This is a genomic window from Kribbella sp. NPDC058245 (assembly GCF_042882005.1).
Lineage (GTDB): Bacteria > Actinomycetota > Actinomycetes > Propionibacteriales > Kribbellaceae > Kribbella.
This window is the reverse complement of record NZ_JBHVWY010000017.1, coordinates 1-110,472: the sequence shown is the minus strand read 5'-3', so window position 1 is coordinate 110,472 and position 110,472 is coordinate 1. Positions and strand designations below refer to the sequence as shown.

Below are 110,472 nucleotides of genomic sequence, written 5' to 3'. Positions count from 1 at the left end.
TCGACAACGGCTTCAAGGTGCAGTGGGAGATGTTCCTGCGGCACATCGTCGACGACGCGCCGTTCACGTGGGACTTCGTCGAGGGCGCCAAGGGCGTTCAGCTCGCTGAGCTCGGTCTGCAGTCGTGGCGCGAGGGACGCAAGCTCGAGGTGCCGGCGCTCGACCTCGGGTCCCCGGCATGAAGCTCCCGCTGAACGGTGAGCTGGTCGACTACCAGCTCTCCGGTACGCCGGTTGCCCAGGGCACCTATTCTCCCGCGCAATCGCGGTTGGCCTTCGCCGCGGCGCACGTGGTCGCCGACCCGCTCGGCGACAACTCGCCGGGCGCTCCCGCGGTGATCGACTGGGAACACACACTGGGTTTCCGCCGCCACCTGTGGTCGCTGGGCCTGTCGGTCGCCGAAGCAATGGACACAGCACAACGCGGGATGGGCCTCGACTGGGCGTCCACCCAGGAGCTGATTAGGCGATCAGCCGCAGAAGCACCCGACGGACGGATCGCGGTCGGCGTAGGCACCGACCAACTACCCGCCACAGGACAACCCGCCGCCGGTTCCGACAGGAAGAGCGGAGCAGCCGGCGACGGCTCAAGCAACGGAGCGGCCGGAGGCGGCCGGAGCACCCGACCGGGCGAGGGCGGCGTCCACTCCCTTGACGCGGTGATTGCGGCGTACGAGGAGCAGCTTGCCGTTGCCGAGGACGTCCAAGCTCAGCCGATTCTGATGGCGAGTCGGGCGCTTTGTGCTGCGGCGGCTGGGCCGGATGACTACCGGAAGGTCTATGACCGGCTCCTCACGCAGTCTTCGCGACCGGTGATCTTGCACTGGCTGGGCTCGATGTTCGATCCGGCGCTGGACGGCTACTGGGGTAGCGACTCGGTGGATGCGGCGGCCGACACCGTCGTACAGCTGATCGAGGACAACGTGCAGAAGGTCGACGGGATCAAGGTCTCGCTCCTGGATGCCGACAAGGAAGTTGCCCTGCGCAAGCGTCTTCCCGAGGGCGTGCGGCTCTACACCGGCGACGACTTCAACTACCCCGAGCTGATCCAGGGCGACGGCGACCGCTACAGCGATGCCCTGCTGGGGATCTTCGCCGCCATCGCACCCGCCGCGGCCGCGGCGCTGAAGGCGCTCGACGACAACGACCTCGACACCTACAACAAGGTCTTCGCACCGACGGTCCCGCTCGCCCGGCAGATCTTCTCGGCCCCGACCTACTACTACAAGACCGGAATCGCCTTCCTGGCATGGCTGAACGGCTACCAGCCCGGCTTCACGATGGTCGGCGGTCTGCAGACCGGTCGCGCGCTTCCGCATCTCGCCGATACCTTCCGCCTCGCCGACCAAGCCGGCGTACTGACGAACCCGGACCTGGCAGTCGACCGGTTCCGGCAGCTGCTCAAGGTCGGCGGGATCGACGCATGAACCGCTACAGCCTGAACCAGGCCACGACGAAGTACTGGCCGCTCGAGGACGTCGTCGCGGCCAGCTCCAAGGCCGGCCTGGAGTGGATCGGCCTGTGGCGTGAGCCCATCCAGGAGTACGGCGAGGAGCGGGCCGCGAAGCTGGTCGCCGACGCCGGGCTGAAGGTGTCGTCGCTGTGCCGCGGCGGCTTCTTCACCGCGACCGACCCCGTCGAACGCCGGGCCAAGATCGCCGACAACCGCCGCGCGATCGACGAGGCCGCAACCCTCGGTACGTCGGTCCTCGTACTGGTCAGCGGCGGACTCCCACCCGGTTCCCGCGACATCGACGGCGCCCGCGCGATGATCCGCGACGGCCTGGCTGAGCTCGCGCCGTACGCGGAAGAACGCGGAGTGAAGCTCGCCGTCGAGGCACTGCACCCGATGTTCGCCTCGGACCGCTGTGTCGTCTCGTCCCTCGGCGGCGCACTAGACCTCGCTGAGCAGTTCCCCGCGAGCCAGGTCGGCGTGATCGTCGATGCCTACCACCTGTGGTGGGACGCCGACATCTACCGCCAGATCGAGCGCGCGGGCGAGCGGATCCTGTCGTACCAGGTCAGCGACTGGACCGTCCCGCTCCCCGTCGACAACCTGCTCGGCCGCGGCATGATGGGCGACGGCGTGATTGAACTCCGTCGGCTGCGGGAAGCGTGTGACGACGCCGGGTACGACGGTCCGATCGAGGTCGAGATCTTCAACCAGGAACTGTGGGACGCGCCGGGCCAGGAGGTCTTCGACCTGGCGTACGCCCGCTACCAGGAGCACGTCATCTAACGCTTGAGGAGCTAGGTATGACTATTCCCGCCGACGGTATCGGGATGCACCTGTACACCATGCGGGATGTGCTGGCGGAGGACTATCCGGGGACGCTGAAGCGGCTGGCCGAGATCGGCTACCGCACGGTCGGCGTGAGCGGCCGGTTCGGCCACACCCCCGAGGAGATCCGCGGCTTCGCGGACGACGCGGGGCTGAAGATCGTGCTGGAGCACGTCGGATATGCACGACTGGCCGACAACTGGGCCGGCGCGTTGGCCGACGTACAGACGCTTGGTGCGCAGTGGGTCGTCGTACCGTCGATCCCGGTCGAGCAGCGGTCGATCGAAGGATTCCGTACGGCGGCCGCCGCGTTCACCGAGGCCGGCAAGGCCGCGCGTGATGCCGGACTGAAGTTGTTGTTCCACAACCACGGTCACGATTTCGACGAGATCGACGGGACTGTTCTGTACGACATCCTGCTCGACGTCGACCCGGAGCTGCTCGGGTTCGAGCTGGATCTGTACTGGGCGGTCGACGGCGGTCACGACCCGGCGAAGCTCTTCCAGGAGCACCCGGGCCGGTTCCCTGCCCTGCATGTGAAGGACATGGCGCAGGACGGGTCGTGGGAGGACGTCGGTGCCGGGAAGCTCGACTTCGGCGCGATGTTCGAGCACGCGGAGTCCGGTGGTGTCGAGCAGTACCTGGTGGAGCACGACAAGCCGACCGACGCCTGGGCCTCCGCGGAGCGCAGCTACCGTGGGTTGACTGAGATTTAGCGCTCCCCTCCGGATGCAGATGCTCACTATTAGTGCTTTCCGCCTATTCTCGATCTGTGCTCAACGAACCTTCGGTGCGACTGACTGCGGTCCGTCGGCTGTACGAGGTGAGTGCGCGGATGGGGGCCGGGCGCAGCCTGGCCGAGACGCTGCAGGCTGTGGTCGACGGGGTGGTGGACGGTCTGGGCTTCGGCATCGCCGTGCTCAACCTCCGCCAGCCGGACGGGAAGTTCGAGGTCATCGCGGTCTCCGGGTCACCGGAGGCCCGCGAGGCCTTGCTCGGCACGATCAGTGCCGCGGACATCTTCGACGCCGAGTTCGCGATCGCGGACGAGTGGGGCGGCCTGCGCTTCGTACCGCACGAGCGGCTGCCCGAAGGTGACGTGGTCGGCTGGGTGCCCGACGTACCGATCGCGAAGGGGCCGGATGCCTGGCATCCGCTCGACGCCCTGTTCGCCCCGCTGTACTCGTCCGAGAACGAGCTGGTCGGGATGCTGTCGGTCGACCTCCCCGAGGACGAGCGACGACCCGGTCCGGTCCACCGCGAGTTGCTGGAGATCTTCGCGACCCAAGCCGGCCTGGCGATCGACAAGGCCCGCCTGACCGACGAGCTCCGCGCCGAGAAGTCCCGCCTGGAAGCCAGCGAGGCGACCTTCCGGATGGTCTTCGAAGGAGCCGGAAACGGGATGGCCACGGTCGCCCTCGACGGCCCCGAGGCCGGCCGGATCCTGCGCGTGAACGACGCCTTCTGCCAGATCACCGGGTACGACGCCAGCCAGCTGGTGGGTGCGGCCTCGAGCGACTTCCTGCGCGACGAGGAGCCGGAACAGACCCGGCGCGAACTCGCCCGGCTCGCCCGCAGCAGAACGCCGTACCGGTTCGAACGAATCTTCACGCAGCCGACCGGCAACGAGATCTGGCTCGGCGGTACGGCGGCCATCGTCGTCGAAAGCTCCGGCCGTCCCCGCATCCTGCTCGTCCAGATCGACGACGTGACCGCTCGCAAGGACGCCGAACGCGAGCTCCGCCACCACGCGGCCCACGACCCCCTCACCGGCCTCCCGAACCGCCGCCTCCTCCAGCACCGCTTCGACCTCGCCCTCGAACGCACCCGCGCCTCCGCCCGCCCCGGCGCCCTGCTCTTCTGCGACCTCAACCACTTCAAACTCGTCAACGACAGCTACGGCCACGAAGCCGGCGACCGCGCCCTCCGCGAGATCGCCGACCGCCTCACCACCGCCGTCCGCCACGGCGACACCGTCGCCCGCCTCGGCGGCGACGAGTTCGCCATCCTCGCCGAAGACATCGCCGACGAAGCCCTGACGGCCCTCATCACCCGCCTCGAGACCGCCGTCAGCCGCCCCCTCGAAGGCATCACCACCCAAGTCACCACCGCCATCGGCACCACCCCCATCACCCCCACCTCCCCCGACCTCGACACCCTCCTCCACACCGCCGACCAAGCCATGTACGCCGCCAAACACCACCGCCCCTGAGCTGGCCTAGAGCTGCCAACCGCCGTCTGCCGCCACAAATCCCGCCTAGCGTCATGGCTGATGCCCACGTCCCGGCGCCGTAAGAAGAACCCCGCCCGGCCCAGCTCCGGCGGCGGATCCGCCGTGCCGACGCACCGGCCCACGCCGCCTCCTCCGAGCCCGCCGCGGATCGCCGACCCGGACTGGAGAGCCAGGCTCGAAGCCTTACAGCGTCTACCCGACTCCGACCGCAGGAAATGGGCGGAGCTCGCTGCCCTGCTCGCGGAGTTGCAAGTCGAGCAGCCGTACCGCAGGTATGAACCGCCGGTCGACAAGCTGGTCAAGCCGCCGCCCACTCGGTACAAAGGCCCTTGGCGCCTCGCCGCGCAGCGGGCCGCCGAGGCCCGCGAGGCGATCCGGGACGAGATCGAGCAGCTCGGTTCCCGGTTGCATCGCTACCGGAAGGACAACGACGAGGTGGCGGAGCTGACCGCCGACTCGCGCGACACCTACCTGGCGACCAAATCGGTGACCACGAACGTCGGCGACCCGACGAAATGGGTGACACCCGGCTTCCGCTGGTGGATCGAAACAGCGGTCGCCAGCACCGGAGGTCGTCGGCCAGTCGAGATCACCCTCACCGTCAACGCGAACGGCGTAGCCCAGCTCCGCTGCGGAGACGAGCTCGCCCCGGCCACACCACAAGCGTGGACAGAGCTCACGGCAACCGCCCTCTTCTGGCCCCCGCCCCCGAAGCGGCCTACCCCGACGACCCCGGACCCGGCACAGGTCACCCGGCCCCCGGTACGACGTGCGTACCGGCTCCTGGGGTTGGCGCTGACGATCCGCGCCGTGTTCTCGCTGGAGTCCTGCTTGGCCGTTCTCCTTGTCGCCCTCGTGGTGAGTATCGCCGTCGTCATCGTGACGGCTCTCGCCAAGCTCTGAACGAATCCTGGGCGTTCAGGAGCCCAGCGTAGTAAGGGCTTCGTCGGTGAGGCGGTAGACGGTCCATTCGTCCTGCGGGCGGGCGCCGATCGCCTGGTAGAAGTCGATGGCGGGGGTGTTCCAGTTGAGGACTGACCACTCGAGGCGTTCGTAGTTGTTGCGGACGCACTCCTCGGCGAGGGCTTTCAGCAGGGCTTTGCCGAGGCCGGTGCCGCGGGCTTCGGGGCGGACGAACAGGTCTTCGAGGTAGATGCCGTGGACGCCGCGCCAGGTGGAGAAGCTGAGGAACCAGATGGCGCAGCCGACGATGCGGTCGTCGAGGAGGGCTACGTGAGCGAAGACGGCGGGGGATTCGCCGAATAACGCCGTCTCGAGCTGGTCGGTGGTGAGGTGGCATTCGGAGGGAGCTCGTTCATAGTCGGCCAGGGCGTAGACGAGCTCGACGATGGCAGGGACGTCTTCGAGGCGGGCGCGGCGAACGGTCATGGCCAACATCCTGCACCACAACCAGCGTGGGTACGTTCGCTAGACGGACAGGCCGCCGTCGACAGATAGCACGGTCCCGGTCACGTACGACGATCGGTCGCTGAGCAACCAGGCGGCGGCCTCGGCCACCTCGGCCGGCTGCGCCGCGCGCTGCAGCGGGACCTGCCCGACGATGAAGTCGATGGTCCCGGGCTGCGCCGTGTCCCAGTCCTGCAGCATCTCGGTCAGCGTCGCGCCCGGCGCGATCGCGTTGATCCGGATCCCTTCCGGACCGTACGTCTTCGCGGCCGACTCGGTCAGGCTGTTCCCGGCCCGCTTCATCGCGCCGTACCCCGGAAGTTGCGGGTTGGCCCCGAGGCTGCCAACGCTCGAGGTGTTCACGATGCTGCCGTGGCCCGCCCCGGCGCGGATCGCCGCGACCTCGGCGTTCATCGCGAGCCACAGTCCGCGGAAGTTCACGGCGTACTGCTGATCCATCGCGTCGATCGGCAGCTGGTCCATCGGCCCCGGCGGCTGGCCGGTGGCGCCGTTGTTGAACGCACCGTCCAATCGCCCGTACGTCGATACTGTCCGCTGCACGGCGGCGGTCACGGAATCCGGGTCACCCAGATCGCAGACGATGTACTCGCCGTCGATCTCCTTCGCGACGAGCGCCAACTGCTCCTCGGTCCGGGCGGCGAGCATCACCTTGGCGCCCTCCGCGGCGAACAGCCGGGCCGCGGCGGCGCCGATCCCGCGGCCGGCGCCGGTGACGAGAATGACTTTTCCTTCGAGCAATCTCTCCATGCAGCCCACCTTGCGCGGCAGCCGTCATCCTTAGCCAGGAACCATCAGTACCTGGTTAAGGGCGCAGGGCCGGGCACACTGGACGGTATGGACAAGGCGGAGCTGGCGGCGTTCCTGCGCAGCCGACGGGAACGCGTCACCCCGGCCGAGGCCGGATTGCCCGCCGGGCGACGACGCCGTACGCCGGGACTCCGGCGCGAGGAGGTCGCCCAGCTCGCGTACATCTCGACGGAGTACTACGCCCGCCTCGAGCAGTCCCGCGCACCGCATCCATCGGGCGAGGTACTCGCTGGGCTCGCGCGGGCGCTGCGGCTGTCCGATGCCGAACGCAACTACCTGTACCAGCTGGCCGGCGTACCGGTGACTCCGCCCGGACCGTCGCGGGTGGTGCGGCAGAGCATCCTCGACCTGATCGAACGACTGCCGACCACGGTGGCGATCGTATTGTCGGCGACGTACGAGGTGATCGCCTGGAACCCGCTCGCCGCAGCCCTGCTCGACGACTTCTCGAAGCTGTCCCGGTCCGACCGCAACCTGCTGCGCCGAACCTTCCTCGGCCCACACTCGGCGGACGGCAAGGTCTTCGGATCCTCCGGCGACCCCGCGTTTGCTCAGCACGCCACCAACTACCTCCGCGCGACCGCCGCGCGATATCCGGACGATCCGGAGGTGCAGGGCCTGATCGCCGATCTGCTGGCGGGCAGTCCACGATTCGCCGACTTCTGGCAGGCGCATAACGTCGCCACCGAACCAACCTTGTGCAAGACCTTCGACCATCCCCTGGTCGGCCCGGTCACCGTGAACTGCGATGTCCTCACGCTCGCCGACCGCGACCAGCAACTAGTCCTGTACACGGCGGCCCCGGGCTCCCCGTCGGAGGACGCGTTGCGGTTGCTCTCAGTGATCGGGACGCAGGAACTCAGCCCCACGGCCGATTCATGAGCAGGACTGGTCAATCTCTTCGGATATTCCTGTTGGAGTTAAGGGTTCGGGTGCGGGAACTTGGAAGGTATGACGAACCCCACCCGCACGATCGGTGATGTCCAGGTCAGCCCGATCGGGCTCGGCGGAATGCCGATGTCGATCGAGGGCCGCCCCGACGAGGCCCGGTCGATCGCGACCATCCACGCCGCGCTCGACGCCGGTATCACGCTGATCGACACCGCCGACGCGTACCACCTGACCGCGACCGACGTCGGTCACAACGAAACCCTGATCGCCAAGGCGCTCTCGTCGTACGGCGGTGACACGTCGAACGTCCTGGTCGCCACCAAGGGTGGTCACCTCCGCCCCGGCGACGGCAGCTGGACCCTCAATGGTTCACCGGCATACCTTAAGCAGGCGGTCGAGGCGTCGATCAAGCGGCTCGGAGTCGAGGCGATCGGCCTGTACCAGTTCCACCGGCCGGACCCGCAGACGCCGTACGAGGAATCTGTCGGCGCCATCCGCGACCTGCTCGACGCCGGCAAGATCCGCCAGGCCGGGATCTCGAACGCCAACCCTGAGCAGATCCGCCAGGCCAACGAGATTATCGGCGGCCGGCTCGTCTCGGTGCAGAACCAGTTCTCGCCGAAGTTCCGCTCGAGTGAGCCGGAGCTCGACCTCTGCGACGAACTCGGGATCGCGTTCCTGCCTTGGTCTCCGCTCGGCGGCATCTCCAACGCCGGCGAACTCGGCGAGAAGCACCCGGCCTTCCACACCCTCGCCGCCGAGCTCGGCGTCAGCCCGCAGAAGCTGACGCTGGCCTGGATGCTGGCCAAGTCCCCGGTCGTGATCCCGATCCCCGGATCGAGCCGCCCGGAGACCATCCGCGACTCCTACTCCGCGATCGAGCTCACCCTCACCCCCGAACAGGTCGCCACTCTCGACGCCTCCTGACCCGGGCGGATTTCGCCGCGGTTGCAACAAAGTGCAACTTGGACACAGATCCCCGGGAACCCGCGCCCGTCACCCACCGCTACCACTAGTCTCGGGACGGTCGACTCTCGGGAGGAACAAGTGGGGATCTGTGTCCGCTGCGGAAATCAGCGAGATCCAGCCAGCCAGAGCTGTCCGCACTGCGGGGCCGGGTCTGCGCCACCTGTCCAGGCGGCGCCGGTAGCGGCTCCATTCGTGGAGACTCCTGGTCCGCCGACCAGTTCACCGGCGTCGTGGCCACCGCCTGTTCCGACGTCGCAGGTGCCCGGTCCGGCGCCGCGCAAGTCGGCCGGCGCGAAGATCCGGCAGCTCTTCACGCGGCCGCCCGGATATCAGAATGTCTTTGTCTGGTTGGTGACCGGGATGCTGCGCAATCCGCGCGGCCTGATCGCCGCGCTGCTCACCACCTGGTTCAACCTGCCGGCGGCCATCATGCTCGGCGGCGTCGGGATGGTTGCCGGAGGCATCGCCGGGTACGTCGGCGGCGCGCTCGGCGGCCATAACCAGGCAGACTCGCTGGCCAACAACATCCCGCTCCTGAACGGCCTGCTCGGTAGCGCGCTGCTGCAGGGCGGGGGCATCCTCGGCATGCTGGCGGGCATCGCGGCCGGTGCCATCGGCGGTTTCCTGCTGGGCCTGTTGCTGCCGTGGATCTTCGTCGCCGCGGCCAGCCCGATCGAGGGTGTCGGCCGCTTCTTCGGCCAGCTCGTGGTCGCCGCGCTGTGCGGTTTCCTCTACACGATGTACAGCATCGCCGCCGAGGGCTGGCTGTTCCGGATCCGCGAGGGCGCCCGGCAACCGAGCCGCCGGGAGCGTGAGCTGATCGAACCGATCCTGCAGGACTGCGCTCGCAAGATGGGACTCGCCTCGGTACCACTACTCCTGATGTCCGACGACCGGTTCCCGAACGCCGCCGCGGGCGCCCGCCACATCATCGTGCACCGGGGTTTCCTCGATACCTTCGAGTACGAGCGAGAGCCCTTGGCCGGCGTGCTCTGCCACGAGCTGACGCACTGGCGCAACGCGGACGCCATCTCGAGCATGTTCATCCGTGGTGTGGCGCTTCCGCTCTACCTGTCCTACACAGCCTGCTCCTGGTTGCTGCGGATGACCCGCGGCACCATCGCGTTCATCGTCCTGTTCATCACCTGGCCGATCGTGGTCAGCATCCGCTACGTGCTGATGCCGCTCCAAGCCGCCGGCTGGCGCGCTGCGGAGTACCGGGCCGACCAGGGCGCAGTGTTCGCCGGCCACCGCGAAGGTATCCGCCAGGTCATGATCAAGATGCAGACCTCCTTCGACGGCGCCAGCACCGGATGGGACCTGGCCCTCCTGGGCACTCACCCGCCGAACGAGCTGCGGCTCGAGCGGCTCGAGGCGCCCGGCGTCGACTACCCGCTACCCGACGCCGGCGGCCCGGCCGCGCCGACGCCGGTCATCATCACCGGGTCGCTGGCGAGGGACTGATGAACGCTTCCTGGCCGCAGATCCCGCCGTTCGGGCTCGAACCCCGCCGCCAGGTGTTCCTCGGCTGGGACGCCCGCGGCGGTTACAAGCGGTGCTGGAGTGCCCCCGAGGACTCGGTCGGCATCGTCGGCCCGCCGCGCTACGGCAAGACCTCCGGCCTGATCATCCCGTCGGTGATGTGGTGGGAAGGTCCAGTCGTCTGTACGTCGACCCGTGGCGACATCCTCGGGTTCACCGGAAACCGCCGGCGGGCGCTGGCAGCGCCGTACGGGGGAACTGTCCGGGTGTATGACCCGTTCGGGAGCGAATTCCCCGAGCTGTCGATGCGGTGGTCGCCGCTGGCCGACTGCGAGAATCCGTCGGTCTGCTATCGCCGGGTCGCGGCGATGACAGCCGTTGCAGGACAAGGGGTTTCGGACGGTGACCACTGGCGAGGTGGCGCCGCGGCGATCCTGCGCGCGTACTTCCATGCTGCTGCGTTGGAGGGGCTGCCGATCTCCGTCGTACGGCGATGGCTCACGGCGCAGGAGACGCGTGACCCAACGGCGATCCTGCGGTTGTCGTCGAGCCCAGGAGCCATGTGGGCCGATGATCTGGACGCGGTCAAGCTGCTCGGCGATCGTGAACGCGGCAGCTTCTATTCCGTTGCCCGCAACACGTTGGAGGCGACCTCCGAACCGACCGTGCTCGCCTCGTGCTCGCAGAACGACCTGGACATCGACGAGTTCCTGGAGAGCAGGTCGTCGCTGTTCATCATCGGTCCGTCACACCAGCAGCAGGCGATCGCGCCGCTGATGGCCGGCCTCGTCGACAGCATCGCGCAGCGCGCTTCGGAGTTGGCGGCCGCCCGCGGTGGTCGACTGGATCCGCCGCTGCTGCTCGCCCTCGACGAGATCGCCAACATCGCACCTCTGCAGAGTCTCCCGTCACTGGTCAGCGAAGGCGGCGGCCGCGGCATCATCACGCTCTGGGCCACGCAATCCCTTGCCCAGTTGAGGAATCGGTACGGCGTCGAGCAACAAGCCGCCATCCTCGCCGCGACGACCGCCAAACTGATCTTCGGCGGCATGTCCAACGGCGAGGACCTGCACAACATCTCCTCCTGGGCCGGCGAACAACTCCAGTCCAACACCAGCACCCAGCTAGCCCCCCAAGCCGGCCCATCCATGACCGGCTTCGGCACCGGCCCCACCGGCGTCAGCGGCAACACCAACACCCAGGGCACCACGGTAGGCACCATCTACCGCCCGGCCCTCCCCATCAACGCCATCCAGATGCTCCCCCCGTTCCACGCCTGGCTCTTCTGGCGCAGCGACCCACCCTTCCAAGTCGAATCCCGCCCCGCCGGCGCCATCCCCGAGTTCGCAAACCTCAAAGGCTTCACCCATGACCACTGATGCTTACGAATACCTCGTCAGGGTCTTCGAGCCGGCGGGTGAGTCCGTGGACCACCCCAGCGGTCTGTGGCGTCATCGAGGTGACGATTTCGAATATCTGTCGATGGTCGACTGGAGCTGGCATCCGCGCGGTGAGGTTCCGCTGCCGCACCCGGATCTGCGGGTAGCGATCTCTGCTGAGCAGGCACACACGCTACTCGAAGATCGCCAACGGTTCGTAAGGTACTGGGCCGAGCATCTGAGCCCGGAGAACGGCGACCTCGTCGAAGACCGTCTGGTGTATCGGCAGCTCCGGAGTCCCGAGCGCCTCGTCGAGGAAGGCTTCGGCCGCGACAACGCCTGGGTCTCGACGCGAACCATCCGGGACTTCCAGGTCGGCGGCCCGCACGACGTACCGGATCTGCACCCCATCGACGCCACAACTGCCGAGCAGCTGATCCAGGAGACCCGCGGAGTCTCGGGAGCCACCAACCTGCTCGATGAGTTCACCCAGCTGAAGGGATCCACCTCATGACCACCGACGACTACGAGTACCTCGCCCGGGTTTCCAAGGCACGTAAGGAGTCGGTGGATCGTCCGAGCGGTCTGTGGCGCCGCCGCGGCGACGAGCTTGAGTACTTGTCGCTGGTCGACTGGGCCTGGCATCCGCGCGGTGACGCAAACGTTCCGCACCCCGATCTTCTCGTGCCGGTCTCTGCCGAGCAGGTGGCAACGCTGCTTGCAGACCACGAACGATTCGCACGGTACTGGGTCCAGTACCTGAGTGTGGCGAAGGGCGATCTCGCCGAGGAGACGCGGGTGTATCGGCAGCTTCCGGATCCCGGCGGTGTCGTGGACGAGGTCTTTGGTCGCGACAACGAGTGGATTTCGACCAGGACCATCAGGGACTTCCAGGCAGCCGGACCGCACGACGTTCCCGACCTGCAACCGATCGACACCGCGACAGCGGACCGCCTGATCGAGGAGACCCGCGGAATCTCGGGAGCCACTGAGCTGTGAGTCCAGGACCCTGGCGAGGTAAGGGCCACGAGCAGCACCTCGAGCTCGATGAGGAGGAGAACGACGCAGCCGAGCTGGCCCACCGGCGCGCTACCCGTCGGCAGAAGCAGCTCGACGACGCGCTGGAGCGGACCAGACGCACCACCGCGCGCTATCACAGCAACCTCGTGGGCCTCGAGTATTCGCTGAAGTCCCTCGAGTCCTTTCGGAGCAAGGTTGCCCGTCGCGACGCCGACGTCACGGGGTACGAGTCTGCCAACTCCACCAATGACCTCAATCGATACACGGTGTCGTTTCCGCGCGAGCAGTACACCGATGGTGTGCTCGCGTCATACCAGGATCTGAGGGACCAAGGGTTCGTCAAGATCAAGGAACGCAACAGCTGGGAAAACCCGGACTATCGCGGCGTCAACACGACCTGGGCTGTCGTCAACGAGGCCGGGAAAGCACAGCACAAGTTCGAGGTGCAGTTCCACACCCCAGAAGGCTTTGAGGTCAAGGACAAGGACAACCACCTGCTCTACGAACTGGGTCGTGTCTCAGGCGACCTGGAACGCCTAGCAGCCATCCGTCACTTGCAGGCCGAGCGCTACGGCGACATGGAAGCACCTCCGGGACACGAGCGAATCTGTCCGCCGGCGACCGTCGAACCGATGGACCCCCCGAGCCAGGAAGCAATCGACCGGGTGCTCGCCGAGGAGGAAGAACTCCGGCAGCAGAAGGCCGCTGAGGCACGGGAGAAGGCCGAGCAAGCAGCCGAGCAGGAGCGCCAGAAGGAACGTGAGGAGGAGCGCGAAGAAGAAGAGCGCGACCGTGAGCGGGAGGAAGAACGCGAGCGCGAGCAGGATCGTGATCGAGAAGGTGGCGAAGCCGAGAAGCCGGATCGTCGGCCTCGAGTTGCCGACGCCGAGGAGCGTGGGGACGAGGTTGATCAGTCGGAGCTGACCGAAGACGAGGCTGATACGGAGACCGTCGTACTCGACGAGACCGAACAGCAGCAGGAGTCGGACACCGAGACAGAGCAGCAGGCCGAGGCGGATGCTCAGCGCGACGCCGATGAACAGGCCGACGCCGACCAGCAGGCGGAATCAGACGCTGACGCGGATGCCGACGCTGACGCTGACGCGGATGCCGACGCTGACGCGGATGCCGATGCTGAGGCTGAGGCGGATGCTCAGCAAGAGGTTGATCAGCAGGTCGAGGAGGACGCGCAGGCCAAGGCTGAGGAGGATGCTCAGCGCGAGTCCGACGAGCAGGCGGACCAGGAGTCCGAGCAGGAGAACGAACACTCCGAGACCGAAGCTCAGGCCGAGTCGGAGACGGAACAGCAGGAAGAGGCCGACACCGAGGCGGACGCTCAAGCCGACGCGGATGCGCAGGCCGAGGCCGATCAGCAGGCTGAGACGCAGGCCGACGAAGCTCAAGCCGACCAGGACTCCGAGCAACAGAACGAACACGCCGAGACCGAAACTCAGGCCGAATCGGAAGCGGAACAGCAAGAGGAGTCCGAGCAGGAGACCGGTCACGAAGGTGATGCCGACGCGGAGGCGGACGCCGACGACGTGCCTGCGCCGGAGCCCCAGGCTGACGCGGAAGCTGACGGTGAGGCTGACGCGGAGGCTGAGGCTCAGAGCGAGTCTGAGGTTGGTGCTGATGCCGAGGCAGAGGCCGAAACTCAAGCCGGTACTGAGACCGAGACCGAATCTGAGGTCGGTACTGAGACCGAAGCCGAGGCAGAAACTCAGGCCGGCACCGAGACCGAAACCGAGTCCGAAGTCGGCACTGAGACCGAGGCTGAGGCAGAGACAGGTGCTGAGGCCGAGGCCGAGACCGAGGCTGAGACCGAGGCCGAGGCCGAGGCCGGTACTGAGGCTGAGGGTGGGGCCGGGGGTGGGTATGAGGACTCGGATGATGCTCGGGTGGCGGCTTCGATGGAGAGTTCTGGTGGGGAGTACGAGGGTGGGGACGACGACTACTCGTCCGACAACTCGGCTGGTGACGATATGGGTAGGGAGTGACGATGCCTAAGCCACCATGGGTTTGGGACGAGAAGGAGCCGCACGAGCGGGAGGGCAACTGGGACAAGCTGGCTGCTTGGGTGGCCTGGCTTGAGGAGGCTTATGCGCCGTGGGTGCTGCTGCCGCCTTGCTGGCCGGTGCATGAGGGGCTGCGGACCGAGTTGACGATGTACTGGTACTGGCACAAGTGGGTGATGTCGGCGGCGGTGAATCCGATCGACGGGGTGCGGTGGCACCACGAGATCCGGCGGTCGGCGACTGCTTGGCGGGAGTTGGCGACGTGCCGGCACGAGCCGCCGGTGGCGCATCACGGGCAGATCATGGCCGCCCGGTTGGTCAAGCGCGACGAGTACCTTGCCCAAGCACGTCGTACAGAGGAGGCATGATGGTGCAGACACAGCCGGTCAGTCCGTTCGTCGAGCCGTGGCGGCCGTCGCAGCGGGCGAAGACGCTGATCGCGGTGGTGACGGCGGGAGTTGTGGTGCTGAGTGCCGCGACGTATGTGGTGCAACAGGTCTGGCTGACGCCGCAGGCCGCAGTCGAGGGGTACTTCGCTGCGCTGGCCGACCACGATGTCGCGAAGGCCGCGTCGTACCTCAAGGACAGCCCTACGTCGACCAGCGACATCGTCGCCTCCGACCAGTACGCCCCGCCCGCGAAACTGAAGGTCGGCACGATCGAGGACGACAAGGCGAACGTCAGTTTCCTTGTCGGCAACAAGCAGGTGAGTGGCGCGATTCCTCTGCACCGCAAGGAAGAACTCACCCTCGGCCTGTTCCGCGGCTGGGGCATCGATGGTGACCTGCCGTCGATCCAGATCAGTACGGCGGCCCCGGTCGACGTACAGATCAATGGGAAGCCGCTGCCGGAGGACGCGAAGGAATCGCGCAGCCTGCAGGTGTTTCCCGGCCAGTACGTCGTCAGTGTCGTGGACAATCAGTTGCTCGAGAGTGAGCCGGTGACGATCGACGCGGGCTTCGGCGAGAACGAGGCGGCCTTGAATCCGAAGGTCAAGGCGTCCGCCCAGTCCGCGGCGGAGGCCCAGGTCAAGGAGTACATCCAGGGCTGTGTGACCAAGAATGTGGAGTCCTGCCCGTTCACCTCCTCGGTCACCAAGCCGGTCTGGCGAATCGACAGCTACCCGAAGATCGAGCTGCACCTCAGCGACGACGGTGCGGTCACCGTCGAGACCAGCACCACCGGGAAGGCGACTGTCACCGGCACCGGGTACGGCGGCTATCCGGCCAACGAGAGCTCGAACTTCACGGTGTCCGGACGGCTCGTTGTCGACCAGGGCAAGCTGAAGTTCCAGCCGGAGCAATGATGAGTCAGACGACCTCGCGCAAGGTGGCTGTGATCGCGTTCACCGCGAATCTCGTGGTGTGCGGCCTGATCGGCACCAGCCTGCTTCTGGTGCGCTCCCCGAGCGACCCGGCGAACGCCGTACCGAAACCGACCACCAGCAACACCCCGACGTCCTCCACTCCGACAGAGAGCGAGAGCGCAACCCCGCCGAGCGAGCCGACCGCCCCGGTGAGCACGCCGACGCCGACACCGTCCGTTGACTACAAGGACGTGGACGGCCCGGGCGGTGTCATCACCAAGATCCCGAGCGGGTGGACGGCGAAGGTGCGCGCCGGCAAGTCCGACGCCCAGGCGTCCGATCCGGCGCGGCCGACAAGCTTCCTGCGGTACGGCGGTTCGCAGGCGGTCGCTCAGCCGCTGATCGAGGTGATGCGGAACGCGGAGGGGAACTTCATCAAGCAGCACCCCGGCTACAAGCTGATCACCCTGCAGTCGGAGACGTGGCGTGACCACGAGGCGGTCACCTGGAACTTCGAGTTCGACACCCCCGACGGCCGCAAGCACGTCGAGTCTGTGTACTGGCGTGCGCGTCAGAACGACTACGTGCTCTACGCATCCGCGCTGGTACCGGACTGGCCGGCTCTGCAGAAGATTTACACGACCGCCTACGACGCGGCCCAGCCGTGACGGCGCCCGATCAGGCAGGACTGGACCAGTGACTCTGCATCCCGACGAAGATCCCGCGGCCGCGGTCGAGCGGCTGCATCAGGAGCTGCTCGCGCAGCCCGACAACAACGAGCTGCGCGTGCAGATGGCCTGGGCGATCAGGCGGATGACCGAGGCGTCACTCGCGATCACCGTCTACGAGGTGCGGCTGATCGCGAGTGAACAGCAGCGCGCGATGTGCCGGGAGGCGGCCACGCGCATCCTCGAGCTGGCGCCCTGGGACGACGAGCTCCGCACCTTCGCGAACGGTCTCGCGGCCGAGGTCGAGAGTGGCGGGCAGTGGGTCTGGCAGAACAAGCCGATGGCGATCGCGCTGGCTGTCTGCGCGGTAGTCGTCGGGCTCGGACTGGTCGTGACCGGCGGCCTCACCGGCGACGTCGCCATCATCGTCGTCGCCGGTGTACTCAGCAGCGCGGCCCTGGCCGGCATCGTGCTCGGCTTCCGCCGTCAGAACTGGCAGATCGCCGCCCGCGCCGCCGCGCCCGTCATTCAGTACGCCGGCATCTAACAGTCGCCGCGTTGAGCGGCGTACAGCGGGCGCCGTCCCCAGCCGTCGCTGCCGCGGAACGGCCATCTGGGGAGGATCCGCCCCCCGAATCGGTCCTGGATCCTCCCCAAAGCGGTTTGGGGAGGGCTGAGGCGCGGACCGGAACACGGGTCGATCGCGCTAATTGGCGAGTTTTAGGGACTCGGTGACGAAAATCCACCACTTAGCGAGGGTCAGCCGGGCGCGGCGGTACCCCCGGCACCCCCAGCACCCCCAGCACCCCCAGCACCCCCAGCACCCCCGAGCCTCGGCCATCTGATGGGTTAACCCATGAGGTTGTGGGTTCTGGACTCGCATGCGGGTGCAGAACCCACAAGCGGATGGGTGAACCCATCAGATACGCAGGGGGGCGAGGGTCAGCCGGGCGCGGCAGGGCCGCACGCGACCTCATCCGCCTCAACCCCCCACAACGAGTCACCTTTCAGGCCTCGCCACTACCGGCCGCAACCACAGCCCGGAAACTCAGACAACGGCGACCGTGGTCGCCGACCGAACCATCCCCCTCAGCCACGCGCCGGACGCCAGCCACCCGCCACTGTCAATCGGCCGCAGCGGCGAGCAACCACAAACCCACGTTCCGGCCGCATTCGGAGCGGCGAGCAACCACCCCGCCGTACGAAACCGGCCGCATTCGGAGCGGCGAGCAACCACCCCGCCGTACGAAACTGGCCGCATCGCAGCGATCAGACGCGGAGACGGTCGACCCACTCCTCAGCCGCCTTCTCGATCTGCACCAGAACCTCGTCGAACCCGGACTGACGAGAGGTCGCCGGTTCCGGAATTGTGGGGGCCGGACTGGCGTTACGGCGGACAAGATAGTTTAATAGTGAACTACACCAGTCGAAGGAGGACCCGATGCAGTTCGGGGTGTTCAGCGTCAGTGACGTGACCGAGGATCCGACCACCGGTCAGACGGTGAGCGAGGGCGAGCGGATCAAGTCGATGGTGGCGATCGCGCTGAAGGCCGAAGAGGTCGGGCTGGACGTGTTCGCGACCGGGGAGCACCACAACCCGCCGTTCGTGGCGTCGTCGCCGACGACCATGCTCGGATTCATCGCGGCGCAGACGTCGAAGCTGATCCTGTCGACCTCGACGACGCTGATCACGACCAACGACCCGGTGAAGATCGCCGAGGACTACGCGATGCTGCAGCACCTCGCCGGCGGCCGCGTGGACCTGATGATGGGCCGCGGCAACACCGGCCCGGTCTACCCGTGGTTCGGTCAGGACATCCGCAACGGCATCGCGCTCGCGGTCGAGAACTACGCACTCCTCCGCCGCCTCTGGCGCGAGGACGTGGTCGACTGGGAAGGCAAGTTCCGGACGCCGCTGCAGGGGTTCACCTCGACGCCGCGGCCGCTGGACGACGTACCGCCGTTCGTGTGGCACGGTTCGATCCGCTCACCGGAGATCGCGGAGCAGGCGGCGTACTACGGCGACGGGTTCTTCCACAACAACATCTTCTGGCCGGTCTCGCACACCAAGCAGATGATCGATCTGTACCGACGGCGGTTCGAGCACTACGGACACGGCGCGGCGGATCAGGCGATCGTCGGACTCGGCGGTCAGATCTTCATGCGCAAGAACTCACAGGACGCCGTACGGGAGTTCCGTCCGTACTTCGACAACGCGCCGGTGTATGGACACGGGCCGTCGCTGGAGGACTTCACACGTGAAACGCCTTTGACGGTTGGGAGTCCGCAGGAGGTCATCGAGCGCACGCTGTCGTTCCGTGAGCACTTCGGTGATTACCAGCGGCAACTGTTCCTGATGGACCACGCCGGACTGCCGTTGAAGACCGTGCTGGAGCAGCTGGACATCCTCGGCGAAGAGGTCGTTCCCGTGCTGCGCAAGGAGTTTGCGGCCCTGAAGCCGGCCCACGTGCCGGATGCACCGACCCACGAGTCACTCAAAACCGCGGCCGAGCGGGCCCGCGACCTGGAGACGCTATGACCGAGCGCGTGATCGCCGTCGTGACGGCCGGGCTGACGACACCGTCGTCCTCCCGGCTGCTCGCCGACCAACTGGCGGCCGCCGTACGCGATGAGCTGTCGGCTCGTGGGCAGACCTCGCGGACCGAGACGATCGAGGTCCGCGACTACGCCCACGATCTGACCAACAACCTGCTCACCGGCTTCCCGTCGGCCGAGCTGGAGAAGGTTCTCAGCACCGTCACCACGGCCGATGCCCTGATCGTGGTCTCGCCGACCTTCTCCGCGTCGTACAGCGGACTGTTCAAGATGTTCTTCGACGTCCTCGACGACCAGGCCCTGGCCGGCAAGCCGGTGTTGCTCGGCGCGACCGGCGGCACCGAGCGCCACTCCCTGGTCCTCGACTACGCCCTCCGCCCCCTCTTCGCCTACCTCAAGGCCCTGCCCGTCGCCACCGGCGTCTACGCCGCCTCCACCGACTGGGGCCCGAACGCCGCCAAGCTCCGCCCCCGCATCACCCAAGCCGCCACCGAACTGGTCAGCACCCTCCACCACGAAACCCCGGTGAAGCCCGACCCCTACGCCAACCCGACCCCCTTCGAGGACCTGCTGAATAGCTGATACTTGGAGGATGAGGCGATGGGCAGCGTTGTGCTTCGTGTTCAGCGCTATTGCGCTTGGAGCCTGGTGGTTGACGCGCGACATCGATCACCAGCTGGACGGGGCGCCGACGACAACCGCGACGGTCGTGGACGTCACGAACCCGGTCAAAGGCGCGCCCTACCTTGAGCTGGACCTCACCCTGCCGGACGGACGGGTGGTCCGGGCGAACACCGACGAGTTCCTCGATGCGCCAAACAAAGGCGCGCAATTGCAGGTCCAGTACGCCGCAGACGGTAAGGACCTACTCGTCCGCGAGGTCGGCGCGGGCTCGGATCGCCCCGGTCTGGGCAGCCTGATCGCGGCCGGTGCGTCAGCCCTGATCGGCCTGGTGCTGCTGATTCTCCGAACGCGAGGCGATCAGCAGAGCGATGCCGTCAAGAATCCGATCCAGCCCGAACGTTAGGGCGTGGGTCGGGTCGAGGGTGGACTGGAAGTGTTCGCCTACTGAGCTGCCGACGCGGCCGGCGGTGGGGAAGGCGACGGTGGAACCGGCCATGACATGGGTGAGGGTCGGCGCGATCTGACGCCACCACTCCTCGTCGCTCAGGCCCGAGTCGCGTTGGGTGCGGACCTGCTCGGCGCCCGCGCGCGCCGTACCGGTGACGTGGGTAAGCACCAGCGTGAGCGCTGAGTCCATCTCGACGTCGGTGAGACCGAGGCCGTCGAGGGGGCGGAGCTCGGCTTCGTATTTCAACGTGATGTTTGGTCCCAATGCCGTCCGCATCGTGGGGACCTCATGGATCCACGGATGCCGGACCAGTACGTCGAAGTTGCGGTGCGCGATGAATTCCAGCGCGGCCCGCCAATCCGGCTGACGAGCGGGTTCGTCGGCGTCGGCGTACAGGTCGCCGTACACGTGGTCGAACATCAGGTCCGTGAGCTCGGCCTTGCCCGGGACATGGGTGTAGAGCGTCATCGTGCCGGCCTTCAGCCGCTCGGCGATCACTCGCATCGAGACCGCCTCGAGGCCCTCGGTGTCAGCCACCGAGATCGCGGCGTCGACGATCGCCTGCACGGTCAGCCCCGACCGGCCGGGCTTGGTGTGACTGCCCCAGAGCAGCGCCAGACTGCGCGCCGGATCGGCCGCCGCCACCTTTTTTCCAGCCACCGGAACAAACTCCCACCGCTCGTCGTTGTCCCGATGGTACCTGAGTCGTACAGTGTACGGTACAGTCTACGACTCAACCCTGACAGAGAGGTGGAGAGTGACGAGGCAACAGGTGATCGAGGCCGCCGACGTACGGAAGAACTACCGCGGCGGCACCGAGGGGGCAGGCCTGAACGGCTTCGATCTCGAAGTCACCGCCGGAACCGTGACGGGCCTGCTCGGCCCCAACGGCGCCGGCAAGACAACAGCGGTGCGGATCCTGTCCACACTGCTTCAGCTGGACTCCGGTACGGCGTCCGTCGCCGGGTACGACGTGAGTCGCCAAGGAGCCGAGGTACGGCGGCGGATCGGGCTCGTCGGGCAGTACGCGGCGATCGACGAGGTGCTGACCGGCCGGCAGAACCTCACCATGTTCGGCCGGCTCAACCATCTCGGCCACGCAAAGTCGGTACGGCGTGCCGATGAGCTGCTCGAGCAATTCAGCCTGACCGCCGCGGCCGGTCAGGCCGTGAGCAAGTACTCCGGTGGCATGCGCCGCCGGCTCGACCTCGCCGCCAGCCTGATCGTGGCGCCGACCGTCCTGTTCGTAGACGAACCCACCACCGGGCTCGACCCCGGCGGCCGCCGAGAGGTCTGGACGGCCATCCGGCAACTCGTCGACAACGGCACGACCGTGCTGCTCACCACGCAGTACCTGGAGGAGGCGGACCAACTGGCGAACCGGATCTCGATGCTCAAGGACGGCAAGGTCGTCGCGGAGGGAACGCCGGATGCGTTGAAGGCCCAGCTCGGCTCGGACTGGCTGGACCTGGTCCTCGTCGATCCGGCCGAGGTCGAGCAGGTACGGCGGCTGGCCGAGCCGCTCGCGGACGGCGACATCCGCGTCGAGGGCAGCCGGATCAGCGTTCCGGTCAAGGACCGCACCCGGGCCTTGACGCTGATCGCCAATTCGTTGCATGAGGCAAGAATCGAACCGGAGGACATCACGTTACGCAGACCGACGCTGGACGAAGTGTTCCTGCACCTGACCGGACCGGCCGCATGAGCGAGCGTAGCGAGCGAACAAAGAGCAGAGTGGGCATCCCGCTCATGACGGAGCCGAGCGCTAGCGAGGTGGAGGCATGAGTGGGCTCGGCTGGACCATCGCCGACGGGTGGACGATCACCCGCCGTACCCTCACGCACTGGCGGATGCAGCCCGAGCTGATCATCTTCTCCTGGTTCTTCCCGGTGCTGATGCTGCTGATGTTCGGCGGCCTGCTGGGCGGCGCGATGGAGTTCCCCGACGGCGAGTCGTACTACGAACTCCTGGTGCCGGGCATCTTCGCGCTGACCATGCTCTTCGGGCTCGAAGGCACCATGACCGCCGTCACCCAGGACAAGGAGAAGGGCGTGACGGACCGGTTCCGCTCGCTCCCGATGAGCTCCGCCGCGGTCGTCCTCGGTCGCTGCATGGCGGACATGCTCGACACGATCGTGGCGCTCGCCGTACTGGCTGTTGCCGGGTTCGCGCTCGGCTGGCGCTGGCACGACGGTGCGCTGTCCGCCGCGGCAGCTTTTGGACTACTGCTCCTCCTGCGATTCGCCTTGCTGTGGATCGGAATCTTCATCGGGCTGTCGGTGAAGAACGCCCAGAGCATCACCATCGTCCAGGTACTCGTCTGGCCGCTCGGTTTCCTGTCCAGCGCCTTCGTCGCGACCTCCACGATGCCGGCCTGGCTGGGCACGATCGCCCAGTGGAGCCCGCTGTCGGCCACCGCCACCGCATCCCGAACCCTCTTCGGCAACCCCGACCCATCGACCACCACGACCTGGATCGGCAGTCACTCGGTCCTGATGGCGGTCATCACTCCACTCCTCCTGACCGCCATCTTCCTGCCGCTCTCCGCCCACCGCTACCGCACTCTGTCCCGCTGAGCTGACCGGGGGCTCCGGCACACCGCCGGGGCCCCTACGGCATCAACTGACCGCCGTTGACCTCGACGATCTGGCCGGTCACGTACGACGCCATCCGCTCCGAGGCGAGGAACAGGATCGTGCCGACGCACTCATGCGGCGTACCGGTGCGGCCCATCGGGATCGTGGTGAGCATCGCCTTCATCTGCTCCTCGCCGGTATGGCGGTCGTGGAACGGCGTACTGATCACGCCCGGCGAGATCGCGTTGACGCGGATCCCGTCCGGCGCGAGCTCCTTGGCCAGGCCGCGGGTGAACGTGCTGACCGCGCCCTTGCTGGTCGCGTACACGACCGATCCGCCACCGCCGCCGTGCCGCCCGGCGATCGACGTGACGTTGACGATCGACCCGCCGCCCTGGGCCCGGAACACCGGCACGATCCGCCGGCTGAGCGCGAACACCGACGTCAGGTTCACGTCCAGGATCCGCTGGAACTCCTCATCCGGTACGTCGACGATCGGCGACCGCTTGACCAGATCACCGGCGTTGTTCACCAGTACGTCGATCCGCCCGTGCTTGGCCAGCACTTCGTCGACCAGCACCCCGGCCGCCGCCGGGTCGGCCAGATCCGCTTGGTGGAGCGACGCCGTACCGCCTGCTGTCTGAACCGCGCCCACGGTGTGCCGCGCGCCCTCCTCGTTGCGGTGGTAATGCACGGCGACCGTGGCCCCGGTCTCCGCGAACCCGACCGCGGCCGCCGCCCCGATCCCGCTGCTCGCGCCGGTCACCAGCACGATCTGGTCCCTGAAATCCAGATATCCCATACGCCTCATCCTGCCAAAGCCACGCCGCGTGGGGTTTCGTGCGCGCGGCCCGGCGGTAGATTCGTTGAATGGGATACGCGCTGGGGCGGCTCGAACTTCGGCGGTGGCGGACGGCTGACGCGCTGCGTCTGACGCAGGCCCATGCCGATCCCGAGATGGTCTACCAGGGCGGGATCGTGGACCGGGCCACCGCGCTCGACTGGATCGGCCGGGTCGCCGATCTGGACAACGGCCACGTGTACGCCGTCGCTGACGCCGACGATCACCCGATCGGCTGTGTCGGCGTGACCAACATCGACCGCCATCAGGTCGCATGGACGTGGTACTGGACCCTCGCCGAGGTCCGCGGCCAAGGCATCGCCCGGGACTCTCTGCGCGCGCTCGCCGACTGGGCCCACCACGACGCCGGCCTCTACCGGCTCGAGCTCGGCCACCGCCTCACCAACCCGGCCTCCTGCGGCGTCGCCGCCAGCGCCGGCTTCCTCCCCGAGGGCGTCGAACGGCACCGCCTCGCCTACGACGGCACCCGGTACGACGTCGAGCGGCACGCCCGTCTCGCGACCGACCCCCTCGTCCCGCCAACCCGGCCGGTCACGGTGACGGTCTAGAGCTCGGGTGACGGTTTAGAGCTCGGGTGACGGTTTAGAGCTCGGGTGACGGTTTAGAGCTCGTACGACCGCCAGCGCTCGTCGACGACGTACCCGAGGGCTGCGTTCGCCCCGAGGCTGCCGTCGTTGATCGCGGCGCCGCCCGTGCTGAACTGCGTGATGCCGATGTCGAGGAACGCGAGGATGGACGCGGCCTTCACCGCCTGCCCAACACCCCGACGCCGATACGACGCCAGCACCGACGTGAACCTGGTGTCGCCCGAGCCCTTGTGCGACCGGATCACCGTCGCGCCCACCAGCCGTGAACGGTCGAACGCCCCGAACACCCGGTGCTCGGGCCAGAGCGCGCGGGTCTTCTCGAGCTCACCGACGACCCGATGGGTGGCCGGCGTGACCGGGTAGTCGTTCTCGTTGAGCTTCTCGAGCGTGTGCAGCGCCTCGGCCGACTCGGCGCCGAGCTCACGCAAGGTCAGCCCGGAGGCGGTCGCCCGGCTGACCGCGGTCTCCAGCAGATCCCGATCGGGATTGGCGAGATGCGCGGCCCAGGACTCGCCCACGACCCGGTACCCGGCCGCCTCGAGCTCGGCGCAGCGCGGGTCGGTGTCCTGAACGATCTGAGTGTCGGGCACACGTTGATTGTCGAGTGCCCGACCCCAGACCTCAACCCGGTTTAACCCTCGAGTTTGCGGAGCAACGGCAGGACGTCCTCGGTGAACTGGGTCAGGAACCGCTCCTGGTCGTTCCCCGGGCCGTGCACGACGAAGTGGTTGAATCCCGCGTCGAGGTAGGGCTGGAGCTGCTTCACGACCTCTTCCGGGTCAGAGGCGACGATCCAGCGCTTCGCGACCTGCTCGATCGGCAGCTCGTCGGCCAGCCGCTCCATCTCGGTCGCGCTCGTCACGCTGTGCTTCTGCTCCGGCGTCAGCGACAGCGGCGCCCAGAACCGCGTGTTCTCCAGCGCCTGCGCCGGGTCGCGGTCGTAGGAGACCTTCACCTCGAGCATCCGGTCGATGTCCTCGAACTTCTTGCCGGCCGCCTCGGCGCCTTCCTTGACGGCGGGGATCAGCTTCTCGGTGTAGAGCTCCATGCCCTTGCCCGAGGTCGCGATGAACCCGTCGCCCACGCGACCGGCGTACTTGGCGACCAGCGGTCCGCCCGCGGCGACATAGATCTTCAGCGGCGTCTCGGGGCGGTCGTAGATGAAGGCGTCGACGGTCTTGTAGTACGGACCCTCGGAGCTGACGCCGTCCTTCGTCCACAGGTCGCGGATCAGCTGAACGGCCTCGCGCAGCCGCGCGTAGCGCTCCTTGAACTCGGGCCACTCGCGACCGGAGACGGCGATCTCGTTCAGCGCCTCGCCGGTACCGACACCGAGCATCACGCGGCCCGGATAGAGCTCGCCGAGCGTGGCGAACGCCTGCGCGATCACGGCCGGGTTGTACCGGAAGGTCGGCGTGAGCACCGACGTACCGAGCAGGACCCGGTTGGTCCGCTCACCGACCGCGGCCAGCCACGCGAGCGCGAACGGCGCGTGCCCACCCTCGTGCCGCCACGGCAGGAAGTGGTCCGACACCGTCACACTGTCGAGCCCCAGCTCCTCGGCCCGCACGGAGTACTCCACGAGATCCCGTGGCCCGAACTGCTCCGCCGACGCCTTGTACCCGACGCGAATGCTCACCCTGCGCTCCCAATCCTCGTCACCTTGTACCGACACCAACGACTTCCGGATGCGACTTTATGCCTAAGCACAGGACGTATACCTGTACGGGCACCGCCCGCGCCGCCTCGGCAGCGCCCGCCGAGCGGGGCATCAGACGTATATGTCCTGTTCTTCGGCGTGTGGATTGACGACGACCCCGGCGCCGGGGAAGGATTGGGCCTGGCGCGGCTCGCGCCTCACCTCCGTTGACCGGCTCCGGCCCGGTCTCGTCGCAGGGGGCAAAGGGACTTCTGGTCTCGGGCCGCTCGTCCTGGTCAACTGCTGCGGACGGGATCGCCGGAGGATCATGTCTGCGCATGCGGAAGGCCAGATGACAGCGCACAGGAATCTCAAGCGGCGGGTTCGCGCCCGCGCCGCCAAGACGGGCGAGTCCTACACGTCTGCCCTCCGGCACTTCCGTCCGACTCCATCAGGAGAAGACATGCCGGAATCAACCCTACGAATCGCCGTCGCCCAGTCGACGGTGCACCGAGACCCGACGGATGCCTCGCTGCTGCGGTCCAGCGGCGCCGAGGTCCGCTCGCTACTGAAGCAGGCGGCCGCGGCCGGCGCCCGCCTGGTCCACTTCACCGAGGGCGCGCTCAGCTTCCCCAGCAAGGTGATCATGTCCTCGCTCGGCCCCGACGAGATCGGCCCGTCCGACTGGACCAAGGCCGACTGGAAGGTCCTGCAGGAGGAGTTCGACAGCATCGTGAAGCTGTCCGGCGAGCTGGGAGTCTGGACGGTGCTCCCGAGCATCCACCAGCTCCCCGACGCGCGGCCGCACAACAGCATGTACGTCGTCTCCGACCAGGGGAAGGTCGTCGCCCGCTACGACGAGCGCACGATGTCGACGACGAAAATCACCTGGATGTACACCCCGGGCAAGGACCCGGTGACCTTCGACGTGGACGGCTTCCGGTTCGGGCTCGCACTCGGACTGGACGTGCTGTTCCCGGAGTTGTTCACCGAGTACGACCGGCTCGGCGTCGACGGCGTACTGGTCTCGTACTCGACCGCAGGCGTGACGCACCACGAGCACATCGCGGTTCAGGCGCGGGGCTGCGCGGTGAACAACACCTGCTGGATCAGCCTGGCAGTTCCGGCCAACCCGGAAGGTGGGCTCCAGTCCGGCCTGATCGATCCGCGCGGCGCCTGGGCGATCCACGCTCCGACGGACGGCTCTCCGGCGGTTGTCACGACCGACGTACGGCATGAGGACGTCACTCAGGTCGGGCGTACGTTCCGGCAGCGGACGCGGGAGCGCGTGAACGGCTAGCCCTCACACATCCGGGTGCTGGCGCGTTCCATGGGCATGAACAGGCACATGATCGTCAGCACCCGGCTTGGTGACCTCACGCTGGTCGCCTCCGACAACGCGTTGGCCGGTGTCTACTTCCCCCACCACTGGGTGAAGCCGATGCCGCTCGGCGAGCGGGTCGAATCCGACCCCGTGCTGTCCGAGGCGGCTCGCCAACTCAACGAGTACCTCGACGGCGACCGGATCACCTTCGACCTCCCCACCACTCTGACCGGCGACGCCTTCCAGCTTCGCGTTTGGTCCCGTCTCCAGGACATCCCGTTCGGCAACACCACGACGTACGGTGAGCTCGCGGCCGAGGTCGGCGGTCACGCGCAACTCGTCGGCAAGGCGGTCGGCCAGAACCCGCTGTCCATCGTCATCCCGTGCCACCGCGTCGTCGGCAAGAACGGCAAGCTGACCGGGTACGCGGGCGGGCTCAAGCGCAAGCAACTCCTCCTCGACCTCGAGGAGCCGGCTGAGGCGCGGCTCTTCTCATAAGCCTCACAGGCCGAGGCGGGCCGAGAGCGCCTCGGCGTCGAACGGCGACCGGACCTTCACGTCATTGTCGAAGTACACGTACACATCGCGGCGATGACGCGGAGGCCGGTCCGGCGAGGCCGTCTTACCGCCGGTCGGGGTCCGCCCCGCATGCCAGGTCTTGACCCGCGCAGCCCAATGGTCGAGGCCTTTGTCGTCGTACCCGCTCACGTAGAGCTCGTCGGCACCGTGCAGTCGTACGTAGACGAAGTCCGAGGTCACGTCGTCGAGCATCGGCCACTTGCCGGCCGTATCCGCACACACCAGCGCGATGTCGTGCTCGCGCAACAGGTCGATGAACTCGGAGTTCTCGAAGCTGTCGTGCCGAACCTCCAACGCATACCGCATCGGCTGATCGTGCTTCGCCTCCAGGACAACCCGGTCCTTCATCCGATCCTCGTGCTGCTTGGCGATCTCGGCCGCCGCCACGGTTGTCCGCGGCAACGATTCGAAGAACGCGGCCAGCCGCGGACCGTCGTACCGGAAGTTCCCCGGCAGCTGCCACAACACCGGCCCCAGCTTGTTGCCTAGCGCAAGCAATCCGGACGCGAAGAAGTTCGCCAGCGGCGCCTCCACCTCCGCGAGCCGCTTCATATGCGTGATAAATCGCGGCCCCTTCACCGCGAACACGAAGTCGCCCGGCGTCTCGTCGTACCAGCGCTGGTACGACGTCGGCCGTTGCAACGAGTAGAACGAACCGTTCAACTCGATCGAGTTCAACCGCCGCGACACGTACTCCAGCTCAGCCCGCTGCGGCAACCCCTCCGGGTAATACACCGAGCGCCACGGCGCATACCGCCACCCAGAAATCCCCACACGATAAGCCACGCCCCCGATTATCCGTCCCAACCCACCCCAATCGCGGAACCCGGGAAACGACCTGCCCCAGATCGACAGCCAGAACTCCCCAGCCACCCAGCCACCCCTCGGCGCACCCCGCCCCGCCCCAGCGCACCCGCCCTCCGCACCCCGCCCTCCGAGCACACCCCGCCCCTCCACCTCCCGCAATTTGAACGGATCTCCCCTCAACTCGCTGGTTCTCCCCTCAAAATTTGAGCAGAGAACCAGCACATTCACCGGATATCCCCTGAAATGCCCCGGCCCCACGGCGGATGGCGCCGGGTGGAAATCGCTGGGCGATGGAGCGCGCTTCTGGTTGTCTGTGGCGATGCAGGTCGATCGTGGAAGCTGGCCCGACGCGCGGACGCCGTGGGACGACTCGGAGTGGCGGCGCGAGGCGTTCAGCTGGCTGGAAGAGCGGCTTGCCGAGCTGGGGGTTCGGGAGAGCGGGCCGCGACGGGTGCGGTTGCGGGCGTGGTCGGTGATCGTGCGCGTCGAGGCGGCCGAACCCGTGTGGTTCAAGGCGAATCCGCCCGGCAGCGCCTTCGAGCCAGCGCTGACGCAAAGACTCGCGCAGCTGGTCCCAGAGCACGTGCTCACGCCGTACGCCGTCGATGTCGAGCGCGGGTGGTCCCTGCTCCCGCACGGTGGGCAGGTGCTGAAGGAGGTCGAGCGGGAACCGCATCACTGGGCTGACCTACTCAGCCAGTACGCCGACCTCCAGCGCGCGCTGGTCGACCACACCGGCGAGTTCGACCGGATCGGCGTACCGAATGCGCGGCCCGCCGTACTGCCGGACCTCTTCGACCAGCTCGGGGTTATCCACAGCCCAGTCATTCGACGCCGCCCCGACGGCACCGCCGAGTAAACTTAGTAAGGAAGAACAGGGCACGCACACATCGGCTCCCGCTACACGTTCTTCGACTGGGGCGATGCGGTCGTCTCGCATCCGTTCTGCAGCCTGACCGTCCCGCTCGAACGCGTCGCCGACCAGCTCGGCCCCGAGTTCGTCCCGCGGGTCCGCGACGCCTACCTCGAGCACTGGCCCGGCTCCGACCTGCGCCGTGCTGCCGACCTTGCCTGTCGGCTGGGGACGTTCGGGCGTGCGCTGTCGTGGCAGCGTCTGTTTCCCGGTAACGCCACCATCACCGCCGATGGCCTCGTCGAGGCCTTCGATCGCCTACGGTAATCACATGGCGTTGATCCCGAAGGGTGGCAAGGTCGAGTCGTTCCTGACCGTCGTGGTCGGGGGCGGGTCCGCGTTCGGCCTCGTCGTGCTCACCTCCCGATCCTGGAAGGCCTGCCACGTCGACGTCTCCGGACCGATGCCCAACGGCCTCACCCTGCTGTTCCTCGGGCTCCCGCTGGCGCTGATCGTCAACCTGGTGCTCTTCACGATCGCCTACCGGTACGCCGGCAAGACCCTGTTCATGGGACTCATCGCCGCCGCCATCGCGATCGCCATCGCCGACCTGGCCCTCTACTCCTGGCAGGGCACCCCAGCGACGTCCCCGGGCATCTGCCCGGGGAACGTGCCGCCCTGGTGGCCGGTCTGGATCCCGACCTGAGTCAGTGACTCAGAGCTTCGCGCCGATGAGCTGGTAGATGTCGTCGTGCGCACCGGGCAGGTCGTCGTGGCCGAAGTCCGGGTAGGCGCGGAGCTCCTTGGTCGAGGTGATCTTGTTGTACGCCGCGAACTGGGTGGACGGCGGACAGGTCTGGTCCTCGAGGCCGACGAACAGCGTGACCTCGGCGCGGATGCGGGAGGCGAGGTGCTGGACGTCGATGTAGCCGAGGGTGTTGAAGACCTCGTCCTGCCGGAGGTGACGTGGGTCGCGCTTCTTGAACCAGGTGACGATCTCGTCGTACGGGCCCTTGTCCAGGTTCAGGTCCCAGGTGCGCTGGTAGTCGCAGAGGAACGGGAACACGCTGGCGACGTACTTGATGCCCGGCGTCAGCGCGGCCGCGACCAGGCTGAGCCCGCCGCCCTGGCTCCAGCCGGTCGTCGCGATCCGGGTCTCGTCGACCTCGGGGAGCGCGCCGATGATGTCCGCGAGGCGGCGGGTGTCCAGGAAGACGTGCTTGTAGAGCAGGCCGTCGGGGCCGGCGTCCAGACCGTGCACGAGGTGGTTGTGCAGGTCGAAGTTGTTCGCCGTCTGCGAGACCGTCCGGAAGCCGACCTGCTCCCGGACGTCCAGCGCGGCCACGGTGAACCCGCGCGCGGCATACGCCAGCAGGTCGACCCACTTCGGCTGCTCGCCGCCGTACCCATGGAACACCAGTACGGCGGGGCCGGTCGGCTCGTTCGGGCGGATCACCTTGGCGTGCACGCGGTAACCACCGGTGCCGGTGAAGTACAGGTGCTGAGCCGTGGCCGTGGTCAGCGGGAAGTCGGTGGCGTCGGAGAACTCGACCTCCGGGTCCGTCCCGTCCAGCTCGAGCAGCGCCTTCTCCCAGAACTGGTCGAAGTCGGCCGGCCGCGGGTTCGTCCCCTGGTAGGTCAGCAGTTCGTCGTACGAGAACTCGAAGGACAGCACAGACGCTCCTCAGTCATCAGTCTGGTCGGGGGCGGTCCCGTCCCAGATGGTGTAGCCGTGTGCGGTGTTCAGCTTGTCGCGCAGCGTGGTCTCCAGCGCGGGCACCTGCTTGGGCGCCAGCCAGGCGAGCGGCAGCAGTACGGTGTCGTCCGGCCGCTTGGTTCGCAGCGCGAGCGCGGCGCCGTGCGTCGTCTCGACCCGACCGACCTCGGTGACGTCGGTCCAGACCGTCTTCACACCCCGTACGTCGATCGAGTCGTCCCGCAGCCGCAGTACGACGGGCGGCCGAGCCACGATCACCAGCCCGGCCAGCGCGACCAGGCCGCCCAGCACCAGCAACACCGCGACTGCGACCTGTGGTGCGCCGAAGGCCCACGCGATCGCAGCCACCCCGAGAAAGATCAGCCCCGCGGCCAGAACCCCGAGGAACCGTCCTGCCCGCATCCGGTACGTCGTCCGCATCGGGCCATGATCCCATCGGCCCTGGTGCGGTTTCGAAGCTGGGGTTCAGAACGGGTCGACCTTCGACGTGGACGCGTTGCCACCGATCACCGGCGACAGCGTGATCGTCCAGTCGTACTTGCCGTCGAACCGGTCGTCGTACTTGGAGAACGAACAGCCCTCGGTGAACTGCCGGCTGACGCCGTCCCAGGCGCTCCCCGACTTGAAGAACACGTAGTAGCTGCCGCGGATCCCGCGCAGGTTCGTCTTGGAGTCGTGGCGGACGTAGATCGACGCCTGCGGCTGCCGCGGCACGCTGGTCGCAACGACGACCACGACGTCCACGGAACCGTTGTTGGTGATCTGCAGTGATCCGCTGCCGCGGGACCCGGCCCGCTGGATGATCTGGCCGTTCGAGCCGCGACCGGTCATCTGTGGCGGCGGTGTGAGCGCCGGCGGCGTCATCCGGAGGCCGTAGTTGATGCCCTTGCCGAGGCTCCGGTTGACCTCCTTCGAGAGCTCGATGATCGACGTACGGATGCCAGTCTTGGCCTGGTACAGCCGGACGGCCGGCGCCTTCGGCAGGCCGCAGCCGGTCTTGGTCTCACCGGACGTCGCCAGATTCGCGGTGACCGACGCGGCGTACCGATCGAAGGCGATCAGCGCCTGCGAGTGGCCGGAGCTGGCCGAGGCCGGCGGCTCGAGGTCGCCGAGCGCTTGCCGCTGGTTGCGGATCGCGTCCTCGAGTTGTGCCCGCGCCTGGTCGAACGCGGCCAAGGTCGGAGCGTTCATCACCCGCTGCACCCCGCGCACCAGGTTTGTTTCGGAGTTCGCGATGGCCTTCTTGTAGCCCACCGGGCTCAGCGACGTCGTGGTCGGCATCGCGGACGGTGGTTCCGGCGTCGGGGTCGGAGTGGTTGGTTGATCGGTCGGGGTCGTGACCGTCGCCGGAGCCGGCGGTTTGTCGCTCTCCGGTTCGCTACTGCACCCCGCCACGACCAACGCCGTACCGACTGCTATCGCCATCATGCGCCGCATGTACTGCCCCCCAGCTCTTCGGTTCGAGCATCCTTCCCCGAAGTCGCTGGTTCAGTCCAGATTGTCCTGATGCTGTCAGTTCGTCCCGGTCTGGGTGGGGTCGTAGGCGCAGGCGTCGTTCAGGTCCTGGGCGGCGCCCGGGGTCGCGGTCGCCTTCACCGGCTTCTTCGTCGTCCCGGTGCTCGGCTTCTTCGTGGTCCCGCTCGACGGGGTCGAGGCGACCGGCTTGGTCTTCGGGGCGATCGCCTTCTCGACGATCTCCTGCATGGCCGAGTAGTCCGGGTTCTTGCCGGTCGGGAAGTTCTTGCTCTTGTCCAGGTCGACGTTCGCGACCTTCGCGGACTTGACCTTCAGACCGAGCTCGATGAACGCCGGCAGGATCTCCTGCGGGATGTCGGTCTTCAGCAGGTCCTTGCTGGCCGAGGCGATCTGCTGGTATTTCGTCACCAGGGTGGCCGGGTTCACGCTATTCACCAGCGCGTGGATCGTGCAGCGCTGCCGCTCCTGCCGCGACGGGTCGCTCAGGCCGTAGCGGCCGCGGGCGAACCACAGCGCGTGGTAGCCGTCGAGCTTCTGGTTCGGGCCCGGCTGGATGTAGCCGGACGGCTTCTTCGCACCACGGGTACCCGGTCCGGCGCCGTAGTCGCCGCCGATCGGCACCTTGTAGTTGACGTTCACGGTGATGCCACCGATCGCGTCGATGATCTTGCGGAAACCGGCCAGGTTGATCTGCATGTAGTAGTCAATGTCGAGCCCGAGCGCCGCGCCCGCGGCCAGCTTGACCACGTCGGCGCCCATGTTGTCGGTCGCACCGAGCGCACCGGGGTGCTGCTTCGGGACGTTGTCGTACATCGAGTCCAGGTAGTACTCCGGCTGCTCGACGTTGCCGAGATTCGGATCCCAGAAGCCGTCGGGGTAGATCTTGTGCAGCGGCGAGTCCTCCGGGAAGGGCATCCGCATCCAGTTCCGGCTGAGCGAGATCAGGGCCGTGTCACCGGTCTTGGTGTCGATGCTCGCCACCATCACCGTGTCGGTCCGGACCCCGGTCCGGTCGGCGCCGTCGTCCGCACCGAGCAGCAGCAGGTTCAGCCGCGGGGTCTTCGCCCACGGGTCCGCCTTGTCCACCTTCGGCCGGGTCGCGCTCTTGGAGTTGTCCTCGGACTGGAACACGCTGCCGACCAGGTCGCGCTGCGCCATCACGGTCTGCGCGGCCACAGTCGTCGGTACGGCGATTGCGAAGCACAGCACGCCGACGAACAACGAGCCCGCCAGCCGGCCGGTGTAGGTCATGCTCACCGGGCGGAGCAGCTTGTGCGAGGCGACCACGACCCAGATCCACAGCACGCCCAGGACGACCACGGCCGCGGTCGCGATCAGGAGCTGCCGGGGAGACACGGCCAGCTCGAGAACCGAGTTCCGCTGCGTCAGACCGACGTACGCGGCGACGAGCAGCAACCCACCGGTGATCGTCAGGACAAATGCACCGAGCTTCGTGCGGCCGCCCATGATCAGGCCGGAGCCTGGCACCAGCGCGCTGAGCAGGGTGAGACCGATGGCCTTGGACGTCGTGCGCGCACGCTGCGAGCGGTGTTTAGACCGGCTGGCACGAGGCGCGGACCTCCGTCCGGCGGCGCGAGTACTCCGCGTCATGGCTCCGTTTCCCTGATCGACGACGTGGCGACCTTCCATGGATCGCCCGCAAGCGACCCACGGTACCTATGACGCCCACGTCCGCCGTTCGGTTGACGTGTGCTGGCGACCCCCGTCGGTGCACGCCAGGTTACACACGGGTCAGCCAACACTCCCAAACCGCCGCTCCCGACCCCGCTTTGCCGCCGGGCCTTCCCAGCAGATAGTCTTGGTCGTCGTCGTGTTCCGTGAGGTGTTTTCACGGGATCGTCGGAGGAGGCGTCGCCTAGTCCGGTCGATGGCGCCCGCCTGCTAAGCGGGTTGAGGGTAACCCCTCTCGCGAGTTCAAATCTCGCCGCCTCCGCGTCAAGGGAGCGCCCTGTCCACGGAAAGCGTGGACGGGGCGCTTCGGCGCTTTCTGGGGGTGCAACCCCCGGGCCCCGCCTGGAGGGGCTTCGCCCCCGGACCCCCCGCCAGGCCGCGCCGCTTGCTCGCCGGCGCGGCTGCGGGACGCGATTTGCCTGGCTAGGCAGCGCGCTTGGGGGTTCAGCACCGTGGTTAAGGGTGCAGAACCCCCAATTTGAGTGCCTAGCCAGCGAAATGGCCGGGAGGGGAGTGGCGGGTGTGGGGAGGCGGTTGGTGGGCTAGGACTGGGAGAGGCGTTTTGCTTCGGCGATGCGGTTGACCGAGGCCGGGGTCATGGGCTCGGGGGAGATGATGAGGTGGTCGGCGCCGAGGTCCCGGTAGGTGGTGAGCAGTTCGGCCAACTCCTGGACGGTGCCGGCGAAGGCTGGGCCGTCGTCGGTGGTGTCCGGGGACTGTTCGGGGTCGCGGACGATCAGGCCGATGGTGGTCGTGACCGGGCGGCCGCCCTTGTCGACGGCGGCGCGGAACGCGGCCAGCGTCTGCGTGAGCTTCTCGTTAGGAGCGCCGTACCAGGCTGTGTTCCAGGCGTCGGCCCACTGTGCGGTCAGGCCGAGCATCCGCGGCTTCGCGCCGGCGACCAGGATCGGGATCTGCCGGCTTGGCGGCGGGGCGAGCGAGGCCTTGGCGGTCTTGTAGTAGGTCCCCTCGAAGTCGACCGTCTCGCCGCGCACCAGCCGCGCCACGATCTCCAGCCACTCCGCGAACCGCCCGACCCGATGATCGGTCGGCAGTCCGAACGCCTCGTACTCCGGATCGTGCCATCCTGCGCCGACCCCGAGGATCAGTCGCCCACCGGAGACCTCGTCCAGCGCCGCGGCCATCTTCGCGGTCAGGCCCGGGTCCCGGAACGAGGCGCAGAGCACCATGTTCCCGACCTCGACCCGCTCGGTCACCGCGGCCACCGCACTCAGCAGCGTCCACGACTCGTGCATCCCGTGCACGACCCCGTCCGGCGCGTGGTACTCGAAATGGTCAGCGAGCCACACCGAGTCCAGCCCGGCGGCCTCCGTCGCCTGCGCGACGTCCCGCACATCACTCCAGCGCGGCATCTCCCCGGTCGGCCCGTCGGACCCACCCACTGGCAACATCACACCGATCTTCATGCCGCCAACTTACGCACCCTCAGAACCGTCAGCGACCCCATCTGCGTACAGAAGAACGGGTAGAGGGTCTCCTTCCGACGCCATCCGCGCGCTGCAGCACGCCTGCACCAACCCGTAGGCGATGACGTACTACCAGTCCGTCTGTACACAGACAGACAGCGCGGCGCCCTGGTCATGGTGGGACCAGGGCGCCGCGTGCTTTCCGCTGCCGGCTTCCGACTCGGCAGCGGAGTTCCTCAGCCCAGGCGGGCCTTCAGATTGTCGAGCTCGACCTTCAGCTCGGCCGGGACGGTGTCGCCGAGCTTGGCGAACCACTCCTCGATCAGCGGGATCTCGGCCTTCCACTCCTCGGCGTCGACGTCCAGCGCGATCTGCAGCTCCCGCTCGCTGAGGTCCAGCCCGCTGACGTCCAGCGCGCCGGCCGCCGGCACGTGGCCGATCGCCGTCTCGACCGCGCCCGTCTGGCCCTCGATCCGCTCGATGATCCACTTGAGCACGCGACCGTTCTCGCCGAAGCCCGGCCAGACGAACTTGCCGTTCTCGTCCTTGCGGAACCAGTTCACGTAGAAGATCTTCGGCAGCTTGCTCGCGTCGTTCTCCTTGCCCACGGTCAGCCAGTGGTCGAAGTACTGACCGGCGTCGTACCCGAGGAACGGCAGCATCGCCATCGGGTCACGCCGTACGACGCCGACCTGGCCGACCGCCGCGGCGGTGGTCTCCGAGGACAGCGTCGCCCCCATGAACACACCGTGCGCCCAGTCACGCGACTCGGTCACCAGCGGGACCGTCGTGGCCCGGCGACCACCGAAGATGATCGCCGAGATCGGTACGCCGTTCGGGTCGTCGTACTCGTCGGCGAGGATCGGGCACTGCTCGATCGGGGTGCAGAACCGGCTGTTCGGGTGGCTGGACAGCTCGCTCGAGGCCGGCGTCCACTCGCGGCCCTTCCAGTCGGTCAGGTGGTCCGGCGGGGTCGGCGAGTAGCCCTCCCACCAGACGTCACCGTCGTCGGTCAGCGCGACGTTCGTGAAGACCGAGTTGCCCTTCTCGATCGTGCGCATCGCGTTCGGGTTCGTCTTCCACCCGGTCCCGGGGGCCACGCCGAACAGGCCGAACTCCGGGTTGACGGCGTACAGGCGGCCGTCCTTGCCGAACCGCATCCAGGCGATGTCGTCGCCCAGCGTCTCGACCTCCCAGCCCTCGAGCGTCGGGTCGAGCATCGCCAGGTTGGTCTTGCCACACGCGCTCGGGAACGCCGCCGCGATGTAGTGGACCTGCTTCTCCGGCGAGATCAGCTTGAGGATCAGCATGTGCTCGGCCAGCCAGCCCTCGTCGCGCGCCATCGCACTCGCGATCCGCAGCGAGTAGCACTTCTTGCCGAGCAGCGAGTTACCGCCGTACCCGGAGCCGTAGGACCAGATCATCCGCTCCTCGGGGAACTGCACGATGTACTTCTCGTCGTTGCAGGGCCACGGGACGTCCTTCTGGCCGGGGGCCAGCGGAGCGCCGACGGAGTGCAGGCAGGGCACGTACTTCGCGTCGGTGCCCATCTTCTCCAGTACGTCGGAACCGGTGCGGGCCATGATCCGCATCGAGCCGACCACGTACGCCGAGTCGGTGATCTCGACACCGAACATCGGGGTCTCGGCGGTCAACGGGCCCATGCAGAACGGAACGACGTACAGGGTCCGGCCGCGCATCGAGCCGCGGTACAGGTCCGTCATCAGGACCTTCATCTCGGCCGGGTCCATCCAGTTGTTGGTCGGACCAGCGTCCTTCTCGTCCACGGAGCAGATGAAGGTGCGCTGCTCGACGCGGGCGACGTCACTCGGGTCGGTGCGGACCCAGAACGAGTTCGGCTTCTTCGCCTCGTTGAGCCGGACCATCGTGCCGGCGTCGATCAGCCCCTGCGTGAGGACGGCGTACTCCTCGTCGGAGCCGGTCACCCAGTGAATGGCATCCGGCTGCGTGAGCTCGGCCACCTCGGCCACCCATGCCAGCAGGCCCGCGTGCTTCGTCGGTGCGCCGGACAGGTCGTACGCCGGAGCCTTCGGCTCGCTCGGCGGGGCCTGGGTCACGGGCGCGATCGTCTCGTTGTCGGTGAGATCGGCGGTGTGGGTCGGGCTGGCGGTGGTCGTCATCGGCGGCTCATTCCCTCTCAGCTGTCGTCCCGGTCGCCGCTCGGTCCCTCGACGCTGAGGAACGGGGTACGGCACCGGCCGCCAGGGTCTCCAGCGGTTCGATCCAGCGGACTGGCGGTGTGATCTGTCGCAGACCAGTGATTGCAGTGGACGCATACCAGTGTGCAAGTGGTACTAACGGTACGCGACGAATATGTCCGCTGTGAACCCGTCGAACGTGAACCCGGTCACAAAGTTTCGGCGACAACCGCTTTCCGGTACCGCTTGTGAAAATGAGAACGGCCCGCGTCGGGACGCGGGCCGTTCGGTGAAGATTTTTCGGCGAATCAGGTGGTCTGCCGCCAGATGTCGTTCAGCAGCCGCTGGACGTCCAGCTCCTCGCCCGGCTCGCCGGTCACCGCGACCCCAACCAGCCACCACTGACCACCACTCTGGAACGCCCGCGTCATCATCAGCGCGTACGGCTTGTTCTGAGTCGTCAGCCAGGTCCGCTCATCCTTGGCCACGGTCGGAGCCGGCGACTTGTAGACCTTCGTCCACTGCTGGTCGAACGCTGGGCGCTTGGCTGCGCAGTCCTTCAGGTCCGCGCAGGCACTGAGCGCGATCCGCGCATCCGGCGTCTGCTTCTGGTAGCCGGTCGGGTCCTTGGTCTGGATGCGCCGATAAGCCACGGTCGACGACTCGCCCAGGGACGACACCGCGGGCAGGCGCGGCCAGCCGATCGCGAACGGCAGGTCCGCGTTGGTGACCACCTGCAGGTCAGCATTGAGGGGGTAGGTCGCTCCCGTCAGGCCCGGCTTACCGTCGGGCCGCTGGTACGGCGCTGTCGTGATCTTCGGGAGTCCCGGAAGCAGCACGGTCTCCGGGAGTGCTGGGGGGCTCACCGCTGGGGGCGGGGCCGCTTCCGGCTGCTCCTTCTTCACCACACCACCAACTGCGGCGCCCACCGAGTACGTGATGGTGAAGACGAGCAGCACCACGATCGCCGCGACCACATAGATCCCGCTGCCCAGCTTCTTGGCAATCCCCGCCGGCTTCTCTTGATCGCCCCCTTGGATCGCCGCGGCTTGGCCCTCACCGGGCTGGCCCTCCCCGGGCTGGCCCTCCCCGGGCTGGCCCTCCCCGGGCTGGCCCTCACCGGCTTGGACCGCCGCGGCTCGCGCAGTCGGCCCGTGCTGCTCTCCGCCTTCCGCCGTCCCCCCGACGTACGAAGGGAAGTCTGGTACGGCGCTCGGCGCGACCCCGCCGTACTGGCTGAGCAACGACCGAACCGCCTGCAGCGACTCGTCGTCGTTCCCCAGGATCCCGTCGAGTGGGTCGACGAGGCGCTCGGCGCCGGACTGTCCGGGGACGAGTTGCGTGATCGCGTACGGTCGCGTGGCGCTGAAGTTGGCCGCCCACAACGGCGTCTCCTGCCGGCCCGGCTCCAGCGCAGCGTCCCGCCCGGCCTGCACCAACCGCTCCTGAACGCCCGGCTCCCGCGCGCCCGCTTCGGTCAGCACGAGCGCGACAACCTCCATCTCCGTGAAGGCCCGCCCGCGCCACACCTCAGCCAGCGGATGCTCGAGCAGCAGCTGCTCGAACCGGTACCCGGCAATCTCCGGCGCGCTCACTTCGTCTCCCAGATCGCCCGGTCGGCCAGCACCGTCGCCGCCTGCCGCGCAACGTCCTCCAACACCGGATTGGCCGTGTACTCCACTAGTACGACAACATCCGCCCGCTGCACCAGCACCCGCGTCGTGAACGACTCACCCGCCAGCCCGTTGGCGGTCCGATCGCCCTTGGTCGGATAAGGCCGTCCCGCAACCGCCTTCAACGGCGACCGGTCAAACGCCTTCGTCGCCATCGCCGTCGGCGAGAACGGCGCCTCCCCAGCCCCCGCCAGCTTCCCGCCGTACGCCGTGATCGTCACCTTCACCGAAGCCGCCGAGAACGTCGTCGTCTGCTGCCGGCTCACACCGGCAGCACAAGTCACCGCATCCGTCCCCGCCTGCGTCAACCGCCCATTCGATGCCTTAGGCAACAGCGCCGACACGTCCCCGATCCGCGCACACACGTCCGCGGCCAGCCGCCGCGCCGGCACCACATCCTCTTCCTGAACAGGCTTCCCCAGCGCGAACCCCACGCCGCCCCCCACCACCGCAGCCACCCCAGCCGCGATCGCCGTACCCCGAACCACCCGATTCGCCATACCCGAGACCCTAACGATCCCCAGGTCCTCCAGCCCGTCGCCTTAGGTGGTAATTAATGGGCGCCCGGCGACCATTTGTTTCCACCTAGCGCCAGATCACTCGAGCAGCTTCTGCACCGACCCACCGGACTCGCTCAGCTTCGTCCCAAGCCCCTTCAACGCATCCCCGACCGCCGACAGAATGTCCGACAGATCCCCCAGGTTCCCGGCCAGGCTCTCGATCTCCGTAGCCACCCCGCCGATCTGCCCACTCCCATCATTCAGCCGCTTCGCCGCCGCATCCCCGATCCCCGGGATCTTGTCCAGCTCCCCAGCCAGCCCCGCCAGCATGCCCGCCGCATCATGCAGCCGATCCTTGGCCGAGTTCATCGTGCTCGCACTCCCACTGAGCGCCTTCCGAGCCCCGCCCTGCCCGTCCTCCCCCACCAGGGCGCCCGCAGCCTTCCCAGCCTGCTCCCCAGCCTCAGCCAGCCCAGACCCAATCGTCTTCAGCAGATCAGGCAGTTTCCCAATGAAGTCGAGTGCCCCATCCGGCAACCCCCGCACCAACTCCAGCACCTTCTGGAAGTCGTCCGAGTTCTCCATCACGAACCCGACCGCCTTCTTCACATCCCCCAGATCCCGCCCACCCAGCAAGTCCTCAATACCCATGGAACGGATGCTAGAGCCCCCTCCCCACCCCCGATTAGCATCGACCCGCCACCTCCCTGTATCGTTACTCGACGTTGCCCGGCGCTCGTAGCTCAACGGATAGAGCATCTGACTACGGATCAGAAGGTTGGGGGTTCGAATCCCTCCGAGCGCGCACATCGAAAGCCCAGGATCAGTCCGCTGACCTGGGCTTTTGCCTTTGTACGGCGCCCCGCAGCCAGCTACGCCCGACTGCCCCACCCACCCTTCGACGCGGCTCATCGCCGCTTCCCCTCGCGGCTACCGCCGCCCCAGCGGGCTACCGCCCGCCTCCTCCCGCCAACCGTGCTCCCGACATCCTCGGGACCTTCCGCGGCAAGGCCGCCCGCATCACGGCCTGCCCCACGCCTCGAGCGACAGACCTCGGGCTTTCTCCCCATCACTGGCTCCGGGCTCCAACCGCAGACAGGAAGGCTCAGTCCTGCCGATCAGCGCTCGTGTAATGGGTCAGACTGTCGGCATGGATCGCGAGGGGCGTCAGGAACTCCACTACCGGGCACTTGAAGGCGACGTCCCAGGCATCCGAGACCGCCTGGTCGCAGGGGACGAGATCGGCCTGGCCGACAGGCAGGGCTTCACGGCTCTGCATTTCGCAGCGCAGCAATCGCAGACCGAGGCGGTCAGAGTGCTTCTGGAGTCCGGAGCACCAGTGGACCCGAGAGATCGGTTCGGAAACACACCCCTGTGGCGTGCGGTGTTCAACTCGGGTGGACACGAAGCGACAGTAGAGGCGCTCCTCCAGGCTGGCGCCGGTCCGGACATCTCCAACGATGCCGGATCAAGTCCGCGTGACCTGGCCAAGACAATGGGTGCTGACGAGATCGCTGCGCTGTTCCCCGAAACGCACTGAGGCGAATCCTTCTCTGCCGGATTGACCGCTTAGGAATCAAGGCGTGCGCATGCCGCCTCCGGCTGTTCACCGCCGCGCCCGTTCTCGGGTGTCTTCACGAGAGCCAAGAGCATTTGCCTCCGGCGGGGGCCTCACGACTCCGGGATGACGGGTCCGAATCGGCCGGCGCTTTGGTCGGTGGTCGGGGGTGCGTCTTCCCGCCTGCCGCTCAGCCCAGTCAGGACCTATCAGGAGACGCCAGAGGGGAAGACACAAGGGGAGGTCTGTGCGGAGGCCACCAAACAAAGCCCATGACGACCGCACGTCACCCGAGCACAATGGCGCTATGTTGCAGGAGTTTGTTCCGGATGGGGAGACGCCGACGCCCGCCCTGGTCGCCGCGTGGCTGGCCCTTGACACCCTGCGTGCAGAGTCCGTGTCGATGTGGGCGGCCAACTGGCTCGTTCAGGGATACGGCGGTGATTCGCTGGCGGAACTAGCTGGCCTCAGCGGCCGGGATACCCGTGAGGTCCGAGACCTCCTTCCGGCAGCTCTTGCTGACGCGGGCCTCACCCCTTTGTCCTCAAGGCAGGCCGCCCTCAAGGTGGCATACGACCACATCGCCAACATGCACCTCAGCGGCCGGGTCCGCTGGACCTGGGTCGTCAATCAAATCGTCGGACTTGTGATCAGCAACCGGTACGCCTCCGAGGTCTTCGAGCAGCCTCTGGGCGATCTGTGGGGAATCGACGATGAGCCGGGCGAACCATGGAGCCGGACGGATGATGAGCTTGCCGGAATCGTGCGCCGTGCGTGCGTCGAGCAGGTGCAGCAGTAACAGAGGGGGCCCGCCTCGCTCAATTGTGTTAGCAGGCGTATGAGCTGCCCATCCAGCGGATTGCTAACAGGCTTGCTAACAGCGGCTATGGATCGGGCAGGACAACCCTGGACATTCCGCCAGATCGGTAGGTGAGGTCAGGCGTGCTGTGGTCAGGACACCTGGAACTCGACGACGGATCAGAAGGTTGGGGGTTCGAATCCCTCCGAGCGCGCACATCGAAAGCCCAGGATCAGTCCGCCGACCTGGGCTTTTGCCTTTGTACGACGCCCTCGCAGCCACGCCCGCACATCGTGGTGCCTGCATCCTCGGGACTTCCACATGGCCGCTGCTTCGCCGTCCGCCGGCGGACCCGCCGCGCACGAAGGATCGTCCCGGCTCGCTCATCGCTGGCTTTCCTCACACGGTCGGTCGGGTGTGGAACCCGGACCGTGCGCTTCGTCGATGGAACGAACCGAGACGGATCCCTGGTTGTGCGTCAGTTGGGCTGGGTGCCCGTCACCGTGACCTCGGCCAGGCTGATCACACCGGCGCTGGTGGCCGGCGACTGCACCTTGACGTAGCGGGCCACGGTGTTGGTCGGCAGGCTGGTGACCGCCCCCGGCGTCGCCCCGAGGTTCAACATGATCACCGTGGAGTCGGCCATCAGCTGGGCGTAGGTCCGGGCCGACATGCTGGCGGTGGAGAGGAACACCACCGCGTTGTTCAGCTTGTCAGCCGAGGCGTCGGTCCGGTTGTGCACCGTGACGTTGCCGACCCGGGAACTGGTCAGCAGGTCGACCTGCCACCACGGCTGCGAGCTGGACGCCGTCCGGCTCACCGAACCGGCGGCGAAGACGCCGTTGGTGTTCCCATCCACGGCCCGGGCGGCGGTGCCGACGTCCGTCGACGACTGCGTGGCCGGCCGGTTGGTGGACAGGTTCACGGCGCCGGTGGTGCCGTCGACCTGCAGCTCGGCCAGGTTCAGGGTGGTGATGATGCTCGACAGCTGCACCCGAACGTACCGGCCGGTGGCGTTGCCCGCGTTCAGGGTCAGGCTGTTGGTGGTGGACGAGAACGCCGAGAACGACATCTGCTTCACCGAGGCGTCGGACTGCAGCGAGGACATCGACCGGCCGTTCATGTCGGTCGAGGAGATGAACACCGAGCCGGCACCCATCCGGTTCGAGTCGGTCCGGCTCCACAGCGTGACTGTGGAGACGGCCGCCGCAGAACCGAGGTCGACCTGCCACCACGGCTGGGTGGAGAGGTTGGTCTGGGTCACCGAGCCGCCCGAGAACACGCCGTTGGTGTTGCCGTCCACCGCCCGGGCCGCCACCGCCGTACCGCTGGTGCTCGACTGGGTAGCGGTCTTGCCCCGGGCCAGGTTCGGAGCGGTGACGGTCACCGTGGTGGTCGCCGCCGCGCTGTCCACCTTGCCGTCCCGCACGACCAGGCTGAAGGTCAGCGTGGCCGGTGTGGCCGGGGCGGTGAAGGTCGGCTTCTGTACCGTCCGGCTGGACAGCGTCACCGCCGGCCCACCGGTCTGGGTCCAGGTGTAGGTCAGCGGGTCGTTGTCGGCGTCGCGGCTGCCGGAGCCGTCCAGCGTCACCGTGGTACCCGTGTTGACCGTCTGCGCCGTACCGGCGTTCGCCACCGGTACGGCGTTGACCGGGGTGGTGGTCACCGTGGTGGTCGCCGCCGCGCTGTCCACCTTGCCGTCCCGCACCACCAGGCTGAAGGTCAGCGTGGATGCCGTGGACGGGGCCGTGAAGGTCGGCTTCGCCGTCGTCGTACTGGACAGCGTCACCGCCGGTCCACCGGTCTGGGTCCACGCGTAGGTGAGGTTGTCGCCGTCGGCGTCGGTGCCGGACCCGTTCAGGGTCACCGTCGTACCAGCCACGACCGACTGCGGCGCACCGGCGTTCGCCACCGGGACGTGGTTGGTCGGCTCCGAGAGCGGCTTCGGGGTGCAGTTGCTGATCGAGACCGTGAAGGGCGCGAGGTCGTTGTCCGTCTCGATCATGGCGCCGTCCTCGGAGCCGCTGAGTGAGATGGTGTACGTCTCACCGGCGTCCATGCGGGTCTCCCGCCACACGTCCGTCCCGCGCTTCCACTCGATGATCAGCACCCGGCCGGTGACCACGTGGACGGTGCACCCGTCGGCCCAGGCACCCATGTACGGGTAGAGCGGAGCGCCCGACTCCGAGTAGACGGTGCGCGCGTTGTAGCCGGAGCGGCCGTTGCCCTGGTAGGCCGTGCCGACCGGCCAGGTGACCACGCCGCCGTACCAGTCGGGGTCCTCGCCAGTTCCGGCGTAGCGCCAGCGGGCGCTGACCCAAGAGACCGGGTCGCAGGTGGTGGGGTCGGTACAGGCGGGCGTCGGCGGGACCGGCGTGCCGGGCACGATGGTGTACTCGAACGGCGAACCGCTCTGCACGCTGACGAGGCTGCTGCTGCTCAGGCTGCTCGACACGGTGTAGCTGTCGCCGGCCGACAGCGCGGCCAGCGACGAGTGCGGGCCGTCAGCAGGGCCCGCGTAAACCGTGGCGCTGCCGGACGTGATGGTGATTTTCCAGCCCGCAACCTTGGACGCCGGGGCGTACACGTCGTGGGAGACCGTATAGCCGTAGCGGGCCCGGACCGGCTCGGCCGCAGCCGGCCAGACCGCCGTGTTGCCGGTGTCCGACTCGCCCCACGGGCACGGGCTGCTGGTGCAGGTCCAGGTCGCCAGCACCGAGCCGTCACCGGAGGCCAGTGGCGGGCCGGTCGGGGTGCCGGGGGTGATCGTGTACTCGAACGACGAATCGCTCTGCACGCTGACGATGCTGCTGCCCAGCGTGCTCGACACTGTGTAGCTGTTGCCGGCCGACAGCGCGGCCAGCGACGAGTGCGAGCCGTCAGCCGGGCCCGCATAAACCGTGGCGCTGCCGGACGTGACGGTGATCTTCCAGCCCGCAACCTTGGACGCCGGGGCGTACACGTCGTGAGAGACCGTATAGCCGTAGCGGGCCCGGACCGGCTCGGCCGCAGCCGGCCAGACTGCCGCGTTGGTCGAGTCCGACTCGCCCCACGGGCACGGGCTGCTGGTGCAGGTCCAGGTCGCCAGCATCGAGCCGTCACCGGAGCCCGGCGGCGGCCCGGTCGGGGTGCCAGGGGTGATCGTGTACTCGAACGGCGAACCGTCCTGCACGCTGACGATGCTGCCGCTCAGGGTGCTGGGCAGGGTGTAGCTGTTGCCGGCCGACAGCGCGGCCAGCGACGAGTGCGAGGCGTCGGCCGGGCCTGCGTAAACCGTGGCGCTCCCGGATGTGATGGTGATTTTCCAGCCCGCCACATTGGACATCGGGGCATACACGTCGTGGGAGACGGTGTAGCCGTAGCGGGCCCGGACCGGCCCGGCCTCCGCCGGCCAGACCGCCGCGTTGGTGGAGTCCGACGGGCCCCACGGGCACGGGCTGCTCGTGCAGGACCACGTCGCCATAACGGAGGACGCAGGATCACCCTCGGCTGCCCGCGCGGGCAAGGCGGTGAGGCCTAGCACCATCACGACCGTAGTAGTGAGAACGAAAAATGCGGTCGCGAAACGTTTCAGCATGCCGGCCCCCCGGATTGTGACTCTCCCCTTGCGGCACACCGTAGCCCCAAGCCGCTCTCTGTCAACCGAAAGAGAAGCGGAAAGATGCAACCACGAACCATTCGTTATGGAGTTCATCACGCTACGGAGAACCTCCATTACTCGTTGATGAAACCCCATTCCTCATTGATGAGAACCCACCGCGATCGCGATCGTGGTGGGTTCTTCAAGAAGGGCCCGTTGGACCTTGCCGCCAGGGGAGGCGAAGCACGTCACTGTCCCAGCGCCCGCATTGTTCAAGGCCTGGAACTACGGGAGGCACGCTCGGCCTTCACCCGGGTGACAGCATCAGGCCATGCCCGCCAAGCGCGACTTGTCCGCCGTTATCTTCGCGACATGGCGTTGTTCACCGAGGAAGAGATAGCCACGCAGAAGAGAGCGGTCGAGTCCTACGTGAAATCGCATGGGCGACCTCCAACCCAGGCCCAGGTGTTCGACATCCTGGGCTGGGACTACCAAGCCTTCAAGCGCGACTTCGAAAGCGCGAACAGTGATCCCGATCCACTGAAGTGGAGCTGGCGCCACCGAAAGCTCCGCTAGCCGGCCGACTCCCTAGATCAACCAAGCCGGCGCGCTCAACGCCTCGTCTCGTACCTGGTCAGGACCACGCCACCGGTAAACGTCCGCGTCTCCACCAGGTTCAGGTTCACCCAGCTGTCCAGCGCGGCGAAGAACGGTTTGCCGCCGCCCACCAGCACCGGATGCGTGACTATCTCGTACTCGTCGACCAGGCCGGCCCGCATGGCCGCCCCAGCGACCGTGGCGCCACCGACCCTCATCGGCTCGCCATCGTCGGCCTTCAGCCGGGTGATCTCCGCTACTGGATCGCCCGTGACTAAGCGCGTGTTCCAGTCGACCTTGTCGATCGTCGAGGAGAACACCACCTTCGGCGTGTCCCGCCAGTTCCGCGCGAACTCGATCTGCGCCGGTGTGGCGTCAGGCTGCTGGTCGCCGGTCGGCCAATGAGAACTCATCGCCTCCCACAACCTGCGCCCGTACATCAATAGCCCGATCGCCAACTCCTGCTCGAGCCACCACTGAAACAGCTCGTCGCTCGGCACGCCCCAGCTGATGTCGTCGCCAGGCGCGGCGACGTAGCCGTCCAAACTCAGGTTCATGCCGTAGATCAGTTTCCGCACGGCGCAATGCCTTTCTGTCGGGGGGATCGCATCTCACCCCTACTACGAACGCCCCACCTCGGATCCGACAGCCGGCGCAGAAAAGTTCTCACCTGGCGATCGGTCGTGGCTCCGGGATGGCGGTGACCGATCTGGCCGGACTGTCTCGGAGTTGGGCCTAGTTGTGTTCCCGTATGTCGTTCAGCCAACGTGAAGTGGGGAGGTGCTGGGCGCTGCTCCCAGGAGTTCGGCCAGTGGTGATCTGACGTCTGCAGGGTAGAGGCCCACCTCGTCGAACTCGTCAGCCCCAACCCACATCAGTTCGGAGATGTTCTCCGGGCTCTGGGCGTCTGCTTCGTCGCCGGACAAGACTGGTGTGCCGGTGACCTCAGCCACCAGGAAGTAGGACGCGGGACGGCCGTTGTGCTTGCCGGTCCACAGCAGGCGGTCGATTCGACCGGTGAGTGCGGTCTCCTCGTTCAGCTCCCGCAAGGCGGCAGTCTCGGCGGTCTCGCCGTCCTCGACGTGTCCGCCAGGCAGTACTGCGTAGTGGTGGCCAGGGCAGTCTGGACTGTTCCAGCCGCGGGCCTCGCACATGACGCAAGCGCTGGCTGACTTGTGCCGCAGATAGCGCTTGATCACGAGTACACGAGGACCTTCGACAACCACGGCTGCTGCTCTTGGAATCGGCATGCGGGCGACAATGCCAGGCTGATCCGACAATCTGCCCAGGCCGACTGTGATCAGGGATGGACGTCTGGACCCGGCTACGACGTACGAGGGCGGAGGTTCGAATCCCTCTGACGCGGTGTCAGATGGTGCGGGCCCGGTACTACGGAGACGGCGTTGAGTGGTGGGGTTGTGCACGAGTTGCTCAGCCGTGCACAACGACGTCGTACAGGCCGGTCGCAGGGCGAGAGTTGACCTCACGACGAGGAGGTCTCATATGAACAGCTTGGTGAAGTACGCGGCGTCGGTACTGACTGTCGGCGTCCTGACGACCGCACTGGCGACGCCGGCGGCGAATGCCTCGGATGGTGGGAACGGCATCGGTGGGAACCCAGTGAACTGCACCGGGAACTGGACCGTTGGCCCCGCGGTGCCCGCCAAAGCCAGTGATGGCAGGGTCATCGGCTACTCACAGATGTGGTGGTCCAACAGTTGCCAGGGAAACTGGACCAGGGCGTGGACCGTCAGCGGTCAGGCCACCACGATCGAGAGCAGCATCGCTCAGGGCATCCCGCCGGGTCCCAATCGCTGGTTCGCCATCGCCAATGACTACGCCAACGTCCACTTCACTTTGTGGGTGCCGGCCAGCCCCACCGAGAAGATGTGCGGCAGCACCCAGATGTGGGACACGCACACACTCAACTGGGCCTTCACCGGCGTCTACTGCAGGACCTAACACCGGCGAATCCCGAGGGATGGCTCATCACGGGGGTGAGCTGCGGTGCGGCATCAGATCGGGAGGCGGCCCGTCATCCATATCTCGAGGAACTGCATCACCGTGGGAGCAACCCAGGTGCGGCTGTCGTTCTCGTGGTCCCAGACGTAGATCTCCTGGTTGCCGCTCAGGGCCACTGCGAATTGGTCACCGTTGCCGGCGTCGGAGAAGAAGACCATGCCATCGAATGGCATGTAGCTCTCTGCGTAGTCACGGCTCGCGCGGAAGCGAGCGTTGTCCTCAGCGATCCGCTCCGCACTCCACATCAGTTCAACGCCGTACTCGCCCTCGACCCCGTTGGTCTCGACCAGGAGGTCCCGGAGGTCGTCCGGGAGCGGCCGGCCGAGCATCGCCGTACAGGCCTCGATTGCTTCCGGTCCTGCGGGCGGTCGAAACGTCGCCTGGCCCCATTGCGCGATGCGCTCCACGAACATGTGAACAATCATGACCGAGTACGCACGGCGATTGTGGGCGACATGTGTGGAAGGAGACTGGCTTGGGATGGAGATTGTTGATGAATTCGGTCGGGTACGACGTACTGCCGAGGTTGTTGCGTATCTGCACGGCTTGGTGAGGAGCGAGGCGTCGCTGGCTGAGCTGGTGGGGTCGGTCCCCGAGGCGATTCCGTGGGGAATGTCCGGGATGTATTTCACGGGGCGCTGGGCGTCGTCGGATGTCGATGTTCTGTTGAAGGTTGGTGTCTCGGAGACGCAGCGGTTCTGGTCGAAGGCTGTTCCGGACCGGGATCCTGGGTTGGCGCCTCGGGTATTTGCTGTTGGCGATCGGCTGGGTGGGGTCGAGCTGGGGTGGGTTGTTATGGAGCGGCTGCCGGGTGGGCTGCATGACGGCTGGGGCGGCGGGGAGTTCGGGTTGTTGATGGACGCCGGCGTGCGGTTTCAGAGCCTCGCGCGGACGATTGTGGATGCGCCTTGTAGCGAGCTGACCGCGGATGTAGTTCACGACTGGATCACGATGGGTAGGGAACGAAATGCGCCTGGTCCCGTAGACGTCGTACTTGAGCGCTTTGCGGACGACTGGCGGTTCGTCAATCAGGTCTGCGAGCCAGAGGTCTGCCACGGGGACCTGCATATGGGGAACGTGCTAATGCGAACGCCGGCTCCGGAGGTTAGCCCGGCTCTGCTGATCGACTTTGAGCCCTGCCGCATGCCGTGGGTTTTCGACGCCGCGTACGCACAGGTGTTGAACTCTGATCCTGCCCGGGTGGGTTGGCTGGACATGGTCGCGCAGATGGCGGAGCGCCGTCGTACACATGGCCTGCCGGTCTGTGCGGACGAGGACCTGAGTCGGGTGGGCGCCATTGCGCTCGCCTGGTACGCGTTGCGGATGTGGGGGATGCTCGGGCCTACCCCGGATCCCGAATGGCGAGAGGCCGCAGTGTGGCGGGGGCAGAACAGGAACTACATCGCAGCCAGTGCGGCTCTCACGGTGTGAGGCCGTTCTCGAGGTAGGCGGTCTGTTCCGATGTCTTGGCTTTGAGGGCGGCGGCGACTCGGGCGAACTGTTCAGCGTCGAGCAATCCTTTAGCTTCGTCGAGGGTGACGAAGCTAAAGGCCTTCACCTCGGCCGGTTGGGGCACGATGCGGGCGATGTCGGTCGGTGTTAGGACGCCGCCGTCGAAGAGGAGGGCGATGATCTCGGTGAAGTCGCCGGTTTGGGGGATCCAGTCGACGGCGAGTAGGGCGCCTGGTTCGACGGTTAGGCCGATCTCCTCTTGGACCTCGCGTTGGGCGGCTTGTCGTGGGGACTCGTCCTTTTCGACGATGCCGCCCGGGAGGTCCCAGGTTGACTTGTACGGCGGCTCGAGGATCAGCAGCCGGCCTACCTGGTCGGTGAGCAGGCAGTCGGCTGCGATGCGTTTGGTGGGCTGCTTGGCGGTGAAATGCAGCTGCTCGGACACGTCGTTAGCCAAGCACAGTTCACGAATGCGACGGCTTAGAGCGTCATGTCGATGACGAGTTTGCCTGATGCGTGGCGGGATTCGACGAGGGCTAGGGCTTCGTCGGCTCGGCGCAGAGGGTAGGTGGCTGTGATGTTGGGGTCGAGTTGGCCGGAGGCCATCAGGTCCGCGACTCGTTCGAGGACCTTGCGGTCGAGGCGGCGGTGAACGGTGACGCCGCCGAGGTCGGTGACCGAAGGGTCGCCGACGGAGACCAGCGTCTCCGGGGTCTTCGCCAGGTCGGCGACAGCGCGCAGCGAATCGCCGCCGACGGCGTCGACAACTGCGTCGAAACCGTGTGGGGCAAGGGCTTGGAGCTGGGCGATCGCGTCGGTGGAGGCGTAGTCGACGAACTTCGCGCCGGTTGCTGCCACGAGGTCGCGTTTGGCGGAACTGGCGGTGCCGATGACGGCGAGACCGCGGTTGCGGGCGAGTTGGGCTAGGGCTAGTCCGACGCCGCCGCCGATGCCGTTGATAAGCAGGGACGCTCCGTCGGGCAGGGCGACTTGGTCGAGTACGTCGAGCGCGGTGGTGCTGGCGACAGGGATCGTTGCCGCCCAGGTCGCCGGCAACGCGTCGGGGATCCGGGCGGTTGATGCGCCAAGCAGGAGCGTCGTACCGGCGTAGGTGCCAGCGCCGGTGAGGGCGAATCCGGTCACTCGGTCTCCGGCCGCCAGTCCGGTGACGTCTGCGCCTACGGTGATGATGGTCCCGGCCGCTTCCATGCCGAGGACCTGGGGGAAGGGCAGCTCGCCGTTCAGTTCGAGGACGTGCCCGGAACGCAGGTGGTGGTCGAGCGGGTTGACTCCCGCGGCCTCGACTCGGATCAGTACCTCGTGCGGACCAGGCACCGGATCGGGCCGTTCGAAGAACTCCTGAACCTCGGCCCCACCGAATGTCCAGTACCCCAACGCTGTGCTCATCGTGGATCTGCCCCTCGCGTCCTGAACCCCGCCGGTCAAGCGGGAACGACGCGAAGCTACTTCCTCACATTGATGTGAGGGGCAAGTCGATGTGGCGCAGCGCACGTCCGGGCTGCGTGCAAAACTTCGGTGAAGTACGTGTGCTCTCTCGAGAATCTGAGGAACGGATGACGCAACCCGGATTGGCCCAGATCTCGCCTGCGTTGGTCGAAAGACTCCGGCAGAGCACAGACGACGTACGGCATGAACTCGTCGAACGAGTGTGTCTGCTCGCTGTAGAGCGCGCGGGCGTCGCGGATCCGAGGCTTGCCGAGGGACTGGACGCGATCCGGTCGAGGCGGTTTGGGAACCAGGAGCTGAGGAGCCGGCTCGATGTTCTGACGGAGGAGCTGGACGAGGCGGCTTGGGATATCCAGGATCGGGACGATGCCAGCGACGACGAGTATCGGCGTGCGTTCGTCAAGGCACGGGCGGTTGCGGCGGTCGCATTCGCTGTGGATGGCACCTTGGAGGCGTCCTTCGACTCGCTGTACGAGGCGTACCACGCGATTGACGGCGAGGCTGCGTTCCTGCGCTCTGTAGGCGACTAATTTCGCGTGTGCTGGAGGTTCGCTTGGCGAGGGGCGGCTAGCCAGTCTTGGGCTAGTCGGTCGTCTAGCGGCTCTCGATCTTGTTGTAGGGCGTCGATGTAGGCACGGTCGGCGGTTAGGCGGGCCGCGATCTCGGGGCCTTGGGCAACGGCGCCGTGGCCGGGGATGAGGACATCGGCGTACTGGGTTGCCTCTTCGAGGAGAGTGAGGGCCTCCGCGTAGGCGGCGAGCTGGTTGGCGCCGCGGGGGTTCAGGAGCGGGATGAGGATGTCGGAGAGCATGTCGCCGGCGATGAGGACGCCTCGGTCGGCCAGGAGGAGGGCGGCGTGGCCAGGGGCGTGCGCATCGTGAGCGATGAGCTTGCCGGGCACGGGGTTGCCGTCGGCGGGTAGCGGGGTGAGGCGGGCGACCAGATCGAGGGGGATGCCGGTTGCGCTCTCCGCAGCCATAGCTTGCGCTCGCTCTCGCGCATCGGTCGCAGCCTGTACGGCGGTTGTGGTGGCGTACCGCGGTACGTCGCCGTACCGGGGATGCCAGAGCAGGTGGTCCCAATGAGGGTGCGTGCAAAAGCCAGCAACTACTGGGATGCCGAGGCTGTCGATGTCGTCGGCGAGCTCGGCCAGGTCGGCGCCGTTGATGCCGGGGTCGACCAGGATCAGGCCGTCCTCGCCGCGCACGACGATCGCGTTGCTCCAAACCCACTCACTCTGCCGAACCCACACACCGTCGGCCACCTGCTTCAACATCCGCTCACTGTGCCAGCTGACCCTGTACGACGGAAGTCGTCACGAGTCTGATGAGGAGTAGCTCGACCACCGAGGGTCACTCCCCAGGAGAGCCGCTCATCTCCCAGTAGACCGAGTGCCCGTCGCCGACATCGAGATGGCCGGAGTCGGACGCCTCCATCGGCGGATGCAGATCCATTCCGACTAGTTCCGCTCTCGGGAGGTTCCGGGGTCCTGGCGTGCTGGAGACACAGCGCGAGCAGTGGGCGCCGTATGTGTCGGCCCGGCTTGATGATTTGCGAGCAACCGTTCGGCCCTGACTGCCAAGAGATGGATCTCGCGGTCGATGTCTGTGCCATCCAGGATGAACTCGAGCGAATCAGGGTCGGTGTAGTAGCGGGAGATCACCCGTTCAAGCTCGCCGGCCGATGCATGCTGCATCTCGAGGCGTCGGGCGAGCGTCACGATGTCGGCGGCGTCTTTGCGGCGCTGGGCGACGAGTTTGGTGGCCAGCAGGAACTCGTCTGTCGCGTAGGTGATGTGCAGACCAGGCGCAGCGCCGTGTTGCAGTGCGTCTTCCGGCAGTGGCGGCATCCACGCGCCGGCTCGGGTGTTCAGCCAGTCTTCGGGCAGCTTGCGCTGGTTTGCCATTGCGAGCGCTTCCTCCACGACAGCCTCGTCGCGCGTGATCGCATCGATGTCCTCAGTACGACGGGGATTGTCAGGCGATGTGACGGCGATCGCAGCACCTCCGACGACGAACACCGACGCGGAGACGCCACGAGCCTTCAGCCGTTTGTCGAGTTCCGACAGTAGGTCGATGATTTCGGCGGCCGTGAATTCATGACGGGTGTTGCTCATGCGGTGACCAGGTCACGGGCGGGCACGAAGATGTTGACCCGGGACAGGTAGGCCGGCGTTTGCTTGATGATCTCGTCTCGCTCCAGGAACGGGTGCTCGGGAATCCATGGATCTGCGAGAGCCTCGATCATCGTCCAGTCGGGTGGATCTTCGGCTGCTGCCTCGAACTCGTGTGCAGTGAGGACTGCAAGCAACGCGTCGAAGCCGGCTTGGCCGGTCGTGCTTGGTACTGCTTCCCAAGCGGCCTCGGAGCCGTCGTGCCGGTTGAGCAGCAACCGCAGGTGGTCACGTCCTTGAAGGAGCATTCGCCAGGCCCAGTCCTCATCACTCGCCTCCCGAATAGCCGACGCGGTACCCGGGGCAGTCATGATCCGGTATTCGCGCGCCTTGCGAAGGGCATGGGCGAGCCGCCCGGCTCGGAGGACGAACTGCGCCGTCGGCTTGGTCTTGCCAGAACGGTAGGTGGAGAAGCGGGACGCGGAGGTCCCGAGAGCGCCGGCGAACGCTGCCTGCGACAACCCGCTCTCGGCGAGGGCATGGTTGAGCAGGTCAATGACCGCCTGAGTGTCCTTGTCCATACGACCACCTACCCCTTATCTGATCAGATAATAGTCGGGGTCGCTCGGGAAGCCAATAACCGGTTGCCTGGCGCAGGTGGGCGGCGGAGAGTCGGGGCGTGGATGATGGTGAGTTGGGGGTGTTGCTGCGGAGTGCGCGGTATCCGCGGGCTGCGGGGTATTCGGCTCGGTGGATGGTTGATGGGGGGATGGGGCCGAACCCGGTGTGGCAGGCGGAGGCCTTGAGCGAGGTGATGGCGCTTGCGGCTGGGATGCGGGTGCTGGACATGGGGTGCGGTACGGCGTTGAGTTCGATCTTTCTCGCCAAGGAGTTCGGGGTCGAGGTGTGGGCTACCGATTTGTGGGTCAAGCCTGATGAGAACCTCCGGCGGGTGGAGGAGGCGGGCGTTGCTGGTCGGGTGCACCCGATTTCTGCGGAGGCTCATGCGCTGCCGTTTGCTGAGGGGTTCTTCGATGCACTGGTGAGCATTGGGGCGTATCACTACTTCGGGACCGACGACCTCTACCTCGGCTATTACTCGCGTTTCGTGAAGCGCGGTGGGCAGATCGGGATTGTTCAGCCGGGTCTCACCGAGGAATGCGATCCGCCGCCACACCTCACGCCGTACTGGAAGTGGGACTTCTGCGCGTGGCACAGCGCCGCTTGGTGGCGGCGGCATTGGGAGAAGACCGGGCTGGTCGACGTCGAGGTTGCTGATCAGCTGCCTGAGGGGTGGCGCGACTGGTTGCAGTGGAATGAGGCGTGCGACTACGACGCCGGTACGCCGGGCCAGGAGGAAGCGCGGATGCTTCACACCGATGCTGGTCGGGTGCTCGGTCTCGCGCGGGTCGTCGCTCGTCGCAAGGAGGCCTGAATGGACGGTGGCTGAGCAGGTAGGTGGCATCGGAGGACGCTGGTATGGCGTACCGTCCGTCACGTGACCATTGATGCGTGGACCTTCTACGAGCAGTACGCCGAGTCAGACAGGTCCTCGCTGAGCGAGCGTGAGCGACAAGTGCTTGCTGTCTGTGACTTCCGGCAGGAGGTCAACTCGGGCGGATTCGACTCGTACTTCCGCTACAACGGCGGCGACACCGCGCTGACCGCGATGACCGCGCTCCCCCGGCTGCTCGGGAACCCGTGGGCCGCCCTGTTCGGCGAAGCGGTGGCGTTGCTCGGCGTGCCCTATCCGCGGAGCTCCGACGAGCGGGCCGAGAAGATCGACAACGAGTCCCTCGACGACACCCTGGCTGAGCTCGACGCGCGCTTCCGCACCCTCGAGGCCGGCAGCAACGCCGACGCGAAGCTCACCGAGGCCCTCAGCTCCTAGCGGTTGTCGCCGCTACCGCCGAGCGCCGCTCGCTGTTGCCGGTCGGCCAGCTTCGCAATGTTGCGCTGGGCAACATCTTCGAGCGGTACGTCGAAGTGATCCGCGATCACGGCGACGTACCAGAGCACGTCGCCTAGTTCCTTGGTCAGATCCTCGACGTCCCACTGCGCGAAGTCGCTGTCCCGGTCGCGAATGACCTTCTTGGCCTTCTCCGCGATCTCCCCGGTTTCACCGACCAGCCCGAGCAGCAGGTGGAACAGCTCGTTCTTCTTGTCCTTGGGAGCAGCGGTGCGCAGCGCTGCCTGCTGATAGGTGTTCAGGTCCACCTCAGCAACTCTAGGACCCTCGTTTGAGGGTTCCGCGGACCTGCGGGTCTTCGATGTAGTAGCGCAGCTGGCCGTCCTGCAGGATCAGGGTGATGGAGACCGTCTGGATGCAGGTCGTCCCACCGTCGATGAGTTCGGTGACGCGGATGCTGTTCGCCGTACCGCTCTCCAGCCGCCAGATTCCCTGGCACTGCAGTTCCGGATACTCCACTGTCCCGAGACTGTCGCCGACTGCGCCGGACGCGACGGTGACGATCACGCTGTAAGGCTTGCTGCCGCTCTGGTCGATGGGGCCGCGCCAGGTACCGACAAAACCCTTTGGCACCCGGTACGGCGTTGCCGCGGCGACCGTGTTGACCGGCGCCTTCGTGGTGACCTGAGGAGGTGGAGCGCTCGGAGCCGTCGTGATGACCTGAGCCGGTGGAGTGCTGACGGCGGTGCCTGGTGTGGTGACGGCTGTACCTGGTGCGATGACCGGCTTTGCGTCGTTGTGAGCGATCACTGTCCCGATCACTGCGATGACGACGCCCGCGATCGTGGCCCAGCTGGCCCAGTACCCCACTCCTCGACGCTCCGGACCCAACCCTGGATGCATACCTGCCAGCCCCCTGCCCCGACCGGTCGACGCCAGGCGTCAGCCGATCTCCCCTGCGCACAGCGCGTCCACACGTTCCCCAACGCTCAACGCTGTCCACTCCTTGCCCGTGTATCGCGAGAGCCGCCGCAGCGTTACTGGGCGCCGCAATCCGTCGGTGCTGACATGCCGTGGTGTTGCAGGAGGGGAGGGGTGCTGTTGTGCTGTAGCAGGGAGGGGGTGGGGTGTCGTGCGGGTGCGGGAGTGGCTGGGGTGGATGCTGCGCGTCTGCCGGACTCTGGGGGTGGAGTCGAGCTACCGGAATCGGTCGGTGTTCGCGCGGGCCTGGTCAGACGGGGAGCGGGTACCTGCAGTACATGTCTCGACCATTCAGCGCTGGGAGAGCGGTCTGGTGCTGGCGCCGCGTGATGCGCTGAAACGGTATGAGGAGCTGCTCCGGCTGCCGGCCGGGCAGCTGACTGCGATGTATGACCTACTCCCCGGGCTCACTCGGCACCCGCGGCTCCTGTCGGCTGGCACTGGTGATCTGGGGCAGCTGACGGCACACGGGAGCAGGGCCGGCGTACTGCTGGATCAGGTGTGCTCTGACGCGACCGTGACCGGGTCTGAGTGGGATGAGCTGACCGGACTGCTTGCTCAGTGGCCGGCTGCGTTTCTGCCGCCGCGCATGTGGGAGGCGATGGCTCAGCGGTTGCTGATGGAGATGCTGGTCGCTGACGGTACCTCCTGGGCCCAGCGATACGAGGCCCTCGCCCGCCTGTTCAACCACCCCACAGGCGGTACGGCGGCCATTGACGCGTGCACCTCCGCTGCCGGGCTTCGCCACCACCAGGCAATGACGTCCACGGTCGCAGCGCTCGGGGCGAGCGATCACACCGACTCGATCACCGCACTGGTCTCGCAGGTGCACAACCCCACCAACGACCGGGCGCTGACCGGGGCGGTCGCCGGGCTGGCCGAGACGGTCTGGCGCGGCCGGCTCAACACGGCGCAGCGTGGTGAGGTGATGGCCGTACTCCAGCCGCTGTCGGGTTCCGGCGACGCACTGGACGTCTGGTCCACCGAGATCGTGGAACGCCTGACGACAAAGCAGCCGGTACGACGTACGCCCGGGCCGGCGCCGGATGACCAGCGACGGCATGTGGTGGACCGGGTGACCAGCCGCGCGATCGCGCGATTCGACAGCCCGGCCGATCACGAGGAACTCCGTGAGCTGGTCCATTGCCTGCTGTTCCACCGCAACCCGGACATACAGCTCGCAGCCTCGTTCACGCTCGCGGCAACGCCGTACCGGCATCCCTTGGCTGCTGCTCTGCGTCAGGAACTCACCGGCGCATTGGCAGGGCCGTCCGGCTGGAGCACGACTGTGCTGTCCGCGCTGCGGGCGCTGGGTGGTGAGCCAGAGCTGCGCTTGGCGGAGCGGATCGTGACGGCGACTGGGATACCCGCGGAGACGGTTCGGGTGGCCGCGTTTGCCATTGCTCATCTCGGTGACGGCACTCCGCTCAGCTGGTGGCAGAACGCGGTCTCCCAGCGGCTAGCTGTGGTGTCGGGGCCAGCCGATCTCGAGATCCTGCGTGGACTCGCGTACAGCGCTGGCATCACCGGTCAGCGTGCAGTCCTCGAGCAACTGCTGGCCGATCCGCGTACGCCGTTCGACTCGCGAGCTGCGGCGACGTGGTGGCTTGACCTGCCTCCGCACGTTCTCACCAGTGTGCACAGTTAACGCAGGTCCCGCCACTCGGCTCTGGGACCTCGGGTACGCCGCTACTGGGTTCATACCGTTCGTGCCGGGTGGCGACGTACAGGTGGATGCCCCGCGCCTACGTGCACTGGTGGACGGCTACGGTCTCGATGCAGAGCAGCGCCGGGCGCTCCCAGCGCAGATTGCCGCACACACCCGAGGCATGTACGACCTGCTGGTCGACGGCCACCGGACCGGCGAGCAACCGTGGGCCCGTCTCTACACCGAAGGCCACGGCGACTACTGGGGCCCGGCCGCGTCGTACATCGAGCAGAACCACGACGTCTGGGTCGCCGCCCTGCTCTGACAACGCGAAAGGCCCAGGCAGACCACGTCTGCCTGGGCCCTAGAGGTCAGCGGCCGCGGCCCCAGCCCTTCTTCGACTCACTCTTGGTCTCAGGCGAGTCCCACCGGCCGCCCTTGGCCTCGATGTTCTTGGCCGCCTTCAGGTGACCCGTCTCTTCGAGCCGCGGAACGACCTTCGACTGAGCACGGTAGAGCTCCGCCGCCTTCGCCGCCGCAGCCTCGTCCTTACGTGCCTGCCGGTCTTCAGCGCTCATGTTCACTCCTATGCGATTCGAGGAAAGGCCGCCCACGGCCTCGTCGTCAACAGCTTCTCTCGCCCAAGGTTCACCAACCCCCCAGTGAACCGAAGACGGACCTACGACGCGCCTCCACGACCTCCGGTTCCACCCCTTTTCGGAGCCCCCAGCAACCACCGCCCGGTTGGCGTGAACCCGGCGTCCCCCGCGCTAACGTCCGAATGATCGGAGGGCGTGGTCGGCGTGTTCGCGGACGTTAGCTGCGCTGACCGCGGTCGGGGCCGGACGGGATCGGGTCGGGGTTGCCGTAGATCACTGCCGCTCTGGTGCGATGGGGCAGCCGGGATCCTCCCCAAACCGGTTCGGGGAGGATCGGAGTCAGCGTCAGGCCGGTTCGGGGAGGATATTGGACCGATTCGGGGGGAAAATCCTCCCCAGATCGCTTGCCTGGAAGGTCCAACTCTCCCCAAACCGGTTTGGGGAGAGTTATCGCAACAGGCTCGCGCCACCAGTGATAGCTGGAGACACCTTGTAATCGCCAGAGGCCTGCTGCACGCCGTCTCCAGCCCCGACTGCTTGTCTCCCGCCACCAGTGATGGCTGGAGACGTCAGCGGGTTCTATGAGCGGCTGGGGTACCGCGGTGAGGCGGTACCCCAGCCGGATTACTTGACGTCTACTTCAGCGGGAAGGCGTTGATGATGGTCTGGTCCACCTTGTTGCCGGAGGCATCGGATGCGGTGGCTTTGAGGGAGACCGTCTTGGCGCCGAGTGGGTGTCTGAGGAGGGTGAAGGTTTTGCCGGCGGCGGTGTAGAACTTGGCGGGTTGCCAGGTGGTGCCGCCGTCGTGGGAGACGGACAGGGAAGTGAGGCGCGCTTTAGAGCCCGCGTTGTGGTCCAGGAAGATCGGGACCAGGGTGGGCATCTTGGCCGAGGCACTCGCTGGTGGGGCGAAGCGGACTGCCACCAGGGGTAGTGCGGCTGGTTCGGTGCCGGGGACGGTGTCGGAATGGAACGTCCAGTCGGCGAGGATGCGCGACGAGAGCGGGTTGTCGCGGGTGGCCTCGGTGTGGAGCTGGTACGTCGATGCGCCGGCGGGGACCGCAGTGTCTTCCAGGTAGCCCGGGAACGCGTACGTCGCCACCTGCTTGCCGTCACGCGTGAGGACCGTGGTGCCGGTCACCATGGCGTAGCCGTAGTTGCCGGGGTTCTGGTCGGAGTAGAGCGGGATGTTGATCCCCACCACATCGCCCAGTCGGCCGGCGGCGTTCGGACTGTCGTCGTACGACGGGAAGCCCGGGCCGAAGACCGGGAGACCCCAGTGCTCGGTCACTGTCCGCCCGCGCTCGTACTTGCGCGGCGTACTGACGCTCTGGTTCGCGAAACCACGCCAGTCCTCCGGATCGGTGGTCTCGACGAAGGTCGGGTACCACTCCGTGCCGGGTGAGTAGAACTCGTCCAGCGTGAACGGCAGCGGCCTGGTGATGCTGCCCTCGCGGATGCCGTACGTACCAGGCTTGCTGCCGGTGTGCTCCGAGCGCACCCGCGCCAAGGAGCTGTCCCGCACCCGATGCACGAGCGTCCTCGGCACCTTACCGAGGTCGTTGCGCACCAGTTGGTAGAGGTAGCTGGAGTTGGTCGGCGCCGCCTTCACCTCGAGCGTCAGGAACCGGAACGCATCGGGAGCCGCGGTGGTCCGGCTCGGGATCACGAACGATCCGTCGAAGCTGGGCATGACCGCGATCATCCCGGTCGATTCGTCGCCGCCCCAGGCGGTGTCGCGCGCGAACTCGTAGGCCGCGCTCGACGTGACCGCATCCGGCTTGTCGACCTGGAAGCCGATCGGTACGCCGGAACGCGCGTCGACGGTCAGCTCGGTCGGCTTGTCGATGGTGACCGTGGGCTCGGCCAGGCCCGCCAGCTTGGTCCCGTCTTCGGTGCCGATGCTCGCCTCGAAGTAGTGCTGCCCCTTCGCCAGCCGGACGGTCGTCGTACTGCCGGACCCCTCGTCCGGCAGCACCGCGTTCGGCAGGTTCACGTCGACGAACCGGAACCCGTACGCCGTGGTCGGCTGACCGTCGAACCCGATGAAGTTGACCTTGACGTCGTAGCTCTCCACCTCGCGTGTGACCGCGATCGGCGTCCGGAGCGCACCGGCGGCGATCACGCCGCTGTAGACACCGTCCACCCCCGGTACGGCGGTGTTGGTGGTGACCGTCGCGGTCGCCCGACCGCCGGCCGGGATGGTCAGCGAAGCCGGCGAGACCGTGAACATGCCAGCCGGCGCCGCCTTACCGTCCGGACCCGTCACCGACGCGCTCAGATCCAGCGCGACCGGAGCCGTGCCGGTGTTGGAGTAGGTGACTTCGCGGGTGATCGGCTTGTCGTCGTTGTGCGGCCACCGGACGATGCCGTTGCTGATGCTGCCGACCGAGGCACGCACGGTCGACTTCACCACCGCGGCAACGTCGACGCGGCCAGCCCCCTGCTCGAAGACGGTCAGCTTCGGGTTCGCCTTCGCCGTACCCATCAGGGCCGCCTTCAGGTCGCCGGCCTTCCAGTCCGGGTGCTGCTGAGCCAGGATCGCGGCCGCACCCGCGGTGTGCGGCGCGGCCATCGACGTACCGGACAACTGCAGGTGATCCGGACCGATGTTCGGGTACACGCCGGCCAGGACGCTGTCCTTGGCCTTGGCCGCGACGATGCCGACGCCGGGTGCCGTGATGTCCGGCTTGATCGCGCCGTCCAGCCAGCGGGGACCGCGGCTGGAGAAGTCGGCCAGGTTCTCGTCGTGGTCGACCGCGCCCACGGTCAGCCCGGCATCGGCCGAGGCCGGGCTGCCCGGCGTACCGCCGCTGTTTCCGGCGGAGAGTACGAAGAGCGTGCCAGTCTCGGCGGTCAGCCGGTTGACCGCCTGCGACAGTACGTCGGTGCCGTCACTCGGCCAGTCGGAGCCGAGGCTCATGTTGATCACGTCGGCGCCGGAATGCGCGGCCCACTCCATCCCGGCGATGATGCCGGAGTCGTAGCCACTGCCCTCGTCGTCGAGGACCTTGCCGTTCAGCAGCTTCGTGTCCGGCGCGACGCCGCGGTAGACCTCGTCCTCCCCGGTCACGATCGACGCGACATGCGTGCCGTGGCCGAACTTGTCCGTCGTACCGCTCGCGCTCTCGGTGAAGTCCTTGGCCGAGACGACCGCGTCCTTCAGATCGTCATGCGCAGTGTCGACCCCAGTGTCCAGTACGGCGACCTGGGTCCCCTTGCCGGTCAGTCCGCTCTTCCACGCCTCCGGTGCGCCGATCTGCGGCACACTCTTGTCCAGGAACGCCCGCACCGGCCCGTCCAGCCGGATCCACTGCGTTCCCTTGGCTCGGAGCGCCGTACGGGCTCCAGTCCAGTACGGCGTTGCCTTGCCGACGCGGACCGCCGTACCGCCAACGCTGGGCAGGCTGCGGGCGTGGCTGGTACCGGACCGCAGTGCCACCGGGCCGCTGACGATCAACGGGATGTCGGAGCGTGCGTTGTCGCCGTACCCGTTCTTGAGCAGCTGGGTGACGTTGAACAGCCGTGCATCCAGCTCACCGGACCGCACCGCGGCCTCGGCATCCAGCGGGAGCACAGTGATGTCCCCGTCGAGCTCCTTGCGCTGGATGAACTTGACGTTCTCCCGGCCCTTGGCCGGCCGTATCTTTGCCGGCTGGTCGCCGTGCAGCGTGACCAGGTCGCCGGTGATCAGCGTGATGTCGCCAGCGCCCCCGTGACCGGCCGGCTTCTCCGCCGTCGGTCTGGGGCTCGCCAACGGTTCGCCCGCTGCCGCCGTACCGCCGAGCATGCTGCTCCCGGTCACCAGCACAGCCAGGGCAGCCACGGCGAGACGACTTCGTCCCTTCCTCATAGCACCTCCACTGAGTCCTCACAGATGGGTGGTCATAGAGGTCTATGTCCGGAAGGTGCGAAAAGTGACCGGTTCGGGCGCATTCGATAGTCGTCGAATCGGTCTACGAAGGATGGACGTCCTTCACGAACACGATTCCGTCGATGCTGGACAGGTGGTCCGGGTGCAGAGCGGCGTACCCGAACCAGGGGGAGACTCTGGGCTCCAGAGCACCGGCGAGGGTGCGGGGGTCGACCAGTTGGCGGTCCTGTGCGTAGAGGACGCCTTCGACGGTGTCGGCAGGCGGAGTGCCGACTTCGTGGTGGTGCATGGTGCCTAGCGCGGTGGCGAAGAAGGCGTAGTCCTGGCCGAGGTGCGCGTTGACCAGTGCGCCAGCACTCCACCAGTGGTGGTTGGCGCCGGCCATGTTCATAGTGCTCTGCTCTCGCTGCAGATGAGAGTTGTGCGCGAACACCAGCGTCGGAGCGCGGTCCACCAGGTCCAGGAGGTTGGCCGCCATCATCGAGTCCCGCTGCGCGAGCAGCCGTGCGATGCGGCGGGGTGAGGTGTCAGCCATCCAGTAGTGGTAGCCCAGGAGGCCAGTGGCGGTGCGCGCGTAGAGGCGGGCGCGGTTCAACTCCTCGCGGGAGGAGGCTGCGATCAGGTACGGCGTCTGGGTGTCCACGAGCGCGGTGAGTTGAGCGGCGAACAACTGGAGGCGCTCTGCCTCAGGCGTCTGGCCGATGGACTGGTTCGGTTCATACATGGTGGCCGGGTCGGTCCAGCGCTCGTCCGAACCGAGCAGGCGGTCGAGAGCGTCCGACGTACCAGGAAGCAGGTCAGCGTCGAGCCAGGTCGCGAGGTAGGTGTGCAGAGTGGTGAGCGCATGACGCGGACTCTCCGGCCCGCTGATCTCCAACGGTCCGTCGAACCCCGCGAACCGCACCTGCTCCGCATGCGTCTCGTTGTAGGAGCGCATCCACTGCACCAACTCGCGATTCCCCTTCAGCCCACCCCACTCATGGCTGAACCCACGCGCCATCACGTCATCAAGCTCCCCCACCCCCGACGTCACGTAGTCGGCCACCACCAACCCCAGCAGGCAGTCGGACTCCAGCGTGATCGTCCGATACCCCTCCTCCATCACCAACTGCTGGAAGAGTTCATTGCGCAGGTAGAGCAGTTGATTCTCCTGATGCGTCGGCTCCCCCAGCGCAAGCAGTCGCGGCTTGTTCGCAAGCAACTCCAGAACGGCATTCATGGTTTCAACTTTATCGTTGAAGCCTCTCGTTGAACCTTTGCTCCAACCCCCAGCAGGACCGCCGAGAGAAAGCTTAAATACGTGATCGACGACTTCGCCAAGGCCTACCTGCACGACGCACTGCGCTGGGCGCGGGCCGATCTGGTCCGCAAGCTCGAGGGCCTCTCCGAGTACGACGTACGCCGTCCCCTCACCCGGACGGGTACCAACCTGCTCGGCCTGGTGAAACACCTGGCGTTGTCCGAGGCGCGCTACTTCGGTGAGATCTTCGACCGCCCTTATCCCGAGCCGATTCCCAGCTTCGCCGACCCGACCTTCAACAGCAGCGACTACCTCTGGGCCCGCGCCGACGAGTCCCGCGCCGACATCCTCAACGCCTACACCCGCGCCTGCGACCACGCCGACGCCACCATCACCGCCCTACCGATCGACGCCCCCGGCCACGTCCCCTGGTGGCCCAGCCCCGACGTGAAGCTCTTCAACGTCATGGTCCACCTCCTCAACGAGACCAACCGCCACCTAGGCCACGCCGACATCCTCCGCGAACAGCTGGACGGCGCCCTAGGCTCCGACCCCACCCCCACCACCACCGACTGGTCCACCCACCGAGCCCAAGTAGAACAAGCCGCCCAAGCCTTCGGTAAGAACGCGTAGTAGTACCCAATCTGCTCATCAGCTGGGTCGCCCGCAGGCGTGAGGCGTGCTCTGCCAGGGAGGTTCGCGACGGACGATGGTCAGCGGGGGATGGTGGTGATGAGGTTGGTGAGGGCCTCGCGCTTGGCCTGCAGGGTGAGCAGGCGGTCTGTCATGTCGGCGAGGTGATCGTCGAGGTAGGCCGCGACGCAGGCGTTCAGGCGGGAACCTTCGAAGCAGGGAATGACTTTGCGGATGATGCTGGTCGGGAGGCCCGCGTCGAGCAGGAGCCGGATCCGGTGGACCGCGTCGGCGGTGTCCGGGGTGTAGCGGCGGTGGCCGTTGGTGGTTCGGTCGGAGGTCAGGAGGTGCTGCTGCTCGTAGTAGCGGAGCAGTCGCACGCTGACGCCGGTGGCCTCCGACAGTTCGCCGATCCGCAACACGATGAAATCTCCTCTTGAATCTGACACTGATGTCACGACCTAGCGTCGAGTTCATGACGCAGACATCAGACATCCAAACATCGTCGACAGCCAGTTCCTTCCTGATCGGCGGGAACGTTCCGGTACGGCGGCTCGGCTTCGGGGCGATGCGGTTGACGAACGCCGGCGGGGACGGGATCTGGCGCGGCCCGGCGGACCCGGCAGCGGCCGTGGCAGTGCTGAGGCGGGCGGTCGAACTCGGCGTTCAGCACATCGACACCGCCGATTCCTACGCCCTCGGAGCGAACGAAGAGCTGGTCGCGCAAGCCCTGCACCCGTACGCCGATGACGTCCTGATCGCCACCAAGATCGGGAACACCCGCCCCGGCCCGGACGAGTGGGTGCCGCTCGGGCATCCGGCGTACCTGCGACAGCAGGCCGAGCTGAGCCTGCGGCGGCTGCGCGTCGAGCGGCTGGACCTGCTGTACCTGCACCGGGTCGACCCAGCCGTGCCGTTGGACGACCAGATCGGGGCACTGGCGCAGCTGCAGCAGGAAGGAAAGGTCGGCCACATCGGCTTGTCGGAGGTCAGCGTCGACGAGATTCAGCAGGCGCAACAGATCGCTCCGATCGCCGCCGTACAGAACCTCTACAACTTCAGCACCCGCGACCACGAGGCCGTGCTCGAGTACACCGCATCCACGGGCATCGCGTTCGTGCCGTTCTTCCCGGTCGGCGCCGGTGAGCACGCCAAGCAGGACGGCGTACTGGCGGACATCGCCCGCGAGGTAGGCGCGACCCCTGCGCAGGTCGCACTGGCATGGCTCCTGCACCGGGCAGACCACGTGTTGCCGATTCCCGGTACGACGTCGCTCGACCACCTCGCGGACAACGTCGCCGCAGCACAGCTCCGGCTGACCCCCGACCAGCTCGCGCGACTGTAGTCAGTTGTTGACGAGGGCTTCGAACATGCCGGGCTGGTAGGAGCCGGCGGGGGTTTGGGCGATGACGTTCATCCGGTTGGCGGCGTTGATGAGGGCTACCAGGACGATCAGGGCGGAGAGCTGTTCGTCGTCGAAGTGTTCGCTGACGGCGGCCCAGGTGGCGTCGCTGACGCCTTGGTGGTGGTCGGCGAGGCGGGTGCCTTCTTCGGCGAAGGCCAGGGCGGCGCGTTCGGCGGGGGTGTAGACGGTGGCTTCGCGCCAGGCGGCGACCATGTGCAGGCGCTGGGGGTCTTCGCCGGCGGCGGTGGCGTCCTTGGTGTGCATGTCCAGGCAGAAGCCGCAGCCGTTGATCTGGCTGGCGCGGATGTTGACCAGCTCCTTGATCGTGCCGGGCAGGGTGGAGTGCTCGACCAGCATTGCCAGACCGGCGAAGCGCTTGCTGAGCTTGCCGCCGAGTTCGGTCTCCATCAGGTTGATGCGCATCGGGGTGTTTCCTCTCGTATCTGTCGGTTGTGCTCACAAGATGCGCGCCGGGCCGGATCCGTGACAGGCTACGGATGTGACGAGGCCCACTGTCACGAGATCGTGGTGACCGGTGTCTGTTGGGCGAACCGACCACTGGAGGAGACGGCCATGGACCCCGCGACCGAATCATTCGTTGCCCACCGCAACCTGTTGTTCACGATCGCGTACGAGCTGCTGGGTTCGGCGGCGGATGCCGAGGACGTGCTGCAGGAGACGTGGCTGCGCTGGGTCGGGGTCGAGCTGGAGACGGTCCGCGACCACCGTGCGTACCTGATCCGCATCACCAGCCGCCAGGCGCTCAACCGGTTGCGGACCGTCGGCCGGCAGCGTGAGACGTACGTCGGCCAGTGGTTGCCCGAGCCGCTGCTCACCACGCCGGATGTGGCGGAGGACGTCGAGCTGGCGGACAGCGTCTCGATGGCGATGCTCCTGGTCCTGGAGACGCTCAAGCCGACCGAGCGCGCCGTCTTCGTACTACGTGATGTCTTTGCCCTCGAGTACGACGAGATCGCGCAGGCGGTCGACAAGTCGCCGGAGGCGGTCCGTCAGATCGCGCACCGGGCTCGGTCGCACGTGGCTGCCCGCCGGCCGCGCGGAGTGGTATCACCGACCGAGGCCAAGGGGGCACTGACCGCCTTCCGCCGAGCTGTGGAGACAGGCGACATTCAGAGCTTCCTGGACATGCTCGCTCCGGACGTGGTGCTCATCGGCGACGGTGGTGGCGTCAAGCAGGCAGTCCTCAACCCCATCGTTGGCGCCGACCGCGTCGGCCGGATCCTGAGCGCGGGCATCCCCCAGTACGTCGGCGCTCTCACCACCGAGCTCATCCACCTCAACGGTGCTCCCGGCCTGCTCCTCCGTCTGGACGGCGAGATCGAACAGGTCATGGCCTTCCACATGCTCGACGGTCAGATCACCGGCATGTACGTCGTCCGCAACCCCCACAAACTCGAGCGCCTCGAGCAGGAGACCACCCTGCTCCGCTAGCTACTTGGCCGTGAGCGCCGCGCTGATCGCCGCCCTCAGCTGAGAGTCGTCGCCGGTGCGCCAGGTGTGCTTTGCCGGGCAGGACCACTGGTCTGGATCGGGCGGCGGCCGGCACCCGGCCAGCTTGAGACGTCCGGCCCGGGCCGCTCGCGACGCAGCAGGCTTCGGTCGGCCGTACAGGATCGGCACACCCGCCTCACCACAGATCGGGCACGCCGGGCCCACAGAAACTCCCATGCGCTCAGAGTACGACGCTGCGTAGGCTCGCCGGATGAAGTTTCCTGAGACGTTGTCGGCCGAGCGACGGGCACTGATCGAGGACGCGGCGGCAAAGCTTCAGCGCGAGTACGGCGCTGGGTTCCTCGGGATGGTGTTGTCGGGGTCGGCCGGGCGTGGGCTGGAGACGGAGCGGTCGGATCTGGACGTCATCGTGGTGGTGACGCCGGAGCTGGTGGAGAGACCGCTGCGACGGGACACCGAGCTGGAGTTGCTGCCAGTAACGCTCAAGCACTTGGAGACGCTGGCGACGTTCGGGGATAGCCAGTGGGGCTATCGCTGGTCGTATGCGTGGGCTCCGACCCTGCTCGACAACACGGGCGGCCTGATCGAGGCGGCCGTCGAGAGGCAGACACGACTGAGCGCTGAGGAGGCGGTCGCGCTTCTGGAGCAGCGGTTGGATGCGTGGATCAACCTGGCCTACCGCTCACTCAAGTCGGCGCGCGACGGCAATCTGCTCGCGGCACGGATGGACGCAGCTGAGGCGATCACACCGTTCCTCGATGTGGTGTTCGCGCTCGACGGTCAGGTCCGGCCCTACAGCAAGTACCTGAGCTGGGCACTGCACCGTCACCCGCTCCAGAGCTGGCCGACCGACGTACTGCTGGAGACGATCGAGCAGTACCTCGCCGGTGACCCGGAGTCGATCAGGCAGAGCCTGCGCCACGTGCAGACCTCTGACCTACCCATCGTCCAGGAGACCTTCAACGGCTGGACAGCCACCCAATACGACGCGCTACGGCGCTAGCGGCAACGCGTCGTACCAGATGTCGCCCATCTTCAAGAAGCCCGCGTCGGTGGGGTGGAGCTTGTCCGATGAGATGTCCGACAGCGACATGCGCGCGTTGAGGTCGACGAACCGCACATCAGCACCCGTAGCGCGCACCGCGGCAACCACACCGGGGATGGCCGCGTTGTAGGCATCAATGCGCTCGTTCAGCCCAGCATCGGGCGACGGCACGATCGAGGCGACCAGAACCGTCACACCTGGCACCCTCTGCGTGATGCGCTCGACCAGGTCCTGTAGCCGCGCAGGTGCGTTCGGCAGGTCAGTGGCCTGTACGACGTCGTTCGTGCCGATGTGGAGCAGCACGTACCGCGGGCGGTTCAGGAGCAGCCAGTAGTCGATCCACGAACGCAGCTCGTCGATCCGCATCCCCGGGTGACCCTCACTGTCGCGGTCCGGGAGATTGCCCCAGTGAACGGAACCCACGAAGTCCACCCGTGGCCCGTGGTCCTGGTAGTGCTGCCACAGCGACGTGCGATAGCTGACCCCGGTCACGGAGTTGCCGTAGGTGATGGAGTCCCCCAGCGGCATCACCCGCACCCCGCCTGCTGACGGAACCGCCGGCCCGACCAGCAGCACGGCCGCGAGCACCAACGGCACGGCCAGCAGACGTCGCTTCACACTCAGAACGTAGCGGTTGAGAAGTAGCTCCGCTGTACCCACCCAAGGGGCGTGGTGAGTACAGCGCAGCCGCCCTGGTTAGTTGGCTTCTTTGGTCGCCCAGTAGTGCCATTGTGGGGACGCGACTGGGGAACGGGTCAGGCCGTCCGGCCAGGTGGCCGGCAGGTCATGACTCCGTGCCGCGTACAACGTCACCTCCGATGCGCTGCGGTCCCCGCGGACTGCGACGCGTGCGGCGGTTTCGGCGCGCATGTCGGCCAGGTAGTGGATGGCAGGCAGGAACTCCGCGCTCAGCCGCGGGCTGAGTCGTCCGACCGGTTCGTCGTCGAGACGGATCTCGACCACGTTCCGCGGCCGGTCCTGGATGCTGTCCTCCTCCTCGATCGCATGCATGGTGGCGTAGGCCCAGCACTCGCCTTCCGCGCGGAAGAACGGGGCCAGGATCTCTGGATGCACCTCACTGCCCGGTACGACGATGCCGCTGCCGGGTGGTAGCAGGTGGAAGCTCCCCGGCGGGGGCAGGTTCACCGGGGCGAGCATGTGCGGCTGGCCCAGGGCCACCGCGACGCTGGCGTGGAACTCCGTGCGGTCATCGTCCTTGCCGACCCAGTCGGCCGGCTCCCACTCACTGACCCACAGGTGGCACGGCACCTGGGGCTGCAGTCCTTGGGCCACCAGCTCCGAAAGCACCGGGTGGTAGCGATGTGCGTCGTCCCTCGGCAAGTAGCCGACAACCTTCCCCTGCACGCGGACTGCGATCGATCGGGGGTCGAATCGGTTGTGCGGTTCCGGGACCAGGTCCGCCTCGGTGTCCAGATCTGCGCCGCGTGCCGGGATGGGATCAGGGAACAGGCTGCGAATCGCCTGCTCGTGCGGAGCCTCCCGCACGACCTCCTGACCGCACCACAGTGCATCGCCCCACAGACTGAACGGAATCAGTTCCATATGTGCCCTCCAGTCCCCGCTGACCGGTTTACTCGGCTCATCCCGTCCAGAGGCCTGGCCGTTACACCGAGTGAGCGTATGAAAACTAGACTGCCCCGTGAAGGGCCGTTTCACGCATGGAATCAGGCTCTGTTGTGCAACGGTAGCCGTGCGTCCGCACTCTGGACGGAGATCGTCTTGTGCAGCGAGCGAAACGGCGGAGATCGTGCAGATGCACGGGAAGGAACGTCATGCAGGGCAGTAGTTCAGTCGCTCGATGGACCGGTTCAGGAGCTGTCTCACCATCTGTCACGACAGCCTCTATCGAGGCCGCTGTCGAGCGCCTCGACGGGGTCGCGATCAGGACCCCGTTGCAACGGAATTCAAGGCTTTCTGAGCGCACCGGAGCGCAGATCTGGCTGAAGCGTGAGGACCTGCAGATCGGCCGTTCCTACAAGCTGCGCGGGGCCTACAACCTGATCTCCCAGCTCGATGAAGCGGTCAAGTCCGCAGGGGTCGTCTGCGCCAGCGCGGGCAACCACGGGCAGGGCTTGGCATATTCGTGCCACACGCTCGGTGTTCACGGAAAAGTTTTCGTTCCCAGGACGACTCCGCGCCAGAAACGGGACCGGATCGCCGCCCTCGGTGGCAAGCAGATCCAGGTGATCGTCACCGGCGACACGTACGACGACGCTGCCGCGGCCGCGCTCGCTGATGCGGAAGCGACCGGCGCGACCATGGTTCCCGCCTTCGACGACCCGCGGACCGTGGCCGGCCAAGGCACAGTCGCCGTCGAGATCGTGCAGCAGCTCGGCCAGGCCCCCGACGTACTGGTGGTTCCGGTCGGCGGCGGTGGGCTCGTGGCGGGTGTCGCGAGTTGGCTGGCTGCTCGGCATCCCGGCGTACGGATCGTTGGTGTGGAGCCGGCTGGTGCCGCGAGTATGGCGGCTGCGTTGGCTGCTGGTGAACCGGTTACGTTGCCGCAGTTGGACAGCTTCGTCGACGGCGCCGCAGTACGACGAGTTGGCGACGTCACGCTGCCTTTGGTGGCCGGCGCCGGGGTCGAGATGCTGTCAGTACCGGAAGGTCTGGTCTGCAGCGAGATGCTCGAGCTGTACCAGGTCGACGGCCTGATCGCCGAGCCCGCGGGCGCTTTGTCGACAAGTGCCCTGGGCAACGGCTTGACCGTGCGGCCGGGTGAGACGGTCGTTTGTCTGCTCTCCGGCGGGAACAACGATGTCAGCCGGTACAGCGAGATCCTCGAGCGATCGCTTGTCTACGAAGGGCTCAAGCACTACTTCCTGGTCACGTTCCCGCAGGAGCCCGGCGCGCTGCGCCAGTTCCTGGACGGGGTGCTCGGCCCGGACGACGACATCGCCCTGTTCGAGTACGTGAAGCGCAACAACCGGGAGACCGGCGTCGCGCTGGTCGGGATCGAAATCAGCCGGGCCGGCGACCTGGACGGTCTGCTGGCCCGGATGAATGCTGCACCCCTCGACATCGAGCGGATCAACCCGAACTCCCCCGAGTTCAGGTATCTGATCTGACCCCGCCGCGGACCTCACTCCACGGCGGGATCAGACGCCTCACAGCCCCGAGTGCTTAGGACGCCGCGGGTCTTCCGGATGGTTCCCATCCGCCCAATGATTGTCGGCGTCTTCCTGGGTGCGGGCAACGTTCGGTACGTCACCTGCGTGCGGCATGTTGCCTTCTTCGGCCCCGTTGTTCGGCATCTTGCTCGCTGCCTCGGTGTGGTGCTGGTCAGCCTCACGGTCCGCGTCCTTAGCGGCCTCACGACGCTCGGTCGCACCGGCGGCGAGACGGCGAGCCTCAGCAGCCTTCTCCTCGGACTCGGCCTGGGCGCGCTTGGCGCGGGCCTCGACCTCGTCGGCGGCCGCGTGCTGACGCTCAGCGTGGGCCGTGGCGATCCGGGATTCCTGTTCCTTCTCGTAGGCTTCCTGGCGATCCTGCTCGTTCTGCTGCCGCTGGTGCTCTTCACGACGCTTTGCCGACGTCTTGGACGCGCCTGCGAGCAGTGCGACCAGGATGACGATGACGGCGAGCGCGACGACGATCCAGAGGACGGTCATTCCGTCCATGGGTTCCTCCTCAGTCCGGGGTTCAGCCTCCGGTACCCGTCGCGCCCACCCGCTAACCAGCCCGCACGAAGAAGTGATAGGTGCCTGAGGCAACATTCACGGCCACTGTCGAACCTTCATCAAACGCTTGCGAAACCCGCCGCCCACTCTCAGTCACCAACGACGGGTCCGCCGCCGGCAGCCGAACGGTGGCGGTCGAGTTTGGCGGCACCGTCACCTCCAGCTGCAGACCACGCACGGTGGTCTTCCAGTTACTGACCACCTGCCCGTACGGCGTCTCGAGCGCGAAGTCGGCCTTGGTGATCCCCGCACCCGGCGTCGGCGCGATGAGCAGCTTGCGATAGCCCGGCTCGGCCGCCGAAACCCCAGCCAGCGTTCGATACATCCACTCGCCGACAGCGCCGTACGCGTAGTGGTTGAAGGAGTTCATGCCGACGTCGTTGAAGGTGCCGTCGGGGTTGATCGAGTTCCAGCGCTCCCACACCGTCGTCGCGCCCTTGCCGATCTCGTAGCCCCACGATGGGTACGACGTGTTCTGCAACAGCTTGTAGGCAAGGTCCGAGCGCCCCACCTTGGTCAGCACCGGCAGCAGCCCGTCCACCCCGAGGAAGCCGGTGGACAGGTGCGTGTCCCGGCGCAGGATGGTGTTCACGAAGTGCTCGCCGGACTTGGTGATGTCGGGGATCAGGTCGTTCGTGAAGCCGAGGATGTAGCCGGTCTGGCTGTCCGCGCCGACCTTCCCATCCCCTGCTACAAACCGAGTGATCCACGCGGCCCGTACGTCGTCGTACAGCTTCCGGTACTTCGTTTCGTCCGCGCTGTTCCCGATGGCCGCAGCCATCTGGCTGAGCTGGCGGGCACCCTTGGCCATGAACGCCGTACCGATCAGGTCACCGGGAGTCGGGTCGTCCAGGTTCAGCCAGTCGCCGTAGTCGCCACCACCGCGGATCAGACCGGGTGAGTGCGAGGCCAGGTAGTCGACGTAGCGAGTCATGGAGGCGTAGTGCTGGCGGATCACGTCGGTGTCGCCGTAGGCCTGCCAGAGCGTCCACGGCACGTTCACACCGGCATCTGCCCAGCCGGCGTTCCCGAGTCCACCGTCGAACGAGTTCGGCACCGTCGGCGCGACACTGGGGTAGGCGCCGTCAGCTGTCTGGCTGTCGCGCAGGTCCTGCAGCCACTTGGTCAGGAAAGCCTGCGAGTCCAGGTTGTAGACCGCAGTGCGGGCGAACACGTTGATGTCGCCGGTCCAGCCCATCCGCTCGTCACGAGCCGGAGTGTCGGTCGGAATCGACAAGAAGTTGCCACGCTGGCCCCAGACGATGTTGCTGTGCAGCTGGTTCACCAATGCGGAGTTGGTGTGGAAGCTGGTCGTCTGAGCGCCGTCGGTACCCATTACGACACCAGTCACCGTAGTGGGCTGCACGCCGCTCACCTCGATGTAGCGGAAGCCGTGGAAGGTGAAACGCGGCTGGTAGGTCTCCGGTTGGTCAGTAGCGAACGTGTAGTGGTCAGTGGCCTTCGCACCGCGCAGGTTGTCCGTGTAGAGCGTCCCATCAGGGTTCAGTACCTCGCCGTACCGGATGGTGACGGTCTGGCCGGGCTGTCCGGTCAGCTCGAAGCGTCCGACGCCGACCATGTTCTGTCCGAGGTCGTAGAGGTACTTGCCCGGGGTTGGTGACGCAATCGCCTTTGCGGCAAGCGTTTGAGTCACCCGGACCGGCTGGTCGGCCTGCGGGACCAGCAGTGCGGTAGCACTCGGCCGCAACAACGCAGGCGACCACTCCGTCGCCTCTTCAATCGACAACTGTCGGCGTGCGTCGTAGCTCTCGCCGTTCAGCAGATCAGCAACCCGTACGGCGCCTGGTGCGGTCTGCCAACTCTGGTCCGTACTAACCACGTCCGTGGTGCCGTCTGAGTACGTGACGCGCAGTTGGGCGGTCAGTGCGGTCTCACTGCCGTACTTCTGCGATCCGAACATCGCCACGTTGCCAGCGAACCATCCGGTGGACACCTCAGCGCCCAGCACGTTCTGACCGGCGTGCAGCTGCCGAGTGACGTCGTACGTCTGCGACTGGATCCGCAACCGGTAGTCCGTCCAGCCCGGTGCCAACTGCTGGTCGCCAACCTTCTGACCGTTGAGGCTCAGCTCGTAGACGCCCTGCGCAGCCGCGTACACGCGGGCCCGAACGACCTTCTTGCCGGCCGGAATCGTCACCGTGCGCTTGAACACCGGCAGCGGCGGACCCGGAAGCCACAGGTCGGTGTTGCCCTTCACCTGCAGGCCGCCGGTCGGCAGCACCGTGCCGTCGGGAAAGGTCTGGTCACCGGCGGCAAAGGCAGTGTCGACGAGCTTCTTGCCGGCGCTGTTGGTCACCACCAGGTTGTGCACAACGCCGCTCTCCTCACCATTGGTGCGGAAGCCGACGATCCCGGCCGCGTTGTGGTCGGACCGCTCGCGCTGGTCGACCTGAACATCGTCGATCCAGGTGGTGATGGTCTTGCCGGCCACTGTGATGCGCAGGTGGTGCTTCTGGCTCAGGTCGACGTTGAGCGGGATCTCACCGAGGACGACGTACCCGCCGCCCTGCTGCCGGACATGCGGCCGGAGCTTGTTCCCGTTGACTGTGTTGAGCTGCCACATGTAGCCGAGTCCGGCCCGGCCGCGGAAGAAGACGCCCAGGGCGTCCTTGGTGACGGTGACGTCGGCGTCGACCGTGTAGTCGGTCCACTCAGCTCCTGGCTGGCTGTCAGCGCCGATCCACTGACCACTCCAGTCCGATGGCTGCAGCTGGGCAGTCTCGAAGGTCGCGGCGTCGGACCAGCGCGTGGCGCGGCCCTGGTCGTCCCAGACCCGGACTGACCAGAAGTACTGCGTATAGGGCTTCAGCGCGGTACCGGCGTACTCGACCTCGACGGAACGGTCGGAGCGGACCACGCCGCTGTCCCACGCGTCTGGATGAGCCAGCTTTGACGGACTGGTCGCGACGTGGACCTCATAGCGGCTCTGCGCGACGCCACGGCGATCACTGTCGAGCTGCCAGCTCAGCCGCGGCTTGCCGGCCGCGATGCCGAGTGGTTCGGTCAGGGCGTTGGTCTTGAGGTTGTGCACCTGAGGTGCGGGCGTGGCCGATGCGGTGGAGACAGGCATTGCCAACAGGGCTGCCAGGGCAAGCGCAGCCCAACGAAGGTGTCGGGGCATTGCGGGACTCCTCAGTCAGTGGGGCGGAACTGCGGGAGTTCGGGGCGGTGGGGTGGGGAAGGAATCACTACAGCTTTAGACCAGACCGCGGCGGGCGGCCCAGACGATGGCTTCGATGGCGGTACTGAAGCCGAGCCGGTCGCAGATCAAGCGCGTCCGGCGGCGGACAGTCCGTTCGGACAACTGCAACCTGCGCGCCACTGCGTCCATCGGCAAGCCGGTGGCGAGGAGGCGGAGCAACTGCAGATCGTCATGGCTGATCTCCCGCGGCGGTACACGCTGCGGGCGCACTTCCTGGGGGAGGGCGGTCATGCGGTATCACCTTTTCCGAACACCCGGGACTCGGCGGCGTCCCAGTCGGCCGGTTTGCCCTGCGGTTCGTAGCGCCGCAGGCGATGGGTGGACCGGACCAGGGCGCGCATGGCGGCCAGGTCCGGGAGGGGCTCGCCCAGTGCACGAGCTTGGACGAGGACGTTGCCCAGGGCCGACGCCTCGACCGGACCGGCCAGGACCGGCAGGCCGCAGGCGTCTGCGGTGAGCTGACACAACAGTTCGTTCTGGGAGCCGCCCCCGATGACATGCAGTACGTCGACGGGCCGGTCCGCGAGCTCTTGAGCCGACCGCAGCGTCCGCCGGTAGGCGAGCGCCAGACTCTCCAGCACACACCGCACCACGGCACCACGAGACGCAGGAGGCTCACCGCAGTACTCCGCAATCCGGGCAGGCATGTCCCCTGGAGCGAGGAACGCCGGCGCATCCGGATCGATCAGTACGGCGAAGGGAGGCGCAGCGGCTGCTTCGGAAAGCAGTCGGAGCAGGTCGTCGTCCTGCCAGACGCGCTGGCACTCCTGCAGGATCCACAGGCCCATGACGTTGCGCAGGAAGCGGATCCGCCCATCCACTCCGCCTTCATTGGTGAAGTTGGCCAGCCGTGCTTCCTCAGTGAGCACAGGGGCGTCTAGCTCCAGTCCCACCAACGACCACGTTCCGGACGAGATGTAGGCGAACCGCTCGTCCGAGGCCGGCACACTCACCACAGCAGACGCTGTGTCATGCGAGCCGACCGCAATCACCGGAGTCCCGTCATACGAGCCAATCACGTCGCCCGGCTCCCACAACCGCGGCAGCAAGCGCGCGGGCACGCCCACGCGCTGTGCGAGCTCCACACTCCACGCGCGGCGGCGTACGTCGTACAGCTGAGTGGTGGAAGCGTTCGTGCGCTCCACACCAGCCTCTCCGGTGAGCCAGTACGCGAGGAGGTCCGGGATCAGCAGCATGGTGTCGGCCTGCGCGAGCCCACTGCCCTCGGCGACCAGTTGGTAGAGGGTGTTGATCGGCATCTGCTGGAGTCCGGTGATGCTGTACAGCTCTTCGTCGGACACTCTCGTCAGCACGAGGTCCATTACGCCGTCGGTGCGGCTGTCGCGGTAGTGGATCGGGTTACCCCGCAGCTGGCCGCTGGCGTCCAGGAGGCCGTAGTCCACGGCCCAGGAGTCGATGGCGAGCGAGTCGACCGCACCTGCGGTGCGCAGGCCGTCGAGCATGGATCGGTAGAGGTGCAGGATGTCCCAGTGCAGGGTGCCGCGGACGTCGACGGGGCCGTTCCAGAAGCGGTTGACCTCGGTCAGGCGCAGCAGGTCGGGGCCGACCTCGCCGAGCATGACACGACCGCTGGACGCACCCAGGTCGACCGCCGCGACGCGCTTCATACGACAGTGAGCCCGAGGCGGAGGAGGTCGGCGACGGCCTCCAAGTCTTTGACGCGGTGGCCGGTACCGAGCGCCCAGTGATGTGCCACACCGGATGCGGACCACTCATCGGTCCACTCACCCGGGTCCCGCCCGAAGTCCACCCGCGACGTCGTGTTCCCGATCTGCAGCAACGGCCCCGGTACGACGTTCCCCTCGGAGGCAATGAGGTGGAACGTCCCATCGCGCCGCTGGCCCAGCCCGCACAGCGTGACCGGGCCCTGGCGAACGTCGAACTCGACGGACACACCCCAGCCCCGCTTGCCGTGGTAGACGCCCAGCCCACGCAGCAATGGCTTGGCCGCACTGATCGCCAGATGCGCCGGGCCGTCGTGACCCATCTCCACCACGTTGTCGTGGAAGTTCAGCGCCTGCAGTTCGGTGAACGAACCGCCCGCACCGAGCTTGTCCATCACCAGCATCGCCAGTGAGGTCCGCAGCTCGTACTCACCCGCAGCAGGAACGCCCCGCGCAGTCAGCAGCGACGCACCGAGGATCATCCCGGCAGCAACGCGCTCGTGCGCCTCTCCATCCAGACCGCGGTGGTAGTAGGCCAGGGTGGTCAGGTCGAAGTCCTCCACCAGCCGGTCCAACGCCACAGACACCGTGGCACCCCACCGGAAGTCGTCTTCGACCACGGAGTCGTCCAGCGTGAAGACCTCTCGCGCCAGCTCCATCCTGGCGTCTGTCTCGGCGGAGGTGACCTTCTCGACCCGCACCCGCAGGTCGTCGATCTCCAGGATCTCCACGTGCCCGCCGAGCTGTGCGGACACCAAAGTCGGGTCGGTGACCACGTCCATCATCCCCGGGTACAAGTGCCCGAGCAGGCCGTGCCGCCCATGCCGGAAGGCAGCCCGTACGCCGGCCGCACGGATCCACCGGTCGATCCGCGCCCACGCCCGCTCGTCCTCCAGGTACCCAGACACCGAACGGAAAGGCACACCACACCGCTCGAACGCGTTGGCCATCTCCGGCAGCGGACAAGCCCCGCAGTACGCCAGCCACGCACCGGTGTCGAAGGTCGCGTGATCCATGGACTCCGTCGGCTGCAGGTTCAGCAGCAGCACCGGCGAACCACTCCGCTGCGCCACTGGCACCAGCATCGACGCAGTCATGTATGTGGTCAGGAAGCCGACGATCAGGTCGCAGTCCGCCAACCGCAGATTCTCCGCGGCCGCAGCACCTTCCTGCGCGTCAGAGATGAACCCGACGTCCACAACCTCGCAGTCCAGCGCAGTGAAGCGCTCGGCCATCCGCCGCGCAGACGCCTGCAACTGCGGCAGGAGCGAAGGGAACTGCGGCCAGTAGGCGCCGAGGCCGCCCGCGACAAGGCCGACGCGGGTCTTCCGCGTAGTCATCGAAGGAATGCGGCGGCTACGCCGGCGTCGACGGGGACATGGAGACCAGTGGTGTGGCTGAGATCCCCACCTACCAACGCGAAGACAGCCGCCGCAACGTTCTCCGGCAGCACCTCCCGCTTGAGCAGCGTCCGCTGCGCGTAGAACGCCCCCAGCTCTGACTCCGGTACGCCGTACACGGCTGCCCGCTGCGCACCCCAGCCCTTGGCGAAGATCCCAGACCCCCGTACGACGCCGTCCGGGTTCACGCCGTTGACGCGGACGCCGTACTCACCGAGCTCGGCCGCGAGCAACCGGACCTGGTGCGCCTGGTCGGCCTTGGCCGCGCCGTACGCGACGTTGTTCGGTCCGGCGAAGACGGCGTTCTTGCTGGAGATGTAGACGATGTCGCCGCCGATTCCCTGGTCGATCAGCACCTTCGCGGCCGCGCGTGACACCAGGAACGACCCCTTGGCCATCACGTCGTGCTGCAGGTCCCAGTCGCGTTCAGTTGTCTCCAGCAACGACTTCGAGATGGAGAGGCCAGCGTTGTTGACCACCAGATCGACGCCACCGAAGGCGAGCACGGCCTCATCCATAGCAGCAGCGACAGCAGCCTCGGAAGAGACATCGGCGCCGACGGCAACAGCAACGTCGGCCGAGCCGATCTCCTTCGCCACCGCCTCGGCGGCGGCCAGGTCGAGGTCCGCGATCACGACGCACGCACCCTCGGCCGCCAGCCGCTGCGCGATCGCCTTACCGATACCCGAACCAGCACCGGTCACCAACGCCACGCGAGTTGCCAAAGGCTTCGGCTTGGGCATCCGCTGCAGCTTGGCCTCCTCAAGCGCCCAGTACTCGATCCGGAACTTCTCCCGCTCATCGATCGGCGCGTACGTCGACACCGACTCGGCGCCACGCATCACGTTGATCGCGTTCACGTAGAACTCGCCGGCCACCCGGGCGGTCTGCTTGTCCTTGCCGAAGCTGAACATCCCGACCCCGGGCACCAGCACGATCGCCGGATCGGCACCCCGCATCGCCGGGCTGTCCGCATCCGCGTGCCGCTGGTAGTACGCCGAATACTCCTCGCGATACTCCGCGTGCAGTTCCTTCAACCGCTCGACCGCATCCTCGATCGACGCGCTCGGCGGCAGATCGAGCACCAACGGCCGCACCTTGGTCCGCAGGAAGTGGTCCGGGCACGAGGTCCCCAACGCAGCCAACTCGGTAAGACGTTCGCGGGCGGTGAACTCCAGCACCACGTCAGAGTCGGTGTAGTGACCCACCTGCGGCTTGTCGGTCGACGCGAGCCCGCGGATCACCGGAGCCAGCGCCGCCGCACGCGCGCGGCGCTCGTCCACCGGCAGGGCCTCGAAGCCAGGAACCACGGCACCAAACGGTTCCGCCACACCGCGCTCGGCGAGGAAACGTTCCGCCGTACGGATGATCTCCAGTGAGTTCGCCTCGCACTCGTCCGAGGTCTCGCCCCAGGCCGTGATGCCGTGACCGCCGAGGATGCAGCCGATCGCGGCCGGGTTCTCCCGCTTGACCGCCGCGATGTCGAGGCCGAGCTGGAATCCGGGCCGCCGCCACGGCACCCAGACCACTCGATCCCCGAAGCATTCCGCAGTCAGCTTCTCCCCGTCCGCCGCCGTTGCCAGCGCGATCCCGGAATCCGGGTGCAGGTGATCGACATGCGGCGAATCGACCAGCCCATGCATCGCGGTGTCGATCGACGGCGCCGCCCCGCCCTTCCCGTGCAGGCAGTAGTCGAACGCCGCCACCATCTCGTCCTCGCGCTCGACACCCGGGTACACGTCAACCAGCCCGCGCAACCGGTCGAGTCGCAGTACCGCAAGCCCGGCCTCAGTGAGCGTGCCGAGATCGCCGCCGGATCCCTTCACCCACAGCAGCTCGATCGGCTGCTGAGTCACCGGGTCCACCGAGGAACCCTTCGCCGACGTGTTCCCGCCGGCGTAGTTGGTGTTCCGCGGGTCCGAGCCCAGTCGGTTGCTCCTGGCAACGAGTTCCATCACGCTCCCCATCCGGCCTGCTGGCCGTCGGCACGGTCCTTGACGATCTGCTCGAAGTACCCACTGCGCTGGTACGCCTTGATCGGTTCGGGGTCGAGACCCTGCGACTCCCGCAGCTCGGCCAGCAGCGGCCGCACATCGGTGTTGTAGGCATCCATCAGTACGGCGTTCGCCTCCAGGACGTCGCCTGATCGCTGAGCCGCTCCCAGCGCCTCCCGGTCGACCAGCAACGCCTTCGCGGTGGCCTCCTGGACGTTCATCACCGAGCGGATGATCGCGGGGATCTTCACCTCGATGTTGTGGCACTGGTCGAGCATGAACGCGATGCCGCGGTCCGGGTCGAGCGCGTCACCGCGGACGATCTCGGACATGATCCGGAACAACTGGAACGGGTCGGCCGACCCGACCATCAGGTCGTCGTCGGCATAGAACCGGCTGTTGAAGTCGAACGCCCCGAGCTTCTTCACCCGCAGCAGGAACGCCACGATGAACTCGATGTTCGTCCCCGGCGCGTGGTGCCCGGTGTCGATACAGACGACAGCCTTGGGGCCCAGCTCGAGACAGTGCGCGTACGACGTTCCCCAGTCCGGCACGTCGGTCGTGTAGAAGGCCGGCTCGAAAAGCTTGTACTCCAGCAACATCCGCTGGTCGTCACCGAGCCGGTCATAGACTTCGCGGAGAGCGGTCGCGAGGCGGTCCTGCCGGTCCTGGATGTCGTCCTGACCCGGGTAGTTCGTGCCGTCGGAGAACCACAGCTTCAGGTCCCGGGACCCGGTCGCATCCATGATGTCGACGCATTCGAGCAGGTGGTCAGTGGCCTTACGTCGTACCCGGGGATCGGGGTTGGTGACGCTGCCCAGCTTGTAGTCGTCGTCCTGGAACACGTTGCTGTTGATCGCACCGAGCCGGACGCCCTGTTCTTTCGCGTACGCCGCCAGCTTCGCGTAGTCGTCGACCTTGTCCCAGGGGATGTGCATCGCGACGCTCGGCGCGATCCCGGTGAACCTGTGGACGACGGCCGCGTCGGCGATCTTCTCCTCCGGCGACCGCGGCACCCCCGGCTGCGTGAACACCTTGAACCGGGTGCCGGAGTTCCCGAACGCCCACGAAGGCAGTTCGATCTCCTGGCGCTTGAGAACATCGTGCACGCTGGTCATAAGTTAGGCCCCTGTCAGGAATCTTGTGCAGTCAGGTGAAAGATCTCGGGCAGCAGCACGAAGGACTCGTCCGGCTGCCCCGCGGTGAAGAAGTCCGTCATCTCGGCCTGCCAGCGGTCGTTCACCTCGGTGGCGGCCATCGCCCGCTGGGCCGCGTCCAGATCCGGCGACTCGACGTACCCGATCAGTAGTCCGTCGTCGCGGAGGAAGAGCGAGTAGTTGTGCCACCCGGCTTCGCGCAGCGCTGCCTGCATCTCCGGCCAGACGTCGCGGTGCCGCTCGACGTACTCGTCCATCCGGTCCGGGCGGACCTGGAGGCAGAAGCAGTAGCGCTGCATCAGAAGTTGAACTTGTCGATGTTGTCGGCGGTGAACTCGGTCGGCGGGCCGAGGACGATCTCACCGTCCGCACCGACCGTGTACTCGCCGAGCTTGCCGGCCTTGAACTTCTCGCCTTCGGCCCCGGTGATCTGGCCCGAGCTCATCGCCGCACCGGCGTACGCGGCCAGGTAGCCGATGTCGGCCGGGTTCCAGAGCGCGAACTTCTTCACCGTGCCGTCCTTGACGTACTGGCGCATCTGGTTCGGCAGGCCGAGCCCCGTGATCGCGACCTTGCCCTTGTAGCTGGAGGCGCTCACGTACCGCGAGGCGGCCGCGATACCGACCGTGGTCGGCGAGACGATCACCTTCAGGTTCGGGTAGGTCTGCAGCAGGCCCTGGGCCTCGGTGAACGACTTCTGGTCGTCGTCATTGCCGTAGGCAACCTTGACCAGCTTCAGCTTGCTGTTCTCCGGCTTGGCCAGCTCGGTCTTCATCACGTCGATCCACGAGTTCTGATTCGTCGCGTTCGGAGTCGCGGACAGGACGGCGATCTCACCAGAACCGCCGGCCAGCTCACTCGCCATCTTCACCAGGCTCTCGCCGATGCCCTGCGTGGTCGCCTGGTTGATGAAGGCGTCCCGGCAGGTCTTCGAGGCGTCGGAGTCGAAGGTGACGACCTTGATCCCGGCCTTGCGGGCCTGGTTCAGCGACGGACAGACCGCGTTCGGGTCGTTGGCCGCGACCACGATCACGTTCTGCTGCTGCTGGATCAGCGTGTTGATGTAGCTGACCTGCGAGGACGCGCTGGCGTCGTTCGGCCCGACCAGCTTGTACTCACCCTTGATCTCACCGACCGCGACCTTGCCGCCGCCGACCTCGACGTCGGTGTACGGGTTGTTCAGCTGCTTGGGGAGGTAGGCAATCTTCAGCCCCTCCTTGAGCGGCGCGTTCGGATCCGCCTTCCCTGCCGTGCTTTCCGGAGCTTTGGATTCCTGGCCCTCGGTACTGGACCTCGTCGTTCCGCCGCAAGCGGTCAGCGCGAGGAGCGCGACCGCAACGGTGATGGGCTTACGCATGGTTCGTCCTTTCAGGTACGACGCTGTGCAGAACGGTTTAGCCGGCTAGCGAGGTTGGGACCGAGCACAGAGGCGATGAGCAGCACGCCGGTGACGACGTTCAGCGCCTCATTGGAGACATCGGACAGACGAAGCGCGTTCTGCAGCGAACCGAGCAGGACGACGCCGGCGATGACTCCGGGCAGGGCGCCCTTGCCACCGAAGATCGAGACACCACCGAGCAGTACGGCGGCGACCACGGCCAACTCGAGTCCGGCACCGTTGTCGGCCCGCGCGCTGGAGTAGCGCAGCGTCCACAGCACCCCGGCAAGACCCGAGACCACCCCACTGACGACGTACAGCCAGAACTTCAGGCGACCTGGCCTGATGCCGGCGAACCGGGCTGCCTGTTCACCGGCGCCGACGGCGAAGACCGCTCGGCCGATCGGGGTGGCGTGCAGGATCACCCCGAAGACGGCGGCCAGGACGATGATCACGATCAGCACGTTCGGGATCGCCGTACCGGCAATGGTTCCGGTCACCCAATCGGTGTAGAGGCTCGGGAAGTCGGCGACTGCGCCGTCGCCGAGGACGACGAAGGCCAGGCCGCGGTAGAGCGCGAGCGTGCCGATGGTGACGGCCAGGGACGGTAGGCCGAGGACGGTGACGAAGAAGCCGTTGACCGCGCCCAGGACCGCGCCGAGGAGCAGGCAGAGCGGGATGATCGTCTCGATCGGCTGGTTCGCGTTCCACAGGTAGCCCATGAACGCGCTGGACAGGCCGAGCGTGCTCGCGACCGACAGATCGATCTCGCCGGTAACGATCACCAGGGTCATCGGGAGTGCGACCAGGGCGATCGGCAGCAGGTCGAGGACCAGGAAGCCGAAGTTCTGGCCGGTACCGAAGTTGTCGACGCTCGCGGCGGCGATGATCAGCACGAGGACCGTGATTGCGATGATCGCGACGTTCCAGTTGGCCAGCCGTCCAACGCGGGTGTCGGTGAGCTCAGCTGACATGAGAGCCTCGCTTCTTCAGACCGGCCGCGACCCGTACGGCGACCAGCCGGTCGGCGCCGATCGCGAGCAGGATCAGGCCGCCGACGATCGCCTGCTGCCAGAACTGGTTGATCTCGAGCACAGCGAGCGCACTGCCGATCGTTGTCAGCAGCAACGCTCCGAGCGCAGCGCCCCAGACCGATCCGCTACCGCCGAAGACCGCGACCCCGCCGACCACCACGGCCGCGACCACGTTGAGTTCTTGGCCGGTCCCGGCCGCGGCGTCGATCGTGCCGAAGCGTGCGGCGAACAGAACCCCAGCCAGCCCTGCCAAAGCGCCGCTGACGGCAAAGGCGCCGACGGTACGGCGGGCGACCGGGATGCCGGCCAACTGTGCCGCCTGCGGGCTGGACCCCATCGCGTACAGCTCGCGGCCGACGCGATAGTTGCGCAGGACAACGCCTGTCACGACTAGCGTGAGGAGAGCGATCAGCACCAGCAGCGGAATCCCCAGCAGGGTTGCGTTTCCGAAGCTCAGGAAACCGGCCGGGAGTTCGTCGGCGTTGATCTGACTGCCGCCGGCCCAGAAGTATGTCACGCCTCGAATCACATAGAGCGTGCCCAGCGTGACCACGAGCGCGGGGATGTTGCCGTACCGCACCAGAACGCCGTTCACGACCCCGCAGACCCCGCCGACTGCGGCACCGATGAGCAGTGCCAGAACAACCGGAATCCCTGGATTATGTTGCAGCAGCGTGCCCACCGTGAAGGCACTCAGACCGAGGACCGAGCCGACCGACAGGTCGATGTTGCGGGTGATCACCACCACGGCCTGACCGACCGCCAGCACGGCCAGGATCGCGGTGTTCAGCAGGATGTCGCGGATGCTCTGCCCGGACAGGAAGCGTGGGTTGGAGATCGCGGTGACCGCGACCAACAGGGCGAGCGCGATGACGATGCCGAGCTCCCTCGCCCGCAGGACGACGCTGAGCGTGTTGCGGTGCGTGACGGGGAGTTCGACGGCCGTCATACGGTCGCCTCCTGACCGGTGGCGGCGAACATGACCGACTCCTCGGTCGCCTCGGTGCGGTTGAGTTCGGCGACCAGGCGGCCCTCGCGCATCACCAGCACGCGATCGGCCATCCCGAGCACCTCGGGCAACTCCGACGACACCATCAGTACGGCGACTCCCTCCGCGGCGAGGCTGGACATCAAGCGGTGCACCTCGGCCTTCGTACCGACGTCGATCCCGCGGGTCGGCTCGTCGACGATCAGCACCTTCGGATCGGTCGCGAGCCACTTGGCGAGCACGACCTTCTGCTGGTTGCCGCCGGAGAGCGTGCCGACCTCGTCAGAGAGTCGTCCGTACTTCGTCTTCAGGCGCTCGGTCCATTCCTTGGCAGATCGGCGTTCGTTGCCGCCGGTGAGGAAGCCGAGCTGGGACAGCGATCGGGATCGGGGCAGCGTCACATTGCGCTCGATCGACAGCTCCATCACCAAGCCCTGCTGGCGGCGGTCCTCCGGGACGAGGGCGACCCCGGCGGCCATTGTCTGCTTGGGGTTCTTCGGCTTGAGCGTCTTCCCGAGCACCTGGACCGTGCCGGCGTCACGCGGGTCGACGCCGAAGATGGACTGCACGACCTCGGATCGGCCGGAGCCCACCAGACCTGCCAGCGCGACGATCTCACCAGCTCGGACCTCGAACGAGATGTCTTTGAAGACCGGGTCGCGGGTCAGGCCTTGGACCTTGAGCACGGTGGCGCCCGGGGTGACGTCCTGCTTGGGGAAGAGCGCGTCGAGGTCGCGGCCGACCATCCGGCGGACCATCTCGTCGACGCTGGTGTCTTCGAGGAGATCGGTCGAGACGTGCTTGCCGTCGCGCATGATCGTGACGCGCTCGCAGAGTGCGGTGATCTCCTCGAAGCGGTGCGAGATGAACAGCAGCGCGGCGCCGTCGTCGCGCAGCGATCTGGCGACCGAGAACAAGCGCTCGACCTCGACGCCGGTGAGCGCCGCGGTCGGCTCGTCCATCACCACGACGCGGGCGTCGACGGACAGTGCCTTCGCGATCTCGACGAGCTGCTGATCGGCGATCGACAAGCCGCGGGCCGGGCGGTTCGGGTCGATGCTTACACCCAGACGGGTGAAGAGGCGCTCTGCCTGGCTGACCATGGCGGCGCGGTCGATCGTGTTGAAACGACCCAGTGGCTGGCGTCCCATCGCGATGTTCTCAGCCACTGACAGGTCCGGGAACAGAGTCGGTTCCTGGTAGATCACGGCGATCCCAGCGGCCTTGGCGTCCGCGGGTCCGGCGAGGGCGAGCGCCGTACCGTCGAGCTCGAGATAGCCGGCGTCCGGGCGATGTACGCCGGCCAGCATCTTCACGATCGTGGACTTCCCGGCGCCGTTCTCGCCGACCAGGGCGTGCGCCTCGCCGCCGTACAGGTCGAAGGAGACGTCACGGACGGCGGCGACCGCGCCGAACGACTTCGACACGCCACGGACGCGCAGCAGTGCCGTCATCGGGACCTCCAGCTCGGGGCGGGCTGTGCTCTGTGGGGTGATGCTCTGCGAGGTGATGCTCTGTGGGTTATGAAAGGTTTCAAAGTCTTGAGGAGGAACGTACGGTCCGGTCGCTGCGGGCGTCAAGAGGTGGAGTGCGGATTGCCCAGATCTCGCGGTACGCTTCCGTTCCTAAGACGTTTCAACGTTTGACCTGATCGGGGAGGTGGGCGTGGCGGACGACACCCGGCGCCGCGGGCACACCGCCGGCGTGAAGGCGGTCGCGGCCGCGGCCGGCGTCTCCCTCGGCACGGTCTCGAACGTGCTGAACCGGCCCGAGATGGTGAGCCCGCTGACCCGGGCCAAGGTCGAGGCGGCGATGGCCACGCTCGGCTTCGTCCGCAACGAATCCGCCCGGCAGCTTCGGGCCGGCAGCAGCCGGATCCTCGCGTACCTGATGCTCGACGCCGGCAACCCGTTCTTCACCGACGTCGCGAAGGGCGTGGAGGAGGCGGCTCGCGCGGCCGGGCTGTCGGTCTTCCTCTGCAACAGCAATGAGGACGCCGAGCGCGAGGCCGACTACCTCGATCTCCTTGAGCAGCAACGTGTTCAAGGTGTGCTGATCACGCCGGTCGACTCGCACTCGTCGCGACTGCGCAAACTTCCCGCCCGCGGTACGCCGGTCGTCGTGGTCGACCGCGCCATCGACGACGACGAGCACTGTTCGGTCGCGGTGGACGACATTCTCGGTGGTGAGCTCGCCATCGCACACCTGATCGAGCTCGGCCACGAGCGGATCGCCTTTGTCGGCGGACCGCTGACGATCGGTCAGGTCGTGGATCGACGTGACGGCGGCCGAAACGCTTTGCGTAAGGCCGGGAAGCCCGCGGAGAACCTGATCGAGATCACCACCGGCGCCCTCACCGTCGCCGAAGGTAGGGGCGCTGGGCAACGACTTGCCGGCCTGCCCGCATCGCGCCGGCCGACGGCCGCGTTCTGCGCGAATGACCTGCTGGCGCTGGGACTATTGCAGCAATGCGTGAGTCTGGGACTGCGCGTGCCGGAGGATCTGGCCATCGTGGGGTACGACGACATCGAGTTCGCCGAGGCTGCCGCCGTACCGTTGACTTCCGTTCGTCAGCCCCGGCAGCTACTCGGCCGAACCGCCGCGGAACTGCTGCTCGACGAGTCGTCGAACCCGGACCACGAGCACCAGCGCGTCACCTTCACGCCAGAACTCGTCGTACGAACCTCAACCCGCGGCACCGCCTAACCCCCACACCTGGACCCGGCTACCCGCCTCCGTCCACCCGGCCCGGCCCACCCAGCTCGGCCCGCACGGCCCAGCCCGGCCCGCACAGCTCGGCCCGCACGGCCCGGCCTACCCGGCTCGGCCTACCCGGCTCGGCCTACCCGGCTCGGCTGCGCGGCAATTTCCGGGGATATCCGCTCAAGTCGACCCTTCTCCCCTCAAATTTTGGGCCAGAGGGGAGAAGGGCAACTTGAGGGGAGATCCCCTCAATTGGGCTCTCCCGCTCATTGGGCTCTCCTGCTCGATATGTGGGTCGTCCGACGTTGTCGGGGTCGGGGTCCGGGCTCCGGGGTTCCCGGGGTCCGGGGGTCCGGGGTTGCGGCCGTGGCCGGGCGGGAGGCTGGGATGGATCTGCCGGTCGCGTACACACCGACTGTTACTACGCCTACCGGCCGCCCGCCCCCAGAACCACACTGACACGCTGCAGCACGACCACCACGGCTGCGTACTGACAGTCCGTCTGTACACCCGCGACCCCGACGGTGCTGCCAGCCGCGTCGCGGCGGTGGGTGTGCCGCTGTGATGCACGAACGACGGCAGGTAGCGCCGCGGCCAAGACCCAGCCGGTACGCCGTGTCCGTACTGCGGTGGGCGGCGGTTCCGGGCAGGACACGTCGCTCCCCAAACCGGTTTGGGGAGGATCCAGGCTCGGATTCGGGGGTGGATCCACCCCAAACCCCTGCCGCGAGCCAGGCGCCTGCAGTTCATCGCGCCGCGCCCGGCCCGGTCCACCCAGCTCGGCCCGCACGGCCCGGCCTACCCGCCTCGGGCTGCGCGGCTCGGGTTACCCGCCTCGGGCTGCGCGGCTCGGGCTGCGCGGCAATTTCCGGGGATATCCGTTCAAGTCGACCCTTCTCTGGCCAAAAAACGAGGGGAGGGGAGAACCGGCAATTTGAGGGGAGATCCCCTCATATTGCGGAGGCGCGGGACGTCGGCTTCGTGGACAGATAGCGCGTGCCGGGTCAGGCGCCGTACGACTTCAGGAAGACGTCGACGGCGCGGTCGGCGATGGTGTCCAGCTCGGCGGGCTTGGGGCGTGCGCGGGAGCCGGCGAACATGGCGCGGTTCATCGGTTTGTACATGACCAGGCCGGCGAACTGGTATGCGACGAGGGTTGGGTCATCGAGTTCACGGAGCAGACCGCGCTCGGTGAGGCCGGCCAGCGCCTGGCCCAGCGACTCCAATGACTTCTCGAAGCCGCCGGTGAACCAGGCCCCGCAGACCTCGGGGAAGCGGTCCGCCTCGGCGATCACCAGCCGCCGCAACTGCAGGATGTTGTCCGCGGTCAGGCTCTCGAGGAGCCGGAACGCCAGCGCCCGCAGGGCTTCCCGCGCATCGGTGGCTCCGTTGAGTGTCTCGGTGTACGCCGCGGCCAGGTCGACCGCGAGCAGATCGTTCGTACCGAGCACGATCTCGGCGAACAACCGCTCCTTGTTCTCGAACTGCTTGTAGACGGTCTGCTTCGAGACGCCTGCCTTCGCCGCCACCTCGTCCATGCTCGCGCCGAGATAGCCGTGCTGCAGGAACACCTCGGTCGCCGCAGTGGTGATCGCGCGCCGCTTCTGGGCGGTCCGGCCCTCCGGAATCTCAGTCATGTCCGAAATCATACTAGACAGTCTAGTTTCGTGACGGGTACTGTACGGTCCAGTTCCGAACGATCCCCTGAGGAGACACCATGAGCATCGTGAAGTCCGCCGACGGTACCCAGATCAGCTACGACGTGTACGGCGAGGGCCAGCCGCTGATCCTGGTCGACGGCGCCACCGCCCACCGGGCCGTGAACCCGCTGAACGCCGAGACCGCCAAGCTCCTGAGCGACCAGTTCCGCACCTACGTCTACGACCGCCGCGGTCGTGGCGAGAGCGGGGACACCGCGCCGTACGCGATCCAGCGCGAGATCGAGGACATCGCCGCCCTGATCGAAGACGCCGGCCAACCAGCCATCGTCCTCGGCGGCTCCTCCGGCTCCCTGCTCGCCCTGGACGCCGCAGCCGCCGGCCTCCCGATCACCAAGGTGGTCGCCTGGGAACCCCCGGTGATCGTCGACGACAGCCGCCCGCCCCTCCCCACCGACTACGTCGAGCAACTCGACGCCCACATCGCCGCCGGCCACCCCGACCTCGCCGCCGAACTCTTCTTCACCGCCGCCATCGGCATGCCCCCCGAAGCAGTCGCCGGCATGCGCCAGTCCCCCTACTTCCAGCCCGTCGTCGACGTCGCCCACACCATCTCCTACGACGGCCGCATCATGGGCACCACCATGTCCGGCAACCCCCTCCCCACCGACCGCTGGGCCACCATCGCCGTACCGGTCCTCGTCCTCCACGGCGACAACACCTGGCCCACCCTCGCCTCCGGCGCCCAAGCCGTAGCCGCCCTCCTCCCCACCGCCCACCTCAAAGTCATCCCCGGCGCCGACCACGCCGCCGACATCACCCACCTAGCCACCGCCCTCCGCGATTTCGCCGGCTGACCACTCCCCAAGTGACCGGGGGTGGTGAGACGCTTTGGGGGTGGACAGGGACGGGTTCTGGAAGATTGTGGAGGGTGCGCGCGACACGGTGGACGACACCGTCGCGGACCCGGATGGGGTTGCGGACGCGCTGACGCGGGAGCTGGGTGGGCTGGCGGCCGAGGAGATCGTGGAGTTCGGGGTCGAACTCGCGCGGTTGCAGGTCGAGTCCTACCGGTGGGACCTGTGGGCGGCGGCGTACCTGATCAACTCGGGCGCCTCGGAGGACGGGTTCGACTCGTTCCGGGGGTGGCTGGTCGCGCAGGGGCGGGAGATCTGGGAGGCCGCGCTGGTCGACCCGGACTCGCTGGCTGACGTGGTCGACGAGGACCGGCCGGACGGGTTCGAGGGCTTCGACGGGGAAGGGATGCTGCACGTCGGCAGTCACGCGTACAAGAACGTGACTGGGGACGAGGCGGCGTACTGGAAGGCCGTCGAGGCGGAGACGCCGGACACACCGGACCTGCCGGTGGGTGAGGAGATCGACTTCGACGACGAGGACGACCTGCACGACCACCTGCCGCGGCTGGCTGTTCTGTACCTCGAGGGGTAGTTAGGCGGGTTCGCCACCGAGGCGTTCGATGGCGGCGCGGAGACGGCGTCGCCAGGCTGGCTGGCCGGCTTCGTCGTCGGCTGCGGCCAGGCTGACCAGGTGCTGCGCCATCTCGAAGCCCTCGGCGTACGGCGAGGCGTCCAGGTCAGTGATTGCCTGGGGCTCGTACTCCGGTTCGTCGTGGTCGAAGCTGACCGGCCTGCTGCTCCAGCCGAAGCCATCCGGGACCAGGAGCTCTGGGGTGAGCACCTCATGGCTGAGGGACGTCAGGTCCTGATCACCGTTGCCGATGCTGAAGATCGTCGTACCACGACGCCGTACGTCGCTGATCCGCTCCAGCAGGGTGTCAGCGGGGGCCTCCTCGGCCACTACCAGCAGGGACTCGCCACGACCTGCCTCGCGTAGACGGTCCAGTCCGATCGCCAGGTGTGGCGGTGCGTCGGCTGGCGGCGCCCAGCGCACGAGTGACGGGCGGATGTTGTTCACGCCGGCCCGGTGCAGCTCGTCGTCCAGGTGCGCGGTCAGGTGCCACGGCTCCTCGTCGACCGGGCCGAACAGCATCAGCCCGCCGGTGCGAGTCGTGTACCGCCGCAGCGAGTGGCCGAAATCCCGAGTCTGCGTACCCAGCTCGGTTCCGGTCAGCATCTCCCGCAGGAGTGACGCCCTCGTCAGGTCCACATCTACAACTTGACCACATCTGCGGGGCCAGTGCGACCTCAGCCCAGCCGGTCCGCCTTCGACTGCAGGTAGTTGCGCTCCGGGACACTCGTCGTACGGCGGGCTGCCAGCAGGTAGCTCTCACGCGCAGCCGCCGCATCACCCGCCATCTCGAGCAGGTGCGCGCGGACGGCCTCCAACCGGTGGTGCTCGGTCACGCGGCCGTCCGCCTCCAACGGCTCCAGTACGGCGAGCCCCTCCTTCGGGCCGATCGCCATACCGACAGCTACCGCGTGGTTGAGCTTCACCATCGGGTTGTCGACCAGCTGCTCCAGTACGTCGTACAGCGCGACGATCTGCCGCCAGTCCGTGTCCTCGGCGCGTTCTGCGGTGTCATGGACCGCTGCGATCGCGGCCTGCACCTGGTACGGGCCGAGCCGGGTGTGGCTGAGTGCCTCGGACACGAGCGCCTCACCCTCGACGATCGCGTCCTTGTTCCACTGCGACCGGTCCTGCTCAACCAACGGCACCAGTGCACCGTCAGCGGCTGTCCGGGCCGCCCGGCGCGCATCCGTGAGCAGCATCAGCGACAGCAGGCCGGCCACCTCACCATCGTTCGGCAGCAGCTTCCGCACACCACGGACGAGCCGGATCGCCTCACCAGTCAGCTCCGCGCTATGCAACGCCGTACCGGATGAGGCTGTGTAGCCCTCGTTGAAGATCAGGTACAGGACATGCAGTACGGCGCTCAGTCGCTCGGACCGCTCGGCCTCAGGGGGCAGCTCGAACGTGCTGCCCGCCTGCTTGATCCCACGCTTCGCCCGACTGATGCGTTGCGCCATGGTCGATTCCGGCACCAGAAACGCGGCGGCGATCTGTGCTGTGGTGAGACCGCCGACAGCACGCAGTGTCAGCGCGATCTGCGATGCCGGGGACAGCGCAGGATGGCAGCAGAGGAACAGCAACGTCAGAGTGTCGTCCTGCGCACCCAGGTCGCCAATTTCGGGGCCTGCAGCAACAAACTCCTCCGGTGCGGCGAGCTGCGCGGCGTTCTCCTCACGGCGTCGCCGTGCCGTCTCACTGCGCAGCAGGTCCATCAGCCGACGCGAACCGACCCGAATCAGCCACCCACGTGGGTTCTCCGGCACCCCGTCTTCCGGCCACTGCTGTGCAGCAGCCAGGAGCGCCTCCTGCACAGCCTCCTCGGCCAGATCGAAGTGACCGTAGTGCCGCACCAGCGCGCTCAGCACCTGCGGCGCCTGCTCCCGCAGCAGTAGCTCGAAGCTACTCACATCTCCAGCCCGGATGGGTCCATCACCGGCCGCACCTCCACTGCGACGTACTCCGCGTCCGGCATCCGCGCCGCATAGCCGATCGCCTGGTCGAGGTCGCACTCGACCACGTAGAACCCGGCCAGGTGCTCCTTGGCCTCAGCGTACGGTCCGTCGGTGGTCATGGTGGCTCCGTCGCGCACCGACACCGTCTTGCTCGTGATCGGATCCGCCAGCCCACCTGCGCTGACCAGCACCCCCTGCTCACCCAGCTCCTGGAACAGCTCGCTGTGTACACGCGCGATCCCGTCGCGCTGCTCCGCGGACAGTCCGGCCCAGCTCTCCGGACTGCTGTAGATCATCAGCATGTATTTCACGGGCACCATCCTCTGGCTCAGGAGACTCTCTCACCCGGTACGTCGAAACACGACTGCCCGTCTTCGACAAACCGATGTCGATCTGCTCCCACCAGTTCCGACGTCCCCGCCGACGGACACACCACCCATCGGACTGGAGAAGTCACCATGGTTTCCGACTCCAAGCGCTGGTTCGCGCTGGCGCTGCTGTGCCTCACCGGGTTCATGATCATTCTGGACGCGTCGATCGTCCTGGTCGCCGTACCGTCGATCGAGCGCGAGCTCACGTTCTCGACCGGTGGCGTGCAGTGGGTGCCCAGTGGATATGCCCTGATGTTCGGCGGGTTGCTGCTGCTGGGCGGCCGCATCTCCGACCTCCTGGGCCGCCGCCGCGTGCTGATCGCCGGACTGCTGCTCTTCGGCGCCGCCTCGCTGTTGTGCGGCTTCGCGTGGAGCGGTGACGCGCTGGTCGTCGCACGAGGCGTGCAGGGCGCGGCCGCCGCCGTACTGGCTCCGAGTGCGCTGTCGATCGTGATGACGACGTTCCCCACCGGAGCGGAGCGCAACAAGGCGCTAGGGATCTGGGGCGCAACCAGTGGCGTCGGCGGTACGGCGGGCTCGCTGGTCGGCGGCCCGGTCACTGACGGGCTCGGCTGGCAGTGGATCTTCTTCATCAACGTCCCGATCTGCCTACTCGTCGCCGTACTGGCGCCGAAGGTGCTGATGGACAGCCGTGGCCCCGGACGCCGCGGGTTCGATGTCGCCGGCGCGGCCACGGTCACCGCGGCACTGATCGCTCTTGTGTACGCCGTTGTCCAGGCACCGGAGTCGACCTGGCTCCGCACTGTCTTACTGCTGGTTGTCTCGATGGCGCTGTTCGGACTGTTCGTCGTGGTGGAGCGGCGGTCGGCTGCCCCACTCGTCCCGCTCCGCATCTTCCGCACGCGCTCTGTGGTCGCAGGGAACCTGATCACCATCGGCTGGGGCCTGGCCGTGTTCGGACTGAACTACACCTACACGCAGTACGCACAGCTCGCAGTCGGCGTCTCCGCGGTCCGCTACGGCCTGATGTCCGCCGTACTGGCTGCGACTGCGGTCTGCGGCTCCATGGTCGGCCAGAACCTCGTCACCCGCATCGGCCCACGCAAGGTCGCAGTGGGCGGGCTCCTGCTCGCGGGAGCCGGCACAACAGTCATGACCCAACTGACTGCCACCTCCGGCTACTTCGAGTTGGCCTTCTGGGGACTGCTCGTGTTCGGCGCCGGTCTGGGCGCAGGAACCGTGGCTGGTTCGATCGCATCGCTCAGCGATGTCGAGAGCGCGGACTCCGGTGTCGCCTCAGGACTACAGAACGCGAGCTTTCAGATCGGCGGAGCGATCGGTGTTGCTGCCCTGGCCGCAGTGGCAACAGCCAGTACGTCGGGAACGACGCCTGCCGCGTTGACTCACGGCTACCGGGTTGCGTTCGCCGCAGTGTGGCTCTGCATCGCGGTCGGCCTGGCCGGGTGCGGTCTGCTGCTCAGTGCTCGCGGAGAGATGAAACGACCGTTGGAGATTGCAGTTCCGCAGGGTGGGCACTAGATGTCCGGCCGCCGTTCATCCGCCTGGCGGCTCTCGTAAGGAGGCACCATGCTCATCCTCGGTTTGATTCTGTTGTTGCTCGGGTTCCTGTTGAAGATCTCGATTCTCTGGACGATCGGTATCGTCCTGCTCGTGATCGGCGCAGTGCTGTTCCTGCTGGGATCCACCGGTCGTGCTGTCGGGGGACGCCGACACTGGTTCTAGGCCTCAACGGAACACCGGCCCCGCGGGCCCTCAAGAGGGTCCGCGGGGTTTCTCTAACGCCAGGGGAAGCGTGGCGTACGCCGCTCCCCGAAAGCCGCGATCCCCTCCGCCAGCTCACCACTCGCGATCGTCTCCCGGTAGCGGGCGAGCGCGGTGGTATCTGCGTCGGTCTCGGCCAGCAACGCGTTCACTGTCTCCTTCGCCGACCGGATGGTCAGCTGCGACCGCGACACCAGCGTGGCGGCGAACTCGTCGACCTCTGACTCCAGATCGACCTCACTGACGACCCGGTCGACCAGTCCCTTCAGTTCGGCCTGCTCCGCGGTCAGCAGCTCACCACTGAAGAGCAGGTACTTCGTCGTCGCCGGACCGACCAGGTCGAGCAGCACCCGCACCGCCGCCGGCGGATACACGACCCCGATCCGGGCCGGAGTCACGCCGTACGTCGAACCGTGCGCGGCGAACCGGAAGTCACAGTTCACCGCGATCTCCAGTCCACCGCCGATGCAGTGACCGCGGACCATCGCGATCGTCGGCTTCGGGAACTCCCGCAGCGCGGTCTGCGCCCGCAGGTTGAAGGCGCGCAGCTCAGCCATCGGATCGGCCGGATCGGCTCCGGAGATGAGCTCACCGATGTCAGCGCCGGCCGAGAAGCTCGGCCCGGCCCCCGTCACGACGAGCACCTTCACCTCGTCATCTGCCGCCAGCTCGGCCAGCAACCCCGGCAGCGCCTCCCACATCGCCCGCGTCAGCGCATTGCGCTTCGGCACCCGATCGATCACGAGCCGAGCAACCACACCGCCCTGGACCTCGAACCCGAGCTCATCCATACCCGCAGTCTCACAGGCAGCAACCCCTCCGCGCCGCCTCGTAGATCACACCGAGCTTGAGTCGCGGATGGTCACCGCAACGGTACGGAGTGTTTGTCACCGAAGGTCTCGTCGGGAGCCTGTTATCGGAGCCAAGCGTTTGATCTCGGATCGATTACATCCGCATAGCGGTCAGATCACGCTCAACTTGCCTTCGACATGTTCGCAATGCGTTAAAAACGCCGGTCGATTGCGAACCTTCGGCGGATCTGTGTTTGACTCCTCCGGTCGATAACGTTTTGGTCTCGGCAGATTGGGTTCAACGTAATGACTGCAGGACGGCACAGACAGGCGCGGCACAAACAGGCGCGCCCGAAGCTGATCGGCCCCGGCCTGGTGAAGGTGGCGATTCCCGGCGCAGCGGTTGCTCTGGTGGCTACCGGCTCCGCGGCGGCGCTCCCCGGTCAGCATGACGTCAAGGTGGACACACCGATCGCCAGCTCGTCCCTGCAGCTGGCGCGCGACACGGCCACCAGTCGGGACGCCCTGCGTCCCCCGCTGAACCTGAACTCGGTCAAGCCGACCGCGGCGCCGACGGCGAAGCACCTGAAGAAGCAGGCGCCGATCCCGAAGCCGACGTCGACCAAGACCCGGGCGGCGGCCGCGCTGCCGCCGAAGATCGTCGGCTCGAAGTTCACCACCACCGACGTGAACGTGTGGACGGTCCCGCTGACCGGTGTCCTGCTGGACGTCCTGAAGCGCGGCTCCAAGGTCTCCGTCAGCGGCAAGATCGACGGCATCTGGGCCGAGATCGTCAGCGACGGCAAGTCCCGCTGGGTCAAGGCGCAGTACCTGTCGGCCACCAAGCCGGTCGAGGCCGTCGCGGGTGGTATCTCGCAGGCCGCCTGCAAGTCCGGTTCGTCGGTCGAGTCCGGTGTCACCCAGGACGTCGTCCGCGTGCACCGTGCGATCTGCGCGAAGTTCCCGAACATCACGTCGTACGGCGGCCTCCGCTCGGGCGACAGCGGTTCGGAGCACTCGTCGGGCCGCGCGCTCGACATCATGGTCAGCGGTTCCGAGGGCCAAGAGGTCGCGGACTGGCTGCACGCGAACTACAAGAAGCTCGGTATCAGCCAGCTGATCTGGCAGCAGCACATCTGGACGGTCCAGCGCAGCAGCGAAGGCTGGCGCGCGATGGAGGACCGTGGCGGCACCACGGCCAACCACTACGACCACGTGCACGTGAGTGTCTACGGCAACTCCGGCACGGTCTGAGTTCTCCACCCAGCAGTCCGGTCCCACCCTCCTAGGGACCGGGCTGCTGTGCTTTTTCTCCAGCCTTCTACAGCCTGATCCGGTCTTCTAGGGCTTGATGTTCGCGTTCAGGTGGAAGAAGTTGGCCGGGTCGTAGGCGCGCTTGACCGCGCGCAGCCGGTCCAGATCCGCCGGACTGTACGACGTCTCGGCGCGACCGTGGTCCCCGAGGAAGTTCACGAACGTCCGGCCCGCGTCCGGCAGCAGCCCGACCGGGAGTTCACGATCGATGATCAGTGAGAACTGCGCCTGCCGGTGACCGACCGGACCGGCGCCCGCACCCGGGTGGGCCATCGCGCCACTCCAGTGCCGGAGCTCGACGGTCGGCTCCTCAGCATCGTTCTCGAGGCTCGTGACGATGTCGATCACCTCGTCGGTGAGCTCGTCCAGGAAGTCCAGGTGCCGGGCCGGCGTCCCGCCCATCGCGGCGTCGGCGTACTCGATCGTGGTCAGCTCACCGGCCAGCCGCGATCCGGCGACCTCGAACAATGGCTTGAGGAGATGTTCGGCCAGCTCCGAGGTTCCGGCGTACAGGACCTTGATCGCGACCGCGCGCTGTTCGGTGCCGGGGATGCGGGTGAGGACGACCGCGGTGCTCAGCTCGTTGGGGATCGTCGCGGTCCAGTCGCGGTAGCGGCGCAGGATCTCGGCGGCGCGGTCGATGCCGTAGTAGACGATGCCGGCGTGCACCTGGCGGACCGGGTACAGGCGGAACTCGAGTGAGGTGACAATGCCGAAGTTGCCGGTACCACCCCGGATCGCCCAGAACAGGTCCGGGTGCTGCTCAGCGGTCGCCGTCACCACCCGACCGTCCGCGGTCACGACCTCGGCCCGGATCACGCTGTCGGCCGCGAACCCGTACTTCCGCGCCAGCCACCCGACCCCGCCGCCCAGCGTGTAGCCAGTGACGCCCACGTCTCGCGACGACCCCGACAACGGCGCCAGCCCGAACTGACGTGCCGCATCGAGCACAGCACCCCAGCGCGCACCCGGCGCCACCTTGGCGATCCGCCGCTCCGGGTCCACGAACACCGCGGTCATCTGCGTGGTCTTCAGCAGAATGCCGCCATCAGCCGACAACCGCGTCCCGTGACCAGTCGCCTGCACAGCCACCGGTACGCCGTACTCCCGCGCGGTGTGGACGACCGCCTGCACGTCACTCCGGCTGAACGCCTCAGCCACCACCGCCGGCCGCGAGTCCACCGAAGGCACAATCGCCCGCCGCTGCACGTCGTACTCGGCCTCACCCGGCAGCCACACCTCACCGTTGAACCCAGCCCCCAGCAACCCGGCGACCAGGTCCCGCCCTGCCGCCATCACAACCTGCGTAGACATCTCGTTCCCCTTCGCCGTTTGCTCTCACCAACACGTCGAAGAAGAACCCGCCAGATTGACACTCCCAGCAAACTTTTCTTGATGACTCATTCGGTGGACGTCTCGGGCGCGGTCCTGACCAAGCGCTACACGTCGTGGTCCCGCGGCGAACCGGACCGCGAGTGGGCCGCGCTCACGCTGCTCGCGAACGCCGTACCGGATCTAGTTCCGACGCCGGTGTCCCGCGGTCCGCAGTGGGTGTCGATGTCGGTCATCCCGGGTGAGCCGCTCGCCGATCCTGCGACGCCCGAGCAGGTCGACGCACTCGGTGATGCGCTGGACACGCTGTGGTCTGTCGAGCCCACGCTGGCACCGCTCGACGTCGCTGCCCTCATCGAAAGAACCTTCCGGGCGCTCGCCCCGCTCAGCGAGCGCGACGACGTGATCGGTGCGGCCGCCACGGCTTGCGCCGGACTCGACTGGTCCAGCCTGCTCACCATCCAGGACCCGGTCATCGCCCACGGCGACCCGAACCTGGCGAACTATCTCTATGACGGAACGTCGTTACGTATCGTCGATTTCGAGGACTCCGGGCTAGGCGACCGGACGATGGAGCTCGCCACCCTGCTCGAGCATCTGGCCGGCCGCCGTACCGACTGGACCCCGCTTCTCCACCGGTGGCCTGTGGACCCAGAGCGGTTGGGGGTCGCCCGCACGCTCTGGGCCGCCTTCTGGCTGGGGCTGATCGGCCCCGGCGGACCCAGTGCGTCGCGAAACCCACCTGGTACGGCGGAGTCCCAGGCCGAGCGTGTGTTGGGGCTTATCGCTCGACGGTGAGGGCAGCTAGGCGGTCTCGGTCGGCGAGGATGTTGAGTTCGGTGATCTTGCCGTCGGTGACGGTGAAGGCCATGACGGACTGGATGCGGCCGTTGATGACGGTGACGCTGCCGGGGACGCCGTTGATCAGGGCGTGCTCGGTATAAGGAGCCAGCCGGCTGAACATGAGGGCCTGTTCGACGACGGCCAGCGCACCGCGGACGACCTTCGACGCGGCTGCGCCGTTGGAATCGGTGCCTGCGTCGGCGCGCAGTACGACGTCTGGGTCGAGCAGCACGAGGAGACCTTCGAAGTCGCCGCCGCGGGAGGCGGCCATGAAGGCTTCGACGATGGCGCGTTGGCGGCTTGGGTCGCCGTCGTTGGCCGGTGCACCTTGGACTCGCCGCCGGGCGCGGCTGGCGAGCTGGCGTGCGGCGGCGGGTGACTTGCCGACGACCTCCGCGACCTCGTCGAAGCTCAGCCCGAACATGTCGTGCAGCACGAACGCCAACCGCTCCGCCGGCGCCAGAGTCTCCAGTACGACGAGTAGCGCGAGCCCGACCGCATCGGCCTGGACTGCCTCGTCCTCAGGTGCCTTGGTGTTGGCCTTGAGCGAGACCGGGTCCGGGACGAAGGTGTCGAGTGAATCCTCCCGGCGGGACTTGCGGCTCCGGAGCATGTCCAGGCAGACCCGCGACACCACAGTGGTCAGCCAGCCGGCCAGATTGGCCACCTCGCTCACGTCGGTCCGGCTGAGCCGCAGCCACGCCTCCTGTACGGCATCCTCGGCCTCACTGCGCGAGCCGAGCATCCGGTACGCCACCCCGCGCAGGTGCTCCCGCTGCTCCTCGAAACTCCGCGCCAGCTCGTCCACTGCTCGTTCTCCCTTGTCTTGCCCGATCAGTCATAGTCTCTGACGGATCGGACCAGCATCGTGTGACAGGGTCTTCCAGCGAGGATGATGTGGAGCCATGAGGGATGACTTCGACGGCACCGAACTCGACCTGTCCGTCTGGTCGCCGTACTACCTGCCGCACTGGAGCTCCCGCGCTACCTCGAAGGCCACCTATGCGCTGAGTGACTCCTACCTGACGCTCAGCATCCCGCCAGAGCAGGGACTCTGGTGTGCTGGCGACCACAAACCCGACCTGCGGGTGTCTGCTCTGCAGTCCGGTAGCTACCCAGGTCAGCAGCCGTACCGCCAGGGACAGGTCGTCCAAGAGGAGCAGCCGCCGTTCTGGGGCTGGACTCCGTCCAGTGGGCGCGTTGAGCTCCGCGCACGCGCCGAGCTGAGTCCCCGGTCGATGGCTGCGCTCTGGATGGTCGGGCTGGAGGATCAGCCCGAGCGGTGCGCGGAGATCTGCATCATGGAGGTCTTCGGTGACGCCGTGGTACCCGGAGAGTCCGCTGCGGTCGGCATGGGCCTGCACAGCTTCCGTGACCCGTCGGTCACCGAGGACTTCGAGGCAGTCCGGCTGCCGATCGACATCAGCACCTTCCACACGTACGCCGGGGAGTGGGCCGACGGGGTTGCGACGTTCTTCGTCGATGGCGCCGAGATCCGGCGTTGCACCGGCGCGCCGACGTACCCGATGCAGTTGATGCTCGCGGTCTTCGACTTCCCTGACCGGTCTACCGGTGACGACGACCACCTGGTGCCGACATTCACAGTCGACCACATCGCTGGGTAGGATCAGAGCATGTTCATGCGCGCGGGGATGTGGTGGGCCGTCGACTAGACGGCTGCTTCCGCGTGTAACCACTCCGGCCGTCTCTTACGAGGCGGCCGTTGTCATGTCTCCTCGTAGGTGCGGCCCCTGTTCCGAGGACTGCTCATGGCACCAGCACTCCGGACCTGGTCCGGTCTGATCTCCGCACTGCTCAACGGCTCCGACCTGACCATGGCCGACACCAGCTGGGCCATGGACCAGGTAGTGCTGGGCGATGTCTCGCCGGCTCAGATCGCCGGGTTTCTGATCGCTCTACGCGCCAAGGGCGAGACTGCGGCTGAGCTGCTCGGTCTGGCCTCAGTACTGCGTTCACACGCGACACCGGTGCGGATCGACGGCCCCTTCGTCGACATCGTCGGTACTGGTGGTGATCGGACCGGTGCGATCAACATCTCCACCATGGCTGCGATCGTGGCCGCCTCCACCGGCGTCACCGTGGTCAAACACGGTGGACGCGCCGCCTCCTCGTCAGCAGGTGGCTCTGCTGATCTAGTCGAGCAGTTGGGTGTCCCACTCGACCTGCCTGCTTCAGACGCTGCCCGGATGGCTGCGGAGGTGGGGATCGCCTACTTGTTCGCACCACGGTTCAACACCGCGCTGCGCCACGTAGCCGTCGTACGGCGGGAGCTCGCCGTACCGACTGCTTTTAACGTGCTCGCGCCGCTGCTCAACCCAGCTGACCCACAGCACCAGCTAGTGGGTGTGGCCAATCCGCGGATGCTGCCTGTGCTCGCTCAAGCCCTTTGCCAGCAAGGGAAAACGGCACTCGTTGCACGTGGCGACGACGGTTTGGACAAGCTCACCACGACGACGTTCTCGCGGCTATGGCTCGTCAAGGACGGCAGCGCACGCGAGACGGTCTTCGATCCGCGGGGGCTCGGTCTGCGGCCCACAACGCTGTCTGAGCTGCGCGGTGGTGATGCGGCCGCCAATGCCCGCGTACTGCGTGCTCTGGTCGACGGGGAGCCTGGTCCGGTCCGCGACGTCGTACTGCTCAACGCTGCAGCCGCTCTAACCACGCTGGACCTCCAGACCGACAACTTCCTTGACCAGCTGGCGTTCTGCTTGGACCAGTGCCGCGCAGCGCTGGACAGCGGTCGCACGGCCGCAACACTCCAGCGCTGGACAGGCGTTTAGGCTGTGCGGGTGGAGTCCTCGGTGTATCTGCGCGCACTGCGGCCCACCGACATAGCGACGTACGCGGACTGGGGAGCTGACCGCCTCTTCTGCCTGCATGCCGGGTGGACGGTCGACCTGCCCCGGTCCGCGCACGAGGCCAGGTGGCGACGCATCATCGAGGACCCGGTGCTCGTCCGCCTCGCAGCGGTCCGCGGCGACGACGTGATCGGGTACGTCGACCTGCACGGCACCGAGCTCGGCTACGTCGTGGGGCCACCCAGTCGCTGGGGGCAGGGCCTGGGCGGTGCTATCGCCCGGCTGGGGTTGGAGCACGCCTTCGAGGTCCTTGGCTTCGACTCGGTCGACGCTGAGGCAGCCGAGACGAACCAGGCCTCGCTGCGGATCCTGCAGTCGCTGGGCATGTCCGAGACCGACCAGCATGGTGAGGACACCTACCTGGGTGTCCTCACGCCTACCCGGTGCTTTCGCATCACCCGTGAGTCATACCTGCGTCAGAACCCAGTCCCTGAAGGAAAGTAGCGCTTCCGTATCCCAGTCGTGCCCGTCGGTGTCCCGCTCTGCGGCCGACACCGGCGTGGCGCTCCGATAGCAGCTCAGCGCCTGCTCGATCACTGGCTGGTGCACTGCCGGCAGGTGCTCGCGTGCCCACACCGCACCCTCTTCCTTACTGAGGATGCCGCCCGCCAGCACCCGGCAAGCGTTCAGTACGCCGTAGTACGGCGACTTGAGCAGGGCCTCTCCTGCCATCACGTCCTGCAGGTCCGTCATCACAGCTGACCGGTAGTCGTCGTACGGGACTGGTGCAAACACCTCTGCTGGCGGCGGCCCACTCAGTGCGACCCCACGCTCCCGCAGCACAGTGATGTGCGCTGCCAGATCCGGATCAGCGCCTGACCCGTCGTAGTCCAGTCGGCCCTCAAGAATCGCGTCGGTCCACATCGCCGAGTAGTGCACCTCATACGGCCGCGGGTGCTCATGCGTTCGCGCCTGCGCAGCCGTGAGCACCGACATCTCGAGATCACCGAGTACCGGCCGCGCCGCCGCCGTACCGGCGAAGCCTCTGGCCACCCGCTCACGCTCTATCGGCGTCAGCGTCTCGGGCACCACCACCAGCAGGTCCACATCACTCTTGGCTCGGTAGAAACACCCCATGGCCAACGACCCGTGCACGTAGACCCAGCTATCGGTCAGCCCCGCAGCTTGCACCGCGTTGAGCACATACTCGCGGACGTCCGCATCGCAGTCAGCCCACGACTGCGCCCGCCCACTCGGATGCACCACCATGCACGCGACAGTAGCCCGCACCTGTCACGCCGCGCACAGTGTTTTCAGCGTCCGGTGGACCCGTCGATCTGCTCGCGCAAGATGTCCGCGTGCCCGGCCCCGAGGCGCCTCAGGGCGGCCGCTGGAGACAGGAGAACGCTGCCTTTGTGGAAACAAATTGCCAGCGGGCGACCAGGAATTACCACAAAGCGGGCAGACCCGACCTGTCGCCGCCGGTCCGCGCTGATCGCGACTACCTCTGAGCGGAGGGCGTGGGATTCGAACCCACGATGACGGTCACCCGCCATACCGGTCTTCAAGGCCAAGCTGCCCAGAGCAACGAAAAGGGCCCCTGACCTGCATGAACACCAGTGAGCGACGCTCTGACAGATGCCGCCATTGCACACACTCTGCACGGTAGCCTCGAAATGCCCCCTCCAGAACAGACTTCAGCCTCCGACCCGAAGTGGGCCGGAGGCTGAATTGGAGGGGCGAGTCAGTCGCCTCGCAGCTTCGCCTCGATTTGGTCCATCGCCTGGTCCTCCTCACCATCCAGGCACTTGGCGTAGACCCGCATGAGAACTTCGAGCGAGTGTCCTGCCCAGTCAGCGACGCGCTGCGGATCGACGCCACTGGCCAGCCATGTGGCACCTCTGTTCCCGCCGTCAGCTCTGCAGTCAGCCTCTAGCCGTTCCAGTCGCGGCCGGTGCCTTCGGCGAAGCCGATGAGGGGCACTTCCCTGTGCTGGACTTACCTAGCTGCCAAACCATGTCCACAGGCGGTTCCGAGGTGCGTTCAAGCTGGAGAAATAGACCTGACTTGGTCGCACAAACCTTGACGCCAGGCCCATAAGCCGGTGAGCAGGCCAAATCCTGGACTGAACCACGATTCGCGGTAATCTTCAGCGCCGCCTGCCCGGTGCAAACGGCTCGCACCTCATAGGTTCCGGATGTCAGCGAGAGATCCTGATTGGTAGCGGTCTTATCGAAGTCAAGATCTTCCCGCCAGATCATCTGAGGATCAGCGGGCAGATCCGCAATCTTCAACCGGTCAGCCTTGGGGTTCGGCGTTGTTGCTGTCGGATTCGCCGACGGCATCGTCGCCTTTGTGGTCGGCGTGCCCCCGGATTCAGTACCGGATGAGCAACCAGCCAATACGCAGCAGGCAACAGATGCGATTGATGCGCCAACAACGCGCCCCCACATGTTCATCAGGTATTACTCTCCCAATACTTCCATCCGACCTCGGCACGCGAGGGCAGTCTTGCGGTTCCGGACTTTCGCAGCTTGGTCGTGCAATCGGCCCCGTCGAAGTACTGTCTCCAGGTCACTTGCTGACCCCAGGAGCCGTACTGGGCGTGGCCATACTTCCCATTGGGGATGATGCGGTGGAAATCGTGCTTCACAGTCAGGCTCACCGCCTGCGAGAGCGAGGCAGACACCTCCACCTTCGCCTTCGCGATAACGCCACCGATCTCTGCTGACGTACCACCGGAAATGGTCGCAGTAGACGTGTAATTCTCCGTCAGACCAACGGTCAGATCACCGCCGGGTCCATCCTTGAAGGTCGGGAGAAGGTCGGCGGGCACGAAGTAGGCGGTGTGACCCACAATGTCGTACCACGTGGACGTCGGACAGGCCTCGGCCGTAGGCGGAGCCGGATCGGCCATTGCCGTTGTCGGGGTCAGTGCTACGCCGACCGCCAGCATCACGCTCCCCACGATCACCGGAATCTTCTTGCGCATCAAACCCCCAGAGTTGGAAGGACGGAACCTCTCCGTCCGAAATGAGCAGCGAACGTAACACGATGAAATCGGATCGAAACAGAGGGTTTGCACCTTCCTGCAACAGCATGTGATATCCCCCATGTCCGAGCCCGCCGCGCCTTCATCTCTCGCACCCGAGCGGCCCGGTGCATGAGTGCCGTGCCCGATCCGTGCCCGATCGGAGGGCTAGCGCCGGTTGGTGGCGGTCGACGGCGGTCGGTCGGCGTCGGATTCGACCCGGGGCGTGGGTACGCTCAGCCGTCCGGCGGATGACAAGTCAGTTACCAAGCTGACAGCGCGATGGCCTGACAGAACCTACTCGCGTTGGCCATCTCCCGGGATGCAGGCCGCGCAGGAGCAGGTTGTGATGCCCCCGCCGTCGCTAGCAGTCGCCGGCGTCCTGCCTGAACCCCACCTCGTCGGGAGGGGGCATCTCTCCTGCCAGCCGGTCGCTTCCATGACTGTGGGAGCGGCAGGCGGCTCCTGGGTCACTACCGAGTCCTCAGCGGCTCTCAGCGCGATCTACAGAAGCGCGGTCGACTTGTGTGCAGCGACTTCACGTAAGCCATCCTGAGCGCGCGCCCGTCGGCTCGATCGGGGCCGCCCGCCATTGCACGCACTCTGCACGAATGGCCGAAACCGGCGGCTTTAGCCGGACGTGGCCGGACGCCGCCGGACTGTCACAGCAACGGCCTCTTCCTTACATTTCCGCAGGTGAGAGGCCGTTTCGGTACCCGTTGAGCGGAGGGCGTGGGATTCGAACCCACGATGACGGTCACCCGCCATACCGGTTTTCAAGGCCGACATGTTTGCAGGTCCGAAATGGCCTCTGACCTGCAAAGTCTCCGAGCCACTGCCCTCTGAGAAGCGCTCGCGGGCACCATACGGGCACAGGCACCCGGATTTGCCCGCGTACAACGGCAACCGGCCCACCTCATGATGCCTGAGGCGGGCCGGTCACAGCAGCACTGGTGGAGATCAGCTTATGCGTCGAGTACAGCTTCGATGCGCTTGCGCGCCACGTCCTCCTGGCCATCGAGGAACTTGGCGTAGACCCTCAGCAACACGTCGACGCTGTGCCCTGCCCACATGGCAACGCGCGGTGCCTCAACACCGCTCGCAAGCCAAGTCGAGACGGCCGCGTGCCGCAGGTCGTAGGGCCGCTGTGCAAGTTGTGAGTGCGCAGCAACTTCCTTGCCGAAGGCCCGTTCCCTGATCTTCTTCCACATCATCTGGTACGACACGGCCGGGAGATCGCCACCACGTTTCGCCCAGAAGAGCCGGCCCTCCGAATCAGTACCGAACTTCTCCAGGTGCTCACGCAGGATCTCCGTCAGTGCTGGCGGGCACGGCACAGGTCGCACCTCCCCGATCGCCCGATGCTTGAGCTGCCGGTGGTCGCGGTCCTCGCCGCCGTCAGTCCAGGCCGCACCCGCGTACGGCCGCGACTGCTCTAGGAGCAACTCGCCCCACCCCGATTCGGGGAGCGCCAATTGCTCCCTGCGAAGGTTCACCGCTTCCCCTGGCCTCAGCGCAGAGAAGTACATGACAGCGAAGAACCCGACCATCCTTGGCCCGCTCCCCGGCATTTGGTGAACAGCAGCGAGGAGGGTCCGTGCCTGCGATGGGTTCACCACGGACCGGGGATCGATTGCCCCGCTAGCCTTTTTTGGCGCAGTCCACTTGATCGATCCGATCGGGTTGCGGTCGATCAAGCCCAGCTCCACGGCGTAGTCGAGTGCATTCGAGAAGACTGCCCGCTTACGCGCGACCGTATTCGCCGCTGCCGGAGTGCCGTCCAGCTTGCTCGCGAGAGCGTCAAGCGCGGCCCGCAATGTGTCGGCGCGTTCGAGCGCAGACACCGACCTGCAATTCCGCCCGACCCACGCCAACGTCTCTTGAACATCCTGTGCCTTCTCGTCATCGCGTCGTCCCGTGTTGAACGCCCACCCGTGCAGAGCCGCGCGAATGAGCTTCGCATCCGGCCGACCTCGGTCATTGCTGAACATGACCGGAGTTACAGACACCAATGAGTCACTGATGCTTCTGCGCGTTGTGGCCGCAGCACGAGCCCACTTCAGATCGACGTACTTACAGGCGAACTCGTACCAATCCATCGGCGCAACCGCGCGCCCTTCCGATACCGGCCGCCCCGTCTCTGAGTCGAACGCTTCTCCATTGCGTTGAGCGGTGATCAGCGTTGATCGTTCAGTGTCGGCCAGCGCTGCCGTCTGATAGGTCCGCTTGAATGGCTCGCCTGCCACTCGCCAGCGAACGCTGTAGCTAAAGCGATCTCGCTTCAGCGAGTTCTTCTGGATCTTGGGAAAGATTCGTACGTCATGTGAGTGCGGCATTAGGCGGCCTCCTCCCGGCTGTCGAGCCAGCGTTCGAGTTCAGCCCTCCGGACGCGGATTTCTCCGTTAGGCAGCTTGATACAGCGGGGGCTTCTGCCCTTGGCCCGCCAGTCATAGAAGGTCGAGCGGGACACGCCCAGGTCGGCGCATACCTCCTCGACAGTCAGTCGCTCCCGGCTATTGATCGCTGTTGTGGGCGTGGCCACAGTGCGTCTCCTTCGTTCCGTTCACGGGTCGTTGCTGGGACATGTGGGACAGGGCCGTGATCTGGCTGTCCCAGGTGTTTGTGCAGGTCAGAGCAAGGTCTGGGACTCTGGGACACCTGGGACAGTCCCTGTGTCGGGTGGGAAGTAGCGGCCTCCATCGCGGCGGCGTAGTTGGCCGTCGTCGGCCATGCGAGCGCAGGTGCGGCGGATGGTGTCGCGGTCGTCTCCGAGAGCGTCAGAGATCGCCTTTGGGCTCGCTCCGGGGAACTGCCGCAGGTACGCCAAGATCGATGCCCGGGTGCGGTGCAGGGTGTGATCGACCGCGGCTCCGGCCAGCAGTTCCCACGTGCCGTTGTCGGAGTCGAACCGCATCGCGCGTTCGGCTTCGTCCACGTCGCGACCGGTGATGTGCAGTACGCCGTCAGCCTCACCACGCGGTCGCTTCAGGGCCATGATCGTGTCGGCCGCGCCGACGATTCCATTCGTGCCGGACAGCTCGGCGGTGAAGTCGTCGGCGGCCATCTTGCGCAGGTGGTGCACGAGAACAACCGCGATTCCGTAGGTGTCCGCGATGCTCTTAGCGCGGCCCATCGCGAGGTAGTCGGCGTCGTACGGCGAGATGCCGGACGGGGTTTCGCCGCGCATCTTCGCGAACACGTCAATGACGACCATGCGCGCGTTCGGCCGGGTATCGAGCCATCCCCGGATAGCGTCCGCGCCACCGCCTGGCAGCGTCGGAAACTCGGTCAGCAACGTCAGTCCCGCAGGGGCCGGCTCGGCGCCCAGGATCTTGCCCATGCGGCTTTGCAGCCGTCGCGGGGTGTCTTCCAGCGCCAGGTAAAGCACCTCGCCCGCATCCACGGCCACCTCACCGAGCACCCGGCCACCGGCCGCGATACCAAGCGCGAGATTGAGCGCTAGCCACGATTTCCCGGCCTTCGGGGCACCGGCCAGCAGCGACAGCCCTTCGGGGATCAGGCTGGGTACTGCCCAGCGTGGCGGTGCGAACTCTTCGGCCATCAACCGGTCCGCCGTCCACGCGTTAGCGAACGGGTCGGCCTTGGTCGGGCGGGCCGGTTCGGACTGCTGCGGCTCGATCTCGAGCGGGGGCGGCCAGTCGGGGTAGATCACGTCAGCCATCCGCAGCGGCTGATCGTCGTGTGGTTGTGCCGTGGCGCTCACGCGGCCACCTGACGCGGGCGCTTGGCCCCGGCCCGCAGACCGGACGAGATCGTCTTGTCCGCTTCCCAAGGTGTGTACGCACCGGCAGCGACCTGACCGGCGGCAGCATCGCCCAGGACGGTGCGCACGTCGGCTTCGGTAAGGGAGCCACCGGCAACCAACTGCCCAAGAGCGATGGCGGCCGTGTAGAGCACGTGGTTGCGCTGCCCTTCCCCGGCGGTCTTGACGCGTTCGGTTTCGGCGCGGATCGCCGCGCCCAGGTAGCCCGCTCGCCGACCGATCCCAAGGTGGACGGGCGCGGCCTGCTGCACGGGCGCTGGCGCGGGCGTGAGCGCCTGCGTGAGCCATTGGGGCAGCGGTGCGGGGGTGATGTCGTACACGGTCCGGTAGCGGCGTCCAGCGGCCACAGAACCCGCCCCGACGACGTACCCGCCGACCGCGCGGGTATCGACCAGCCAACCGAGCCGACCTTGGGTGTTGCGGAGCTCGATCCCAGCAGGGGCAGCGAAGTACAGGTGTTCGCCGCTGCGGCCGGTGAGGACGGTGTGGGTGTTCCACGGGTAGGCCGCCCCGGCGTCGTCGGCCTGGTGCGCCAGCACATCGGCACCACAGGTCAGCCCCGGCTTGCGCCACACCTCCGGTGCCGTCTGGCCGGGCTTGGGCTGGTCCAGGTCGACCACGACCAGGCCGGACGGCCCGCACGCGACCCCAACACCGTATGGGCCGGTAGACCAGCACCGCTCGATCCGTACGGCGTCGGTGGTGGCGCGGTTCTCCCAGTCCTCAACGGCCGGGCGCTTGTGGTCCGGCACGAGCGGGAACACGTGCCAGCCGCGTGCAGCAGCAGCGAGCGCGGCCGTCAGCAAGTCGTTCATGGGTGGCTCCTTCTCGAAGAGGGTCAAGCGGCGTACGGGTAGCTGGCGGCGTCGATGCAGTCGAGGCAGCGGCCGTCAGAGGTGGGGATGCAGTAGGTCTGTTCCTGGTGGCACTGGCCGCAGGTCCGGCGCGCTCGCATGGCCCTGTCGAGGGCGTTGAGCTGAGCTGGCGAGGCGGTCCGGGACGGCTTGGCGAGATCGAGCCGGTAGAGCCATGCCCAGCGCTTGCCCTTGCGCCACACCAGCCGCGCGTAGGGTTCGTGTCCGCCGGGGCACATGTGCATGGCGCGGAGCTGGCGGCGGGTGGCCAGCCCGCCGGGTGCCCACCGGAACTTGAACACCGGCATGCCGTGGTCGTCCCAGCCCAACGCGTATTTGCCGTTCCACAGCTCGATCCAGACCGACCGGGCCGGGTGCAGACTCAGGCCGTCCAGCGGCGCGGCCATCACCGGTCACCCTTGCTGGACGAGTTCTGCCCGGCACCCCGGACGGCGCGGATGTGGTTGATGACGTGGCGTCCGAGCCGGACCCGCAGGCCGGACCCGTCGCACTTGCCGCAGTGGCGGAAGGCGTTGCCGAATGGGGACTTGAACTTGCCGACGCCCTTGCAGCGGCGGCACTTGCCGAACGGCCAGACCAGGCACGTGAACAGGTAGAACGCGACGGCGATGGTCACGACGAGTAGCACCGTGGCGACCTGTCCGGCGGTGTGGGCAGTGGCGGTCACGGTAGCGGCGAGCTCGCTACCGTGGGTAGCGGGGATGGGGATAGCGGTAGCGGCGCGGGACAGCATGGGAAGCCTCCAACGGGCTGTTTTTGGGCGTGAGGAGCCGTGGCCGCTACCCGCTACGCGGGAAAGAACGGCCTGGTCAGATACGGGTTGCGGGGTAGC

Annotated in this window: 114 protein-coding genes and 2 tRNA genes (1 of these 116 only partly in view); 54 read left to right on the top strand and 62 right to left on the bottom strand. The window is 67.0% G+C overall.

The genetic code is table 11. The annotated features are described in order from the left end of the window. The 6 genes in view from ACFVWG_RS33080 to ACFVWG_RS33055 are tightly spaced (at most 60 nt apart) and all read left to right on the top strand, a layout consistent with a single transcriptional unit that may run on beyond the window. Window positions 1–182 carry the 3' end of a Gfo/Idh/MocA family protein gene (locus ACFVWG_RS33080; protein ID WP_391547395.1) on the top strand. It extends 982 nt beyond the left edge of the window, so 182 of the gene's 1,164 nt are visible here — the last part of the coding sequence; its start codon lies off the left edge, out of view; its stop codon occupies window positions 180–182. Beyond that, on the top strand, window positions 179–1,426 hold the full coding sequence (locus ACFVWG_RS33075; RefSeq protein ID WP_391547394.1) for a dihydrodipicolinate synthase family protein: 1,248 nt from the start codon (window positions 179–181) through the stop codon (window positions 1,424–1,426). Before ACFVWG_RS33080 ends, ACFVWG_RS33075 begins: the two co-directional genes overlap by 4 nt. After that, a complete protein-coding gene (locus tag ACFVWG_RS33070) occupies window positions 1,423–2,238 on the top strand; it encodes a sugar phosphate isomerase/epimerase family protein (protein WP_391547393.1) in 816 nt (271 codons plus the stop codon). The genes ACFVWG_RS33075 and ACFVWG_RS33070 overlap by 4 nt, the downstream gene beginning before the upstream one ends. Before the next feature lie 17 nt (window positions 2,239–2,255). Next, window positions 2,256–2,996: a sugar phosphate isomerase/epimerase family protein gene (locus ACFVWG_RS33065; RefSeq protein ID WP_391547392.1), complete on the top strand. Its 741-nt coding sequence runs from the start codon at window positions 2,256–2,258 to the stop codon at window positions 2,994–2,996. 56 nt (window positions 2,997–3,052) lie between these two features. After that, complete coding sequence (locus ACFVWG_RS33060; protein WP_391547391.1) at window positions 3,053–4,492, top strand: diguanylate cyclase domain-containing protein; 1,440 nt, start codon at window positions 3,053–3,055, stop codon at window positions 4,490–4,492. A 60-nt stretch (window positions 4,493–4,552) separates the two neighbouring features. Further along, the gene (locus tag ACFVWG_RS33055; RefSeq protein WP_391547390.1) at window positions 4,553–5,416 is read left to right on the top strand and encodes a hypothetical protein; all 864 of its coding nucleotides are present in this window, start codon (window positions 4,553–4,555) and stop codon (window positions 5,414–5,416) included. Between the two features lie 15 nt (window positions 5,417–5,431). Here the strand turns inward: ACFVWG_RS33055 and ACFVWG_RS33050 are convergent, their stop codons facing one another. Together ACFVWG_RS33050 and ACFVWG_RS33045 are read right to left on the bottom strand one after the other, a co-directional pair. Then, window positions 5,432–5,902, bottom strand: a complete 471-nt coding sequence (locus tag ACFVWG_RS33050; RefSeq protein ID WP_391547389.1) for a GNAT family N-acetyltransferase — start codon at window positions 5,900–5,902, stop codon at window positions 5,432–5,434. Between the two features lie 39 nt (window positions 5,903–5,941). Next, complete coding sequence (locus tag ACFVWG_RS33045; protein ID WP_391547388.1) at window positions 5,942–6,688, bottom strand: SDR family NAD(P)-dependent oxidoreductase; 747 nt, start codon at window positions 6,686–6,688, stop codon at window positions 5,942–5,944. Window positions 6,689–6,775: 87 nt separating this feature from the next. Here ACFVWG_RS33045 and ACFVWG_RS33040 point away from each other — a divergent pair, with 87 nt between their 5' ends. From ACFVWG_RS33040 to ACFVWG_RS32975, 14 genes are all read left to right on the top strand, one after another. Then, window positions 6,776–7,630, top strand: coding sequence for a helix-turn-helix transcriptional regulator (locus ACFVWG_RS33040; RefSeq protein WP_391547387.1), 855 nt, complete (start codon window positions 6,776–6,778; stop codon window positions 7,628–7,630). Window positions 7,631–7,699: 69 nt separating this feature from the next. Further along, entirely contained in the window at window positions 7,700–8,566 is an 867-nt protein-coding gene (locus ACFVWG_RS33035; protein ID WP_391547386.1) for an aldo/keto reductase, read from the top strand. A gap of 234 nt (window positions 8,567–8,800) precedes the next feature. Beyond that, window positions 8,801–10,072 carry a M48 family metalloprotease gene (locus tag ACFVWG_RS33030; protein ID WP_391547385.1) on the top strand — a complete coding sequence of 424 codons (1,272 nt, stop codon included), beginning with the start codon at window positions 8,801–8,803 and terminating at the stop codon, window positions 10,070–10,072. After that, on the top strand, window positions 10,072–11,469 hold the full coding sequence (locus ACFVWG_RS33025) for a type IV secretory system conjugative DNA transfer family protein (protein ID WP_391547384.1): 1,398 nt from the start codon (window positions 10,072–10,074) through the stop codon (window positions 11,467–11,469). The genes ACFVWG_RS33030 and ACFVWG_RS33025 overlap by 1 nt, the downstream gene beginning before the upstream one ends. Beyond that, window positions 11,459–11,983, top strand: a complete 525-nt coding sequence (locus ACFVWG_RS33020) for a hypothetical protein (protein WP_391547383.1) — start codon at window positions 11,459–11,461, stop codon at window positions 11,981–11,983. Before ACFVWG_RS33025 ends, ACFVWG_RS33020 begins: the two co-directional genes overlap by 11 nt. Next, window positions 11,980–12,468, top strand: coding sequence for a hypothetical protein (locus tag ACFVWG_RS33015; RefSeq protein WP_391547382.1), 489 nt, complete (start codon window positions 11,980–11,982; stop codon window positions 12,466–12,468). Before ACFVWG_RS33020 ends, ACFVWG_RS33015 begins: the two co-directional genes overlap by 4 nt. Continuing rightward, window positions 12,465–14,486, top strand: a complete 2,022-nt coding sequence (locus ACFVWG_RS33010; RefSeq protein WP_391547381.1) for a hypothetical protein — start codon at window positions 12,465–12,467, stop codon at window positions 14,484–14,486. Before ACFVWG_RS33015 ends, ACFVWG_RS33010 begins: the two co-directional genes overlap by 4 nt. A gap of 2 nt (window positions 14,487–14,488) precedes the next feature. Beyond that, a complete protein-coding gene (locus ACFVWG_RS33005; protein ID WP_391547380.1) occupies window positions 14,489–14,872 on the top strand; it encodes a hypothetical protein in 384 nt (127 codons plus the stop codon). Further along, window positions 14,872–15,810, top strand: coding sequence for a hypothetical protein (locus tag ACFVWG_RS33000; protein WP_391547379.1), 939 nt, complete (start codon window positions 14,872–14,874; stop codon window positions 15,808–15,810). Before ACFVWG_RS33005 ends, ACFVWG_RS33000 begins: the two co-directional genes overlap by 1 nt. Then, window positions 15,810–16,478 carry a hypothetical protein gene (locus ACFVWG_RS32995; RefSeq protein ID WP_391547378.1) on the top strand — a complete coding sequence of 223 codons (669 nt, stop codon included), beginning with the start codon at window positions 15,810–15,812 and terminating at the stop codon, window positions 16,476–16,478. The genes ACFVWG_RS33000 and ACFVWG_RS32995 overlap by 1 nt, the downstream gene beginning before the upstream one ends. Window positions 16,479–16,506: 28 nt before the next feature. Continuing rightward, on the top strand, window positions 16,507–17,025 hold the full coding sequence (locus ACFVWG_RS32990) for a hypothetical protein (RefSeq protein ID WP_391547377.1): 519 nt from the start codon (window positions 16,507–16,509) through the stop codon (window positions 17,023–17,025). A gap of 894 nt (window positions 17,026–17,919) precedes the next feature. Then, window positions 17,920–19,017, top strand: coding sequence for an LLM class flavin-dependent oxidoreductase (locus ACFVWG_RS32985; RefSeq protein ID WP_391547376.1), 1,098 nt, complete (start codon window positions 17,920–17,922; stop codon window positions 19,015–19,017). After that, window positions 19,014–19,616, top strand: a complete 603-nt coding sequence (locus ACFVWG_RS32980; RefSeq protein WP_391547375.1) for an FMN reductase — start codon at window positions 19,014–19,016, stop codon at window positions 19,614–19,616. Before ACFVWG_RS32985 ends, ACFVWG_RS32980 begins: the two co-directional genes overlap by 4 nt. Window positions 19,617–19,626: 10 nt before the next feature. Continuing rightward, window positions 19,627–20,061 carry a hypothetical protein gene (locus ACFVWG_RS32975; RefSeq protein WP_391547374.1) on the top strand — a complete coding sequence of 145 codons (435 nt, stop codon included), beginning with the start codon at window positions 19,627–19,629 and terminating at the stop codon, window positions 20,059–20,061. Here ACFVWG_RS32975 and ACFVWG_RS32970 read toward each other — a convergent pair. Further along, complete coding sequence (locus tag ACFVWG_RS32970) at window positions 19,969–20,766, bottom strand: TetR/AcrR family transcriptional regulator (RefSeq protein ID WP_391547373.1); 798 nt, start codon at window positions 20,764–20,766, stop codon at window positions 19,969–19,971. The genes ACFVWG_RS32975 and ACFVWG_RS32970 overlap by 93 nt on opposite strands. A 97-nt stretch (window positions 20,767–20,863) precedes the next feature. Here ACFVWG_RS32970 and ACFVWG_RS32965 point away from each other — a divergent pair, with 97 nt between their 5' ends. Together ACFVWG_RS32965 and ACFVWG_RS32960 are read left to right on the top strand one after the other, a co-directional pair. Continuing rightward, window positions 20,864–21,811, top strand: coding sequence for an ATP-binding cassette domain-containing protein (locus ACFVWG_RS32965; RefSeq protein ID WP_391547372.1), 948 nt, complete (start codon window positions 20,864–20,866; stop codon window positions 21,809–21,811). 76 nt (window positions 21,812–21,887) lie between these two features. Beyond that, a complete protein-coding gene (locus ACFVWG_RS32960) occupies window positions 21,888–22,682 on the top strand; it encodes an ABC transporter permease (RefSeq protein ID WP_391547371.1) in 795 nt (264 codons plus the stop codon). A gap of 34 nt (window positions 22,683–22,716) precedes the next feature. On the opposite strand, the gene ACFVWG_RS32955 is transcribed toward ACFVWG_RS32960, so the two are convergent. Next, window positions 22,717–23,484, bottom strand: a complete 768-nt coding sequence (locus ACFVWG_RS32955) for an SDR family NAD(P)-dependent oxidoreductase (protein WP_391547370.1) — start codon at window positions 23,482–23,484, stop codon at window positions 22,717–22,719. 68 nt (window positions 23,485–23,552) lie between these two features. On the opposite strand from ACFVWG_RS32955, the gene ACFVWG_RS32950 reads away from it, so the two are divergent. Continuing rightward, window positions 23,553–24,092: a GNAT family N-acetyltransferase gene (locus tag ACFVWG_RS32950; RefSeq protein WP_391547369.1), complete on the top strand. Its 540-nt coding sequence runs from the start codon at window positions 23,553–23,555 to the stop codon at window positions 24,090–24,092. Between the two features lie 53 nt (window positions 24,093–24,145). Here ACFVWG_RS32950 and ACFVWG_RS32945 read toward each other — a convergent pair whose 3' ends face one another. Both ACFVWG_RS32945 and fgd read right to left on the bottom strand, forming a co-directional pair. Then, window positions 24,146–24,721: a hypothetical protein gene (locus ACFVWG_RS32945; RefSeq protein WP_391547368.1), complete on the bottom strand. Its 576-nt coding sequence runs from the start codon at window positions 24,719–24,721 to the stop codon at window positions 24,146–24,148. Between the two features lie 41 nt (window positions 24,722–24,762). After that, window positions 24,763–25,770: a glucose-6-phosphate dehydrogenase (coenzyme-F420) gene (gene fgd, locus ACFVWG_RS32940; protein WP_391547367.1), complete on the bottom strand. Its 1,008-nt coding sequence runs from the start codon at window positions 25,768–25,770 to the stop codon at window positions 24,763–24,765. Between the two features lie 463 nt (window positions 25,771–26,233). Here fgd and ACFVWG_RS32935 point away from each other — a divergent pair, with 463 nt between their 5' ends. Then, the gene (locus ACFVWG_RS32935) at window positions 26,234–27,070 is read left to right on the top strand and encodes a carbon-nitrogen hydrolase family protein (protein ID WP_391547366.1); all 837 of its coding nucleotides are present in this window, start codon (window positions 26,234–26,236) and stop codon (window positions 27,068–27,070) included. Between the two features lie 48 nt (window positions 27,071–27,118). Next, window positions 27,119–27,592 carry a methylated-DNA--[protein]-cysteine S-methyltransferase gene (locus tag ACFVWG_RS32930; RefSeq protein ID WP_391547365.1) on the top strand — a complete coding sequence of 158 codons (474 nt, stop codon included), beginning with the start codon at window positions 27,119–27,121 and terminating at the stop codon, window positions 27,590–27,592. Between the two features lie 3 nt (window positions 27,593–27,595). Here the strand turns inward: ACFVWG_RS32930 and ACFVWG_RS32925 are convergent, their stop codons facing one another. Beyond that, window positions 27,596–28,459, bottom strand: coding sequence for a DUF72 domain-containing protein (locus ACFVWG_RS32925; protein WP_391547364.1), 864 nt, complete (start codon window positions 28,457–28,459; stop codon window positions 27,596–27,598). A 340-nt stretch (window positions 28,460–28,799) separates the two neighbouring features. On the opposite strand from ACFVWG_RS32925, the gene ACFVWG_RS32920 reads away from it, so the two are divergent. Next, window positions 28,800–29,339, top strand: coding sequence for a hypothetical protein (locus ACFVWG_RS32920; RefSeq protein WP_391547363.1), 540 nt, complete (start codon window positions 28,800–28,802; stop codon window positions 29,337–29,339). Window positions 29,340–29,664: 325 nt separating this feature from the next. Next, complete coding sequence (locus ACFVWG_RS32915; RefSeq protein WP_391547362.1) at window positions 29,665–30,039, top strand: hypothetical protein; 375 nt, start codon at window positions 29,665–29,667, stop codon at window positions 30,037–30,039. A 9-nt stretch (window positions 30,040–30,048) separates the two neighbouring features. Here ACFVWG_RS32915 and ACFVWG_RS32910 read toward each other — a convergent pair whose 3' ends face one another. From ACFVWG_RS32910 to ACFVWG_RS32895, 4 genes are all read right to left on the bottom strand, one after another. Continuing rightward, entirely contained in the window at window positions 30,049–31,008 is a 960-nt protein-coding gene (locus ACFVWG_RS32910) for an acetylxylan esterase (RefSeq protein ID WP_391547361.1), read from the bottom strand. 9 nt (window positions 31,009–31,017) lie between these two features. After that, on the bottom strand, window positions 31,018–31,470 hold the full coding sequence (locus ACFVWG_RS32905) for a hypothetical protein (RefSeq protein WP_391547360.1): 453 nt from the start codon (window positions 31,468–31,470) through the stop codon (window positions 31,018–31,020). A 45-nt stretch (window positions 31,471–31,515) separates the two neighbouring features. Beyond that, a complete protein-coding gene (locus ACFVWG_RS32900) occupies window positions 31,516–32,478 on the bottom strand; it encodes a hypothetical protein (protein ID WP_391547359.1) in 963 nt (320 codons plus the stop codon). Window positions 32,479–32,562: 84 nt separating this feature from the next. After that, window positions 32,563–34,137, bottom strand: a complete 1,575-nt coding sequence (locus ACFVWG_RS32895) for an LCP family protein (RefSeq protein ID WP_391547358.1) — start codon at window positions 34,135–34,137, stop codon at window positions 32,563–32,565. A gap of 254 nt (window positions 34,138–34,391) precedes the next feature. On the opposite strand from ACFVWG_RS32895, the gene ACFVWG_RS32890 reads away from it, so the two are divergent. Continuing rightward, window positions 34,392–34,480: transfer RNA gene (locus ACFVWG_RS32890), tRNA-Ser, on the top strand. 280 nt (window positions 34,481–34,760) lie between these two features. Here ACFVWG_RS32890 and ACFVWG_RS32885 read toward each other — a convergent pair. The 5 genes from ACFVWG_RS32885 to ACFVWG_RS32865 form a co-directional block, all read right to left on the bottom strand. Further along, on the bottom strand, window positions 34,761–35,645 hold the full coding sequence (locus ACFVWG_RS32885; RefSeq protein WP_391547357.1) for an LLM class flavin-dependent oxidoreductase: 885 nt from the start codon (window positions 35,643–35,645) through the stop codon (window positions 34,761–34,763). A 236-nt stretch (window positions 35,646–35,881) separates the two neighbouring features. After that, a complete protein-coding gene (locus ACFVWG_RS32880) occupies window positions 35,882–37,786 on the bottom strand; it encodes a phosphoenolpyruvate carboxykinase (GTP) (protein WP_391547356.1) in 1,905 nt (634 codons plus the stop codon). A gap of 326 nt (window positions 37,787–38,112) precedes the next feature. Then, window positions 38,113–39,399, bottom strand: a complete 1,287-nt coding sequence (locus ACFVWG_RS32875; RefSeq protein WP_391547355.1) for a hypothetical protein — start codon at window positions 39,397–39,399, stop codon at window positions 38,113–38,115. Then, a complete protein-coding gene (locus ACFVWG_RS32870; protein ID WP_391547354.1) occupies window positions 39,396–39,977 on the bottom strand; it encodes a hypothetical protein in 582 nt (193 codons plus the stop codon). The genes ACFVWG_RS32875 and ACFVWG_RS32870 overlap by 4 nt, the downstream gene beginning before the upstream one ends. 96 nt (window positions 39,978–40,073) lie before the next feature. Next, window positions 40,074–40,628, bottom strand: a complete 555-nt coding sequence (locus ACFVWG_RS32865) for a hypothetical protein (RefSeq protein ID WP_391547353.1) — start codon at window positions 40,626–40,628, stop codon at window positions 40,074–40,076. An 81-nt stretch (window positions 40,629–40,709) separates the two neighbouring features. Between ACFVWG_RS32865 and ACFVWG_RS32860 the strand changes: the two genes are divergently transcribed. From ACFVWG_RS32860 to ACFVWG_RS32850, 3 genes are all read left to right on the top strand, one after another. Further along, window positions 40,710–40,782, top strand: a tRNA-Arg gene (locus ACFVWG_RS32860). Window positions 40,783–41,127: 345 nt separating this feature from the next. Next, window positions 41,128–41,517 (top strand): ankyrin repeat domain-containing protein, encoded by a 390-nt coding sequence (locus ACFVWG_RS32855; RefSeq protein ID WP_391547352.1) that lies wholly within the window; start codon window positions 41,128–41,130, stop codon window positions 41,515–41,517. Between the two features lie 325 nt (window positions 41,518–41,842). Beyond that, the gene (locus ACFVWG_RS32850) at window positions 41,843–42,334 is read left to right on the top strand and encodes a hypothetical protein (protein WP_391547351.1); all 492 of its coding nucleotides are present in this window, start codon (window positions 41,843–41,845) and stop codon (window positions 42,332–42,334) included. A 478-nt stretch (window positions 42,335–42,812) separates the two neighbouring features. On the opposite strand, the gene ACFVWG_RS32845 is transcribed toward ACFVWG_RS32850, so the two are convergent. Continuing rightward, window positions 42,813–45,911: a discoidin domain-containing protein gene (locus ACFVWG_RS32845; RefSeq protein ID WP_391547350.1), complete on the bottom strand. Its 3,099-nt coding sequence runs from the start codon at window positions 45,909–45,911 to the stop codon at window positions 42,813–42,815. A 375-nt stretch (window positions 45,912–46,286) separates the two neighbouring features. Between ACFVWG_RS32845 and ACFVWG_RS32840 the strand changes: the two genes are divergently transcribed. Beyond that, a complete protein-coding gene (locus ACFVWG_RS32840; RefSeq protein WP_391547349.1) occupies window positions 46,287–46,490 on the top strand; it encodes a hypothetical protein in 204 nt (67 codons plus the stop codon). Window positions 46,491–46,525: 35 nt separating this feature from the next. Here ACFVWG_RS32840 and ACFVWG_RS32835 read toward each other — a convergent pair whose 3' ends face one another. Continuing rightward, window positions 46,526–47,089 (bottom strand): dihydrofolate reductase family protein, encoded by a 564-nt coding sequence (locus ACFVWG_RS32835; protein WP_391547348.1) that lies wholly within the window; start codon window positions 47,087–47,089, stop codon window positions 46,526–46,528. A 180-nt stretch (window positions 47,090–47,269) separates the two neighbouring features. Next, window positions 47,270–47,761 carry an NUDIX domain-containing protein gene (locus tag ACFVWG_RS32830; RefSeq protein WP_391547347.1) on the bottom strand — a complete coding sequence of 164 codons (492 nt, stop codon included), beginning with the start codon at window positions 47,759–47,761 and terminating at the stop codon, window positions 47,270–47,272. Between the two features lie 253 nt (window positions 47,762–48,014). Between ACFVWG_RS32830 and ACFVWG_RS32825 the strand changes: the two genes are divergently transcribed. Next, complete coding sequence (locus ACFVWG_RS32825; RefSeq protein ID WP_391547346.1) at window positions 48,015–48,473, top strand: hypothetical protein; 459 nt, start codon at window positions 48,015–48,017, stop codon at window positions 48,471–48,473. 53 nt (window positions 48,474–48,526) lie between these two features. Here ACFVWG_RS32825 and ACFVWG_RS32820 read toward each other — a convergent pair whose 3' ends face one another. Beyond that, entirely contained in the window at window positions 48,527–48,946 is a 420-nt protein-coding gene (locus tag ACFVWG_RS32820; protein WP_391547345.1) for an SMI1/KNR4 family protein, read from the bottom strand. 10 nt (window positions 48,947–48,956) lie between these two features. Here ACFVWG_RS32820 and ACFVWG_RS32815 point away from each other — a divergent pair, with 10 nt between their 5' ends. Then, window positions 48,957–49,964 (top strand): phosphotransferase, encoded by a 1,008-nt coding sequence (locus ACFVWG_RS32815; RefSeq protein ID WP_391547344.1) that lies wholly within the window; start codon window positions 48,957–48,959, stop codon window positions 49,962–49,964. Here the strand turns inward: ACFVWG_RS32815 and ACFVWG_RS32810 are convergent. Continuing rightward, window positions 49,954–50,430, bottom strand: a complete 477-nt coding sequence (locus ACFVWG_RS32810; protein WP_391547343.1) for an NUDIX domain-containing protein — start codon at window positions 50,428–50,430, stop codon at window positions 49,954–49,956. The genes ACFVWG_RS32815 and ACFVWG_RS32810 overlap by 11 nt on opposite strands. A 35-nt stretch (window positions 50,431–50,465) precedes the next feature. Continuing rightward, window positions 50,466–51,392 carry an NADP-dependent oxidoreductase gene (locus tag ACFVWG_RS32805; protein WP_391547342.1) on the bottom strand — a complete coding sequence of 309 codons (927 nt, stop codon included), beginning with the start codon at window positions 51,390–51,392 and terminating at the stop codon, window positions 50,466–50,468. A gap of 167 nt (window positions 51,393–51,559) precedes the next feature. Between ACFVWG_RS32805 and ACFVWG_RS32800 the strand changes: the two genes are divergently transcribed. Continuing rightward, a complete protein-coding gene (locus ACFVWG_RS32800; RefSeq protein WP_391547341.1) occupies window positions 51,560–51,982 on the top strand; it encodes a hypothetical protein in 423 nt (140 codons plus the stop codon). On the opposite strand, the gene ACFVWG_RS32795 is transcribed toward ACFVWG_RS32800, so the two are convergent. The 3 genes from ACFVWG_RS32795 to ACFVWG_RS32785 form a co-directional block, all read right to left on the bottom strand. Continuing rightward, the gene (locus ACFVWG_RS32795) at window positions 51,979–52,728 is read right to left on the bottom strand and encodes an MBL fold metallo-hydrolase (RefSeq protein ID WP_391547340.1); all 750 of its coding nucleotides are present in this window, start codon (window positions 52,726–52,728) and stop codon (window positions 51,979–51,981) included. The two genes, ACFVWG_RS32800 and ACFVWG_RS32795, sit on opposite strands and share 4 nt — an antisense overlap. 183 nt (window positions 52,729–52,911) lie before the next feature. After that, the gene (locus tag ACFVWG_RS32790; protein WP_391547339.1) at window positions 52,912–53,568 is read right to left on the bottom strand and encodes a DUF6036 family nucleotidyltransferase; all 657 of its coding nucleotides are present in this window, start codon (window positions 53,566–53,568) and stop codon (window positions 52,912–52,914) included. Further along, complete coding sequence (locus tag ACFVWG_RS32785) at window positions 53,565–54,146, bottom strand: helix-turn-helix domain-containing protein (protein ID WP_391547338.1); 582 nt, start codon at window positions 54,144–54,146, stop codon at window positions 53,565–53,567. Before ACFVWG_RS32785 ends, ACFVWG_RS32790 begins: the two co-directional genes overlap by 4 nt. A gap of 173 nt (window positions 54,147–54,319) precedes the next feature. Between ACFVWG_RS32785 and ACFVWG_RS32780 the strand changes: the two genes are divergently transcribed. After that, window positions 54,320–55,000, top strand: coding sequence for an SAM-dependent methyltransferase (locus ACFVWG_RS32780; protein WP_391547337.1), 681 nt, complete (start codon window positions 54,320–54,322; stop codon window positions 54,998–55,000). A gap of 63 nt (window positions 55,001–55,063) precedes the next feature. Then, window positions 55,064–55,456, top strand: coding sequence for a DUF4375 domain-containing protein (locus ACFVWG_RS32775; RefSeq protein WP_391547336.1), 393 nt, complete (start codon window positions 55,064–55,066; stop codon window positions 55,454–55,456). Here ACFVWG_RS32775 and ACFVWG_RS32770 read toward each other — a convergent pair. Next, entirely contained in the window at window positions 55,453–55,782 is a 330-nt protein-coding gene (locus ACFVWG_RS32770) for a nucleoside triphosphate pyrophosphohydrolase family protein (RefSeq protein WP_391547335.1), read from the bottom strand. The two genes, ACFVWG_RS32775 and ACFVWG_RS32770, sit on opposite strands and share 4 nt — an antisense overlap. 10 nt (window positions 55,783–55,792) lie before the next feature. Continuing rightward, a complete protein-coding gene (locus tag ACFVWG_RS32765) occupies window positions 55,793–56,377 on the bottom strand; it encodes a hypothetical protein (RefSeq protein ID WP_391547334.1) in 585 nt (194 codons plus the stop codon). A gap of 229 nt (window positions 56,378–56,606) precedes the next feature. Between ACFVWG_RS32765 and ACFVWG_RS32760 the strand changes: the two genes are divergently transcribed. Both ACFVWG_RS32760 and ACFVWG_RS32755 read left to right on the top strand, forming a co-directional pair. After that, a complete protein-coding gene (locus ACFVWG_RS32760; RefSeq protein ID WP_391547333.1) occupies window positions 56,607–58,103 on the top strand; it encodes a hypothetical protein in 1,497 nt (498 codons plus the stop codon). Next, a complete protein-coding gene (locus tag ACFVWG_RS32755; RefSeq protein ID WP_391547332.1) occupies window positions 58,090–58,428 on the top strand; it encodes a hypothetical protein in 339 nt (112 codons plus the stop codon). The genes ACFVWG_RS32760 and ACFVWG_RS32755 overlap by 14 nt, the downstream gene beginning before the upstream one ends. Window positions 58,429–58,474: 46 nt before the next feature. Here the strand turns inward: ACFVWG_RS32755 and ACFVWG_RS32750 are convergent, their stop codons facing one another. The 3 genes from ACFVWG_RS32750 to ACFVWG_RS32740 all read right to left on the bottom strand — a co-directional run bounded on the left by ACFVWG_RS32750 (window position 58,475) and on the right by ACFVWG_RS32740 (window position 63,796). After that, window positions 58,475–58,681: a hypothetical protein gene (locus ACFVWG_RS32750; protein WP_391547331.1), complete on the bottom strand. Its 207-nt coding sequence runs from the start codon at window positions 58,679–58,681 to the stop codon at window positions 58,475–58,477. Window positions 58,682–59,337: 656 nt separating this feature from the next. Further along, the gene (locus tag ACFVWG_RS32745; RefSeq protein WP_391547330.1) at window positions 59,338–62,556 is read right to left on the bottom strand and encodes a S8 family serine peptidase; all 3,219 of its coding nucleotides are present in this window, start codon (window positions 62,554–62,556) and stop codon (window positions 59,338–59,340) included. 103 nt (window positions 62,557–62,659) lie between these two features. After that, window positions 62,660–63,796, bottom strand: a complete 1,137-nt coding sequence (locus ACFVWG_RS32740; protein WP_391547329.1) for an erythromycin esterase family protein — start codon at window positions 63,794–63,796, stop codon at window positions 62,660–62,662. An 81-nt stretch (window positions 63,797–63,877) separates the two neighbouring features. Between ACFVWG_RS32740 and ACFVWG_RS32735 the strand changes: the two genes are divergently transcribed. After that, window positions 63,878–64,450, top strand: a complete 573-nt coding sequence (locus ACFVWG_RS32735) for a DinB family protein (protein WP_391547328.1) — start codon at window positions 63,878–63,880, stop codon at window positions 64,448–64,450. Window positions 64,451–64,530: 80 nt separating this feature from the next. Here the strand turns inward: ACFVWG_RS32735 and ACFVWG_RS32730 are convergent, their stop codons facing one another. Further along, on the bottom strand, window positions 64,531–64,872 hold the full coding sequence (locus ACFVWG_RS32730; protein WP_391547327.1) for a MerR family transcriptional regulator: 342 nt from the start codon (window positions 64,870–64,872) through the stop codon (window positions 64,531–64,533). 53 nt (window positions 64,873–64,925) lie between these two features. Between ACFVWG_RS32730 and ACFVWG_RS32725 the strand changes: the two genes are divergently transcribed. Further along, window positions 64,926–65,795 carry an aldo/keto reductase gene (locus tag ACFVWG_RS32725; RefSeq protein ID WP_391547326.1) on the top strand — a complete coding sequence of 290 codons (870 nt, stop codon included), beginning with the start codon at window positions 64,926–64,928 and terminating at the stop codon, window positions 65,793–65,795. On the opposite strand, the gene ACFVWG_RS32720 is transcribed toward ACFVWG_RS32725, so the two are convergent. After that, window positions 65,796–66,278 (bottom strand): carboxymuconolactone decarboxylase family protein, encoded by a 483-nt coding sequence (locus tag ACFVWG_RS32720; RefSeq protein ID WP_391547325.1) that lies wholly within the window; start codon window positions 66,276–66,278, stop codon window positions 65,796–65,798. Between the two features lie 150 nt (window positions 66,279–66,428). Here ACFVWG_RS32720 and ACFVWG_RS32715 point away from each other — a divergent pair, with 150 nt between their 5' ends. Further along, window positions 66,429–67,307 (top strand): RNA polymerase sigma-70 factor, encoded by an 879-nt coding sequence (locus ACFVWG_RS32715; protein ID WP_391547324.1) that lies wholly within the window; start codon window positions 66,429–66,431, stop codon window positions 67,305–67,307. Here the strand turns inward: ACFVWG_RS32715 and ACFVWG_RS32710 are convergent, their stop codons facing one another. Continuing rightward, window positions 67,308–67,544 carry a hypothetical protein gene (locus tag ACFVWG_RS32710; protein ID WP_391547323.1) on the bottom strand — a complete coding sequence of 79 codons (237 nt, stop codon included), beginning with the start codon at window positions 67,542–67,544 and terminating at the stop codon, window positions 67,308–67,310. Window positions 67,545–67,578: 34 nt separating this feature from the next. On the opposite strand from ACFVWG_RS32710, the gene ACFVWG_RS32705 reads away from it, so the two are divergent. Then, window positions 67,579–68,331, top strand: coding sequence for a nucleotidyltransferase domain-containing protein (locus ACFVWG_RS32705; RefSeq protein ID WP_391547322.1), 753 nt, complete (start codon window positions 67,579–67,581; stop codon window positions 68,329–68,331). Here ACFVWG_RS32705 and ACFVWG_RS32700 read toward each other — a convergent pair. Continuing rightward, window positions 68,320–68,991 carry an SGNH/GDSL hydrolase family protein gene (locus ACFVWG_RS32700; RefSeq protein ID WP_391547321.1) on the bottom strand — a complete coding sequence of 224 codons (672 nt, stop codon included), beginning with the start codon at window positions 68,989–68,991 and terminating at the stop codon, window positions 68,320–68,322. The genes ACFVWG_RS32705 and ACFVWG_RS32700 overlap by 12 nt on opposite strands. A gap of 78 nt (window positions 68,992–69,069) precedes the next feature. Beyond that, window positions 69,070–69,936, bottom strand: coding sequence for an HIRAN domain-containing protein (locus ACFVWG_RS32695; RefSeq protein WP_391547320.1), 867 nt, complete (start codon window positions 69,934–69,936; stop codon window positions 69,070–69,072). A gap of 230 nt (window positions 69,937–70,166) precedes the next feature. Between ACFVWG_RS32695 and ilvA the strand changes: the two genes are divergently transcribed. Then, window positions 70,167–71,462 carry a threonine ammonia-lyase IlvA gene (ilvA, locus tag ACFVWG_RS32690; RefSeq protein WP_391547319.1) on the top strand — a complete coding sequence of 432 codons (1,296 nt, stop codon included), beginning with the start codon at window positions 70,167–70,169 and terminating at the stop codon, window positions 71,460–71,462. Window positions 71,463–71,501: 39 nt separating this feature from the next. On the opposite strand, the gene ACFVWG_RS32685 is transcribed toward ilvA, so the two are convergent. The 12 genes from ACFVWG_RS32685 to ACFVWG_RS32630 all read right to left on the bottom strand — a co-directional run bounded on the left by ACFVWG_RS32685 (window position 71,502) and on the right by ACFVWG_RS32630 (window position 86,387). After that, window positions 71,502–72,014, bottom strand: a complete 513-nt coding sequence (locus ACFVWG_RS32685; RefSeq protein ID WP_391547318.1) for a hypothetical protein — start codon at window positions 72,012–72,014, stop codon at window positions 71,502–71,504. Between the two features lie 52 nt (window positions 72,015–72,066). After that, entirely contained in the window at window positions 72,067–75,216 is a 3,150-nt protein-coding gene (locus ACFVWG_RS32680; protein WP_391547317.1) for a family 78 glycoside hydrolase catalytic domain, read from the bottom strand. A 75-nt stretch (window positions 75,217–75,291) separates the two neighbouring features. Next, window positions 75,292–75,528 (bottom strand): helix-turn-helix domain-containing protein, encoded by a 237-nt coding sequence (locus ACFVWG_RS32675; protein ID WP_391547316.1) that lies wholly within the window; start codon window positions 75,526–75,528, stop codon window positions 75,292–75,294. After that, window positions 75,525–76,925 carry a rhamnulokinase family protein gene (locus tag ACFVWG_RS32670; RefSeq protein WP_391547315.1) on the bottom strand — a complete coding sequence of 467 codons (1,401 nt, stop codon included), beginning with the start codon at window positions 76,923–76,925 and terminating at the stop codon, window positions 75,525–75,527. The genes ACFVWG_RS32675 and ACFVWG_RS32670 overlap by 4 nt, the downstream gene beginning before the upstream one ends. Beyond that, the gene (locus tag ACFVWG_RS32665) at window positions 76,922–78,322 is read right to left on the bottom strand and encodes an arabinose isomerase (RefSeq protein ID WP_391547314.1); all 1,401 of its coding nucleotides are present in this window, start codon (window positions 78,320–78,322) and stop codon (window positions 76,922–76,924) included. The genes ACFVWG_RS32670 and ACFVWG_RS32665 overlap by 4 nt, the downstream gene beginning before the upstream one ends. Then, window positions 78,319–80,337, bottom strand: a complete 2,019-nt coding sequence (locus ACFVWG_RS32660) for a bifunctional aldolase/short-chain dehydrogenase (RefSeq protein ID WP_391547313.1) — start codon at window positions 80,335–80,337, stop codon at window positions 78,319–78,321. Before ACFVWG_RS32660 ends, ACFVWG_RS32665 begins: the two co-directional genes overlap by 4 nt. Further along, entirely contained in the window at window positions 80,337–81,494 is a 1,158-nt protein-coding gene (gene rhaI, locus ACFVWG_RS32655) for an L-rhamnose isomerase (RefSeq protein WP_391547312.1), read from the bottom strand. The genes ACFVWG_RS32660 and rhaI overlap by 1 nt, the downstream gene beginning before the upstream one ends. Before the next feature lie 14 nt (window positions 81,495–81,508). Then, window positions 81,509–81,832 carry an L-rhamnose mutarotase gene (locus tag ACFVWG_RS32650; RefSeq protein WP_391547311.1) on the bottom strand — a complete coding sequence of 108 codons (324 nt, stop codon included), beginning with the start codon at window positions 81,830–81,832 and terminating at the stop codon, window positions 81,509–81,511. Then, the gene (gene rhaS / locus ACFVWG_RS32645; protein WP_391547310.1) at window positions 81,832–82,890 is read right to left on the bottom strand and encodes a rhamnose ABC transporter substrate-binding protein; all 1,059 of its coding nucleotides are present in this window, start codon (window positions 82,888–82,890) and stop codon (window positions 81,832–81,834) included. Before rhaS ends, ACFVWG_RS32650 begins: the two co-directional genes overlap by 1 nt. Window positions 82,891–82,901: 11 nt before the next feature. Beyond that, a complete protein-coding gene (locus tag ACFVWG_RS32640) occupies window positions 82,902–83,885 on the bottom strand; it encodes an ABC transporter permease (RefSeq protein ID WP_391547309.1) in 984 nt (327 codons plus the stop codon). Continuing rightward, entirely contained in the window at window positions 83,875–84,894 is a 1,020-nt protein-coding gene (locus ACFVWG_RS32635) for an ABC transporter permease (protein ID WP_391547308.1), read from the bottom strand. The genes ACFVWG_RS32640 and ACFVWG_RS32635 overlap by 11 nt, the downstream gene beginning before the upstream one ends. Continuing rightward, window positions 84,891–86,387, bottom strand: coding sequence for a sugar ABC transporter ATP-binding protein (locus ACFVWG_RS32630; protein WP_391547307.1), 1,497 nt, complete (start codon window positions 86,385–86,387; stop codon window positions 84,891–84,893). Before ACFVWG_RS32630 ends, ACFVWG_RS32635 begins: the two co-directional genes overlap by 4 nt. A gap of 211 nt (window positions 86,388–86,598) precedes the next feature. Here ACFVWG_RS32630 and ACFVWG_RS32625 point away from each other — a divergent pair, with 211 nt between their 5' ends. Further along, the gene (locus ACFVWG_RS32625) at window positions 86,599–87,639 is read left to right on the top strand and encodes a LacI family DNA-binding transcriptional regulator (protein ID WP_391547306.1); all 1,041 of its coding nucleotides are present in this window, start codon (window positions 86,599–86,601) and stop codon (window positions 87,637–87,639) included. A 1,001-nt stretch (window positions 87,640–88,640) separates the two neighbouring features. Here the strand turns inward: ACFVWG_RS32625 and ACFVWG_RS32620 are convergent. Then, on the bottom strand, window positions 88,641–89,273 hold the full coding sequence (locus ACFVWG_RS32620; protein WP_391547305.1) for a TetR/AcrR family transcriptional regulator: 633 nt from the start codon (window positions 89,271–89,273) through the stop codon (window positions 88,641–88,643). Between the two features lie 80 nt (window positions 89,274–89,353). Here ACFVWG_RS32620 and ACFVWG_RS32615 point away from each other — a divergent pair, with 80 nt between their 5' ends. Further along, window positions 89,354–90,151: an alpha/beta fold hydrolase gene (locus tag ACFVWG_RS32615; RefSeq protein WP_391547304.1), complete on the top strand. Its 798-nt coding sequence runs from the start codon at window positions 89,354–89,356 to the stop codon at window positions 90,149–90,151. Between the two features lie 40 nt (window positions 90,152–90,191). Beyond that, a complete protein-coding gene (locus tag ACFVWG_RS32610; protein WP_391547303.1) occupies window positions 90,192–90,743 on the top strand; it encodes a DUF4240 domain-containing protein in 552 nt (183 codons plus the stop codon). On the opposite strand, the gene ACFVWG_RS32605 is transcribed toward ACFVWG_RS32610, so the two are convergent. Genes ACFVWG_RS32605 through ACFVWG_RS32595 form a run of 3 tightly spaced genes read right to left on the bottom strand, consistent with a single transcriptional unit; the run spans window position 90,744 to window position 93,039 of the window. Then, window positions 90,744–91,421: a hypothetical protein gene (locus ACFVWG_RS32605; protein WP_391547302.1), complete on the bottom strand. Its 678-nt coding sequence runs from the start codon at window positions 91,419–91,421 to the stop codon at window positions 90,744–90,746. 38 nt (window positions 91,422–91,459) lie between these two features. Next, on the bottom strand, window positions 91,460–92,692 hold the full coding sequence (locus ACFVWG_RS32600; protein ID WP_391547301.1) for an RNA polymerase sigma factor: 1,233 nt from the start codon (window positions 92,690–92,692) through the stop codon (window positions 91,460–91,462). Further along, complete coding sequence (locus tag ACFVWG_RS32595) at window positions 92,689–93,039, bottom strand: YciI family protein (RefSeq protein ID WP_391547486.1); 351 nt, start codon at window positions 93,037–93,039, stop codon at window positions 92,689–92,691. The genes ACFVWG_RS32600 and ACFVWG_RS32595 overlap by 4 nt, the downstream gene beginning before the upstream one ends. Window positions 93,040–93,195: 156 nt before the next feature. On the opposite strand from ACFVWG_RS32595, the gene ACFVWG_RS32590 reads away from it, so the two are divergent. Together ACFVWG_RS32590 and ACFVWG_RS32585 are read left to right on the top strand one after the other, a co-directional pair. Beyond that, window positions 93,196–94,608, top strand: a complete 1,413-nt coding sequence (locus tag ACFVWG_RS32590; RefSeq protein WP_391547300.1) for an MFS transporter — start codon at window positions 93,196–93,198, stop codon at window positions 94,606–94,608. Window positions 94,609–94,656: 48 nt separating this feature from the next. Continuing rightward, window positions 94,657–94,812, top strand: coding sequence for a DUF6131 family protein (locus ACFVWG_RS32585; protein WP_391547299.1), 156 nt, complete (start codon window positions 94,657–94,659; stop codon window positions 94,810–94,812). A gap of 53 nt (window positions 94,813–94,865) precedes the next feature. Here the strand turns inward: ACFVWG_RS32585 and ACFVWG_RS32580 are convergent, their stop codons facing one another. Next, entirely contained in the window at window positions 94,866–95,642 is a 777-nt protein-coding gene (locus tag ACFVWG_RS32580) for an enoyl-CoA hydratase/isomerase family protein (RefSeq protein WP_391547298.1), read from the bottom strand. A 306-nt stretch (window positions 95,643–95,948) separates the two neighbouring features. Between ACFVWG_RS32580 and ACFVWG_RS32575 the strand changes: the two genes are divergently transcribed. Next, window positions 95,949–96,896 carry an SH3 domain-containing protein gene (locus ACFVWG_RS32575; RefSeq protein WP_391547297.1) on the top strand — a complete coding sequence of 316 codons (948 nt, stop codon included), beginning with the start codon at window positions 95,949–95,951 and terminating at the stop codon, window positions 96,894–96,896. A gap of 87 nt (window positions 96,897–96,983) precedes the next feature. On the opposite strand, the gene ACFVWG_RS32570 is transcribed toward ACFVWG_RS32575, so the two are convergent. Beyond that, window positions 96,984–98,270, bottom strand: coding sequence for an FAD-binding oxidoreductase (locus tag ACFVWG_RS32570; protein ID WP_391547296.1), 1,287 nt, complete (start codon window positions 98,268–98,270; stop codon window positions 96,984–96,986). 81 nt (window positions 98,271–98,351) lie between these two features. Here ACFVWG_RS32570 and ACFVWG_RS32565 point away from each other — a divergent pair, with 81 nt between their 5' ends. Beyond that, a complete protein-coding gene (locus ACFVWG_RS32565) occupies window positions 98,352–99,086 on the top strand; it encodes a phosphotransferase family protein (protein WP_391547295.1) in 735 nt (244 codons plus the stop codon). Here the strand turns inward: ACFVWG_RS32565 and sigJ are convergent. Next, window positions 99,070–99,939 (bottom strand): RNA polymerase sigma factor SigJ, encoded by an 870-nt coding sequence (sigJ, locus tag ACFVWG_RS32560; protein WP_391547294.1) that lies wholly within the window; start codon window positions 99,937–99,939, stop codon window positions 99,070–99,072. The genes ACFVWG_RS32565 and sigJ overlap by 17 nt on opposite strands. 97 nt (window positions 99,940–100,036) lie before the next feature. Here sigJ and ACFVWG_RS32555 point away from each other — a divergent pair, with 97 nt between their 5' ends. The 3 genes from ACFVWG_RS32555 (at window position 100,037) to ACFVWG_RS32545 (ending at window position 102,454) form a co-directional block, all read left to right on the top strand. Continuing rightward, entirely contained in the window at window positions 100,037–100,756 is a 720-nt protein-coding gene (locus ACFVWG_RS32555; RefSeq protein ID WP_391547293.1) for a glycoside hydrolase family 16 protein, read from the top strand. A 144-nt stretch (window positions 100,757–100,900) separates the two neighbouring features. After that, entirely contained in the window at window positions 100,901–101,932 is a 1,032-nt protein-coding gene (trpD, locus tag ACFVWG_RS32550; protein ID WP_391547292.1) for an anthranilate phosphoribosyltransferase, read from the top strand. 9 nt (window positions 101,933–101,941) lie between these two features. Further along, window positions 101,942–102,454, top strand: coding sequence for a GNAT family N-acetyltransferase (locus tag ACFVWG_RS32545; RefSeq protein WP_391547291.1), 513 nt, complete (start codon window positions 101,942–101,944; stop codon window positions 102,452–102,454). Here the strand turns inward: ACFVWG_RS32545 and ACFVWG_RS32540 are convergent. The 8 genes from ACFVWG_RS32540 to ACFVWG_RS32505 form a co-directional block, all read right to left on the bottom strand. Continuing rightward, on the bottom strand, window positions 102,416–103,219 hold the full coding sequence (locus ACFVWG_RS32540) for an aminoglycoside adenylyltransferase domain-containing protein (protein WP_391547290.1): 804 nt from the start codon (window positions 103,217–103,219) through the stop codon (window positions 102,416–102,418). The genes ACFVWG_RS32545 and ACFVWG_RS32540 overlap by 39 nt on opposite strands. Before the next feature lie 1,189 nt (window positions 103,220–104,408). Beyond that, entirely contained in the window at window positions 104,409–104,942 is a 534-nt protein-coding gene (locus tag ACFVWG_RS32535) for a hypothetical protein (protein WP_391547289.1), read from the bottom strand. A gap of 1,004 nt (window positions 104,943–105,946) precedes the next feature. Beyond that, window positions 105,947–107,080 (bottom strand): tyrosine-type recombinase/integrase, encoded by a 1,134-nt coding sequence (locus ACFVWG_RS32530; RefSeq protein ID WP_391547288.1) that lies wholly within the window; start codon window positions 107,078–107,080, stop codon window positions 105,947–105,949. 236 nt (window positions 107,081–107,316) lie between these two features. Beyond that, window positions 107,317–107,523, bottom strand: coding sequence for a helix-turn-helix transcriptional regulator (locus ACFVWG_RS32525; RefSeq protein WP_391547287.1), 207 nt, complete (start codon window positions 107,521–107,523; stop codon window positions 107,317–107,319). Between the two features lie 87 nt (window positions 107,524–107,610). Continuing rightward, on the bottom strand, window positions 107,611–108,705 hold the full coding sequence (locus tag ACFVWG_RS32520) for an AAA family ATPase (RefSeq protein WP_391547286.1): 1,095 nt from the start codon (window positions 108,703–108,705) through the stop codon (window positions 107,611–107,613). Next, the gene (locus ACFVWG_RS32515) at window positions 108,702–109,580 is read right to left on the bottom strand and encodes a bifunctional DNA primase/polymerase (RefSeq protein ID WP_391547285.1); all 879 of its coding nucleotides are present in this window, start codon (window positions 109,578–109,580) and stop codon (window positions 108,702–108,704) included. The genes ACFVWG_RS32520 and ACFVWG_RS32515 overlap by 4 nt, the downstream gene beginning before the upstream one ends. 23 nt (window positions 109,581–109,603) lie before the next feature. Then, window positions 109,604–110,026 (bottom strand): RRQRL motif-containing zinc-binding protein, encoded by a 423-nt coding sequence (locus ACFVWG_RS32510; RefSeq protein ID WP_391547485.1) that lies wholly within the window; start codon window positions 110,024–110,026, stop codon window positions 109,604–109,606. Beyond that, window positions 110,026–110,373 carry a hypothetical protein gene (locus tag ACFVWG_RS32505; protein WP_391547284.1) on the bottom strand — a complete coding sequence of 116 codons (348 nt, stop codon included), beginning with the start codon at window positions 110,371–110,373 and terminating at the stop codon, window positions 110,026–110,028. Before ACFVWG_RS32505 ends, ACFVWG_RS32510 begins: the two co-directional genes overlap by 1 nt. Window positions 110,374–110,472: the final 99 nt, after the last annotated feature.

Excerpts from the sequence above, each read along its gene's own strand:
- ACFVWG_RS33075 (WP_391547394.1), top strand. The coding sequence starts at position 179 with ATGAAGCTCCCGCTGAACGGTGAGCTGGTCGACTACCAGCTCTCCGGT.
- ACFVWG_RS33070 (WP_391547393.1), top strand. The coding sequence starts at position 1,423 with ATGAACCGCTACAGCCTGAACCAGGCCACGACGAAGTACTGGCCGCTC.
- ACFVWG_RS33065 (WP_391547392.1), top strand. The coding sequence starts at position 2,256 with ATGACTATTCCCGCCGACGGTATCGGGATGCACCTGTACACCATGCGG.
- ACFVWG_RS33055 (WP_391547390.1), top strand. The coding sequence starts at position 4,553 with ATGCCCACGTCCCGGCGCCGTAAGAAGAACCCCGCCCGGCCCAGCTCC.
- ACFVWG_RS33050 (WP_391547389.1), bottom strand. The coding sequence starts at position 5,902 with ATGACCGTTCGCCGCGCCCGCCTCGAAGACGTCCCTGCCATCGTCGAG.
- ACFVWG_RS33045 (WP_391547388.1), bottom strand. The coding sequence starts at position 6,688 with ATGGAGAGATTGCTCGAAGGAAAAGTCATTCTCGTCACCGGCGCCGGC.
- ACFVWG_RS33040 (WP_391547387.1), top strand. The coding sequence starts at position 6,776 with ATGGACAAGGCGGAGCTGGCGGCGTTCCTGCGCAGCCGACGGGAACGC.
- ACFVWG_RS33035 (WP_391547386.1), top strand. The coding sequence starts at position 7,700 with ATGACGAACCCCACCCGCACGATCGGTGATGTCCAGGTCAGCCCGATC.
- ACFVWG_RS33025 (WP_391547384.1), top strand. The coding sequence starts at position 10,072 with ATGAACGCTTCCTGGCCGCAGATCCCGCCGTTCGGGCTCGAACCCCGC.
- ACFVWG_RS33020 (WP_391547383.1), top strand. The coding sequence starts at position 11,459 with ATGACCACTGATGCTTACGAATACCTCGTCAGGGTCTTCGAGCCGGCG.
- ACFVWG_RS33015 (WP_391547382.1), top strand. The coding sequence starts at position 11,980 with ATGACCACCGACGACTACGAGTACCTCGCCCGGGTTTCCAAGGCACGT.
- ACFVWG_RS33005 (WP_391547380.1), top strand. The coding sequence starts at position 14,489 with ATGCCTAAGCCACCATGGGTTTGGGACGAGAAGGAGCCGCACGAGCGG.
- ACFVWG_RS33000 (WP_391547379.1), top strand. The coding sequence starts at position 14,872 with ATGGTGCAGACACAGCCGGTCAGTCCGTTCGTCGAGCCGTGGCGGCCG.
- ACFVWG_RS32995 (WP_391547378.1), top strand. The coding sequence starts at position 15,810 with ATGAGTCAGACGACCTCGCGCAAGGTGGCTGTGATCGCGTTCACCGCG.
- ACFVWG_RS32985 (WP_391547376.1), top strand. The coding sequence starts at position 17,920 with ATGCAGTTCGGGGTGTTCAGCGTCAGTGACGTGACCGAGGATCCGACC.
- ACFVWG_RS32980 (WP_391547375.1), top strand. The coding sequence starts at position 19,014 with ATGACCGAGCGCGTGATCGCCGTCGTGACGGCCGGGCTGACGACACCG.
- ACFVWG_RS32975 (WP_391547374.1), top strand. The coding sequence starts at position 19,627 with ATGAGGCGATGGGCAGCGTTGTGCTTCGTGTTCAGCGCTATTGCGCTT.
- ACFVWG_RS32960 (WP_391547371.1), top strand. The coding sequence starts at position 21,888 with ATGAGTGGGCTCGGCTGGACCATCGCCGACGGGTGGACGATCACCCGC.
- ACFVWG_RS32955 (WP_391547370.1), bottom strand. The coding sequence starts at position 23,484 with ATGGGATATCTGGATTTCAGGGACCAGATCGTGCTGGTGACCGGCGCG.
- ACFVWG_RS32950 (WP_391547369.1), top strand. The coding sequence starts at position 23,553 with ATGGGATACGCGCTGGGGCGGCTCGAACTTCGGCGGTGGCGGACGGCT.
- ACFVWG_RS32935 (WP_391547366.1), top strand. The coding sequence starts at position 26,234 with ATGCCGGAATCAACCCTACGAATCGCCGTCGCCCAGTCGACGGTGCAC.
- ACFVWG_RS32930 (WP_391547365.1), top strand. The coding sequence starts at position 27,119 with ATGATCGTCAGCACCCGGCTTGGTGACCTCACGCTGGTCGCCTCCGAC.
- ACFVWG_RS32920 (WP_391547363.1), top strand. The coding sequence starts at position 28,800 with ATGCAGGTCGATCGTGGAAGCTGGCCCGACGCGCGGACGCCGTGGGAC.
- ACFVWG_RS32915 (WP_391547362.1), top strand. The coding sequence starts at position 29,665 with ATGGCGTTGATCCCGAAGGGTGGCAAGGTCGAGTCGTTCCTGACCGTC.
- ACFVWG_RS32905 (WP_391547360.1), bottom strand. The coding sequence starts at position 31,470 with ATGCGGACGACGTACCGGATGCGGGCAGGACGGTTCCTCGGGGTTCTG.
- ACFVWG_RS32900 (WP_391547359.1), bottom strand. The coding sequence starts at position 32,478 with ATGATGGCGATAGCAGTCGGTACGGCGTTGGTCGTGGCGGGGTGCAGT.
- ACFVWG_RS32895 (WP_391547358.1), bottom strand. The coding sequence starts at position 34,137 with ATGACGCGGAGTACTCGCGCCGCCGGACGGAGGTCCGCGCCTCGTGCC.
- ACFVWG_RS32885 (WP_391547357.1), bottom strand. The coding sequence starts at position 35,645 with ATGAAGATCGGTGTGATGTTGCCAGTGGGTGGGTCCGACGGGCCGACC.
- ACFVWG_RS32880 (WP_391547356.1), bottom strand. The coding sequence starts at position 37,786 with ATGACGACCACCGCCAGCCCGACCCACACCGCCGATCTCACCGACAAC.
- ACFVWG_RS32870 (WP_391547354.1), bottom strand. The coding sequence starts at position 39,977 with ATGGCGAATCGGGTGGTTCGGGGTACGGCGATCGCGGCTGGGGTGGCT.
- ACFVWG_RS32865 (WP_391547353.1), bottom strand. The coding sequence starts at position 40,628 with ATGGGTATTGAGGACTTGCTGGGTGGGCGGGATCTGGGGGATGTGAAG.
- ACFVWG_RS32855 (WP_391547352.1), top strand. The coding sequence starts at position 41,128 with ATGGATCGCGAGGGGCGTCAGGAACTCCACTACCGGGCACTTGAAGGC.
- ACFVWG_RS32850 (WP_391547351.1), top strand. The coding sequence starts at position 41,843 with ATGTTGCAGGAGTTTGTTCCGGATGGGGAGACGCCGACGCCCGCCCTG.
- ACFVWG_RS32845 (WP_391547350.1), bottom strand. The coding sequence starts at position 45,911 with ATGCTGAAACGTTTCGCGACCGCATTTTTCGTTCTCACTACTACGGTC.
- ACFVWG_RS32840 (WP_391547349.1), top strand. The coding sequence starts at position 46,287 with ATGGCGTTGTTCACCGAGGAAGAGATAGCCACGCAGAAGAGAGCGGTC.
- ACFVWG_RS32830 (WP_391547347.1), bottom strand. The coding sequence starts at position 47,761 with ATGCCGATTCCAAGAGCAGCAGCCGTGGTTGTCGAAGGTCCTCGTGTA.
- ACFVWG_RS32825 (WP_391547346.1), top strand. The coding sequence starts at position 48,015 with ATGAACAGCTTGGTGAAGTACGCGGCGTCGGTACTGACTGTCGGCGTC.
- ACFVWG_RS32820 (WP_391547345.1), bottom strand. The coding sequence starts at position 48,946 with ATGTTCGTGGAGCGCATCGCGCAATGGGGCCAGGCGACGTTTCGACCG.
- ACFVWG_RS32815 (WP_391547344.1), top strand. The coding sequence starts at position 48,957 with ATGACCGAGTACGCACGGCGATTGTGGGCGACATGTGTGGAAGGAGAC.
- ACFVWG_RS32805 (WP_391547342.1), bottom strand. The coding sequence starts at position 51,392 with ATGAGCACAGCGTTGGGGTACTGGACATTCGGTGGGGCCGAGGTTCAG.
- ACFVWG_RS32800 (WP_391547341.1), top strand. The coding sequence starts at position 51,560 with ATGACGCAACCCGGATTGGCCCAGATCTCGCCTGCGTTGGTCGAAAGA.
- ACFVWG_RS32795 (WP_391547340.1), bottom strand. The coding sequence starts at position 52,728 with ATGTTGAAGCAGGTGGCCGACGGTGTGTGGGTTCGGCAGAGTGAGTGG.
- ACFVWG_RS32790 (WP_391547339.1), bottom strand. The coding sequence starts at position 53,568 with ATGAGCAACACCCGTCATGAATTCACGGCCGCCGAAATCATCGACCTA.
- ACFVWG_RS32785 (WP_391547338.1), bottom strand. The coding sequence starts at position 54,146 with ATGGACAAGGACACTCAGGCGGTCATTGACCTGCTCAACCATGCCCTC.
- ACFVWG_RS32780 (WP_391547337.1), top strand. The coding sequence starts at position 54,320 with ATGGTTGATGGGGGGATGGGGCCGAACCCGGTGTGGCAGGCGGAGGCC.
- ACFVWG_RS32765 (WP_391547334.1), bottom strand. The coding sequence starts at position 56,377 with ATGCATCCAGGGTTGGGTCCGGAGCGTCGAGGAGTGGGGTACTGGGCC.
- ACFVWG_RS32750 (WP_391547331.1), bottom strand. The coding sequence starts at position 58,681 with ATGAGCGCTGAAGACCGGCAGGCACGTAAGGACGAGGCTGCGGCGGCG.
- ACFVWG_RS32745 (WP_391547330.1), bottom strand. The coding sequence starts at position 62,556 with ATGAGGAAGGGACGAAGTCGTCTCGCCGTGGCTGCCCTGGCTGTGCTG.
- ACFVWG_RS32740 (WP_391547329.1), bottom strand. The coding sequence starts at position 63,796 with ATGAATGCCGTTCTGGAGTTGCTTGCGAACAAGCCGCGACTGCTTGCG.
- ACFVWG_RS32725 (WP_391547326.1), top strand. The coding sequence starts at position 64,926 with ATGACGCAGACATCAGACATCCAAACATCGTCGACAGCCAGTTCCTTC.
- ACFVWG_RS32720 (WP_391547325.1), bottom strand. The coding sequence starts at position 66,278 with ATGCGCATCAACCTGATGGAGACCGAACTCGGCGGCAAGCTCAGCAAG.
- ACFVWG_RS32715 (WP_391547324.1), top strand. The coding sequence starts at position 66,429 with ATGGACCCCGCGACCGAATCATTCGTTGCCCACCGCAACCTGTTGTTC.
- ACFVWG_RS32710 (WP_391547323.1), bottom strand. The coding sequence starts at position 67,544 with ATGGGAGTTTCTGTGGGCCCGGCGTGCCCGATCTGTGGTGAGGCGGGT.
- ACFVWG_RS32705 (WP_391547322.1), top strand. The coding sequence starts at position 67,579 with ATGAAGTTTCCTGAGACGTTGTCGGCCGAGCGACGGGCACTGATCGAG.
- ACFVWG_RS32695 (WP_391547320.1), bottom strand. The coding sequence starts at position 69,936 with ATGGAACTGATTCCGTTCAGTCTGTGGGGCGATGCACTGTGGTGCGGT.
- ilvA (WP_391547319.1), top strand. The coding sequence starts at position 70,167 with ATGCAGGGCAGTAGTTCAGTCGCTCGATGGACCGGTTCAGGAGCTGTC.
- ACFVWG_RS32685 (WP_391547318.1), bottom strand. The coding sequence starts at position 72,014 with ATGGACGGAATGACCGTCCTCTGGATCGTCGTCGCGCTCGCCGTCATC.
- ACFVWG_RS32680 (WP_391547317.1), bottom strand. The coding sequence starts at position 75,216 with ATGCCCCGACACCTTCGTTGGGCTGCGCTTGCCCTGGCAGCCCTGTTG.
- ACFVWG_RS32675 (WP_391547316.1), bottom strand. The coding sequence starts at position 75,528 with ATGACCGCCCTCCCCCAGGAAGTGCGCCCGCAGCGTGTACCGCCGCGG.
- ACFVWG_RS32670 (WP_391547315.1), bottom strand. The coding sequence starts at position 76,925 with ATGAAGCGCGTCGCGGCGGTCGACCTGGGTGCGTCCAGCGGTCGTGTC.
- ACFVWG_RS32665 (WP_391547314.1), bottom strand. The coding sequence starts at position 78,322 with ATGACTACGCGGAAGACCCGCGTCGGCCTTGTCGCGGGCGGCCTCGGC.
- ACFVWG_RS32660 (WP_391547313.1), bottom strand. The coding sequence starts at position 80,337 with ATGGAACTCGTTGCCAGGAGCAACCGACTGGGCTCGGACCCGCGGAAC.
- rhaI (WP_391547312.1), bottom strand. The coding sequence starts at position 81,494 with ATGACCAGCGTGCACGATGTTCTCAAGCGCCAGGAGATCGAACTGCCT.
- ACFVWG_RS32650 (WP_391547311.1), bottom strand. The coding sequence starts at position 81,832 with ATGCAGCGCTACTGCTTCTGCCTCCAGGTCCGCCCGGACCGGATGGAC.
- rhaS (WP_391547310.1), bottom strand. The coding sequence starts at position 82,890 with ATGCGTAAGCCCATCACCGTTGCGGTCGCGCTCCTCGCGCTGACCGCT.
- ACFVWG_RS32640 (WP_391547309.1), bottom strand. The coding sequence starts at position 83,885 with ATGTCAGCTGAGCTCACCGACACCCGCGTTGGACGGCTGGCCAACTGG.
- ACFVWG_RS32635 (WP_391547308.1), bottom strand. The coding sequence starts at position 84,894 with ATGACGGCCGTCGAACTCCCCGTCACGCACCGCAACACGCTCAGCGTC.
- ACFVWG_RS32630 (WP_391547307.1), bottom strand. The coding sequence starts at position 86,387 with ATGACGGCACTGCTGCGCGTCCGTGGCGTGTCGAAGTCGTTCGGCGCG.
- ACFVWG_RS32620 (WP_391547305.1), bottom strand. The coding sequence starts at position 89,273 with ATGACTGAGATTCCGGAGGGCCGGACCGCCCAGAAGCGGCGCGCGATC.
- ACFVWG_RS32615 (WP_391547304.1), top strand. The coding sequence starts at position 89,354 with ATGAGCATCGTGAAGTCCGCCGACGGTACCCAGATCAGCTACGACGTG.
- ACFVWG_RS32595 (WP_391547486.1), bottom strand. The coding sequence starts at position 93,039 with ATGCTGATGATCTACAGCAGTCCGGAGAGCTGGGCCGGACTGTCCGCG.
- ACFVWG_RS32590 (WP_391547300.1), top strand. The coding sequence starts at position 93,196 with ATGGTTTCCGACTCCAAGCGCTGGTTCGCGCTGGCGCTGCTGTGCCTC.
- ACFVWG_RS32585 (WP_391547299.1), top strand. The coding sequence starts at position 94,657 with ATGCTCATCCTCGGTTTGATTCTGTTGTTGCTCGGGTTCCTGTTGAAG.
- ACFVWG_RS32580 (WP_391547298.1), bottom strand. The coding sequence starts at position 95,642 with ATGGATGAGCTCGGGTTCGAGGTCCAGGGCGGTGTGGTTGCTCGGCTC.
- ACFVWG_RS32575 (WP_391547297.1), top strand. The coding sequence starts at position 95,949 with ATGACTGCAGGACGGCACAGACAGGCGCGGCACAAACAGGCGCGCCCG.
- ACFVWG_RS32570 (WP_391547296.1), bottom strand. The coding sequence starts at position 98,270 with ATGTCTACGCAGGTTGTGATGGCGGCAGGGCGGGACCTGGTCGCCGGG.
- ACFVWG_RS32565 (WP_391547295.1), top strand. The coding sequence starts at position 98,352 with ATGACTCATTCGGTGGACGTCTCGGGCGCGGTCCTGACCAAGCGCTAC.
- ACFVWG_RS32555 (WP_391547293.1), top strand. The coding sequence starts at position 100,037 with ATGAGGGATGACTTCGACGGCACCGAACTCGACCTGTCCGTCTGGTCG.
- trpD (WP_391547292.1), top strand. The coding sequence starts at position 100,901 with ATGGCACCAGCACTCCGGACCTGGTCCGGTCTGATCTCCGCACTGCTC.
- ACFVWG_RS32540 (WP_391547290.1), bottom strand. The coding sequence starts at position 103,219 with ATGGTGGTGCATCCGAGTGGGCGGGCGCAGTCGTGGGCTGACTGCGAT.
- ACFVWG_RS32535 (WP_391547289.1), bottom strand. The coding sequence starts at position 104,942 with ATGCGCAAGAAGATTCCGGTGATCGTGGGGAGCGTGATGCTGGCGGTC.
- ACFVWG_RS32530 (WP_391547288.1), bottom strand. The coding sequence starts at position 107,080 with ATGGATTGGTACGAGTTCGCCTGTAAGTACGTCGATCTGAAGTGGGCT.
- ACFVWG_RS32515 (WP_391547285.1), bottom strand. The coding sequence starts at position 109,580 with ATGAACGACTTGCTGACGGCCGCGCTCGCTGCTGCTGCACGCGGCTGG.
- ACFVWG_RS32510 (WP_391547485.1), bottom strand. The coding sequence starts at position 110,026 with ATGGCCGCGCCGCTGGACGGCCTGAGTCTGCACCCGGCCCGGTCGGTC.
- ACFVWG_RS32505 (WP_391547284.1), bottom strand. The coding sequence starts at position 110,373 with ATGCTGTCCCGCGCCGCTACCGCTATCCCCATCCCCGCTACCCACGGT.